We start from the raw sequence: 115343 nt of genomic DNA, 5'->3' as shown, positions 1-115343 counted from the left end.
TGGGCTTTATTGAAGCTATAAAGTACATGGCCTTCACGATCTTTGATCGTTAAATATTCAAACTCAATTGATGCTTTTAACTGTTTGGACAGCAGCTTAGGTTCATCAATTAAATTACCAATAGAAAATTGTTGGATCAATTCTTTATGATACTGCTGTTCGCTATGTATTAATGTAGAAATTGTAAAGAGGCCTGCGCCGGCAACAGCTACACCTATTAAAAGTCCTGTTAATAATTGAATTAAAAGCAGATTTCTCAGCTTATTCATATTTGCTCCCTCAAACAGCACGGGTATTTGCATTTGATTTTAAATGCAGTGGAAATAATAAGCACTTATTTAAACAGAAAAGGTCAGTTAAATAAACAATTTAGAGTGAATAGCGGACAGTTTGTTTGTTAACAAATATTGCGGTGGCTTAAGGGAATCGTGATTTTAGCCAAAAGAAGTGGCTCCCCCTCCCCGACTCGAACGGGGGACCTGCGGATTAACAGTCCGTCGCTCTAACCAACTGAGCTAAGGGGGAACTATAAAACGGTATATATTGTAAATGATATTTTGAAGTGGCTCCCCCTCCCCGACTCGAACGGGGGACCTGCGGATTAACAGTCCGTCGCTCTAACCAACTGAGCTAAGGGGGAACAAATATCAAATTGTAGTACGTTGAAGTGGCTCCCCCTCCCCGACTCGAACGGGGGACCTGCGGATTAACAGTCCGTCGCTCTAACCAACTGAGCTAAGGGGGAACAAAGTGCCATCTGACAACGGGGCGCAATGTTAATTACCCGCCCCCTACCTGTCAACCTCTTTTATGGCTAAAGTGACAGTTTTTTAACTGTTTGCTCAGTTCCTAATCAAATTTGTCAAACCATAAGTGAAAAGTGGCACGATAGCGTCAATCGATATTGCAATTATTGCAATTGAAATCTCAAAAATATAATTATTTTTTTGCCAAAAAGATCCGTTGATCTTTGTTACTCATGGCTTACAGAATGTTATCCACTGTTTCTGTGGATAAGTTTGTGAATGAGTTTGTTATATATTGCTTCAGGCCAGTAAGAACGTGTGTCAATACTCTAAGTTGAAAAAATGTTACATTTTTAATATATCCATTTATATCAATGGGTTAAATTGTTTTTGTGGGTAACTTTCATGATCGGGATGAATATTAACCGTAATGTCATTTTTGTAAACAACCGCTGTGCACAACGCGCCATTTTTGTGCAATAAATAGGATCAATATGCCTAAATATTATATTAAACCACATATTAAAAGTGGGCATCATTTGGGCCACTTTGCGCGGCAATACCATAATGATATAAGAAACGCATTCGATATTAGATCAAGTTTCTTACATTTATTTAAAATCAATAGGTGTAACCACTTGAGAAGTTCTTTAAAATGGCTTTTTTAAATTAATGGCTCAGAAAATATGTCTGCTCAGCAGGATCTATTAACCGCTCCAATTTCTCCAATCTTGTCTAAAATGACTAAACAAGTCGTGGTCGGCATGCTGATGTTGATGTCATTCAATTTGATTGATACTTATTTTATCGGTTTATTAGGGACTGAGCCGTTGGCTGCGATCAGTTTTACCTTTCCTATCACATTTACCATAATCAGTTTATCAATCGGGTTAGGTATCGGAACATCCGCTGTTATTGCTAAAGCCCGCGGCAGCGGTAACATAGATGCAGCAAAAGATGACGGATTTGCCGCTCTGATTTTGTCGTTTTTGTTAGTATCTGTTTTAGCATTTGTGACCTTTTTATTCACCGATTTGATCTTTACCTCACTTGGCGCTGGTCCAGAATTATTGCCACTCATCCACGAGTACATGGATATTTGGTATATCGGTGCGGTTTTTTTAATGTCACCGATGGTGGGTAATTCAATATTGCGAGCATTCGGTGACGCCAAAACACCTAGTGTGATTATGGCGTCCTGTGGTTTCATTAACGCGATTTTAGATCCTTTGCTTATATTTGGTTACGGCCCATTCCCAGAACTCGGGATCCAAGGCGCAGCTATTGCCAGCGTGATTGCATGGTCGGTGGGTTTTGCTGCGGTATTTTATGTATTAGCGGTTCAGAAAAAGTTAATCAATATTCGACGTTTATCTCTTGGTGAGTTTGCTGGCATTAGCCGTCGAATTTTGGGGATTGGATTGCCAGCTGCTGGGGCAAATATGTTAACGCCAATTGCGATGGCAATACTTACGGCGATGATTGCGGTACATGGTAACGCCGCAGTGGCCGGCTTTGGGGTAGGGACTCGAATAGAGTCGATGGCAAGTATTGTGGTATTGGCCTTATCGATGACATTACCGCCTTTTATTAGTCAAAATTTTGGTGCGGGTAATTGGGATCGGGTCGAACAGGCCTACAAAATGTGCATTAAATTTGTGTTAGTGTGGCAAGCCGCTGTTTATGTCGTATTGCTGCTCGTTGCAGGTTATATTGCAATCGCGTTTGGTAAAGACGATCCGGAAGTGATGGAGGTCATTAAATTGTTCCTTTGGACTCTGCCATTAGGCTATGGCTTACAGGGCATCATAATTTTATCTAATTCGTCGTTTAATGCTTTACACAAACCGATGGTGGCGTTGGTGTTAAGCGTTATTCGTCTGTTTGTCTTTTATGTGCCATTTGCTTTTGTAGGTTCCTATTTTTATGGCTTGCCTGGACTTTTTGTCGGGGCTTTAATCGGCAACGTATTCACCGCATTCATTGCGTACTTTTGGTTTATTAAAAACCTTCCTAAACCCGATTTGGTAACCACTTAATTATGTTAGAGAAACAATCAAAACCATTTGAATTACATAGTGAATATAAACCAGATGGAGACCAACCAACGGCAATTAAAAAGCTAGTTGAGGGGCTTAATGACGGTTTAGCTTATCAAACCCTACTTGGTGCAACGGGGACCGGCAAGACATTTACCATGGCGAATGTCATCTCACAGGTTTCTCGTCCAACGTTAATAATGGCCCACAATAAAACATTGGCAGCCCAGTTGTACGGTGAGATGAAAGAGTTTTTCCCAAATAATTCAGTTGAGTATTTTGTTTCCTATTATGACTATTACCAACCAGAGGCTTATGTTGCCTCTACGGACACCTTCATTGAGAAAGATGCAACGATAAACGAACATATCGAACAGATGCGTTTGTCCGCCACAAAGGCGCTGATGGAGCGTAGCGACGTAATTATCATTGCGTCGGTATCTGCAATATACGGTCTGGGTGATCCCGAGTCGTATATGAAAATGTTATTGCATCTCAAAGTTGGGGATATGGTTGACCAGCGTCAAATCTTACGTCGGTTGGCAGAACTGCAATATAAACGTAATGACATCGATTTCCAGCGAGGTTGTTATCGTGTTCGCGGCGATGTTATTGATATTTATCCTGCTGATTCAGATAAGTTTGCCGTGCGGGTTGAATTGTTTGATGAAGAAATCGAGAAACTGACCTGGTTTGATCCTCTCACCGGTGCCGTTGAGAAAAAGATCACAAGGGCGACTATTTTCCCTAAAACTCACTATGTTACACCACGAGCTAAAATTTTAGCCGCGGTTGAAGAAATCAAAGTTGAATTACAGAGCCGTAAAAAGCAACTTCGAGAGTCCCACAAACTGGTGGAAGAACAGCGACTAAGTCAACGGACATTATTTGATATTGAGATGATGCAGGAATTAGGTTATTGCTCTGGCATCGAAAACTACTCTCGTTATTTGTCAACTCGAAACCCAGGTGAAGCGCCTCCGACGCTCATTGATTATTTCCCATCAGATGGCCTACTAATTATTGATGAATCCCATGTTACCGTGTCACAAGTTGGCGCTATGTACAAAGGAGACCGTTCAAGAAAAGAAAATTTGGTTGAATTTGGTTTCAGGTTGCCATCAGCATTAGATAATAGACCACTCAAATTTGATGAATTTGAGCGTTTAGTGCCGCAAACGATATATGTTTCAGCGACCCCAGGTAACTATGAAATTGAAAAGTCCGATGGCGAAGTAGCCGAGCAGGTAGTTCGCCCGACAGGCTTATTAGACCCAATTATCGAAGTGCGTCCGGTCGGTACTCAGGTCGATGATTTAATGTCTGAGATTGGTATTAGAGTTGAAAAAAATGAACGTGTACTGGTAACGACATTAACTAAACGTATGGCTGAAGATCTGACTGATTACTTAGCTGATCACGGCATCCGTGTTCGTTACTTGCATTCGGACATAGATACTGTTGAACGTATCGAAATTATTCGAGATCTGCGGGCGGGTCACTTTGATGTATTAGTTGGTATTAACTTACTCCGAGAGGGCCTAGATATGCCTGAGGTTTCTTTGGTTGCAATACTAGATGCCGACAAAGAAGGCTTTTTACGCTCGGAACGATCTCTTATCCAAACCATTGGTCGCGCCGCGCGGAACGTCAATGGTAAAGCAATTTTGTACGGTGATCGGATCACAAAATCAATGCGTAAAGCGATTGATGAAACAGACCGCCGTCGTGAAAAGCAACATGCGCATAATGTAAAACATGGGATCACTCCTCGGGGTGTTATCAAAAAGATTGGTGACATCATGGATCTTGGCGAAGGAAAAGCGCCGAATAATGCGGCGATGAAAATTTTGGTTAAAGAAGGTTTGGTTGATTACCGTACGAAATCTCCAAAAGAAATTGCCAAAGAAATTAAAACACTAGAGGCGCAAATGTTAGAACACGCTAAAAACCTAGAGTTTGAAAAAGCGGGTGAGTTGCGTGATCAGGTGAAACGACTTCACGAGCAATTAATTAAAAATTCATAGAAGATCATAACTTGAATTGTCAGCCACTAAATTAGCTAACAAATGTTTAGCTCAACCTAGGCTGATGAGACTTTGAACTGCTACGTTCATTATAAGGAATGGGATTAATAAACTGAATTGCATAGTATGACATCTAATTGATATTTATAAAAAAGAGACGTCCTTGTCTATCAAATGTATGAAACTTAGGTATTCAAAGTAAATCAGATTAGCGCATTCTTTAGTCTGATTTACTGCATTTGGTTATTTGAGTAGTTGCTCGGTCATAGTGTTATTTCCCGCAAGTTCCAGAATTATACTAATCTTTCGTGCTGACGGCTTCGACAGTCGCTGAATTGCATTCAAAACCCGATCTTGTTGATCAAATGGCATATTAATGTCAGACATAAATTCTGCGAGCTCAAGGGATTTATGATGGCAAAAATATTCATTAATTGTAGCGGCTTGGCATTTCATTACGTTATTCATGGGATCCTCCGAATACATCAATGTCGCTATATGATCTTAGTTCAGAGGATTTGCTTCGTTAGATTATTTAAGATTAAAGGCGATGAAATTTTGAAGTTTGAATTTTAAACTCTGTTTTACAACAGTATTTTTATGAGAAAAGGTCCGGGTGTCGTGCCCGGACCTGATTTTATCGTACGTTAGGCGTTCAATTCATCTTCCCAAATGACTTGATTGCCTTTTAGTTCATCTACTTTTTCATTATACATTTCGTGGAGAACATGGCGTTTAATCTTAAGCGTTGGGGTTAAAATACCATTTTCTGGTGTCCAACTTTCTTTAACAACTACCATTGCCCCAATGCACTCATGGGACTCAAGTCTCTTATTAATACCTTTAAGCGTATTGGCTAATGCACTGCGAACTTGTTCTCTTGGCTGATGGCTCGCACCTTCAGACAATTGTACTAAGCAGACCGGTGCTGACATGCCAGAACCGACAACACAAAGCAGTTCAATGTGTGTATCCTGTGCTAACATTTTTTCAATAGGAACTGGTGATACAAACTTGCCTTTTGCGGTCTTGAAGTTATCTTTTACTCGGCCAATTAACTTCACTTCGCCTAATTCACCAATTTTAGCTAAATCGCCGGTGCGGAAAAAACCATCTTTATCAAATGCTTCTTTGGTTGCTTCTTCGTTTTTGTAGTACCCAGAAAATAGCCCAGGACTTTTAAATAGCAGCTCGTCCTCATCCGTGGTTTTAATTTCACAACCATCAAGTACCGGCCCGACACTTCCAATCATGCGTTCATTAAACGGAAAGTTACCTAAAGCGTAGATGCAATTTTCGGTCATTCCCCAAGCTTCACAAATGTTAATACCTACTTTTTGGTACCAACGAATAATAGCCGGTGAAATTGGAGCAGATCCCGACGCGGTTAGACGTGCATGTTCTAGCCCTAGACCTTTTTGGATTTTACTTCTTATTAAGCCACTAACAATCGGAATGGATAACAAGATGTTAAGTTTGGTATTGCCAATTTTGTCGATAATATTTTTTTGAAATAGGCTCCATAGTCGTGGAACACTAAAGAAAATAGTCGGTTTGGCATATTGCAGGTCACTAACAAAATGCTCGAGCGACTCGGTAAAATAGAGCGTCATATTCGAGTGATATGCTGCACCCTCAACAAGTACGCGTTCGGTAATATGGGCTAATGGCAAATAGGACAAAAATCGTTCTTTCTCATCAATGCCAAGTACTTTAACAATTTGCTGGTTTGCCCAACCGTATGCACTGTAATTTACCATTGCACCTTTTGGATTACCTGTGCTCCCAGACGTATAAATAATCGACATTAGGTCGTCAATATGGGGAACAAAATCCGGAATAGGGCTGCCAAAATTGTCTAATTGTGCCCAACTGTATTGGCACGGCATGGTTTTGTAACCCATATCTATGCGAATTATGTTTCCAGTAACGCCAGGTTCTGCGAGCTCCCATTTGTCAATTTTGCCAATAAAAACGGCCTTTGACTCAGAATGTTCTAAAACATATTGAACAGTTTCAGCGTTCGCTGAAGGGTAGATTGGAACACTGACCATCCCGGCTCTCATTATAGCAAGGTCGGCAATAATCCATTCGGCACAGTTTTTTGCAAAAATAGCGACTTTATCTCCACGTTTTAGTCCAAGTTGGAATAAACTTGAAGAAACATGATCTACTTTTGCCTTTATTTGCGACCATGTATGCGTTTGATAGGTGCGATCGACAGGCTGCTCTAAGAATATTTTATCTGGAGTGGTTTCTGACCAATGGTTTAACCAATGTACTGGTGTAAACTGAGATGAGTCCATCTTCATTCCCTTTATGATTGAGTACGATTACTAATTATTATTATTGGATGTTCAAACTCATTATGAATAAAAATAACGAGTTAAGCCAATTTTTAAGACCAATTATTTTCATTATCATTACATTGAATAGTTGGTCGACAAATGCAGCTCAAAACCAACACGTCGCATTGTGGTTAGGTTTGGATACTTATCATGTAGATAGGACAAACGATAACGCGACTAATGAAAACAATAAAATTACATCTATTTTTTATAATAGGTGGTTTATAAGCACATTTATTAATAGTTACAACAAGCGTAGTTATTTGTTGGGGTATCAAATTTGGTATAACCAAATGCCATTTTTTGACTCCAATATTGAGATTAGTTATGGCGTGTCAATTGCTGCGGCGACGGGTTACGGTCGAAATTTGGCAACCAATATAGATGGTATTGTGACATTAGGAGTGAGTCCATTTGTTGGAGCTGAGTATGATGTTAACCAAGATTGGACAATTGGCGGGGATTTACTTTATATACCGACCGACAATGGCGGTGTTCTGACAAGTGGCCTTAAGCTGCGTTATCGGTTTTAGCGCTTGAGGCAGTTGGCTTGACAATTTGCAGTCTAATACAAAAAAGCCAGCACGACGGCTGGCTCTAATATTTATTTATACAAGCTACATAACTCGCATACCAGGCTGGGCGCCTTCGTGTGGTTCTAATATCCACAACTCTTTGCCACCAGGTCCGGCCGCTAAGATCATGCCTTCAGACATACCAAATCGCATTTTTCGTGGTTTCAGATTCGCCACGACAACGGTTAGTTTTCCTTCTAAATCTTCAGGCGAATAAGCAGCCTTAATACCAGATAGAATTTGGCGTGTCTCACCACCAATATCAAGTTGGAACTTCAGCAGTTTCTCTGCCCCTTCAACATGTTCCGCCTTTATAATTTTAGCGATACGAAGGTCAATTTTGGCAAAGTCGTCAAACTCAATTTCATCGGCAATTGGGTCATCTGCTAATGGTCCTGTTTTTACAGGTTGCGTTGCAGCTAAGCTTTCTTTTGAATCTTCAACCATTGCAGCAACTTTGTCCATGTCGACACGTTGCATTAAAGCTTTAAATTTGTTGATTTCGTGGCTAACAAGTGGTGCGTCTACGCCGTCAAAAGTAAGCTCGTTATTCAAGAATGTTTCAACTTCTTTCGCCATCGCTGGTAATACCGGTTTAAGATAGATCATTAAAATTCTAAATAGATTAATTCCCATAGAACAAACATCTTGTGTTTGTTGCTGCAGGTTTTCATCTTTAACGGTTACCCATGGTGCCTTTTCGTCAATGTATTTATTGGCTTTATCTGCCAACGACATGATTTCGCGGATTGCTTTTGCAAATTCGCGGTTTTCATAGTTTGCTGTAATAGATTCTTTGGCTTGTTGGAACTCAAGCAATAATTCTGGGCTGTCGATAGTGGCCGACAACTGGCCTTCAAAGCGTTTTTTAATAAAGCCGGCACATCGACTTGCGATGTTAACTACTTTACCTATTAAGTCTGAATTCACTTTCTGGCCAAAGTCGTCAAGATTAAGATCTAGGTCGGTGATCCCGCTATTGAGTTTCGCCGCAAAATAATAGCGAAGATATTCTGGATTGAGGTGGTCTAGGTACGTTCTTGCTTTAATAAACGTGCCACGAGATTTAGACATTTTTTCGCCATTAACCGTAACAAACCCATGGGCAAATACATTAGTCGGTTTGCGGAAGTTTGCGCCTTCTAACATAGCAGGCCAAAATAGGCTGTGGAAATAGATGATGTCTTTACCTATAAAATGGTATAGCTCAGCCTCTGAATCCGCTTGCCAAAACTCATCAAAATTTACATTGTTATTATCACAATAATTTTTGAAACTGGCCATGTAACCGATTGGTGCGTCAAGCCAGACATAAAAATATTTGCCCGGCGCATTTGGAATTTCAAATCCAAAATATGGCGCGTCGCGGCTGATGTCCCACTGTTGTAGTCCTTGCTCAAACCACTCTTCTAATTTGTTTGCCATTTCGGCTTGAATGCTGCCGCTGTGCAACCATTCTTTTAACATAGGCTCAAATTTTGGCAGGTCAAAAAAGTAATGTTCAGAATCTTTCAGTACAGGTGTTGCACCAGAAATAGCCGACTTAGGATTTTTTAAATCTACTGGACCGTATGTAGCGCCGCACTTGTCACAGTTATCACCATTTTGATCTGGTGAATCACATTTAGGACAAGTTCCAGTTACAAAACGGTCTGGCAAAAACATTTCTTTTTCAGGATCAAACAGCTGACTAATCGAACGACGAGCGATATAACCCGCATCGTTTAGTTTGTTATAAATTAATGAAGCAAGCTCGCGGTTTTCATCGCTATGCGTACTATGATAATTGTCAAACTCGATATGGAAGTCGGCAAAGTCTTGAATTCGTTCTTTTCGAACTTCAGCAACCATATCTTCAGGAGCTATGCCCTGTTGTTGTGCCCTTAACATAATAGGTGTGCCGTGCGCATCATCGGCACAAACGTAATAACATTCGTTACCCTGTGCTTTTTGGAAACGGTACCAAATATCGGTTTGCACATATTCCATCAAATGGCCTAAGTGCAAAGAACCATTTGCGTATGGTAATGCACTCGTAATAAGGATTTTGCGAGTCGCTGTCATAATGTTGAAAAAACCTTTAGTGGCCTGTGGTCAGGCGGACTTAATAAGTAGAAAAAAGATAGTGCAGTTAACACTACTAATCAAAGCCGTGATGTTACATAATTTAGCCTCAATATGCACCCATCTATACACCTAGAAATTGAATAAAATGAATCTAACTAAACTATTTACCGGTAAAGATCTCTCTGAACAAAAAAATCAGATACGAGATAGACTCAAATCAGTTAACAACAAATGGTTTCCTAAGGGGATTTTTGGTCAGATCGAAATTGAGCAAAAAGGCAAAAGATTAGTCGTGTCATTGCCTTTCGAATCTGCAACAGTATCAACATTTTTGGCAGAGTACGTAAACGATATTTATCCCCATGTTGAATATGTCTACAAGCCAACGGTAGGAAATCATTCAAACGTCAGCGGCGTTAAAAGTATCGTCGCGGTTGCGTCTGGTAAAGGCGGAGTGGGTAAATCAACGGTTACAACAAATTTAGCTGTAACCTTGGCCAAATTAGGCCACAAAGTCGGTGTGCTTGACGCGGATATTTATGGGCCATCGATGCCAATGATGTTTGGTTTGGAAGGGGAATCGGTTACCACGAAAGATGAAAAAACGATGGAACCACATGTTAAGTTTGACGTCGCGCTCAATTCTATAGGTTTTCTTATTCCAAAAGACAAAGCGGCAATCTGGCGAGGACCGATGGCATCACGCGCTTTGATGCAGGTCGTCAACGAGACTAATTGGCCTGAGTTAGATATCTTATTAGTTGATATGCCGCCGGGAACTGGTGATATACAACTGACGATGTCAGAAAACGTTAAGTGTGACGGAGCATTAATCGTCACAACACCACAAAATGTGGCGTTGGCTGACGCTGAAAAAGGCATTGAGATGTTTCAAAAAGTTGCTACTCCGGTGCTTGGCGTTGTCGAAAATATGAGTCAATTTGTTTGTGATAATTGTGGCCATATCCATCATCTTTTTGGTACAGGTGGTGGCGAAAAGTGTGCGTCTAATCATAACGTCCCTTTGTTAGCTGAATTGCCGTTAAATCCATTAGTACGTAGTTCTGGCGATTCAGGTGTACCGTTTGTAATGTCAGAAAATGAAGATAAAGAGTACCAGCAATTGGCATTTTCACTTATGATGCAACTGTCTAAACAGACTCAACAAATTATTACGCTGGCGTAACAGCCAATACCCAATAGGAAAAAACTCATGCGTCTTTGCGATACCGACATAATCAATCATTTAAACGAGGGGCTTATTGCCATTTCGCCTAGACCTTCGGACGATTATATCACCGGGGTTACTGTCGATTTAACGTTAGGAAATCGCTTTCGTGTATTCCAAGATCATGCCGCGCCTTACATTGATTTAAGTGGTCCGAAAGCTGAGACTGAAAAAGCGCTTGAATCGATAATGAGTGACGAAATTATTATTAGTGAGGAAAAAGCGTTTTTTCTTCACCCTGGACAACTTGCATTAGCGATGACACATGAATCTATCACGATACCAGACAACCTTGTTGGTTGGTTAGATGGCCGTTCTTCATTAGCCCGTTTAGGATTAATGGTGCACGTAACGGCTCACCGCATAGATCCAGGCTGGTCAGGTAATATCGTACTAGAATTCTACAATTCAGGTAAATTGCCATTGGCATTAAAGCCGCATATGAAGATTGGCGCACTTAGCTTTGAAACCTTATCAGGACCTGCGGCTAACCCGTATCGTTCGCGAATAGATGCAAAATACAAAGACCAGGACGGAGCAATTGCGAGTCGTATTGACCGAGACGAAAAGTCTTTAGGATAAACGCCAAGTGCATTTCTAAAAATCGAAGTGAAATCAAAGCTTTGATTTTTAGAAAAAATCATTTCAATTATTTTTAACTGTTCTAAACTGTAACTATTAAACGTGTTGAAATTGATGCTTGCGAGAGGCAAACGGAGTTGACTTTGGTCATAAAACGATTGGAAAGATACAAAGGTGGATATTTACTCGCAGCCTTAATATTTTTATTAACATTAAGTTCAAGCTTTGCTAACGACATAGTCGCAATCGACGGCACGGATCTTAGTAATAGCATTGATATATTATACGTTGATGACTCCACAAGTCCTTTAAACATTGAACAAATTCAGAGACTCCCTGTAGGGATGTTTGCTGATAGTAAAGTTCATATGCATAAACCACAGTCGCTCGATTTTTCCGTATGGTACCGATTGAGCCTCAACGACTTTGCCGCACCAATTGACCAAGCCTTTGCCGTTACCGTCGATAACCCTACATTAGATACGATTTCATTTTATCTAATTGAAAATGGTAATGTAATTGATGAACGCCATCTTGGAGATAAGTCCACTAACGACTTAACTCTTGATTATGTCGTCCCTCAAATTAACATCTTTAAACTATTCGATGGTACTAAATCAATATACATCCATGTTCAAACCAATGGTGCCAGTGCAAGTCCAATAATCATCGAGCCAATTAAAGATTCAATTTTTAGAAGTACCGCGCAATTTTTACTTTTGGGATCGTTTCTTGGCGTATCCTTGATCATGATCATCTATAACTTCTTTATGTTCAGAGGTATAGGCGATACGTCTTACATGAACTACATCGGTTATGTATTTTTTGCGTGTTTTACATTATCCCTAATAAACGGCTTTATTTTTTACATACTGCCTATCAGTATTGCCCAGTGGTTTAATCAGCATCTCATGATTTCGCATTTTTGTGGGTTAGCGTTTGCTATCCGATTTGCGATTTCCTTTTTGAGAATGGATAAGATTGAACCTTGGTTTATTAATTTAGGCCGAAAATTGTCGTCACTGATGTTTGTTTTTGCCGCAAGTGGTTTTGTTTTTACTGAAGCCACATTAACACCTTATTATTTTGCTGCAGTGGCGAGTGTTTATTGCTATGCCGTCATTTTGATAATGAATTGCGTCAAAAGTAAAATGTTGTGGGTTAAATATTATATTGCGAGTTGGCTTCCTTTATTTGTGGGAGTAGGGGTTGGCGTTGCAGCCTTTAATGGTGGTGTACCGTACAACTTTGTCACGCGAAATGGCGCTGTTTTAGGGGTATTAGCTGAAATATGCATTATGTCTGTGGCATTGATGGACAGATTCCGTGCTAATGAAATTGATAAGGAGTACCGGATGCATCACGACGGTGTGACCGGATTGCCTAATTCGTTGGCATTGGAGAAAGCCTTGAAAAAGCTAGTTGATGCCCGCATTCCATTCAGTCTTGCTGTGTTTGAAGTACCTCAAGCAAAAGAAATCATTCCTGCTTTAGGGATAGAAAGTGCAAATACGTTTTTTAAAACTTTATTTAAAAATGTTGCCGATTACGCAAAAGGTTTTAGCACCACACATTTTTTTGATGAAGTCGATAGCCAAACAGAGCAATACAATATCGCTCGAATTTCAGATTCTAACTTTGCAATTCTCTTTATGGGAGAGTTAGATGATGAGGCACTTAACTACAACTTTTTGACGATACAAGAAGGGGTTTCTTCTTTAATTGAAATAAATGGCGTTTCACTATCAGTCAGCTGCGTTGCCGGTATGGTGAATTACCCTACCGATATTAAAGAAAGAGATAAATTACTAATTTCCGCCTATCAGGCGATTCGTGCGACAAAAAACAATGACTTGAGTTGGGTTAAGTTTGATCAATCTCGGTCTGATGATATGCACAAAAGATTCGCGTTAGCTGCGGAATTACAGAAAGCGATAGAAGATGACGATTTAGAATTATACCACCAACCACAGATCCATATTGCCACTGGAGACGTTGTAGGTAGTGAATTGTTATTACGTTGGATGCACCCTGAAATGGGCTTTATCCCACCAGATTATATTATCGATATTGCAGAAGAAACCGGTGTTATTCATCAAGTGACTGAATGGGTAATTGAGCGTGGGTTATCTCAGCATAGTAAACTGCTGAAATTAGGATTTGAACACACAGTATCGATTAATATTTCGGGTAAAGATTTAAATGATAATAGTCTCGTCGCGCATATTTTAACAACAGTCAGTCGTTTTAGTATCCCACCGGCATCAATCATTTTTGAATTAACCGAATCAGCGACAGCAGAAGATCCTAAATTAGCCAAACGTATTCTGACCGATTTATACGAACAAGGATTTAAAATTGCTATCGATGACTTCGGTACAGGTTATTCGAGCCTAGACTATTTGTCGCAGTTACCATTCCATGAATTAAAAATTGATAAATGTTTTATGAATATTGATGTGTCGGAGCGGAACCAAACAATAACTGAAATGACAATTACGTTAGCAAGCCGACTGAAAGTCAAAGCTGTTGCAGAAGGTATTGAGACAGAAGTTGTCGCAAATATGCTTAAAGACTATGAAGGACTCATTGGCCAAGGGTATTTCTACTCAAAACCAATGCCATTTATTGAATATATGCGATGGTTGCAAGAGTCAAATCGACTAGATTTACGTCGTTAGTCCAAACCATAATGAAGAACGATAGGTAAACGCCAGCAACGAGACTATATTAGCTTTTAGGCTACTAATATGAGGTTGCTGGTTTTAGCCGGTATTTAAATACCGGCTAAGTGCGCACCAAAGCCTATTAAGCCGCCAAAAACACCACCCCACACGACCAACCAACCTAAATGTGTACGGATCATATCTTGGATGATTGTTTTCACCATTTGCGGCGTTAATTCATCAAGACGTTGGCTGACAACGGCATCTACCTTTTGTTTTATATCTGACATGTGCTGCGGATCAGATAGGTTAGTTAACAGCTTTTGTTGAAAATCATCTGTTTGACTAATTTCTACTATTGATGTTTTTAAGTTTTCGACAAATGGTTCACGCATTGGTGCTAGCGCTTCTACACCACCAAGCATACCTAACATGCTGCCAAATGAACTGTTTTGAATTGTAACAATGAGAGAGTCAAAAGCGGGGGATAGGTCAACATCTTCGATGATCGGCTTTAGATCAAAACCAGCTGGTTGTGGAGAGGTATTTTGCTCAGACATAAACTTAGATAAGTTTTCTTCTGTAAAAAACTGCTCCATTATTAATGTTTGGATACCGTTTTTAAACTGTTTAAACTTAACTTGCACAACACCAGAGCCATATAGCCCCGGTATTTTTTCAAATAACATATGTACAGCTAGCCAGTTAGTAACTGCACCAGACAAAGCGAATAGCGCGGTAATAAATAGCCATTCAATAGAAAATTGCCATCCAAGTAAACAGGCGACAAATGCAATTAGGTTTGTTAAAAGACTTTTATTCAAGGTTAAACTCCACAAGAGACGCGTTAAACTAAATTAATTGGCTCTTTATGGAGTTAAATCAATTAAATATCAAGCAGCTTCGTCTTTTTCTATAACAAAATCGACAAGTTTGTCGTCGCTGTCTGTTTCAGCAACCGACTTGCTTTGTTTATTTTTACTGTCTTTTTTAACGATTAAAGTGTCAGACAAACTCTGATTACTGATCTGCTCTTCGTCTAGTAAATCTGCCTGATTTTTATCAGTGGCTTTCGCCTTTACTGATTTTTCACTTTTTTTTGGCACTGGTTTTTTCTTCGCTTGAAGGGCTATAAGAACCTCTTCGCGCTCTTTGGCAAGAAAAATACTGAGTTCTTCACATTGTTCTTCAGACAAGGTTACGTCTGAATTATGCAGAAGTTCAAACATGCCGTCTGCCATATCTAACATTTTGTCGTAATCGTCAGCGGCACGCTTGTCGGTAAATGTCATTACTTCTTGCTCCTCATTTTGTCTAGTCGTACGGATCACAACATATTGGGTTGCAACAGCCATAGTAAACTCCTGATGTAGATTATTTAAACAAAAGACTGTTTAAATATACAGTAAATACTACTGGTGTAAAGCACCACTTGAAAATTTTTACAAATAAAAAAGCCGAGTTAAAAAACTCGGCTTAATTTTATCGTCATTTTTGTATGGCGAGAGCGAATGCTTAGTGAAGTATACGAGCTTTAACTGTACCTTCGATGGCTTTTAGTTCTTTAAGAGCCACTTTACGATCATCGGCGTCAATGTCGATAACAACATAACCTAGAGTATCGTCAGTTTGTAAATACTGAGCCGCGATATTGATATTGTGTTTAGCAAATGCTTCATTTATCTTTGTTAAAACACCAGGTTGGTTTTTATGAAGATGCAACAGGCGGCTTCGACCCGTATGTTCAGGTAAGGATACTTCAGGGAAGTTTACCGCGCTAAGGGTTGAACCATTGTCTGAATATTTTGCCATTTTTCCTGCGACTTCGATGCCAATGTTTTCCTGGGCTTCTTGAGTTGATCCCCCAACATGTGGCGTTAAGATAACATTGTCTAATCCACGAAGTGGTGAGACAAACTCTTCATCATTTGATTTTGGTTCAACAGGGAATACGTCTATTGCTGCACCAGATAATTTTTTGCTTTTGATAGCTTCAGCCAATGCGTCAATATCAACAACTGTTCCACGAGATGCGTTAATGAAAATAGCGCCTTGTTTCATTTGTTCGAATTCTGCAGCACCAAACATGTTTTGGGTTTGCACAGTTTCAGGAACATGAAGTGAAATGACATCAGACGTATTTAGCAATTCTTGCATTGATGCGACTTGCGAAGAGTTACCAAGACTTAACTTAGTTTCAATATCAAAATATTGGACTTTCATACCAATATTTTCAGCCATAATACCGAGCTGAGTACCAATGTGACCGTAACCAACGATACCAAGTGTTTTACCACGAGCTTCAAATGAGCCAACAGCAGACTTATTCCATTCTCCACGGTGCGCTTTAGCACTTTTTTCTGGAACGCCACGGATAAGTAAAAGAATTTCACCTAAAACTAACTCGGCAACCGAACGGGTATTAGAGAAGGGCGCGTTAAAAACCACGATGCCTTTTTCTTTAGCCGCTTTTAAGTCAACCTGATTTGTACCAATACAAAAACATCCAACAGAGACTAGTTTCTTAGCGTGAGCAAATACATTTTTAGTCAATTGTGTGCGAGAACGAATACCAATGAAATGAACGTCTTTGATCTTCTCGATCAACTCATCCTCTGGAAGAGACGTTTTAAGGGATTCAATATTGTTGTAGCCCTGTGCTTTAAGTGTATCTACTGAACTTTGGTGTAAACCTTCAAGTAGTAATATCTTAATTTTATCTTTGGCTAGTGATACGTTGCTCATTCTTTTATTTGTCCCCACGGTGAAGAAATTGACTTAATTTAGAATTAATACTCTATTTTGCGTCTTTAATAAAGTAATTTATTGGTATAAATTAGAAATTCTAATGCGTATTTCAAAATAATTTACACCTTTAAACAACTTTAGTTAAAGACGAATTAGCGATAGCAAATATTAGGATAGAATTTCGACGCCATCGGGATTACCAACGATCACGACATCAGCGCAGCGATGGGCAAACAATCCATTGGTCACAACACCGACGATATTATTCAATTGTTCTTCAAGTTTTCTTGGTTGCGCTATTTTCATGTTGAAGACATCTAAGATCACATTGCCGTTGTCGGTAACAACACCGTCACGATAAACCGGGTCACCACCAAGTTTGACAATCTCACGGGCAACGTAGCTGCGAGCCATTGGAATGACTTCAATTGGTAGAGGAAACTCGCCAAGAAATCGAACCTGTTTTGTGTTGTCTACGATACAAACAAATTTTCGAGCAACGGCTGCGACAATTTTTTCACGAGTTAAGGCAGCGCCGCCCCCTTTTATCATAGCCTTATCAGAATTGATCTCATCCGCACCGTCGACGTACACATCTATATAGGAAACTTCATTTAAGTCGAAAACTTCGATTCCATAATCCTTTAACTTTTTAGTGGATGCATCTGAACTTGAAATGGCACCAGTAATTTTGTTCTTAATAGTGGCTAAGGCGTCGATAAAGTGATTTACAGTGGAGCCTGTGCCAACGCCGACAATCGTATCAGGTTCAATAAAATCGAGGGCTGCATAAGCCGCGGCTTTTTTTAATTCATCTTGTGTCATTTTTGTTCCAGATTGTAGGCTGTTAATGAGCTTTCATTGTGGGCTTATTATGTACTAAGTAAAGCGTATTATAACGGTAGCTCGAATAACTTTTCACCGTGTTTTGTGATTAATTTTTGGCTTGGCGTTAAAATGATATGCAAAGGTATGTCCCAGACTTCAACAGGAAGCCTATCAACTTGCTGGCAATCATGCGCGAGGCCTATAAGAACTGGCTTGTGTGGTGCGACGGCGCTTAATGTTCGGTCATAATAACCGCCACCCATGCCGAGTCTATTGCCCTGTGAGTCAAATCCAACGAGTGGCATAAAGATGATATCAATCGTCGTGATATCGACAATTTCAGCTGGGTCATATTTAGGTTCAGGAATGCCGTATTGATTTAGGGGTAATTTTGTATCTTGTTCATAACGCTGGAAAATGAGATGACCTTTATTGTTTGGGTCTATGACCGGTAATAACACATGTTTATTGTGTTGCCATAAATGTTTAATCGCTAAGGTTGGATCAATTTCGCCATCGTTTGGTAAGTAAAGTGCAACAACTTGGGTGTTTTTGGACAAGCTGTTACAGGCCAAAGCTAAGGCTTCACTGGCCTGTTGCTGAGCGTTAGGCGATAACGATTGCCTTAGTGCCCTAAATCTTGCTCTGAGCGTTGTACGAATTGATTTAGTGTCTGTCATGATTCTCGCTTTTAATCTGACGGAATTACTTTTAGGATGAGAGTTATAACGAAGAACGATATCATCTGCAATCACTTAGGTAGAGATTAAAATATTATGTGCGAATTATTAGGGATGTCGGCAAACGTGCCAACTGACATTGTATTTAGTTTTACAGGACTCGTGCAAAGAGGCGGTAAGACAGGACCTCATACCGACGGCTGGGGGATTACTTTCTACGAAGGAAAAGGGTGTCGAACATTTAAAGACCCAAGGCCCAGCGCTGAATCAAAAATTGCTAACTTGGTTATGGATTACCCAATAAAAAGTTGTTCGGTTATTTCCCATATAAGACAAGCAAATAGAGGCGGGATAAAGTTAGAAAATACCCATCCTTTTATTCGCGAATTTTGGGGGAGGCATATTACTTTTGCGCACAATGGCCAGTTGTCGAGGTATAAAAAACTCAGCTTGTCCCAGTTTCATCCTGTGGGGGATACTGACAGTGAGTTTGCATTTTGCTGGATAATGGATCAGTTAAAGGCTCGATACAAAACAAAACCGAGAAATTGGCAAAGTGTATTTAAATATATCGCTGGGTTATGTAAGCAGTTGAATCAGTACGGTGTTTTCAACGCATTGATTTCTGATGGCGAGCATTTATTGGCGTATTGTAGCAATAATTTGAGTTGGATTACCCGTCGTGCGCCATTTGGTGAGGCGAATCTGATCGACACAGAGTTTAATGTCAACTTTAACGAAGTCACAACTGAAAATGATATTGTAACTGTAATCGCAACGAGGCCACTAACCGACAATGAATGTTGGACAAAGTTAGCCCCAGAAGAATACGTATTATTTAAACTAGGTGTTCAAATACATTAGCTTTGGTGGTGCGATGTAGACTTAGTGTTGAGTATATTGACTTATCACTAAGTCATATTGCTCTACACCTTTTTTCATTCTCCACATACGGGCAAGGGTATAGTTTAGCTCTGGAACAAACCAGGCATGCTGGGCATAAAACTTTTGCTTGTCGTAAACTCTAGCGACTTTAACTGCGTTAAATCGACCTAAGCCAGTGCTAATAATTTCGTGTCCGATGACTTCTAATTTATAGGTTCTTAGCGTTCCGCGATTTGAAATTAAGCTATATTCAAAAGCCGTTTTACCTGCAATCAGGTCTGCTTGAATTTGTACATGCAGTGACATTTCGTCTAACCAACCATCTTCCCATTTATCTGGAGATTCTTTTGCTTCAGGTTTAACGATGAGATCTTTATTTTGACGAAATTCGATTGTCAGCTCTTTGTCTGAACCTGTGCCACTGCGTTCGTAAGAATAAGACAGCGGTGAAACTTTACCGTCTACATAATTGAAGATACTTAACTCTGAACGACGGTCTGAAAATATTAACCATTCAATGTTGCTTGTCAGCTCTATCGAAAAGTTATTGTCGCCAAGGGACGTCATAATGCGACTCCCTTGACCAAGTTTATCACCTTGACGATACATATCGTAAATAGCCGTAAAGGGCTTAATCGTATTGTCATCAGGTAATTCGGCGGCTGCAATTGCCGTGGTAAATAATCCTAATAACAAACTTGTTATCGCCAAGTTGTAAACTCGCTTAATCATCAAAAGCATATCCTTGAATTGGGAGCCGTTCATTATCTAAATAGGCACCATCAGTTGCCATTTTCAATCGGTCTTCACACATCCATTTAACCACCATAGGATAGATTAAATGTTCTTGAACATGGACTCGTTGTGCCAAGTCGTCGGCATCGTCGTCACTAAACACAGGAACCTTAGCTTGCAAGATAACTGGCCCACCGTCGAGCTCTTCCGTAACAAAATGCACACTACAACCATGTTCTTCATCACCTGCGTCAATAGCTCTTTGGTGCGTATTTAAGCCTTGATATTTAGGTAATAAAGATGGGTGGATATTGATCAGTTTCCCTTTATAGTGCTCTACAAAGTTTGCCGTTAATATCCGCATAAAACCGGCCAGTACAACAACTTGTGGTTGGTATTGGTCAATGACTTCGACTAACGCTTGATCATATAGTTCCCGAGATTCGAAATCTTTATGACTTACAACATGCGTATTAATGTTAGTTTGCGCTGCACGGACGAGTCCGTAAGCATCTGCTTTATTACTAATCACGGCATTTATGTGGCCGTCGATTTTGTTTTGCAAACAAGCGTCGATTATGGCTTGAAGATTACTGCCACTGCCAGATATTAATACAACAATTGACGGTGCTGACGCATCAGCACCGGTAGTAGATTGAGTTGATGACATTTAAATACCTGAAATCTCAACTTGCTCTTCATTATCGTTTGCAGAAGCAATTGATCCGATGTGCCATGCTTTTTCGCCAGCAGCAGTTAATATGTCAATACTGTTCGCTAGGTCGGCTTCGTCAACTGCGATGATCATGCCAACACCACAGTTAAAGGTACGATACATTTCATGTGTTTCGATGTTGCCATTATCTTGCAACCAGTTAAACACGGCTGGCCACTGCCACGAATCACCATCAATTACAGCTTTAGTTTGCGTCGGAAGTACGCGAGGAATATTTTCCCAGAATCCACCACCTGTGATGTGCGAAAGCGCATGAACATCAACGGTTTCTAATAATTTCAATACAGGTTTAACGTATATTTTAGTTGGGGCCATCAAATGGTCAGCTAAAGGTTTTCCTTCATATTCAGCGCTTAAGTCTGCTTTTGAAACTTCAATGACTTTACGAATTAAAGAATAACCATTTGAATGAGGACCAGAAGAACCTAAGGCAATAAGTTGATCACCAGGTTTAACTTTGGTGCCGTCAATGACTTTAGCCTTTTCTACCACACCAACACAGAAGCCCGCGAGATCATAATCATCACCTTCGTACATACCTGGCATTTCAGCTGTTTCGCCGCCAATCAATGCACAGTTTGACATGACACAACCGTCTGCAATACCACTTACAACATCGGCAGCCACATCTACATTAAGTTTACCCGTGGCGTAGTAATCAAGGAAAAACAGAGGCTCTGCGCCTTGTACGATCAAGTCATTCACACACATCGCAACTAAGTCGATACCAACGGTGTCGTGTTTTTTAAGATCAATCGCTAAACGTAATTTTGTGCCAACGCCGTCATTACCCGCTACAAGAAGGGGCTCATCGTAACCTTTAGGAATTTGACATAAACCACCAAATCCACCCAAACCACCCATAACTTCTGGACGAGTCGTACGTTTTACCGCACCTTTAATACGTTCAACTAACAGGTTACCTGCATCGATATCTACACCTGCGTCTTTGTAGCTAAGAGATTGATTGTCGCTCAATGTTGTTTCCTCAAAATGGAGTGAAGCAATTTGGTGATGTTTTGTACACTAAATTGTATATAGACTATTGCGCGGGATTTTATACCAAAACCGCGCAAGTTATAAGATAAAATGGCCAAATAGCCCTCAATTTTTACGCATTGGCGATAAAAATTGCCCGTTTAGGGGCTGGATAGCCTTCAATTGTTTTTGTAGGGTCACTCGGATCGAGGAAATCTTCGAGAGACTCAGTGTCGATCCAATCTGTTTTTCTTTGTTCATCTAAGGTTGTTTGGTCAATATTAACCAAACGAATATTACTAAACCCAACTTTCTTTAGCCACAATTCTAATGCACTGGCGCTTGGGATAAACCAAACATTACGCATTTTTGCATATCGGTCTTCTGGAACTAAAACAGTTGTTTCGTCACCATCGACGATAAGTGTTTCTAAAACAAGTTCACCACCTTTGACTAATTGATTTTTAAGCTGTTGCAAAAAGTCCATAGGTGACTTGCGGTGATACAATACGCCCATTGAGAATACGGTATCAAAACCTTTTATTGCTGGAAGATCATCTATGCCAAGCGGTAGAAGGTTTACGTCTTTATCTTGAATGAAGTGTTGTACAGCCCAAAACTGAGCAAGAAATAGTTGAGTCGGATCTATGCCCACCACAAATTTAGCGCCAGCACCGCGCATACGCCACAAATGGTAGCCACTCCCGCAACCAACATCTAATACGTATCGGTCTGTTAGATCACTTATAAAAGGGGCTAGTCGATGCCATTTAAAATCACTGCGCCATTCCGTATCGACATTTATGCCGTGTAATTGATATGGCCCTTTGCGCCATGGCTTCAATTGCATTAAGTGATGAGTTGTTTTTTTCTTTAAACCATCATTCATTGTTGCAGCCGATCCAACTGAAACAGAATTGACTAAGTCGACCTGACTTGGCTCAACAGGGGGCAACAAATCAATGTTTTTAACCCAATCTTTAAATTCACCATGAAGGGCATTTTTGTACCAGTGATTTATTTGCGCCGGCAATATCTCTAACCAAGGTGCTAATCGGTTGCCCGCAATTTGTTGGTAAAACGAATTAAATAGTTGGGTCATGGTAGCGTTCCGGTTAGGCTTTAATGGCAATAAAAGAAGCAAAATTAAAACATTGGTACCAGATTGATTGGCTAGTAAATCCAGCTTGTTGCAACCTAGTGATGTGGGTCTGTTCGGTATCAATTTTCATTACATTTTCAATGGCAGAGCGTTTTTGACTGATCTCAAGTTCGCTATATCCGTTTGCTCGCTTAAAATCCAAATGCAGATTATTGATTGCGTCATGTATTTTGCTGTCATCCCATTTTAGTTTTTCAGACATTACAAACGCGCCACAGGGTAATAAGGCATTATGTATTTTTGATAATACTACTGAACGTAATTCCGGTTCGATAAACTGCAGTGTAAAATTCATCACGACAAATGAGCAGGGTTGTAGCTCTACTTCAAGTATATCGGCTAGATCAACAATGACTTCTACATCTGATTTATACGCTTTTATATTATTTCGGCAACGTTCGACCATAGGCACAGAGTTATCTAATGCGATGATTTTGCAATTGGGTTTGTCGATATACTTACGCATCGATAAGGTTGCTGCACCCAATGAACAGCCAAGGTCATAGACTGCACTATTGGGTTGTTGGAATTGTTGGGCAAGCTTACCAATAGCGCTCACCATAGTGGAATAGCCTGGTACACTGCGTTGTATCATGTCAGGGAAAACTTCAACGACGGACTCGTCAAATGTGAAATCTTTAACCTTGTTTAAACTGTCTGCGTATAGGTTGTCGCGCATCGAAAAATCTTTTATGCCGTGGAAATTGCCGCATTTTAACTTAAAAATCACATAGCCTAAAGAAAATGTGATTGCCGAATTGTAAAGAAACGTTCTACACTGAGCTTAATAATAATTTAATTAGGTTCGCATGACTCGAATTCGCTTTCTTTTTTCCTTTCTATTATTGATGATGTGGACATCTTTGGTATTAGCGACCCCGCTAATTGTTAAACCTGAAAAAATTAAGGTTGCCGTAGCCAACAATATTGTCCCTTACCAATTCTCTGATGAAAAAAATCAGCCTGTTGGCTACGTTATCGATTTTTGGCGTTTATGGCAGGAAAAAACCGGAATAGAAGTCGAATTTGTCACCTCCAGTTGGCCGAATACATTAAAAAATGTAAAAAATGGGAATGCAGATGTCCACGGAGCGCTGGGACAAAATGCTGAACGTGAAGCAACGTTTACTTTTAGCGGTAATATTTACACTTCGGCGCTTAGTATTTATATCCACCGAGATCTAATTGGTCTTTCTAGTATTAATGATGTGGTCCCGTACCGCATTGGTATTTTAAAAGACTCAGTATTTGAATCCATTTTAATCGACAAAAATCCCGACCTAAATTTTCGTTTCTATGACTCCCGTGAAGCCATGTTGAGTGGTATTCAAAGGGAGGAAGTCAAAACGTTTGTGACTTTTGATTATTACACGTTTAGTGACGCTGGTTATGCCTCCCTAAATCAGCTTTACCCTGCATATAAGAGGATCAGTGTAGGTGCAGTCGACGCATCTTATGCCGTCACTAAGTTGAACGAATATCTGTTGCCGTTTGTCGACGCAGGTATCGCCCAAATAACAGCAAAGGAGCGCGGTTCACTTGATCAGAAATGGTTTGGTACGTCGAATGTTAACGCGGCTCTTCGACTTGGTTTTACAACGGGCAATGAACCATATATGAGTATTACGCCTAATGGTGAGGCAACCGGATTGTTTGTCGACCTGTGGCGTAAATGGGCAGAAAAAACCAAGACTGAAGTTGAGTTTATGCCTAATTCAATGGATTTGTCGTTACAAGCTTTGCAAGAAGGCAAGTCAAATGTCCATATTGCCTACCCTGAGAGCCAGATAGTAAATACCGGATTACCACGAGCATTACACCTTTATTCTGTATTCTCGAATCTATTTGTCAGTGGGCTGTATGACCCTAAAAAAGGGTTGTCGCAGTTGGATGGAAAAAAAATAGGTTTGTTTAAAAGCGCTCCTTATAAAACTGAATTCCAAAAGCGATTTCCTAAAGTTGATGTTGTGTGGCTTGAGTCGTTAGACGCCGGGATAACCATGGCGATGAATAATGAAATTTTGGGATTTATTTCAGCCAACCAAGTTGCTCACGTGCGGTTAGTTCAGAATAATGTTGAGAATAAGTTTTCAGTTATAAAAGACGTTACATACGAAGCAAAAATTTACTCTATAGTTAACGACGAAAATCGAGCACTAATCCAAAAAATCCAAGCGGGATTTGACTTAATAACACTTGAAGAAAAAATAGAGATTGAAAGTCGCTGGATAAGGGAAGAAAGCGATCAGTATTTTCAAAGTAGAAAACATCGCGTTTCTATAACCGATGATGAAAAACATTGGGTTAAAATGGTGCCTGAACTTACGGTCGGCATGGTAAAGGATTGGTTCCCTTACGAATTTATTGATGACGAGGGAAATCCGCAGGGGATAAGCATTGATATATTTAAAATTGCGACAGAGCTAACTGGGCAGCACTATAAATTTGTTGTGTTTGACAGATGGGGTGACTTAATGACGTCATTCCGTTCTGGTAAAATCGATATGGTGGCCAATATAACGGCAAGTGAAAGTCGCAGTAAGTTTGCGGATTTTACCTCTAGTTATTGGCAAACACCTTGGTCAATTACTACCCATAAGTCCCAGGAAAACGTCGACTCGATTGAGAAGTTCTATGGTAAGCGCATTGCGTTAATCGAGGGATATCAGATGATAAAAGAATTAAGCGAGCGATATCCGCAAGTAATCATCCAAGTCGTCGAAAGCTTTGACGAAGCGCTCACCTTATTAAAAGCGGGGGTTATTGACGGCGTATTAGACAACATGTTGGTGTCTGCCGGTTACTTGCAGGAAAACAATCTTTATCAATTTAAGATCCATGTCATCGAAGATCTTCCATACGATATTTCAAATATTGGCGTCCGCCAGGATCTAAAACAACAATTGCGAATGATGGAAAAAATTGTCAGTTCAATTACCGACAAAGACCGGGAGAAAATAATTACTCGTTGGTCAAAAATTGATGTTGTACAGGGAATAAATTCAAAAATATACCTCCGTAATGTTATTGCGTTTATCTTCATTGCGACGGTCGTAATTGCCAGTGTATTGTTTTGGAATCGACGATTGCAAAATGAAATCAAACTTAGAATTACCGCAGAAACAAAATTAAAGCATTTGGCTTCACACGACCTAATGACCGGACTGCCAAATCGGGCGTTATTTAATGACAGATTAAATCAGGCCATTGTCAGCCATCGGAGAAACAACAAAGTGCTGGCTGTGATGTTTGTTGACCTCGACGGTTTTAAACAAGTTAATGACACTTTTGGGCACGATGTCGGTGACGAGTTATTAATAATGGTATCTGATAGATTGCGGGTTGTTGGCAGGGCGTCGGATACAGTGGCGCGTATTGGTGGTGACGAATTTGTTATTTTAGTGACCGACTTAGATGATACGGCACAGGCAAGTAAAGTAGCAGAAAAAATTATTACGGACTTTGTCCGTCCATTTGATTTGTCCGCTTCAATTATTAATGTTGGTGCTTCTATCGGTGTCGCTTGTTTTCCTGAGCATGGCGAAACCGTTGATGAATTGCTTAAAGGTGCCGATGACGCTATGTATGTCGTTAAAGATACTGGTAAAAACAGCTATCATTTTGCCACACGCTAAAACTCACATCTTATTTTGTTAAAGCGGTGACTTTAGCGTTCAAATCCTTATAATGTCCGCCATTTCCGCTAAGTTAAACTGCTTAGCGCGGTTATTATTTTAGAAATAGGATTTGCAATGCGTTCTCATTATTGTGGCGAGTTAAATAAAAGTTTAGTTGACCAAAATGTTACTCTTTGTGGTTGGGTGAATAAGCGCCGTGACCTTGGTGGTTTGATCTTCATCGACTTACGTGACCGTGAAGGTATTGTGCAAGCAGTTATCGACCCTGATGAAACTGCTATTTTTGAAAGTGCAAATAAACTACGTAACGAGTTTTGCATCAAATTGTCTGGTGTTGTACGTGCACGTCCAGAAAGCCAAGCTAATAAAGATATGGCGACTGGTGAAGTTGAATTGTACGTTAAAGATTTAGAAATTCTTAATGCTTCTGCACCAGTGCCTTTAGATTTCAATCAAGATAACTCTGAAGAACAACGTTTAAAATATCGCTACTTAGATTTACGTCGCCCAGTGATGAATCAACGTCTTCAGTTCCGCTCAAAAGTTACCAGTGCTGTTCGCAGATATTTAGACGACGCCGGTTTCTTGGATATGGAAACCCCAATACTTACTAAAGCAACGCCAGAGGGCGCTCGTGATTATTTGGTGCCAAGCCGAACTCATAAAGGTCAATTTTTTGCGTTGCCGCAATCCCCGCAGTTATTTAAACAGTTGTTAATGGTTGCTGGTTTTGACCGTTATTATCAAATCGTTAAATGTTTCCGTGATGAAGATTTACGTGCCGACCGTCAACCAGAATTTACTCAAATCGATATTGAAACCACCTTTATGTCTGGCGAAGACGTAATGGCAATGGCTGAAGGCATGGTACGTTCAGTATTTAGCGAGTTGCTTAACGTTGAGTTAGGTGACTTTCCAACCATGACCTATTTGGAAGCGATGACACGTTTTGGTTCAGATAAACCTGACCTTCGTAACCCATTAGAAATGGTTGACGTAGCCGATATCATGAAAGATGTCGACTTTAAAGTTTTTGCCGGTCCAGCCAACGATCCTAAGGGACGTGTTGCGGTAATTAAAGTGCCAGGCGGTGCTTCAATGACACGTAAAAACATTGACGGTTATACCGAATTTGTTGGTAAATACGGAGCAAAAGGTCTGGCTTGGATTAAAGTTAATGACTTAGAAGCTGGCTTAGCAGGCTTACAATCACCAATTCTTAAGTTTTTAAATGAAGAAGTGGTTAATGCTATTTTGGCTCGAACTGGCGCTCAAACGGGTGATATTTTATTATTTGGTTCTGATAGCTACAAAGTGGTAACCGATGCACTTGGTGCACTTAGATTGAAAGTTGGTACTGACTTAGATCTCGTTGAAGACAAGTGGGCACCTTTATGGGTTGTTGACTTCCCAATGTTTGAAGAACTTGAAGGCGGTGCATTAACTCCGCTTCACCATCCATTCACTGCACCAAGCAACATGACACCAGCTGAACTTGCTGCCGATCCAGCTGGCGCATTGTCAGACGCATATGACATGGTTCTTAATGGTTGTGAATTAGGTGGTGGCTCGGTTCGTATCCACAAACAAGATATGCAATCTGAGGTCTTTAGAATTCTTGGTATTGGTGAAGAGGAAGCGCAGGAGAAATTTGGTTTCTTGTTAGACGCATTACAATTTGGCGCGCCACCACATGCTGGTTTAGCATTCGGTCTTGACCGTATGTTAATGTTGATGGTTGGGGCTGACTCAATTCGTGATGTTATGGCTTTCCCGAAAACAACAACGGCGGCATGTCCGTTGACTGCAGCACCAGGCTTTGCCAACCCTGATGCGCTAAAAGATCTTGGAATAGAAATAGTAAAACAAAACTAAACTTGTTTTATTAGCCATATAAAGAAGGCCCGAAACCTTAGGTATTCGGGCTTTTTTGTGTTTAAGTAGTTAATGAATCAAGGCCGTCTTTACTTCAAATAAGTGGTAAGGCTAAGCATTAGATCAGTAGAAGTTGAATTTTTATGGCGCGAACGTTATGGCACTAATTTTAGGGATTGATCCCGGTTCTCGGATCACGGGCTACGGCCTAGTCGACCATGTAGGTTCTAAATTCAGTTACGTAGGAAGTGGTTGTATTCGGACCCCCGATACTTGTTTAGCGGATAAGCTCGACACAATATTTTCTGGGATCAGCGAAATCATCTTACAATATAAGCCTGATAACTTTGCCATTGAGCAAGTGTTTATGGCTCATAACCCAGATTCAGCACTCAAGCTGGGTCAAGCACGTGGCAGCGCGATAGTTGCGGCGTCACAGGCAAAATTGCCTGTATTTGAATACTCCGCAAGACAAATAAAACAAGCCGTAGTTGGCAGTGGAGCTGCAGATAAAAGCCAAGTTCAGCATATGGTTCAACAGATTTTAAAACTAACGGGAAAACCTCAGGCCGATGCAGCCGATGCATTAGCCGTAGCAATATGCCATGGCAACACAAATCAAAGTTTGATAAACATGGCTGGTGTAGCGAAAAAAACCGTCAGAGGTCGCCTAAGGCGATAAATTTTAAGCTAGGGCTTTCAACTGTATGGATAACTGGGTATATTTACAGTAATTGAAGGTAAATATAAAAGTTAACTATGATTGGAAGACTCACTGGCATCGTTGCCGACAAACAAGCCCCTGACGTATTAATTGACGTTAACGGTGTAGGCTATGAAGTGCAATTACCGCTAACAAGCTTTTATGAATTGCCTGAAGAAGGCGTTCAAGCGACTATTTATACCCACTTTGTGGTTCGAGAAGACGCTCAGTTGTTATACGGATTTAGCTCTAAGCAAGAGCGCAGTTTATTTAGATTATTGATTAAAGCTAATGGTGTAGGTCCTAAGTTAGGACTCACTATACTTTCGGGGCTTACCGCAGAACAGTTTGTAACTTGTGTTGAACAGGATGATGTGACGACATTAGTTAAATTGCCTGGCGTTGGTAAAAAAACAGCGGAACGATTATTGATTGAAATGCGAGATCGGATCCAGGCACTTAACCTCGCACCAGAATTTAGACCGCTTGAACCTATAATGACCGGTTCGGTGATGAAAAAAGCAAACGAATTTGACGATGCTGTCTCCGCACTGGTCTCCCTTGGGTACAGTTCCCAACAAGCCAATAAAGCAGTAAAATTGATTTTCAAAGACGGCGACGATTCAGAAACCCTGATCCGTTTAGCCTTAAAAAACATGCTGTAGAGTGAATAATGATTGAAGCAGATAGATTAGTCGGCGCAATTGAAACCCGCGAAGACGAAGTGATAGACCGTGCAATACGTCCAAAGTTATTAGCAGACTACCGTGGTCAACCGCATGTTAAAGAACAGATGGAAATATTCATCCAGGCCGCAAAAAATCGGCAGGAAGCTCTCGACCATTTGCTTATTTTTGGACCTCCGGGACTGGGTAAAACCACCTTAGCCAACATAGTCGCAAACGAAATGGAAGTCAGCATTAAAACTACATCAGGTCCGGTTTTAGAAAAAGCTGGAGACCTCGCAGCATTGTTGACTAATCTCGAAGAAAACGACGTTTTGTTTATTGACGAAATCCACCGACTTAGTCCTGTTGTTGAAGAAGTTTTATACCCTGCAATGGAAGATTATCAGCTTGATATTATGATTGGCGAAGGTCCTGCTGCCCGGTCAATTAAGCTGGATCTACCGCCGTTTACTTTAATTGGCGCGACAACGCGTGCCGGAGCGCTTACATCACCTCTTCGTGACCGATTTGGCATTGTACAACGCCTCGAGTTTTATAAAGTTGAAGATCTTGCTTTTATTATTGAGCGCTCAGCCAATGTGTTAAATATGGAAATGACCACAGATGCGGCATTAGAAATCGCTCGACGTGCCCGTGGAACGCCTCGGATAGCAAACCGCTTACTGCGAAGAGTTAGAGATTATGCAGATGTCAAAAGCGAAGGGCGGTTAGATCAAGATATAGCCAAACAAGCACTTAATATGGTTAATGTAGACAGCGAAGGTTTTGACTTTATGGATAAAAAAATGCTGATTACTATGATCGAAAAGTTTGACGGCGGTCCGGTTGGTTTAGATAATATTGCTGCTGCAATAGGCGAAGAACGGGAAACGATTGAAGATGTCATTGAACCTTACTTAATTCAACAAGGCTTTTTGCAACGTACGCCGCGCGGTCGAATTGCGTCACCAAGGGCTTATCAGCATTTAGGTTATGACTATAACCAAGAATAAATTGCTAATATGACGAGCAGCATGGGTTCATGAATGCTGTCAGTCCTTAAATTAAGGCAAAAAAAAACCCGTTCAAATTGAACGGGCAAAATATAAAGGAGGAATAAATTCCAGGGAACATGAATAGGAGAAGTTTACAAAATTCGATAACTTCACATCTGAACGACACAACCCGTCCAGAAGATGTGCGTATATTAATTATCTAGAGCAATTACTTCAAACTAAAAAAATTGATATTTCGGATTAGAATTACTAATCTGATTTTTGCTGTGTTCATACAAATATGACGTTAATATTAAATTTAGACCGGCTGAGCCTTTTTATTTGTAGCGCGTGTGGCGATTTGTTTTTTTATTGAACGATACAAAAATAAGTAATGTCAAAATTATTTCACCAAATAAAAATGCAACTTTATGCAGAGTTTTTACTCTACAGAGGGGATAATCGGCTTATTATTCATCGGACGTGCATAAACATGAGGGAGTGAAGTGTTTAAATTACCTATCCGAATTTATTATGAAGACACAGACGCAGGTGGTATCGTTTACCACGCAAACTATTTAAAGTTCTGTGAAAGAGGTAGAACTGAGTATTTAAGGCATTTGGGTATTGAACAAGACGAATATCTTAAGCAGAATATAGCCTTTGTCGTAAAGTCCATGCAAATTGACTTTAAAGTCGCCGCAAAATTTAATGATGAAGTTGTGGTACTAACAGAAATAAAACAAATTAAACGCGCTAGTGTTGAATTTATTCAAACAATTATAAATAACAAAGAGCAATCTGTTTTTACTGCAGATGTACAGGTTGCTTGTATTGATCTGACGAAGATGAAGCCTAAGGCTATCCCGTCAGACATTTTAGAGGTTTTAGAAAGTGCAAGCTGATATTAGTTTTTGGGGATTGTTTTGGGAAGCCAGCTTTATTGTTAAGTTGGTAATGTTAACGCTGTTGGGATTGTCGATAGCGTCGTGGGCGCTTATTTTCCAACGTCGAAAAGTCCTTGCGGATGCAGAAATAAATACAAAAAAGTTTGAAGACAAATTTTGGTCGGGTGTTGATTTAAGCCGTTTATATAGCGAAATGACCGCGAGACAAAATGTTGATGGCTTAGAAGCATTGTTTAAAGATGGATTTAAAGAGTTTGCTCGCCTAAAGAAGAACAGTGTCAGTTCTGCTCAAGTATATATGGACGGAACCCACAGAGCCATGCGTGTTCGCTTATCTCGTGAAGTGGAGCAACTGGAAAGTCATCTTAGTTTTTTGGCGACGGTTGGTTCAATTAGCCCATATATTGGGTTGTTTGGTACGGTTTGGGGGATCATGAATGCTTTCCTAGCCCTTGGTCAAGTTCAACAAGCAACACTAAGCATGGTAGCACCTGGTATTGCAGAGGCTCTTATCGCAACCGCGATGGGGTTATTTGCAGCTATCCCTTCGGTTCTAGCCTATAACAGCTTTGCCCGTCGAGTCGAAATTCTTGAAACGAGCTATGTTAACTTCTGTGAAGAGTTTGCCAACATTTTGCATCGTCAAGTTACTGCTAACGTGAGCACAACCCTTTAAATGTCGATGCAATATAACAAACGAAAACGAAAGCCAGTCGCTGAGATCAATGTTGTTCCTTACATTGATGTTATGCTGGTATTGCTTATTATCTTCATGGTTACCGCGCCTTTGGTTACGCAGGGCGTGAAAGTCGATTTACCACAAGCGTCTGCTGAACCATTAGAAGATGAATCTAAACCACCGATGATCGCCTCGATTAACGATAAAGGGGAATACTTTTTATCGACCGGCGGCGAGCCTTCAGAAGATCCGATGTCAGCAACAGACCTTGCTGTCTTGGTGGCCGCGCAATTGCAGATTGACCCAGAAACTCCAGTAATCGTTAAAGCTGATCGTAAAATTGCATACAACTATGTGATAGAACTTATGGTCTTATTACAACGAGCTGGCGCACCTTCTGTTGGGCTTATGACGGAGCCAAAAGAGTGATGAGTCAGTCAACATCGTTAGTCCATTTAGTAAAGTCTTTTGGTATTCATATCGTATTTGGAACGATCTTGGTCGCCAGTTTCAGTTTTGAAGCACCAAAAGAAACCCCAGATGACTCTCCAGAAATTTCAACTATCGACGCTGTTGTTATCGACCAAACGTCGTTAGATCAGCAAGTGAAACGTATTCAAAAAGAGAAAGCGGATAAAAAAGCCGCGGAAGAAAAGCGGGTACGTGAACTCGAAAAACGTGCCGAGCAAGCTAAGCGAGATCTTAAAGACTTGGATAAGCAGAAAAAAGACAGTAAAAAAGCTGCGGAAGACGCCAAGAAAAAAGCTAAATTAGAAAAAGAAAAAGCAAGAAAAGAACAAGCGAAAGCAGACAAAGCCAAAAAAGAACGTGTTGAACGTGAAAAAGAGGCGGCAAAAGCAAATCAAGCAGCAGCAGAAGCTAAGCGTAAAAAAGAGCGTGAACAAAAAGCGCTTAAAGATGCAGAGCAAAAGCGTAAAGCTGAAGCTGAACGTCTGGAAAAAGAAAGGCTAGAAAAAGAACGAAAAGAAAAAGAAGCCAAAGCGTTAGCCGCGGAACAAGCTATTCAGGAAAAAATGTTGCAAGAACAATTGCAACAAGAGCAAGCAATTCGTAATAAAGCGCGACAAAAAGTTGTACTTACAGAGGTCAACAAGTATAAAGCGCTTATTACCTCGAAAATTAAACAAAAACTCATTGTGGATGAGAGTATGAGAGGTAAATCATGCCTTCTTAATATTAGATTGGCATCAAGCGGCTTAGTTATTAAAGTAACTGTGCTATCTGGGGAAACCTCTATTTGTGAGGCGGCCCAGCGAGCAGTATTAAAAGCCGACACGTTACCTGTATCAAAAGAAGACGATGTCTATCAACAATTAAAAGACATCAATTTAACTGTAAAACCGGAGCTGTAAATGAGTCGTAAACTGTTTTTAATTTTAGGTTTGACGTTGTTGGCGTTCTCTCAAACGTCCAAAGCCGCCCTAGAAATAGTAATTACAGAAGGAATCGATACTGCTCGTCCAATAGCAGTAGTGCCATTTAAGTATGAAGGTACAGCTGAAATTCCGTTGAATATTTCTGAAATCATCGCAGCGGACTTAATGCGCAGTGGTAAATTTAAGCCTTTATTAATTGATCAAATGCCGCAGTTGCCAAAAAATGATGGTGAAGTGGATTATTCGTCTTGGACAGCCGAAGGTGTTGAAGCGATATTGGTCGGTGAAATTATTGATAACGCGCTTGATCGTTTCACCGTTAGTTTTGAATTAATTGATGTACTTCGTGGTCAAATTACAGGCGGTGCAGTACAAGTTTTACAAAATGGTCGTTTGGTAGAAACAAAAGATCATATTATGGATAGCCGTCAAGTTGTTATCAGTACTGGCCAGTTCCGCCGTTACGCACATCGCATTAGTGATATCGCTTATGAGAAATTAACCGGCGAGCGCGGCGCATTTTTAACACGTATAGCATATGTCACAATTAATCATGAGGACGAGAGTTACCCATACAAACTAATTGTAGCTGACTACGATGGTGCGAATGAACAAATTTTACTTCGTTCTAAAGAGCCGTTAATGTCACCATCTTGGTCACCAGATGGCGCTAAGCTTGCGTATGTTACGTTTGAGAACGATCGTTCGCAGATTTACATCCAGGATATTTATACGGGGAAACGTCAATTAGTCACCTCATATGACGGTATTAATGGTGCACCACAATGGGGGCCGTTGGGTAAACGTTTAGCATTAGTTTTGTCGAAAGACGGCAATCCTGAACTTTATGTGCTAGAACTAGCAAATAAAACCTTGACGAGATTGACACGACATCGCAGTATCGACACCGAGCCTAGTTGGTCTCCAGATGGTAAATTTATCGTTTTCAGTTCAGAACGGGGTGGAAATGCGCAACTTTATAGCGTAAATTTGGCGACTAAACGAGTTAAACGTTTAACATTTGAGGGTGAAATGAACCTTGGTGGTTCGATTACCCCAAATGGAAAAGAGTTGGTTTTAGTTAACAGGACACAGGGTAAATACCATATCGCTAAACAAGAATTGGCGACGGGTAACTTTCAAGTCCTGACAACAACTCGATTAGATGAAAGTCCGAGCATTGCACCAAACGGTTCAATGATTATTTATAGCACCATGCATGGCAATGGGCAGGTATTGGCATTAGTGTCGATAGACGGACGATTTAAAGCAAGATTACCGGCTGCGAACGGACAAGTTAAGTCTCCGGCGTGGTCACCATTTTTTAAATAATTAATTAACGTATTACAAAAAAAGGATACTAAATAATGCAATTTAGCAAAATTACTAAAGGTTTATTAATCGCTATTCCAGCTTTAGTATTAACTGCATGTGGTTCTACTTCAGAAGAAGAACTTCAAGGTGCAGCGCAACAAACTAATGGTCAGCAAGCACAGTCTGCACAAACAGAATCTATGGCCGCTGAAACAAACAATATTGAAGTTGCTACTGTTGAAAAAGCGTTAACGCCAGCAGAAGTACAACAGCAAAAATTTGCAGCATTAATGCAAACACAAACAATCTATTTTGATTATGACCGTTCAAAGGTTGATGCAAAATATCTTGAGTTGTTGCAAGCACATGCTGACTACCTAATTAAAAACCCTTCTGCAAAAGTGAAAGTTGAAGGTCACTGTGACGAACGTGGTACTCCTGAGTACAACATCGCTCTTGGCGAACGTCGTGGTAAAGCGGTAGCACAATACCTACAAAGCTTAGGTGTTTCAGCAATGCAGATCTCTACTGTTTCTTACGGTGAAGAGAAGCCAATTGATTTAAGCCGTACAACTGAAGGTTTTGCTAAAAACCGTCGTGCTGAATTAGTTTACTAATCTTCCATTTGGATGCATATGAGATTCTCGCTTATAGCGTTGATGATTGTGAACGGAGCAGCCTTAGCGGCTGCTCCTGTTTCTGATCTTTCATCGAGTTCTACTACCTCTAGTCAAATCGAACAACTGCAACGTCTGATTCAGGCGCGTGGTGCTTCGCAAGTTGCCTTACAGCAACAGCTAAATGAATTGCAAGAGGAAGTCAGTGAACTTAGAGGGATAACAGAAACTCACAGCCATAAACTTGAACAAATAGTGGATCGACAACGAGAGCTTTATCTTGAAATCGAAAGACGTTTATCTTCTGTTCAGGCAATTGAACCCCAGGTTGAGGAAACAGTAAACGATACTGCTGACTCAAATGAAGTGTCTTATGGCGGTACTTTAGGCGAAAATGAAGCCTACGACCAAGCTGTAAACTTGATCTTAAAAGAACGTCGTTATGACGACGCAATTCCTGAGTTTCAATCCTTTATAAAAACATTCCCAAATTCTATCTATATTGCCAATGCGCATTATTGGTTGGGTCAGTTATTATTTAATAAAGCGAAGTATGACGAGGCAAAAGTACATTTTGACAAAGTCATTCGTTCATTCCCTGATTCTAATAAGCGCAGTGACGCACTATTGAAGCAAGGAACAGTTTATCAAAAGCTGGATAATAATAGTGAAGCTAAAAAGCTGTTTGAACAGGTTATTAGTGAATACCCAGATTCAAACGCAGCAGGCTTAGCAAAGTCTAGATTGACGAGTTTAAATTAGATAAGTATGTTTTTTAACGCTTTCGTACGATATTTGTCCGAAAGCGTCTAAAATCAAAAATTATTGATAAAATAACTTGCACCAGACTTTTAAATAAGTATTATATGCGCCCGCGGCAAGGGGGAAGATACTTCCTTTCGAGACGCAGTTTTAACAGAATATAGTGGGTCATTAGCTCAGTTGGTAGAGCAGTTGACTTTTAATCAATTGGTCGATGGTTCGAATCCATCATGACCCACCACTTATTCTGACTTGTTTTGATGGGTCATTAGCTCAGTTGGTAGAGCAGTTGACTTTTAATCAATTGGTCGATGGTTCGAATCCATCATGACCCACCATCAAACAAGCACTCCAATTTTAAGTGGGTCATTAGCTCAGTTGGTAGAGCAGTTGACTTTTAATCAATTGGTCGATGGTTCGAATCCATCATGACCCACCACTTAAAACCTCCCTTTATTACATCAAAACTAAATCCTTATAAATATTGCACTTGTCATGATTGGACGAGAACCATCGATTTGGTTCGACAAAAATGTTTGGAATATTTTTGAACTGCTTTAGCAGGCCCGAAGGGCGTAAGACAGGATGTCTGAAGTCATCCTAAATCATGAACCACCACTTAAAACCTCCCTTTATTACATCAAAACTAAATCCTTATAAATATTGCACTTGTCATGATTGGATGAAAATCATCGATATGGTTCTTCTATTTTGGATTAGAAACTCAATTAAGCTTCTAACTATAATTAGAAAGGCATTGAAATTTACATTGCAGTAGACGCTGTTCAGGCTTCTGTAAACTTTTAGTCGATAAACAAAAAGTTGCAGAAATATGTTATTTGCATTTTGCACAGTGTTCACTTTGCCAATTGAGTGACATTAGAACTCAGTCCTGTATAATTATTCGAAGATTTTTTAGCTTAAATAAATTAGATATGAGCCTAGCAAAAGCCGTTAAACAAGATTACCCATTTCCTGCAAAACCAATACCTCTTAATGATAGCGAGCAACAAGCTTATAAAGATCGCATCAAGCAGTTATTGATTGAAAAAAATGCAGTACTTGTCGCCCATTATTATACCGATCCTGAAATTCAAGCTCTTGCCGAAGAAACCGGCGGTTGTGTTGCCGATTCATTGGAAATGGCACGTTTTGGCAATCAGCACGAAGCAAAAACCTTATTGGTCGCTGGCGTTAAATTTATGGGCGAAACGGCAAAAATCCTAACCCCAGAAAAAACAGTGTTGATGCCAACATTAGAAGCGACTTGTTCTTTAGATTTGGGGTGTCCTGTTGACCGTTTCTCTGCGTTTTGTGACGCTCATCCTGACCATACAGTCGTTGTTTATGCAAATACCTCTGCGGCGGTTAAAGCACGTGCCGATTGGGTTGTAACATCGAGTATCGCACTTGAAGTTATTGACCACCTAGAGGCTGAAGGTAAACCAATCATTTGGGGGCCTGATCGCCATTTGGGCAGTTATATCAATAATCAAACCGGCGCTAATATGCTGTTGTGGGATGGGGAATGTATCGTTCACGACGAATTTTCGTCAAAAGCGTTAGCCGATCTTAAAAATGTATATCCTGACGCTGCGATATTAGTTCACCCAGAATCGCCAGCATCTGTTGTTGCGATGGCAGACGCCGTCGGATCTACATCACAGTTAATCAAATCTTCTACAGAAATGAGCAATGATACTTTTATTGTCGCGACTGATCGTGGCATTTTTTATAAGATGCAACAAGCTAACCCAGGCAAGACGTTTATAGAAGCTCCAACGGCTGGTAACGGCGCAACATGTAAAAGTTGTGCACACTGTCCGTGGATGGCAATGAACGGTCTTAAAGCGTTAGAGGAAGCATTGGTTAACGTTGTCGGTCACGAAGTTTTTGTCGATGAAACATTAGCTGAAAAAGCGATGATCCCACTGACTAGAATGCTCAATTTTGCCGCTGACAACAAAGTAAAAGTTAAAGGTAACGCTTAGCCTATTCGGTTGAATTATCACCAACTAGCAGGTGGTATCAATAAATAGGCTTGCAGAAAGCCGCGTAATTCAATAGTATGGCGCGGCTTTAAAAAAGCAATGCGGAGAGGTGGCTGAGTGGCTGAAGGCGCACGCCTGGAAAGTGTGTTTAGGGTAAAACCTAACGAGGGTTCGAATCCCTCTCTCTCCGCCATTATTTAGAAAACCCGTTAATCGAGAGATTAACGGGTTTTTGCTTTCTGAAGATAAAATAATCTAAAACCAAGCATATTTGAGTTTGTGCAACTCGCCATAACAACTCCTAGATTTTCTTAAATCTTAGCCTGCGCTTCATTTTCGATATTCTGTAGAAAGTATTTGACTGACTGGTCGCTGATGTTCTAGTTCCAGTTCTGAAACGAACACCGGTTTAGAATCACCGGGTATTATCACCGTTCTTTATGCCTAAACGAGTGACTCAACTAATTTACTGTCCACTAATTTTCGATGTTATATGTCAACAACAATGATGTAATTTCGCCAATTACATAAAGCTGTTTGGAGCGGAGAAAATACATTTTTTGAGGGCCTAAATCTAGATTTAGGCCGGGTCATTATGGGGTTTACTGCGGTTTGTTTAGGTAACGACGTTGATATAGGTTTTTATGTACGTCCTTGGCTGCGTCGACCAAATCGGGAAATGGTATATCCGTGATTGTTACAAATCCAACGTTATAGTTTTCACCGTCGTGGGCTCGTCCGGTTAAAGGCGCATCAATATATTGAAACCAATGTGCGCCTATGATGTAGGGATTATCAATCGCTGAGTTCATATAAGTTTTAAACATATCTGCCCGAACTTTTTGATTAGGCGCATGTATTATTCCTGGATTTGGGTGACCTACATCGGTAGAGCCAATGTGAAACTCGCCAATGATGACTGGTGCATCTAACGCTTCTAAGAAGCCCCATGTCATTTCATCTATACCTTCACGATAATAATTGTAACTCACGACATCGGCATATTTTTTAGCCGCATCTCTTGCTTCAGGTGCAGTGCCCCACGTTGTAAAACGCGCACCCATATACATGTGATTTGGCATTACTTCTTTTACAGCGGTTCTGACAACTTTAAAGTACTCATCTGCATAGGTTTGTAGCAACCAAGATACGTCATTAGTTAATGTCTTGTTGTAAGACGCGTCTTTTTTGTAATTAACCCCTTGGGCTAGTTCCTGCCAGGATTTTATATTTTTATCCCAGGCGATATTCAATGCAGAGATCTTTTTATATTTGTCTTTGAGCATTTTTACAAATACGGTTTTGGCCGGGCTTTCGTCCACCGATTTTGATAATGCATCAAAGACGATACCGTAGCGTCTAATAGCTGGTGCAGCGCCGCCCCAGCTCATTTCGTTATCGATAAAGACGCCAACACACCAAGGGCTATCATTTACTTCTTTTGCTATGACTTCGGTGGTTATTTTTGCTCTACGTACAAACTCAGGATCGAATGGATCAGGCATTTTACCCCAAATATCAAAACCAGAGCTTAGAGTTTTAAATTCACCAATAATCCATCCGTTGGCAAAATAGGGCATTTTAGTGTTGTCATAAAACATTGGGTCGGTCCAATTACCAAACGATGTAAATCCCCAATCGACCATACGGTCTAGCGTGATGTCGTGCCAATCTATTAAATAAGACTGTTCCGTTTTTTCACCATATCTACGCTCTAAATTGGCTTGATAAAAACTGTACACTTCCCCGTGTTCCATCGGGCCTTTGTGCGCTTTTCGACGATAGCCGTAATGATTTGCTAACTCATCGTCGTAGCTTGGAAACCATTCAAACATGTTATGACGTTGTTGATTGGCAACATAGCTTGTCTTTTGGGCGTTACGATAATTGCCACTAATACCCTGTGAATCTTCTGGCGTGACATCTAAGGGGTCAATAAAACGAACTGAGTCATCTTTATAATCAATGCCGGTGAAGGTCGATGTGTTCGACATTCTTGAATTGGCAATGCCTGATGAGAAATACAAATAACCCTCTGGGTCTATTAACGACCATTTATCACCGACTTTTTGAGTACGGAAAAATCCCGTGGCTTTGAATTTTTCACCTTCTTTCCAACCACCAAACTGACTTCGTCCAGGCCACCCTTCAGAGCGTTTTAATTGTGCTCGTTCTTCATCAGCTAGGCGTTTAAGTTCTTCTGTGGAAGAGACTTTGAGGTCAAAATCAATATCGGCGCGTTGACCAAACTTGTCTACGATGTGCGTAACATATTGCTTGTTTGGTGTGCCTGTCGCTTCAAAACGCAGATTATCAATGGTCACCTCCGTGGGATTGATTTGCGTTTCTGTATATATCTTGATTGCGTAGACCTGCGAAAAATCAATGATTTCTTTACTGCCTCTAATGGGCATTTTTCGGGCGGATGTTATAAACGAAGGCGGTGTATCCCGTAACCCTGTATCGTGATCTAATTCAAATCCTTCGAGCTCAAAATATAAGGTAACTGTTTCACCGGCGTCTATTGCAACTGTTCTACGTTGTGTTTTTTGAGTCATACCTGTGATGTTAGTTGATAACATCGTCGCGTATTTACCATTGTTGTAAACATCAACCATAAAGGCATTGTTGCCTAGCTCTGATGTTGACCACGGCAGGTCAGGTATTATGGTTATGCCGGAGCTGCTATGTTTTGTGGAAAATTTAATATTTAGCGCGTTATTGTTATGACTTAGCTCAACAAGCTCTGTTTTTGCGTCAAACGGTTTAATATAACTTGGCACCGTTGTGTTATTAAAGTCAGTAACAAGTATGTGCTTGGCTTGTGTTGTTTTTTTTCGGTCATCATCTAGGTTTTGAGAACCACACGCCACAAGTGCAAACAACATAAATGGCGCAATGATTGATATTCTAAAGTCTGGTTTTTTTACAAATATTATTTTTAGTATTTTTTCAGTAATAGTCGTAGGTTTATTCAAAATATATTCCTCATGAAAGCAATATATTAAGTTGTTGTCAGTCGATACAAATGACACATAAAACTAAAAATTAATCAAAAAAGTTCGCTGCAGAAATAAAGCAGCGACTGTCGCTAATTAATTCGCTGGGTTAAGCAATGTATTTTTTTCCATTAATTGTTGAATTTGTTGCTGTTCAAGTGCGGCTTCATAAACAAAAAGCTCATCTACACCACCTTTGAAAAAACCTTGTTTTAATGGCTCTATGCCTTTGCTGTGAGCAATGTTTCTGCCAATACTTAACGGACTGGATAATGGGTCTTGCAGTTGGGTATTGAGCTTGGCAATCGATTTTTGTTGGGTTTTTTCTAATTTTCCATCTACATATAACAATACGTGAGTGGAAATGTTGGAATTTTCACCGCCATAAACCACTACCGCAATATGGTGCCACTGGTCATCACGCAAGTCCGTTGTGCCAACGACTTGTGCTTTATAAGTACCAACGCGAAGACGACCTAAAGGACCATCAATCAACTCCGGATTTGGAGAAATTTGCCACGCAGCATAATTTGCATGTAATCCCCAACTAACGATGCCATACGCTTTGTTAGTTGAAAAATCTGAAGGCACTTTAAGCCAAAAAGCCACTGTACGAGGGTGATCGCTACCGATACCGGCAAAATCGGTTTCTAACCAATTTGTTTCGCCGTCAAAATATAATCCTTGACCAAAACGGCCGTTAATTTTTGCTGTTTTAGTATTTGATAGGGATTTATCTACCGCCAAATAATGTTTACCATTTACGCCTTTACCGGTAGAAGGAAAGCCCGCAGCGGAACCATTATCAAAACTCCAATGTAAAAAGTCAGGGTTTTGCATAGATTCACCTGGCAATACGCGCATAAAATCGGCTGATTCGCTTTTAATACTTGCCACTTCATGTTTTAAGTTGAAGGCTAAGGCTTGGTCTTTTTTTACCAGTTTGTAACGTTGTGACTTATTTGCACGCGCTTTCACTTCGCCGTTAATAACATGAACTTGCGATTCTCCATCTTTATTAACATCAACACCAAACTCAGTGCCTAAGTCGATAATTTCACTGCTAGGTGTATCGATACGAAAACCAATTGCATTTTTGGGAACCCGGGCAACAAGTTTTCCTTGATGAACAACAACTTGTTCTGAAGATTTTAAGTTAAGTTTAATTGGGGCTTCTAAAATTAATACAACGCCATTGTTTAAGGTGATCTCACTAAAACCCTGAGTCAGTTCTATGTCTCCGCGACCAAAGTAGTTACCCAATTTAAGCTCGGTATCTGAGACGGATGTTGCGGTTATTTTTGTGACTTGGGCAAAGTCGGCATGGTTGTTAATAAAACTGGAAATAAATAAGACACAGACAAAGCTCGCGATACTTGCTGCCATAACCCAAGGTTTATTAAACCAACTATTGGCAGCTTCTTGCTCAAATAACTTCCTACTGACTTGTTGCGTAATGGATGTTTGAGGGAGGGGATCAATGCGAGCAATCACTTCACGTGTAAAGTGGGACGATTGATATAATGAGTCAAATTCAGCGCTTAATAGTCTATCGTTGGCAACATATCGACTGACTTCTTTTAAAAGGTCGGGGTCTACTTTGCATGCGAGTAGAAGCAACTCATTGACATCTTCACCTGCTAGATAAGCGGCAATTAATTTTTCTTGTTCAATAGACAATGATTTTGAATCACTCATGTCTTATTCCTCAACCTTTTTCTCAACACAGTTTTTAATCTTCTGTTTTAAGCGGTACATACGCATGGTCATCGTTGAGTGTTTATCGTCATATTTTCGACAAAGTTCAGCTAACGAATGTCCTAAAATGTAATGTTCAGTTAAGAGTAGATTCATTTTATCATCAAGTTTCTTAAGACACTCTTTTAAATTGATCAATAATGGTGACTCATTCTCAGTCTCAAAATTATCCTCTATTTGTTTATTAATTAAGAGTTCTAGTTCGTTATTACCACCAACAGAAAGGGCTTTATGTTTACGTTGATGATTACGGAGTAAATTAATCGCAATACCTCGTAACCAAGCCCCTAAAGAACCATCGAGTCGAAAGTCATTTATCTTCTTGTAAGCTAACATGAAGGTTTCCTGTGCCAAATCTTCTGCTTCATGATAATTACTTAATCGCACTCGTAAACAGGCGCGCACAGACGACTCGTAGCGTTGCACTAAAACTGAATAGGCTTCAATTTCACCAGCTTTAGTGAGTTCAATAAGCTGCTGGTCGTCTTTTTCGTTCATCGTTTTTTATACTTCATTAGCATCGATAGTATCCACTTTAATTAAACGCTTGGATAAAAGAGGGGTTATTAATTACTGTGGATATTTCAGTTAATGTTAGCTGACCGGTTTCTGTATCTCTTTTGACTAAATTAATTTGATTAGCGTGTTGGTTTGCTACTAGTAAATAGCTTTGGTTAGAGGAAAAGTTAAAATCTCGCGGGTGTTCGCCCCCTGAGCTGACTTTATTAACAAATTTAAGCTGGCCATTCGCCTGAATAGCAAACCCATAAATCATGTTTTCTCCACGAGAGGCCGTGTATAAATATTTTCCGTCTTGAGTCACTCGTATTGCTGAAGCAATTGTATTTTTGGTATTAACATTCTCGTTGAATAACATGACCTTATCGACAAAGGTTAAGTTGCCGGTATTCTCGTTTTGCGTAAAAACGGTAATACTATTACTTAGTTCATTTAGGCTATAAACAGTGTTTTTAGTTGGATGAAACGCAAGATGCCTAGGACCGTCGCCCGGTGTGAGTTTAATTCTAAATTTGGGTTCAATCTTTGTTGCTAGGCTATCGAATACGATTATCTCATCGGTCCCTAAATCCGTTAAATACACGTAGCGGTTTTGGTTGCCCCAACCGGCGTAATGTAGATGTGCACTTTTTTGTCTTTTGGTTTTACTATGTCCATAGTTTTTGAAATGGCCAATTAAACTGGGCTGTGCAGAAGGGGATTTCAATGCGTAAAACGAACTTTCGCCACTGGTGTAATTTACGATGGCAAGCTGAGATTGGTCTTGATTCACGTTAACATGACAAATACCTTTACCTAAAACCTCTTGAGAATGCACCAGATAAAATTGTTTCTTGGCTTTTTGCCATTGGTACACTTGCAATAGTGGAGATTTATCAGCTGTTGTTGCAATACTGTAGAGTGTTTTTTGCTTTTGTTGCCAATTTAAATAACTCGGGTTCAAGGTGTTCGCTACGACTTTTTCATTTACTAATCGGTTTGTAGTTGAATTATAAGATACTAAAGAAATACCATCATCTGGATTTTTATTATAGCCACCGACGAGAAAGTAATCTTTGTCTGTCGTTTTTTCCATTAAATCAGTGCTTTCAATTAAATTAGAGCTTAGCAATTTACCTTCAGACAAAGATGGGGGGTGGCAACTTGCTAGTGATATCGCACAGGTGGCCATAATAAATGGTCGTATTATATTTTTGGCGACTTTATTTAAATTTCGAGCTATCCGTAAACCCTTGTTCATTAGTTATCTTCCTTTTTTGTTCTGGTATTAATTAATTTGAACTTCAAATAACGATGCCGGAACATCAGCAGATGGATGATCTATTTCAATAATTAATTGCTTTGTTGTTACAGGCATTGGCAATACAATTTTATTTACTGTTTGATAATTATCGGATACCTCGGCTAATAATGTGCCGTCGGCTAGTTTCAGTCGGTAACTTGTTACACAATAAGGCATTTGGTTTTCAGAATGCTCCATTAATACGGTTTCTAATGCATGGTCTGAGTCAGTATCAAAAAACAAAGTAACAGTTGAAATCGTGGTTTCTGATGGCCAAGTAAAACACAAGCTTGGCTGTTTGTCTTGCCAGTTAGCTACCCAGGCATTACTGCTTAACCAAGGTCTTAAATGGCCGTTAAGCACATTACTTACCGAAAATGAGTTAAGTGCTGGAGTGAATGTCAGTGCTAAGTTTTGTCCCTTGGGGCGGCGTTCGGGCGTCCAAAATTCGAATTCGTCGATACCGCTATTAACAGGCGCTGTTTGTTTACCATTGTTCGAAACTGCTTTATGAACCTTGTTAAATACTGGCATAGTGCCTGTCACTCGCTGAGTAGAGTTCGCAAGCTCAATGTCATCATTTGCTAAAAAACAAATGAAACCATATTGCTCAAGCGTGACTACATCAGAAAAATCAAAACTGAGTGATTGTTTTCCTTTTAGTACAGGGAGAATAATCGTTTTGAGAGTGACATCGGGGGTATAGTTTTCAGCTTTAGAACTCACTCTAAGTTGACAGGTAAGTTCAGTGGCTTGCTTGGCAATTAATTGAATAGTTACTTTTGGTGCAGGGCCGTTATTAAACGGTAATAATTGTGCGACAGATTGCGCTAACGAAACGGTTTCACCACTGTTTTCGTATCCACTCAATGCAAGTTCACTGCTAGCTTTAACGTCTGCCAAAGTGGCAAGATTGAGTGATTTGTCTAGTGCAATTCCAGGAATTCCATGACCAAATGAATTAAGTCGTTGCTGCAACGTTTGCATCTTGTCTGAGGTTAGAAGTGCTTTGGGTTGTAACGATAATTCGCTACACATTGCAGCGGCTTCACCTACGGCTTGTCCGCCATGCGCGCAAGTGATCATGACTCGTGTTGAACCAAAAGCCATGTGTGTCGCACTTATAATACGACCCGCAAGAAATAAGTTGTCGATATCACGGCTCACAAAACTACGATAGGGAATTTGGTAAACTCCTTTAGAATGAAATTGTGAGCACGCAGGGCGGTTACTATAAATTCCTTCTGCAGGGTGAATGTCTATGGCCCACCCGCCATAGGATACGGCGTCATCAAACTGGGTTTGCTCAACAATGTCCTGTTGCTTAAGCATGTACTTACCTTCGAAACGACGGCTTTCTCGTTTGCCCGGTACTGTGCCAACCCACTCTAATGTTAAGTCATCAACATCCTCAAACTTACCGCTATTTTTAATGTAATCCCAGATACCGTAAACAATTTTCCATAGTTCCCATTTTATCTCTTCTGTTTCATAAATTGTGTCGCGAATTCCACCAAATTCTATCCACCAGAATTTACAACCCGAATCAGTACCATGTATATCTTTACAGCGTGGGATAGCGCCGATTTCTTCCTGTGTATAAGCAAACGCCGGAGCTTTATAACTCACCGGTTTACCGGCTTTTTTGCTGTAAAAAAATAGAGTATGCCCAAGTAATTCGTTATTCGCTTCATCAGATGCCAGTTGTTCGTTAAACTCATCCTTAGATTCGGCGCCAATGCGGAATGCAGCACCAGCATTAAAGGCAACTAAACCGTCGCCAGTTGCGTCACAAAATAAGGGGGCTGCAATTACATAATGGGTTGAGTTTTGACTGCAAAAAGCTTCAATACTAGAAATAGTCGTGTCATCGGATTTATTAACTTGAAAAACAGCAGTATTGAGTAATAAGTTGATATTTTTTTCCGCCACGACTTTATCTAATAATAAAGCATCAAAAATGAGCGGGTTACCTTGAGAATTGACCTTCATGTTGTCTAACATTATTTCATCAATAACCCCGCCTTCACGCGACCAACGGTTATTGTTTCCCATATGTGACGTTGCGCCTAATGCCCACAGTCGGACTTCACTTGAGGCATTACCACCTAAAACGGGGCGGTCTTGAACAAGTATCACTTTGCGACCAGCACGGGCCGCGGTAATCGCCGCACATGTGCCTGCAAGTCCACCGCCTGCGATAACAAATTGGGTATTGAGTTCAATTGTTTTGTTTTTACGCGAAGCTGTACTGAAATTTTCTTTTATCATTAAATCTGTACTCTACTTTAATTTTCTTATCTAACTGCGGGCACTGCTTCGGGCAATGTTTTTAGCGGCAACCATGCGTTCATTACGTATTTCGTCGCTCAGTCCCTGGGCAAAAAAGACACTTGGGTCATGAATAACATCGGTATTATTAGCGACCTGAGAACGTGGCATTTTGTTCTGTAAATCACAGTCGAATCGACCTAAAAAGCTAAACTTTGTATCAACCGCTTTATGATCACAAAAATGCGACAACCCCCAAGTAAAGCCTTGGCCATCACCTTCACTGGTGAATATGTCAGGAATAAAAGGTCCTGCGCCAACAGGCATTAAGGAGGTGACGGCAGCAATATCAAAATTTACGCCATCTTCAGAGTATTGAATTGTATTGGCTTCAATGCCATTACGAATAGAAAAAGCGGCAATGCCTTTACCAAACCGAAATACGGTTGTTTCGTGGCCCGAATTTAATATCGGATTGAGGGGGTGCTTGGTAAATGGCCCAAGAGGATCATCCGCAATGGCTAACCCGTTACCGACTAAATAGTCAGGACGAACCCCTAACGCGGCTTTGTAATAAAGGTAAATTTGATTGTTGACGACCATAGGGTAAGGGCCGTGAATGGAATATTGATCCCAGTCTCCTTCAGGGCCATTTTCCACCACAATGTGATTGCAGGGGGTCCAAGGACCATCGGGGGAGTCGGCATAAGAAACCGTCACAGGACAGTTGTCGCCTTTGGTTCCACTAGCTTCTTCAAAGGCTTGATAATATAAGTAATATTTACCTTTCCAAACTAAAATGTCTGGTGTGCACACCGCGCGCCAACCTAAAGCCGGCTTTTTGGGACGTGGCACAGCAACACCTTGTTCTTGCCAGGTAAACCCGTCTTCACTCGTTGCATACCAAACTTCACTTAAGTCCCAGTCCATTGATGGAATTTCATCGGTGCATAAGTCCGCCCCGCGAGGCGGAGATATCGTATTTCGCTTGGTGTACCAAATATAATAACGGCCGTTTTCACAAATAATTTTGGATGGGTCACGACGAGAGATTTTGCCGTCTCGGTTACCATAATCAAAGCCTTCAATTTCGGTATATTTAAAGCTTGTGAATAACGGGTTGTCTTCCGGTCTCGGAGTCGGGTATTTGCTATAAAGTCGTTCCATAGCTTGACTCAAGTCTCGGTTTGGGCGCGTTGGCGGTAGATGCCAAGGGAACCCTTTAGTGTCATATTTATTCGTCATGTTCATTACTCATTTTATTCTTTACACGTTTTGTTTTTTACAAAAGCGGCGGTGTATTAATCGTTGAACATCAATGTATGTTGTCGCTACTGAACAAACACAGACCACTAGGAGCCTCTGTTAAATAAAGTGTCATTGTCATCTTTAGGGCTTGATTGGAGTGGTTTTGTTCGGCAAACAAAAAAGATCGCTAAACCTATAGCAAAAATAATTGCGCCCATGGTGGCCACGACTATTTGTCCTTTGTCGGCAATAAATGCAAGGGAAAGCATAATCGCCCCTATTGCTGTGATACCAAATCCAATTACTTTAATGCCCTTTGTATTGTCAGAATTATGTTGTTCATTAGAGACAAGTTCTGCGGCAACTGTTCTGGCAGCTGTTGCTTCTACATAGGCTTGATAAAGTGGTGCTTGTTGCTTTCGAGCTCGTAAAACAAGCTCAAAAACCGCCAATATAATTACAGGTAAACCAACGCCTAACATCATTTCTTGAGCACGGTCTAACGACACTGACAGAAATTCAGGACTGATGAACTTAAAGAAACCATTTACGGCTAATGACACAATTGTTGTCGTTAAAATACTAGCGCCTGTTTGGTAGCGTGAGAACAATAGCCAAATAGGCGGTAAAAATAATGCACCACCCGTTAAAGCCGCCATAGTCATTACTACTTCAACTACGCCGCCCATATAAGGTATTAATAAGGCAACAATAATGGTGATTATGCCCAACAAGCCCGTAGCTGTTCTTCCAACCTTTACCAGTGTTTTTTGAGATGCATTTGGTTTGAAGTGTTTAAAAACATCATTAGTAATAACACCGGCGGCAATATTTAGTGAGGTATTGATTGAGCTAGATGTGGCAAAAATCATCGCGCCAAGCATTAGACCCAACATTCCAATTGGTAGAACTTCTTTACTCATTAACAAATAAGCACCTTCGTTTTCGAAGCCGGCGAGTTCAGGATTTAGTGCACGGTAAATCATTGGGGCTATCATCCAAACTACTGGACTTATGAGATATAAGCCGCCAAATAACCAGCCAACTTTTTTTGCGTCTTTTGGTTTATCTACACTTGTAAATCGTTGAATATAAGCCCAGTTACCCGCAATAAAAAAGAGATTGTATAGACCAAAGGCAAAAATGAATCCCCATGAATATTCGCTATTAGTTAAGGCAAAAAATCCCTCAGGCGCTTTATCTACAAAGTTACCAAGTCCACCAATTTTATCTAATGAAAGTGGCACCACAATTAAGACAGCGGCGGTTAGTACCACAAACTGTAGAATGTCGGTGACGATTACCGCCCAAAGCCCGCCAATCGCTGTATACAGTAAAATTAAGATACCTAAAGCGATTATGGTATGTTCTATTGATAACCCAGTAGAGACCTCTACAATTTTGGCAACCGGATATAAAAATGCACCGGTAGAAAAGCTTGCGATGGCTAAAAAAATGTAGGTGTACACTTTTTGTACCTTAATGCCCAAGCGATCTTTAATAAACTCGGCGGCGGTTAATACTCTGGTTTTTTGCCATTTGGGCGCGATAAAAAAGCCGATAATTAAGCCTGCGATACACATGGTCCATTGGATAGTGACGGCCACCCAACCATGTTTATAGGCAATTGAGCCCCAAACGACGAACGTCCCCGCTGAGAAAAAGCTCATAAACAGTGATAAGCCACTCATCCACCAAGGTAGCGCGCCACCTGCTGAGAAGAAGCTTTTCATATTTTTTCCTGAGCTCGAAAAGCTTAAACCGCAACCCACTACTAACAAGGTAAACAGTAAAATCACACTAATATCGATAATATTCATTTCATAAGTCCTGTTATTATTCCTTTCGTCTCAAAGTTAAATTTGAGATTTGTCGTTAAGGTTTTTTTGTGTGATAGCGAACCCAGTCAATTGCCATACTTGTGCCGTCAATATCATCGCTTACAGGACCTGCAATTGCTGCTTTTAGTATGGCTAGACTGAACAACATGGTTGTTTCACTGAAGCACACCTCGTTACGCATGGTGTGGTATAACTTGCCGTCTAGGTAAAATTTGAAATAATCTTTATCCCAAGCTAACCCATAAGTATGATATTCCTCAGAAAAGTCGGCGACATTCGCAGCGTCGTAGTTAGCAATTTCAACCCATTTATTGCCATCGTAATAGTCAATTTGATAGTCAGTGATCAAGTTGCGATAAAAACCTTTTGAAGGACCAGATTCCTGTAACCAGCCATTTATAAACTGAATTGCGCCAATGCTTTTTTCCTGCTCCCAGCTCAACTCAATAAACTTATCACCGTGTTTTTCGGAGACCCAACGAGTGTCAATTCTGTCGTCTATGGCGAATTCTTCTTTGGATACAAGTCGTGAGTATATGCCGTTAGTTACTAACGAAACGTCTTCGGCCAACGCCAAATTGGTTACGGTTGTCATTTGTTTTTCGTCAAAAGCATTAGGGTAGCCACTTGAAGAAGGGGCAAAAACTCTGAATTCATTAATATGAATTGATGCTGGATTTTGAGAACGTAAACGTATTTTTTTTGTTTTGATCGTATTTCTTAAAGCGATTGTATGATCGGGCTGACCCATCAACGTGTGGTGTAATTGATTATCCGAATGCGTTACGCGGCCATTTGGCAGGGTATAAGTATCAGTCCAATTGTGAACATTTGTGTTCATAACGTTTGGGTAGTGACCTTCATTAATGTCAATTTCACAGGCTTTTTCGCCTTCAGCAACACCTTGTTTTGGCCAAAACCAAAATGAGTTATTGGTACCATAGGCTCCGGCGTATTTATAGCGGGCTTCATAATAGCCATAATGAAAAGCACGTTTGGACCAGATATTACCGGTTGTCCATTCTTGCCCACCGCGGTTTTCTTTTTTACTCATCAAATGCAAAACACCATCTTTTACGACGGCGTTATCTCGCCAACGACTGCTTAAAACCCAAGCATTCTCTGTAGGACCGTTTTGTGAAATCCAGTTTTGGTCTAACTGGCTATTAGGGTATTCAAATTCATCGCTCCACGCGAGTTGCCACTGAGTTAAATCAATCATCTCTGGAGTAGGAGTTGTCTTGTTAGTGGTTTCAGCGCTCGCTGACGCTACAGATAATAAGCTAAATAAAACGATGGAAGTCTGCAGCAATATGCACTTTTTCATTTTTATACCTTTAATTGACAGTTGATGACCAAAAATTTGAAGGCCATATTTGCGTTAATTAATAGGTATTGTTTTTGGAAAAATGAAGTGACACATATTTTATCGAAAATTTTAAAATTATTTCCGAGGACGTTAATTAGAGAGTTCTTTTTGGCAAGCATTGACGAGGAATTTGAACATTATCCATGTCATAAAATTTTCACTCGAAGCGCCAATAACATTAGATTTTTAAAATACTGGTCTGGAGGTACATATGTCAGAGCAAACGATTGGTTTTACTGTTTTAATTCCAAGTTTTGAAATTAGCATTCTCGGAACTTAATTTGCAATCGCTGTACTTGAAAATAGTGGCTTGGAAATTCAAGTGTTCACCGGTGAAGCTGATATGGCGTTAACACATTATTTTGTCGATAAAAGACATAGCCGTTTTATATTAATTATAAAACGGCTTTTTACTATATTTATAATAGTTTCTTTAATTGTTCTGATTGTATTTGCATTGCTTAATCAAAGCGATTATCCCTCGTGATTTTACGCTAAAGTAGATCAAATCGGTCCAGATTCATTACTTTGGTCCAGGCACTAACAAAGTCTTTTACAAACTTATCTTTAGCATCTTCACTCGCGTAGACTTCCGCAATGGCTCGTAATTCAGAATTAGAACCGATGGCCAAATCTACGCTAGTCGCGGTCCATTTTACATTATTTGATTTACGGTCTAGCCCTTCAAAGTGGAAGCGTTTATCCGCTTTTTGCCACTTGGTATCCATCGATAACAAATTAACTAGGTAATCATTGCTCAAAGCACCGACATTGTCTGTAAGAACCCCAAGGCTATTTGACTGATAGTTGACATTCATTACCCGTAAACCTGCTACTAACACAACCATTTCTGGGGCGGTAAGATTCAATAATTGGGCTTTGTCGAGCAAAACTTCTTCTGGTGAAATTGATGCGGTAGTCGAAACAAAGTTACGGAATCCATCCACTTTAGGTTCAAGTACAGCAAATGATTCGCTATCGGTTTGCTCTGCGGTAGCATCACTGCGACCTGGGGCAAATGGCACTGTTAGCTTTGTACCAGCGGCTTCTGCGGCTTGCTCTACCGAAAGGTTCCCAGCTAAAACAATTAGGTCGGCAATAGAGACTTGTTTACCTGAATGCTGGCCGTTAAATTCTGCTTGAATGGTATTTAACACCGTTAACACTTTTTGCAATTGAACAGGTTGATTTACTTGCCAATCTTTTTGTGGTGCTAAACGTATACGAGAACCATTGGCGCCACCACGTTTATCTGAATTACGATAAGTCGAGGCTGAAGACCACGCGGTATAAGCCATCTCAGTGCCTGATAAACCAGAATTTATTAAACGTTGTTTTAAGCTGTCAATATCAGCTTCGTTTATTAACTCACCTGGCGTGGCAGGTATTGGATCTTGCCAAATTAACTCTTCACTCGGTACGTCAGAACCTAAGTAGCATGACTTTGGTCCCATATCTCTGTGGGTAAGTTTAAACCATGCACGGGCAAATACGTCTGCAAATAACGCCGGGTCTTGATGGAAACGTTTTGAGATTGGACCGTAAATCGGATCCATTCTCAGCGCCATATCCGCCGTCGTCATTATCGTGGTGACTTTTTTAGAACTGTCATGTGCACTTGGGGCTAAATGCGCTTGATCAGGGTTTATCGGAACCCACTGCCAAGCACCGGCTGGGCTTTTTACTAAATCCCAGTCATAGCCAAATAGGACATCAAAATACCCCATATCCCACTGCGTTGGGTTTGCTGTCCATGCGCCTTCAATGCCACTTGTAATGGTGTCATCGCCGCTACCAGAACCATGAGTACTTATCCAACCAAGACCCATTTGTTCCAGCGGAGCGGCTTCTGGTTCTTTTCCAACATGTGCTGCATCGCCAGCGCCGTGGCATTTACCAAACGTATGACCGCCGGCAATAAGAGCAACTGTTTCTTCATCGTCCATTGCCATTCGAGCAAAGGTTTCTCTTATGTCTTTACCAGAAGCAATAGCACTTGGTTCGCCATTTGGCCCTTCTGGATTTACATAGATAAGCCCCATCTCAACCGCAGCTAAAGGGTTTTCCAAATCACGTTCACCGGTATATCGACCGTCAGTTAGCCATTCAGTTTCTGCTCCCCAGTAAATATCTTCTTCTGGATGCCACACATCTTGGCGACCACCACCAAAACCAAAGGTTTTAAGTCCCATCGATTCAATTGCGCAGTTGCCAGCCAAAATCATCAAGTCAGCCCATGAAATTTGCTTGCCGTACTTTTGTTTTATCGGCCACAATAAACGTCGTGCTTTATCAAGGTTACCATTGTCGGGCCAGCTATTGAGGGGGGCAAATCTTTGTGTGCCGGTAGAGGCTCCACCACGACCGTCGCCTGTACGGTATGTACCGGCACTATGCCAAGCCATACGAATGAAAAATGGTCCGTAGTGACCATAGTCAGCTGGCCACCAATCTTGAGAGTCGGTCATTAGAGCGACTAGATCTTGCTTGATTTGTGGTAAATCTAATTTTTTGAATGATTCTGCGTAGTCAAAACCTTCGTCCATTGGATCCGATTTGGTATCGTTTTGACGAAGGATTTTTATGTTTAATTGTTCTGGCCACCAATCCATATTTTTGGTGCCGTGATCGCCCATTTGAGTATTGCTACCATGAACAAAAGGACATTTGCCGTTTGAATTGTTATCCATATTCTTCCCCTTTTCGGGTTTATTAATTGTAGTGACATATCAACTGTAGTTGAAAGTTGTGTAATCTCTAATCACAAAAAGCGATTGAGCAAAGTACAAAAATAAATGGAACTTTGTTCGCCGCGCTTGTTTGAGTTTTTGCCATAACCTTTCTGTCTTTTTAAGGTGATGTTAAAAAGATAATTAACCCGTAATTCAAGGGGTTATGTCAGCTTTTAATCTTTTTCCTTGTTGTTTGACAACGTGGTTTGACAGGGCAAGAATAATATTAGGGAATTTCGATAATTAAGTATAATGAGCAAAATCAATAATTACGATTGATAAAATAGAACGTTCGACAATTGCTTAAATTCGTTGTTAAAACTGACATCCCGTATAAATTTAATACACATCTAGACTTTACTTAAGCACGATAGTTGGAAATTCCCCCATAGTAGAGTTACTTGATGAGGAGATAGGTTTAATCTTTATACGTGTACATACTTCCAGTTATTGTCTGTACAGGTTGGCGACATGTACAGTATCTACAGGGAACGACGATGACATGGATGTTAAACATAGTGGTTGGAAAGGGATTTCTAAGCACTTAATTTTGAAAAGGAAGTTGAAATGACCAGATTAAGCGCACCCGACGTAATTGCTTGCCCATATTGTGGTCAAAAACATGAACGAAGTCGCCTGGCTTCATTTAGTAATCTTTGGTCAGTCGAATATTCCGATGGTGGGTCGACATTTGCGCCTTACGACTGCGGCGTTGTCATTGGTCGTTGTACGGTATGTGACGTACTCATTCCAAATGTAGGTGGTTTAAAATCACTCGGTGAGGTCGTAACGATTAAACGGGTTTACCCTTCATTCTGGCGGAGTTTGTTTGGACTAGATTTGGTATTTGATGTTGAAAAACCATTTCAATTACCTGAGCTACCCTTACCTGAATTACCCGATTGGTTCGAGGCGGCGACAATAACAACAGCAAGTCTAATTCCTGTGCCACTGCAACGTCAGTGTCAACTCATTGCCATGCACAAATATAATCAATTGTTGGTGGCGAAACGGCGTTGGCAGCATCAAGATTTTATTTGGAAAGTCCAATATCGAGCTAAACACCAAGAAATCGAAAATCAAATATTGTTGCGATTTAATAGGCAAAGTAATAAGGCATCTAATTGTAACTTAGTGAAAGGTGGTGATGACTCATTTGAGTTTGACGCTATGGTGGCTGCTGATATTTATCGTAGAAGGGGGCTGTTTGATAGCGCTAAACGCTGTTTGGAAAAGGTAACCGACGATAGCTATCAATATCGTAAAACCTTATTAATGCAATGGATCCTCGATAAAAATAGACACTTGATGATAGTGCCAAATCAACGTCTTTGTGATTAGCGCAGGTATTTGTTTATTGAGCAAAACATATAAAGACTTTTTCATTGGTTTTTTGTACCATTTGATAATCGCAAAAAATGGTGTGTAACGTGTATTCAAACCTTCAGCAACAAGCATTAGCAGAACTCGGGATCCAAGTTTTAGATTTGCAATCAAATCACCAGGTGACTCAACAGCAAGACCCGGCTGAGCTGAAAGTCACATCGCTAAACCACGAAGCAAACAATACAAGTACACTACAACCGAATCGTGCTAACTCTTCGACAACGATATCCAGCAGTCGCCCATCGCTCTCAAGTTTATTAACAAAACCGAATACCCAACAAGCCGCTAAACCCACTATCGTTTATTTACCATGGGATAAGGTAGATAAAGAGTGGTTAACTGACTTACGGGTGTTGTTTCCTAATTTAGTTGTTGAGGCCGACAAGTTACAACTTAATGGGCAGTTAGCGTGGCGCTTAATATCGGAGCCAAATCAAGTCAGTTTTGAATTTCCGCAGTTAACAACATCCCCATTAGAGTCATTGTCAGCCCACAATAAAAAAGCCATATGGGCATTTTTATGCGACTACGTACAAGACCCTAAATAACATGAAACTCATTGAGTTAAATTTAAGTCACATTACCCAAATCGTCAGTGTTGAACAGCAAAGTCACCTGACACCTTGGAGTGAAAAAACCATTGAGGGAAGTTTTGGTTCTCGCAGTCACAATTTTGGTTTGTTTAAAAAAGCTAAACCGCTTGATGAACTCGTTGGTTATTGTTTTACTGACTTGGTCGCAGGTGAATTGAGTATTGAAAATATTTGTATTGCGAAACAACATCAAAATAAAGGTCATGGCGGCCAGTTATTAGGACAAGTATTAGAACAAGCTGTTGTCCTAAATGCAGACCAAGTTTTTTTGGAAGTCCGAGCTTCTAACCAAGCGGCGATTGCTTTGTATCATCGTTATGGTTTTGTCGAGTGCGGGCGAAGAAAGCAATATTATTCTATCCCTGATTCAAACCTCAAAGAAGATGCGATTATGATGTCGCTAAAGTGAGGTTAGCGAAATAATAAGGCTTTGCTTGTTAACGACAGCGACAGCGACAGCAACAGCAACAGCAAACCCACGTATCCATGTGGGAATTCTCCATAAAGTTTCGATGATTGCTATGACTTTAAACTGAGCCTTCAAGCTAAGCCTTCAAACCAAGCTTTCAAGCTAAGCCTAGTTTGAAAATTCAGCTTGATAGCGTTGAAGAGATCCAATTTGCTCATTTTCATGATCAATAATGCCCGAAGTCACTTTTTTACCTGCCAAAGTATCAACCAATTGCATTAAAACTTCCTTATCAACCGAGTCGTGGAAGTTGCCCTGAGCAGTTTTGAATGCACCGATATCTCTTGTTGTGATTAGAGCATCAATAATCGATTTTGCAGACTGATTTGTCTCGTTTACATGCGCGAATCTCTGTGAGGCCGAGTTAAAAATAGACTGAGTAAATAAGCTAGGAACAGCAGAAGGTTTGATTTTTTTCTTTTTATTGTCTCTCACAATCACGCCAAGTAAATTATCATCAAGCCAGCTTTTACCATAATAGTCATTGCCACTAATATACGCCTGCGCCGATGTTAAACGGTCACTAAACCATAAATCTAAAAAGCGTTCAGCTGTTGTATTTGGCCCTGGTAGATAATAGTTGTTTACCAAGCTGAAGCGGCCATTTTCACTGCCGTACACCGAGTTTTGTCCCCAGTTATAAATGACGTTGTTTACCAACTCTACATATTCTTTATCGATTGGGTATGGCGATTTAAGTCTATGGCCATTTAATCTGGGTGTTCGGCTTTTATGATTGGCAATAAGGTTGTTAATGAATGACGCGTTTTGCCCGCCCCAAATACCACCGTAACCATGTTCACCTTTTGGGTGAATCGATTTGTTCAGGCTATTGGAAATAATTGAATATTGCAGAGTGAAGTTTTCATTGTTGTATAAACTGGCGGTTTCGTCTGTACCCCAGCTTATTGAACAATGATCAACAATAACGTTTTTGGTATTTCGAACGGTAAGGGCATCCTCAGCATATCCATAAGTCCCTAAACGAAATCGCATGTGTTGAATAATCACCTCGTCAGCAGATACCACAAATGGTGCACCCACAATAGCAACGCCGCGGGGCGACGATTGGCCTTCGATGGTGACATGGCTGTTATTTATCTTAAGGGGTTTTGATAACTTGATAACCCCCGAAACTGCAAACTGAATAATTCTCGGGTGTTTTTGTTTTAAGGCATGACGCAGTGATCCTGCAGACTCATTATCCTCCAGTGTCGTTACAACATAAATCTCACCACCGTGGCCACCTTGAGTATATTTGCCAAAACCTTTTGCGCCAGCGAATGCAAGCTTGTCAGTTTGAGCAAGCTCAAACGAATGACAACTGATAGGTCCAAACAATAAAGTCTGGAGCAATAAAAACAGCACAAATTTCATAAATGGTTGACCTTTAATCGAGAATTCTGCAAATAAAAATAGATGTTGACATCTTATGAAACATAATGCTAGTTTTTTATGCCACCGGTGGCATAAAGTTGATTTGACACTTAATTAGTGGTCCACGGTGTAATAACTTTTATAAAAATAAAACAGCAAGTGGCGCTAGGATTTGAGTCACTTTTTCTAACAGGTAATCAATTTTTCGGACCTCATTAAGTCCGGATAACGGGGAGCAGGCATGGCTAACTTTCCTTACAGAACGGTAGCGTTGTGTATGGCAGCTGCATTACAAAGTAATGCATATGCGGATGAAGACAATACAACAAAAGCGCAAGAAGACGTTGAAGTTATTGAAGTTCAAGGCGTAAGACAAACGGACTTAAAAGCTCGAGAGCTTGAGCGATTGAAAAAGGGTCTGAGTTCAATAATCGCCAGTGACGATTTGGGTAACTTTGTCGATCAAAACGTAGCTGAATCGCTACGACGTTTGCCAGGTGTCACACTGCAACGCAGTGAAGGTGAAGGCAAATTTGTTTCAGTACGTGGATTAGGCCCAGGTTTTGTGTCGGTCAATATCAATGGTTCTGAGGCATCTGGTAGCGGCGACGAACGTAAAATCGGATTAGACGCCTTGCCAGCAGATATGCTTGGCACAATCGAAGTTCTAAAAACTTTAACCGCAGATCAAGATCTAAACTCAATCGGTGGTACGGTTAATGTTAAAACAATTTCCGCGTTTGACCGTGGCAAAACCAGCGCAAAAATTAAAGTTCAAGATTCTTATTCTGATCTTCGCGGTGAGCACTCGCCAAAGATCAGTTTTGATGCAACCCAATTTCTATTCGATAAAACGGTAGGCATTGGTTTTGCTGTTTCTCACGAAGAACGTAAAACTCAGGTCGATGAAGACCGCCACCACAGCACTGGTGAAATGAAGTTTTTGACTCAAGACGCTGATGTCGATCCAAATCTAACGGCGGAAGAGAAAAAAGCCGAGCTTGCTTCAAGACCTGAGATATTAACGCCACGTCAGTTAGAAGTTCGACGCGAACTTGCGGGAAGAAAACGCTCTGCAGCTTCATTAAATTTAGAGTTTAAACCAAGTGTAGAGAATCTATTTTATTTTCGAGGCAACTACACGCGCTTTACCGATGACGATGTTGCGCTTAGGGAGTTTTTTGATTTCCAAGATGCAGGTTCTGTTGGTAGTGGTGAAATCGCCGCGGTGAATCCAAATAACTTTGAATTTGCATTGACCGATATCGACGTTTTCCACCAGTATTTTATTCAAGAAAGTGAAACGGTTCGAACGTCATTTAGTGTCGGTGGTGAAAACTTAATTGCCGATACGTTTAACATTGCCTATGAATATGCTGAATCAAAGAGCGAAGACGAATCACTTGGTGACCGCAGAGTTCAATTCCGTGAACGTGACCTTGTGGTATATGGGCGCGGTTCTGGTGATGAAATCGTAGGATATCCTATCACCCCCGACAAAGCGGCTGAACTTGGTGGCTACGCTTATACCGACGGAATGTACGGGACTTCGGCATCGGGCGACGCGACGGACCTAAACAACTTTGAATTTGACAATTTGTTTTTAGAGGGCGGTACACGCACCGATGACATCAAAACGGGTAAGTTGGATGTCACCGCTTGGCTTGACCTCGACTTTTTAAGTTACATTAAAGTTGGCGCAATGGTAACTGAACGAGTACATGCTCGTGACAAAAACCGTTGGAGTTTTGATCCATCAGCTGAAGACTGTAATGGCAACGAAGCGTGTATCACTGCGGTTAACTCAACTCATGCTGATTATGCCTCGAGTATTCCTGAAAACAGTAACTTTTTATTCCCATTTGTTTCACAACAAACCGTTGAAGATATTGTCAATGCAACACGTCAAACCGCGGCAGTGGCAACGAATGGTGAAGTCTCGATAGACAGTACAAAAGACGATTATACGATTACTGAAGATACCAAAGCAGTATATGTGATGGCTGAAATTCCAATCAATATTGATATGACACTAACCACTGGTGTCCGTTATGTTGAAACGGATTTCTCATCTACCGGCTTTTTATCTTTAGAAAACGATGACTTTGAATTTAATGGCGCTGGTGGCGGTAACTTAGATATTGCGGTTCCACTACCTGACTCGTCAATTAATTATTCAGAGTTTTACCCGAGTGCACACTTGCGGTGGGAACCAACCGACGAACTATTAGTACGTGCTGCAGTATGGACAAGCTTTACTCGTCCATCCTTCAAACAAGCTAGGGGATTCGCTAAATTCGATAGTGACATCGAGTTGTGCCCACCGCAAAGTGCCGACTGTGACGATGCGCAAGGAAGTGCGACATTATCACAGCTGCAGGATTATATTTTAGGGTCAAATAACTTACTTGATGTCGGTAACCCCAATTTGGTTGCTATGACGTCAATTAACTATGACTTATCGTTAAGTTATTACTTTGACGAAAATCTATTTTTAGAAGCGGCGTTATTTTACAAAGATATCGACAACTTTATTGTTGATGTCAGTGGTGTATCAAGATCGCTTGATGAACTGCCTTTATCTTTGCCAGTCTCACAAGTTACCTCGTTTGTTATTCCCCACGATTTAACCCTAAACCAAGTGAACATTACGCTAAACGGTGAAAAGGCCAAGGTATTTGGTGGTGAGTTTAGCTTTAATAAATACTTTGAAAATGGTTTGTTTGTTCAAAGTAATTTCACTGTTTTAGAAAGTGAAGCGCAACTTGACCCAACTATTCGACTAGACCCTGTGCCTTTGCCTGACCAAGCAGACTTAACCGCAAATTTAAGTTTTGGCTGGGAAAACGACGATATATCGGCACGCATTATCGCCAATTATCGTTCAGAAATTTTGGAAGAAGTCGGTTCGTGCCCTGAAGGGGTCAATGTCAACGATTATACCGAGTGTAAATTGTGGGCCGACCGTTACCAAGACGAACTATCGACAGTCGATTTCAAATTCAAATACCAAATCAACGGCGCTCTGTCTGTTTATTTCGATGCTATCAACCTCACTGAAAATCAAGACCTACGTTATTTCGAAGGTAATGAAAAAAGTGGTGGGAACATTATGTATCAAAAAGAAAACTACGGCCGCACCTTCCAACTTGGTGTGACTTACAAGTTGTACTAGGCAGAAAGACGCAAGTTAAAGGTTAAATTATGAATAATTTCAATAATAAAAATAGTAAACGAAATATGTTTATCAGCTTCCTGACTGCATCCGTATTATTCGGTTGTGGGGCGGAGAGCACTATAAATGTGAAAGAGCCGCCACCAAAGGCGCTTACCGGTAAGTTTGTCGACAGTCCAGTACAAGGTTTAACGTACAATTCGGATACTGTGGTCAATGGCACGACAAACGAAAATGGCGAATTCCCTTATTTCCGTGGAGAAATAATTACCTTCTCAATTGGCGACTTTGTCTTTCCATCGGTGCCAGTTGCATCGGTGATGACGCCACTTAATTTGTTTAATGCTGATACTGCATTTAGTCAGCCGGTGGTGAATACTTTAAGGTTATTACAATCACTCGATACTGATGGCGATGCCAGTAATGGAATAACAATTAGCGAAGATGCCGCGGCAGTGGCAACAATGACACTTGCGCCGGATCAAACGATTGAACAGTATTTCAATCGCCCAGCAGATGAATTTGCTGCGGATGTTGAAACTTGGTTACCAGCCGCTGGCGGTGCCGCAAGTTTAGTCAGTTATGATGTCGCCGTTGGCCATTTTGTCAGTTATTTAGAAACCGAATTTGGTACGTTATTTGGCAGTGCTTTTAACGTATCTGCGTTTACGGGTAGCGTATTTAACCCAGCGATTGTTGGTCAAGCTGCGGTATTAGCAAATTACAATTTTACCCCAGCTGATGATACTGGCTTGACTGGTTCATATACCTATACAGCGTCGGATTCAACTGAAGTATCGGGAACCTACCATTTTGAGTTTGGCCGCCGAGTACTGACCTTAACCGCTGGCGATGAAGTGACATACTTGGTATCGCGTTCATACAATACCGTTGATGACGTATACAGTTTATGTGTTGAATCAAAATCCGATAAAGGGTTGGCGTCGGTAGTTGCTGCTTGTGCAGAAAACGACGATGACAAGTTAAACTTACTCACATTTAGCCAAGCCCAAGCAGACGCAGAATTAGTTGGTTTGTTAGAGCGAGAAGACGAAGTTGGTTTTGAACTGATAGAAGAATTCAGCACTACAACCGCAGACTTTTTCACTTCTAGCTATCAATCGCTGTCAAAAGAGTTAAGTGACAAACCCCTATATGTAAAAACGGGGGGCAGCCCAGTGCTGGACTCTGACGCGGGGACATTAACGTTAGCTGGCGCACGTTTTTCAGTGGGCAATGCAGCAGAAGATTTACTTCGTCAAACTACCGAAAGCGATACATTTAGTACCGGCATTTACAATATTAGCGAAGGTTTTACCTTGAGCTTTGATGTAATCGCCCATAATGGCGCTGGTTCGTTGTCTCTTTACGTTGATAACAATACAACGGGTCAAGCCAACTCGGTTCATGGTGCGCCATCTAAGTTTTACGGGAAAGATATCAACGAGGATAACAACCCCGTTGGCCAAACTTTTACCTACACGTATGTCCCGGGACAAGATGTAGTTACTGGTACAGACCTGACGCACATTGATGCTCGAGGTGTTTTAGATACATCAATTACCAATTCATTTTTCCAATTTAGAACGGATAGTGCGGGTAGTATTACCATCGACAATTTGAAAATTGATACGGTAGCGACTGCGGTTGACCCTTCAGATAACTTTATTCCACCGTCAAAAATTGTATTTGAAGACACTGTTGATTTTACAACAGCGACGACGGAAAGCTTATTTAGCCCAGCGTTTTTATCCACAAGTGGTGCAGCTAGTGAAACCGATGATTTAGCATTATTTGTGCGAACTGGGGGCAATGTTGCCGTTGTTGATACAGGTATCGAGCTAAACGGTGGCCGCTTCACTATGGGTAATTATTTACCTGGCACTGAAACCACAGCGGCTGATTTATTGGCAAGTGGTGTGCTTGATTTAAGCCGTCCATACCAAATTGTAATGGATATTGTGAGTGTCAGCGACGCCGAGGGGGATAATACCTTTGAAGTGTACGTCGACAATAACACGAGCTCATCTGCAAATTCGATGCATGGCGAGACCTCACGCATTTTCAAATCTAATATTCTAGATTTAGCGGTTGGTGAACTGGTAATTCCAGGTAACGATATTGGTACTGAAACGTCGTTTTTACAATTTAGAACCAGCAGTGATGGTATTGTCGTATTTAACAATTTACGTATTGAATACATCGTTGAAGCACCTGCAATTAAGGTCGCTTTGCCTTATTCAGTAGACTTCACTACGACCACCACAGCAAGTTTGTTCACGCCAGAATTTGCCGCTGTTGATGGTGATGTTGGTCTAACTGGCGACGATGTTGCAATGTTCGAACGCACAGGCGGCAATGTAGATGTTGTAGACCAAGGTGTGCTGTTAGATGCAGGGCGATTCACAATAGGTGATACCAAACCAGAAGTGGAAACTACGGCCGACGATACCTCGACTCGGGGTGTATTTGACCTGTCTCGACCTTACAAAATTAAACTAAATGTGATTGCAGCTTCAAACTCTGTCGATGGAAAAACATTTCAAGTTTATGTCGATAACAATACTTCGAGCAGCAGTAAATCGATTCACGGTGGTAGCTCAAAATTCTATCAAGTTGTGCCATCAGAGTTGTCCACTGGCGAGCTTGTCATTGAAGGTATGATTGCAACGTCACAGTCGTTTTTACAGTTTAGAACGGAAACAGGTGCGTCTATAGAGTTCAACAACTTGAGCATCGAATATGACGATCCAAATGTATTTTTTGAAGAAAGTTTTCCGGTCAGTGACAGTGGTTTTTATACCCCTGAATACCGTGCACAGGCGAGTGATGATACTAAAGGAATGTACACTAAAACGGGCGGTACGGCTGTAGTAACAACCGAAGGCACCCTCCTTTTGGACAGCGCACGCTTTACGATAGGTGACGTTGCTCAAGGTGTAAGTAGCACAAACGCAGCCGATGTTGTCACAACAGGTTCGTTTGACTTCAGCAAACCGTATAAAATCGTTATGGACGTATTAAGTGTGAGTGAGCCTGTCGCCGAAGATCAGGGCAACAGTTTCATCATTTATATGGACAATAATACCAGTAGCAGTGGTAGTTCAATTCATGGTGGTAGTTCCAAGTTCTTTAGTGTCAAACTCGCTGAATTAACCCCTGGAGAGTTGGAAGTTGAAGGCTTTATTGGAACACCAACGTCCTTCTTACAACTTCGCACTGAAAGCGGTGGTGTTGTTGAAATTGACAACTTGCGATTCGAATACATCCCAACAAATCTTATTGTTAGTGAAGATTTCAATACAACAATAGAAGAATTGTTTACGCCGGCTTATTTAGCACAACCGATTGATAATTCAATCGCGATGTACAACGTCACCGGCGGTGGCAGCGGGTTAACCATTACAGACGGTCAACTGACATTAGATAGTGCACGTTTTAGTATTGGCCACAGCACACCAGATGTTGAAACAACGGGTACGGATGTTTTAACTACCGGTGTGTTTGATTTAAGTGTGCCTTATAAAATTATCATGGATATTGTGAGCGTCAGCGAACCTATCGAAACAGATCAGGGCAACAGCTTTATCGTCTATGTAGATAACAGTTCGAGTAGCAGCAGTAAGTCGATACATGGTGGAGCATCGAAATTCTATAGCCAAAAAATTGCTGAGATGACAACGGGCCAACTTGAAATAGATGGCATGTTAGCGACTCAAAGCTCATTTTTACAATTACGCACGGAAAGCGGCGGTGTAGTGACAATCGACAACCTGCGTATTGAGTATTTAGAAGCGCCAGATACATCAGAAGTCGCGCCAAAAACGTTAGATTGCACAAAACGTACAGACTTATATTTTTGTGACGACTTTACCTCTGGCACGCTGGATAACTGGGACATTAACGCGGCTGTTGGCAATTTAGATGGACCGGAAGGAAGCTTTGCTGTTGTTGATTTAGATGGCAACGCGGTAATGCAATATACCGCAGGGAGTGTAGGGGGTGTTTTAGCAACCCTGAAGACGTCGGCAATGACGTCTGTTCCTGCAGCTGATTACTTTGTGGAAGCAAAGATCAGGCCGCGCCAAAATGGTACAACAGCCAACAAACAGTTGTTCTTGTTAGGTCGATATGTTGATGATCAAAACTGGTACGGAGGTGGTATTAACCTGCAAAATTCACCGTCTTCGACTCAAGCTGAAGTTGCAGTTAACCTAGCGGACGCACTAAGTCGTCCCGTCCAAGTAAAACAGCCGTTTTACTTAGGTGAGCGCGATGGAACAGATGATGGTGTTTGGTATCGTGTTCGTTTTGAAATGGTCGCCGGTGATTTGAGTCTGTACATAAACGGTGAACTTAAAGGAAGCTTTAACGACACGAACTTAACAGCTCAAGGTCTTGCGGGTATTTTTACTTACAACCGCTCATTTGAACTAGATGACTTTATGATTGGTGATGTAGCCAATAAACCTATTCAGCTCACAACCGATTATACGGAAGCGAGTTGGTCAGGTGCGGCTGGTGGCGTGCCGCTCGTGCTAAATGTGTCGGCATTGTTAGGGGATGGTGTTACAGCAGATAAAGTTACCGCCATCACGGCAGATGGTGATATCGCAACAGTATTTGTCTTAGGTTCGACTGTCACAATAAGTCCCGTAGCTGAAGGCACGACGACGGTAACATTAGTTTCTCATGCCGATGCGACGATTACCCAAACCCTAGAAATTGAAGTAGGTGCGTCTTTCATCGAATCGATGACGAATTACGGGAATATATCGACGAAATTAAGCCCATTACCTGCTAGTTTCAGCCAACATGTTGACACAAATCTAGTGATTGAATTCGACACCGCGCCGACGTTGGGTACTGTAGGCCAAGTTCGTATATTTGATTCGGCAACGGATGAATTGGTTGATGAATTGTTGTTAGCCGGAGACGTTAATACATTGGGGTTAACGTCTGATAAAACACGTGTTGTTAAATATCATCCAATGCGGGTTGAAGGGAACAAGCTTGTCTTAACACCTAGTTCAGGCGCACTTGATTACAACAAAGAATATTATGTCGTGATCGGCAACGACGTGGCTAACGATACAACACTTAACGGCATAGATTTTGACGGATTAGGTAAAGAGGCTGGATGGACATTTTCAACACGTTCAACTCAACCTTCTGGTACCGAATTAGTGGTTGATGACGACGGTGCAGCTGACTTTAGAACACTTCAAGGCGCGTTAGATTACGCCATGACGGATAAAGATACGCCGATGACTATTACCATCAAAGATGGTGTTTATAATGAAATGTTGTTCTTGAGAAACAAAAACAATCTTACTATTCAAGGTGAAAGCCGTGAAAATACGATTGTTCAGTATGACAACTTTGATGGCTTCAATGGTGGCTCAAGCGGCCGTCCAGTGTTCTTAGTTGAAAGTGCTGACATGTTAGTTCTTAATAACTTTACGCTGAAAAACACCCATATGCGTCAAGGCTCTGGTGACCAAGCGGAAACAATTTATTTCAATAGTAGTTATCGTTTGGTGGCTAACAACATGAACTTTATCAGTGAGCAAGATACCTTGTTGATGAAAGGTTATGCTTGGTTTTATAACTGTTTAGTTGCCGGTAATGTTGACTTCATCTGGGGTTATCCAGTAGCGACACTATTTGAAAACAGTGAAATTCGCACTATTGGTGATTCAAAAGATGCGCCGGCTGACAGTGGCGGTGATTACATTCTACAAGCCCGTGTTGCAAATGTTGATGATCCGGGTTTTGTGTTCTTAAACAATACATTTACGAGTGGCCCTGGTCCTAAAGGTAACAACGTATTAGACGACTCAATCTACTTTGCGCGAAGTGCCGGTAAGACCGATGCGTTTGATAATATTGTATTGATTAACAACCGATTGGGTGCCCATATAAGTACTAAAGGTTGGTACACAAATCCAATGCCAAATCCGTCTGATGCGTCAGCGGTTGCCGGTTGGCGAGAATACGGCAGCATGGACTTAGAAGGTAACTCGTTAGATATCTCTGGTCGTGAAGCAAACGTGGCATTTGAATTGTCTGCTCCAGAAGCGGCTCCATACTCAGATCGCGCCTCAGTATTTGCATCTTACAATGGCGGTGCAGGATGGGAACCAACACCACTTGACGCACCGGTTATAGCAGATGTTGTTGTTACTACGCCAGATGGTGATGGCGGATTTGGTGGTCACTTAATGGAAGTGACCGGTGGTGCTGGTGGTACTGTGGTCACGGTCGACAACGGTGTGGCGTTGCAAAACGCCCTTGCTTCGGCAAAATCTGCGGGCACTCCAGTAATTATCTATGTTGATGGTACGATTACTCCAGCCAATAGCGGTAACTTGACGGGTAACATTAATATTAAAGATCTTAGCAATGTATCAATTGTTGGTGTCGCGAATCGCGGAGAGTTCGCTGGTATCGGTATTTCAATGCGTCGGACGAGTAACGTTATTATTCAAAACTTAAAAATTCATGATGTACCAGCTTCGTTTGGAGATGCGATTGGAATTGAAGGTGATGACAACGTTGCAACGGGGAATATCTGGGTTGACCACAATGAGTTACATGGCAACTTAAACGTTGGGAAAGACGACTACGACGGGTTATTTGATACAAAAGCAGGGGCAACTCACGTGACGTTTTCTCACAACTATGTTCACGACCATTACAAAAGCATGTTAAATGGCTCAAGTGATGACGACAGTGGCGAACGATTTATAACATACCGTCATAACTACTTTAATAATTTAGAGTCTCGTGTACCGCTGTTCAGATATGGTTTTGGTCATCTGTATAACAACGTATTTTCAAACATTAATTCAAGTGGCATTAACTCTCGAATGGGGGCTGAATTGTTAATTGAAGCGAATGTATTTGAAAATGTGCAAAATCCAATTGTGTCGTTTTATTCAAGAGAAATTGGTTTTTGGAACGTCCGTGATAATGCGTTTACTAACGTGACTTACACCACGCCAGATACAGGAGATGCGGTTTATTCTCCTGCGGATGGTTCAACATCGACCTATGAAGTTCCATACGACTACGATACCTATTTATTGCCAGTCGCCGACGTCAAAGATTATGTGCTAGCGAATGTTGGCGTAGGAATTGTGGACCAGTCTGAATTAGACATTCCTGATGTTGCAGACCCAATCGTGGATGGTGGCAATGATGACCCAGTCGTTTATGCTGTGTTACCAATCACCGAAGATTTTGAAGTTGCTAGCGCAGACATTTTATTTAGCAATGCCTATAAAAACCTATCCGGTAGCGCCGGTTCAGGCACAGCGATGTATCATAAAGTGACGGGGACCGTGTCGGTTGCTGACGGTCAGTTAACGATAACTGGTGCTCGAGTGAGTATTGGCAATACAACACCTGGCATCAATACAACTGCAGCAGATACTGAAACAACCGGTATTTTTGACTTAAGTAAGCCGTACCAAGTCACCTTTACGGTGGCGAGTGTTGCTGACGATACCTCACGTAATTTCCAACTTTATGTTGATAACACAACATCAAGCAGTGGCAGTAGCATTCATGGTGGAAGCTCTAAGTTCTACTCTGTGGCCCTGAGTGACTTTGTGGCAGGCCAAGCCTATACAATTGATGGATTAGTTGCTACATCAACTTCCTTCATCACATTGCGTTCTGAAGGCGGTGCGACCATCAGTTTAGAAGATATCTCCATTACCTATAAAGATTAGGTTGTGAAGTAAAGAAGTTGTAAAAGAAACTGGAAGTTGTTGTTGTGATAAAAAGGAGCGATAAGGATATCGCTCCTTTTTTTTTGTCTGCTCGAAAGTCTATGCAGCGAAGCATGAAGGGTTATTTTGTAAAACTTGATAAGTAGGATATCGATTATATACTTTGGTAAAAATATAAGGGGTCTTCAAACAGAGTATTTTTCTCTGGTTAAGATATCGAGCTACTAAAATCGAATGTAGTTTATTTTTACATTACCGCTAATTTTATTATGCAAAGAACTATCCCTTTTTAGCCGAGTTGGGCGTTAATCTAAACTCACAGAGGTAACGATGACAAAACTCATACTGACATTAATGGTTTTATTGTTTTCACAATATTCATTTTCAGCCTTAGCACCAAAATATCAAAACATGAAAGACTTTGATGTAATGATAAAATTTATCAAACAACATGAAAAAGTAATGTCGACGCTCAAAACCGTAGACTTTGAAAACTATAGCATCTATTTTGGCGCTGATTGCAAAGTTACCTTTGAAAGAAAAGATATTCCAAAACCTTCTGGGTGGGCAGGTCCTGCCGATCCTCTCGTGTTCAAAGCATCGAGTTGTCGTTTGAACTGATCATTAAATACAAACCATTGGGTTACGACATTAACTCTCTAAAACATTAAATTAGTGTAAAGTAACCCATGTATCTCAATCGAACGGTTGCATGGGCCCTACATGTTCACCGATAATGACTAAAGATTAAGTATTTTCGATATATGAATGAAACAACGAGGTTTACCAATGGCAAAGTTTGATGAAAGAGTAGAAGCGTTACTGGCAAAGCATCCCAGCTTATCGAAGGATGAAGCAATTAAAATAGTAACTGATAAAAACGAACGTAAAAAGAGTAGGAGAGAAGAGAGAAACAACAGAAAAAATGCAGAAATCGTAGCGGAAACGACTGTTGAAAGTGAAGTCGAAGGTGATGTTGAAACGACAGAATAACTATAGAGCAAAATATTATCCAAACTTGCACACCATTTAAGGTGTGCATTGAAAGCTTAAAGAACGGCATAAAAAAATGGGGCTTAACCCAAATTCAAAGTCCTTGTCATTTTCCTAAACTTCCCCTGTTCGTTGACATTTTATTTCGAACTTTAAAATTCTCAGCACTTAGTTTGTGGCACCAAATTTCATCCAATAAAAAAGCCGCTATAAAAGCGGCCTTTTAAAGGGAGATCGTTTTGCGAGTTACATCACGTAACGTGCGCCAAAGAAGTACGTTGTACCCGTATGATTATACTCACGCATTAGGTCAAGAGTACCGTCACCCGTTGTATACAAACGTTCGTATTCGTCTGTTAAGTTCAGCACTTCTAATGTAAACGTTAGGTTTTCATTGAAGTTGTAGAATGCAGAAACATCTACGTGTGTCGGTCCAGTTGTGCCATGTTCAAGGTTACCATTGCTGCCCGTGAAGTCAGTAATGTAGTCATCACGTTTGTTCATAGAAACACGTGCTCCGTAACTTTCTTGCTCATAGTACAAGGTAAAGTTGTAAGAGTTTTTAGACATACCCTCAATTAGCTCAGCATCAACAGACGTATAGTTCGCTAAGATACCTAGGCCATTAAATGGTGCAGGTAAAAACGATAAAGGCTGTTGGTATGCAATCTCAAAACCAGTGACTTCATTTGTGCCTTTGTTAAACGGGATACTATGAATATAAGGCGTTGTGAACGGATTTTGTGAAATTCCAGCTTCGTATTGGTCATCAGAATTAATAAAGTCGTAGTATGCTGGATCTACAAGTTTTTCTTCTGTTTTACTTTCAATAAAGCCATCAAGTTCTTTAGAAAAATACGTTGCTGCAATTAACGCTTCTTCAGCAAAATACCATTCAAAACCTAAGTCCATGTTGTTCGATGTAAATGGGTCAAGACCTGGGTTACCCGTACTTACTGTCCCGTTGATGTAGTCAAAACTTGGGTTACCAGGGTTTAGTGACCCTAGGCTAGGACGTGTCATCGACTGAGATAAGTTAAAGCGAACAACTAACTCATCTGTCGCATCTAGCGCTAAGTTTAATGCCGGTAAGAAGTTGTTATAACTTTCTGAAATTGTAATAGTATCTACGCCTGCAGCTGTTGGTACATAACCAGTTGCCGTTGTTGTTGTTTCAACAAAACGACCACCAACATTAGCGCGTAAAATCATATCGCCAACTTCAAATTCAGAATTCGCTTCTACATAAGCTGCTGTCGTTTCTTCTTGAACTTGCCAGCTTGAACCAATTCGAACATCCCATTGAATGCCCGCACCATTATTCATGGTATCTAACAGTTGAGTCTGAATTTTCGAGAAATCAGCTACAATAAAGGCGTCTAAAGGACCATCAAATCCTTTACCAAAGTCTGAATATGGGAAAGGTGTACTAAAGCCATCCGCTGAGGCTTGATCGTCGAAGTTTTTAATTTCAGTCTCATAGTAGTCAATCACGCGGTCATTCATTGCGATACCCGAAACAATAGTGAAATCGTCCATTTCATAAGTTAGGTCGAGTTTCATCGTATCGTTTTCACGCAATGTATCGCCCGCTCTTAGACGACCGTCAGTCAGATTGTATTTACTATCGTCGTTTACGTCATAACCAAAAGACGTTTTTGGCGCATTGGCGTTATCGCTAAAGTCGAAACTATACGTGTGTGAGTCTAAGCTTGTCATATTGTAACGATATTGCTCAGAACGTGCGTCAGACTTAGCCGTACCAACCATTGCATTAAGTGTTAACGCATCTGAAATATTGTACTTACCAGATAACACATATTGGCTGAACTCAGTCGTTGATAGCTGTTGTCTACTTTCAATTCTTGAATGAATACCTTCGTAAGTACCGGCAACGACTTGCTTGCCATTTTCATGCACTTTGATTGCTGTTGGTGTAATTTGGTCAAATGTACTGCGGAACTGTTCAAAGAAGTTGTACATAGTACGTTCATTGTCTAACGTCGACTGTAAGGTATCAAACGTAATCTCGATGTCGTCAGTTGGACGCCATTGAATCGAACCGGTAATACCTAAACGGTCTTGAACATTACCAAAAAAGTCAGGACGAGGCAGGCGTGGTGTCCAAAGACAGTTGACCGGATGTGTTGCGTTGCCATCACCATCGGCACAGGCCGCAGGTGTTGCACCGGTCATGACTATATTGTCAGGATCAACATATGAACGATTGCCATCTTTTACTGGAGTTGTCCAACGTACAGTACCGTAACCTTCTTGACGCACGGTTCGAGTTGATTGCGCTAGAGAGAATAATACGCCGACCGTATCGTCTGCAAAAGTATTGCTGATCATAAAGGCTAAACGGGGGTCAGCTTCGCCCGTTACGTCGTTGTAACCCGCTTGGCCAGACGCCATAACTTTAAAACCAGGATTATCAAACGGTTTTGCTGAATATAGGTCTACAGTACCCGCTATACCGCCTTCTTCCATTCCGGCTGTTGGGGCCTTTTGAATGTCGATTCGATTAAATAATTCTGAAGCAAATACGTTGAAGTCAAACCCGCGACCGTTGTTTACACCGCCGCCGGAGTCCGTACCATCAGTACTAGACGGTACTTCCATTCCGTTTAAGGTAGTGCGAGTAAATGACGGGCTTAGGCCACGTAAAGTGATTGCACGGCCTTCACCACCTTCACGGGATATTGCAACACCTGTTACACGCTGCAAAGACTCAGTAAGGTTTAAATCTGGGAATTTACCCAAATCTTCACTCATGATGGTTTCTTTAGAGTTTATTGTTTCGCGTTTCTCAAAAAGGGCGCGGGACAAAGAGCCTCTAAAGCCTTTAACTTCGATAACTTCGACGTCTGACTTGTTTGTTTCTGCATCTGACTCATCTGCGGCGATAGCAGTGAGTGAAGTTGTTAAGCCTCCTGCCAGTATCATTGATGTCATTAACCTGTTGAGTTTGTAATTTGACTTCACGATGGTCTCCTCGTGTTTTTATAATTATTGTTAAGCTAAATTTCTAAATTGTTTGTGCTGTTTTTATACGCTTCATGTTTATTCTGATTTTAATGTATCTCCGGTTTCAATATTCTATTTTTTAAAATGCCACCGGTGGCACAAGATTCATTTAAGCTTAATTTTTTAGTGCTTGTCAATAGTCTAGTTTAAAAAATGTTCATATATTTTTTTTGTTTGAAATTTAATGATTTATTGCATATTACGATCTAAGAAAAATTAATGTAAATAAATATTTTCAATAAATACAATTATTTAGGATGTTTTTTAGATAAAGGAAACTAAAATGTTTGAAAGTAGGGTTTGACACCATACCCCATTTCTTGCCAATATTGACAGTTGTTGCCACCGGTGGCAAAATAAATCAATGCACAGTGAGTAAATCGTTCAACAAATTGGCATGTATATGTTTGTAATTGCTCAATAATACATGACTAATTTAGGTTGCTCGGTAGGAAAATTTAAACAATACGGTTAGTTTAAATAATTATATAAAGCTCTCTTTTGTCTAATTTTAGGAGCATTTTTTGAATGACAAAAATTTCATCTTCAGGGTTAAAGCGCCGTAATTTGATTAAAGCTGCAGCCGCCACATCGGTTTTTTCGGCCCTAGCCACTAACCAAGCGCTTGCATCTTGGTTATTTAAGCCACAGCAATCACAGGATGATTGGTTAAAAGCGGCGGAAATACGCGCCAATGCCGTAGTGCCTAAGTTTAGCGATCAAATTTTTAAACTTGCTGATTATAAGTTGGCAAGTGATTTAGATGACGAACTTTCATTTCACCGCGCGATACAGGCGTGTCACAAGGCCGGTGGCGGACGGGTTGATGTTGTCAGTGGGCAATATATAACTGGCCCTATCCATCTGTTATCTAACGTAGAGCTGCATTTACAAAAAGGGGCAGTAGTAAATTTTGTTACCGATCCTAAGCGTTACTTACCGGCCGTTATTACACGTTGGGAAGGTATGGAGTTGATGGGGTATTCGCCACTAATTTATGCTTATCAGCAAACAAACATCGCGATTACAGGGAAAGGCACACTAAATGGTGGTGGCAATAATTCAACGTGGTGGCCGTGGAAAGGGCCTCATAAAGAAGGACATTGGGATCTAATTGCAGGTGAAGATCAAAAACCTGCACGGATGAAATTAATGGCTGATGTAGAGGCTGGCGTGCCGGTATCTCAAAGATTGTACGCGGATGGCGCATTTCTAAGGCCACCATTTATCCAACCTTATTTATGCCAAAATATTCTTATTGAAGATGTCACGATTACCAACTCGCCATTTTGGTTGGTTAACCCTGTCTTGTGTCAAAACGTGACAGTACGGGGCGTTAACTTTTTCAGCCACGGCCCTAACTCAGACGGCTGTGACCCAGAATCATGCGATCACGTTGTAATTGAAGATTGCTTGTTTGATACCGGTGATGACTGTATTGCGATTAAATCGGGGCGAAATGCTGACGGGCGCAGAATTGGCGTACCGAGTCAAAATATCGTAGTACGTAATTGTTTGATGAAAGAAGGGCATGGCGGAGTTGTCATCGGTAGTGAGATTTCCGGCGGGGTAAACAATGTTTTTGTTGAAGACTGCCAAATGGACAGTCCACACCTTGAACGCGCAATCCGCATTAAAACAAACTCCATTCGCGGCGGTGTTATCGAACACCTTAGATATCGCAATATCAATGTAGGCAAAGTTAAAAACGCCATTGTTGTTAACTTTTATTATGAAGAAGGCGATGCGGGTTCTTTCGACCCAACCGTGCGTGATGTTGTAATTGAAAATCTTAAATGCGGCGAAATTCTAAATCAACCGCTTAATTTACAAGGGTTTGAGCGCAAGCCCATAACCGATTTTCATCTTAAAAATTGTGAATTTAACAATGCTAAAAAATCTTCCGTTGTCCGAAATATTGATAATTTTACATTAGACAACGTCAAGATTAATGGCCAAATAGTTAACCAAGCTACGTTATTAAACGTCAGCTAATTCCCGATTGGGATAGGCAGTACAGGATAAATGAATGAGTAACCAACGCCAAAAATTAACATTGCACCCTGATAGATTGTTTTCGAGTGATGACAAGGTCATTGCTGTTGCAAGAGAGCTTTATACAGCAATAAAAGATCTGCCTATCATCAGCCCACATGGTCATACGGACCCCAAATGGTTTGCTCAAAATAGCAATTTTGAGAACGCAACAGACTTGTTGATCCGTCCCGATCACTATGTTTTTCGCATGTTGTTTAGCCAAGGGGTCAGTTTAGAATCCCTTGGTATCCCGCAACAGGGTGAAAAAGGTGATTTAGATGCATCTCGACATGTTGATCCAAAAGCAACCTGGCAATTATTAGCGGACAATATGCATTTGTTTGCAGGCACGCCGTCGGGCTATTGGTTAGATGATACGTTCGCTAATGTATTTGGTTTTACCGAAAAGCTGTGTAGCGACAATGCACTTGAATATTATGACGAAATTAACAAACAATTAGCGACACCTGAATTTACGCCGTTGGCGCTAATGGACCGATTTAATATCGAACTTATTGCGACGACTGAGGGGGCATTAGATCAATTGCCACACCACGTTGCGCTAAAAGGTACAGCGTTTGAAAGCCGCGTGATTACGTCTTTTCGTCCTGACGACGTCGTAGATGCGAGTCGCGAAGACTTTAAACAAAACGTCCAACGACTTGCTGAAATGACGGGTGAAGACACAACACTATGGACGGGTTACTTAGCGGCTATTCGTAAACGTCGTGCCTATTTTAAAGAACATGGGCGTGCTACGGCGACAGATCATGGCCATCCAACAGCCCTCACTGCCAATTTATCTGCAAGTGAATGTCAGGCATTGCTTGATAAAACCCTCGCGGGGGAGGCGGATGAAGGTGAACAGGAGTTATTCCGAGCTCAATGTTTAACGGAACTTGCCGGAATGAGTATTGAAGATGGGCTTGTTATGCAAATTCATCCGGGTGCCCATCGCAATCACAATCAACAGTTATTTGACCGCTATGGTCGAGACAAAGGTGCTGATATCCCTAGCCAAACGGAATATGTGAACGCATTAAAGCCTTTGTTAACAAAATTTGGCAATAATCCAGAGCTGAATATAATTTTATTTACCCTCGATGAAACGACTTATAGTCGGGAACTTGCGCCATTGGCAGGTCATTACCCAAGCTTAAAATTAGGTCCAGCCTGGTGGTTCCATGACAGTCCGGCTGGTATGTTACGTTTTCGTCAACAAGTGACTGAAACAGCAGGTTTTTACAATACGGTTGGTTTTAATGATGACACGCGCGCGTTTTTGTCTATTCCAGCTCGCCATGATGTGGCTCGCAGAGTGGATTGTCGTTATTTAGCTGAGCTGGTAACTAATCACCAGATCACAATCGACGTTGCCCATAAGTTAGCTTACGAACTGACTTACGGCTTAGTTAAAAAAGCATACAAATTATAATAATCAATAAAGTTGCTGGTTAGGAAGTGAATGATATGACATTAGAAAAAAGAAGCAAAATGTCGCTTATGGGTATTTCAACACTCACATTGTTAATGGGGTGTAGCGGAAATTCAACTATGGAAAATTCCGAAAAACATGATGACTCTAAAGTGGCGACCGCAGAAGTACATAACCCTTCAACATTCGACCGTCCTGATGAGTCAATTTATTTTAGTTATTACGATTTGGGATTGCCTGCCAAATTTAATAAGGCTTTGGTTTTTAAACGAAATGACCAAGTTTTAAATACTCAGGCGATCGATTCTGATTTTGACGGAAGCTTAGATGGTGTTGTTGTTTTAACATCAATGGCAAGTCGCGAAACATTTCAGCTTGACGCTTTTGTTACGAGCAATCCGCACATAACTGCTCAAAATAAACGTACTCAAGCTGAAATCTCTCAAAAAGAGGGGGGCAAATGGCAGCCTCATTCTCGTTATCCAAATAGTAAATACCAAGAATACGTTGGTGGTGATTTTGTCAATGTGGATTCGGTAACCTTGCCACCAAGCTATAATGATCATTCATTTTGGTTGCGCTATGAGGGCCCAGGTATTGAGTCTGATAAAGTAGGTTATCGGGTTTATCTCGATTGGCGTAATGGCTTTGACATTTTTGGCAAATTAACAGAACAACCGATATTACAAAATGTTGGTTTAGATGGCTACGACTCTTACCATGAGAAACAAAGTTGGGGCATGGACATCCTGAAAGTGGGAGATTCTTTAGGTAGTGGTGGTTTTGGCTTATGGCACGATAATAGCGTTGAGCGCATTACTAAAGCGGATACCCGCGGCGTGACTATCGATGCTAATGGCGATGTTTATTCTGCATTTACGATAAATTATGGTGGATGGCAAAGTGCCGTTGGCAAGCAAGACTTAGCGGCAAATATTTCTATGTCTGCCGGCAGTCACTTAGCCAACGTTACGTTAAATTTTGAAACTCCAATTGCGACAATGGCCGCGGGCATCGTTAAGCATAAAAATACAGAACTCATTACAGGTGATATGGATATCACAGGCAAAGCATATACCTATATTGCAAGTTGGGGACCGCAGTCGCTCGATGGCAGTAACTTGGGCATGGCGGTATTTTTCCGTAAAGAAATGTTGAAAGAGGTTACGACAGATAAGCACAATTACCTTGCGATTTTGACTCCCAAAGGAAATTCGATTCCATATAATAAAAATACGCAACAACTTGATTATTCGTTTGCAGCGTTATGGCAACCTGAAAGTGGCATCGCAACAAAGCAAGCGTTTGAAGTTTATTTAAAGCAACAGGCGGAACGTCTAACCGTTAAACCACGAATTAGACTAAAAACAAAATTAAGTGATACGGCAAAACAATCACCTATCGATGCCGAAGTTGCTCTATCATGGGCGAAAAAACTGGCCGATAGTGAACTTAACCGTAAATCATATACTTATGAATATGACGGTTGGGATGTTAACCGACGACGTTTACCTAAATTTGAATACGATATTGTTGGTTTATACCCGCATACCTTAAATAAAATCACGGAAATAACAGGTGATAAAAAGTATCAACAAGCGCTACATCGCATTACAGGCTCATTTATCGACGCCGATGGTGGCATAAAACGCTATAAAATATCAAACTACAATATCGATGCCGTCGCCCCTGGGCGTGCTGTCTTGAAGTTGTACCAACTCACTAAAGACGAAAAGTATAAAAAGGCCGCGGCGTTAATTCGTCAACAATTAGTTGAACATCCTAAAACAGTTGAAGGGGCTTTTTGGCACAAGAAAAAATACACTTCTCAACTTTGGTTAGATGGCGTTTATATGGGCATGCCATTTTTAGCGGAATATTCAAACATGTTTGAAGATGGTCACAGTTTAGATGAAGTCATTAAAGAGTTTACGTTAACCTATAAATATCTCCGCGACGCTAATACAGGTAATTATTACCATGCCTGGGACGAACAAAAGCAGCAAGACTGGGCAGACAAAAACACTGGATTGTCTCCTGAATTCTGGGCTCGAGGTATGGGATGGTTAGCAATGGCTCTAGTCGACGTACTTGAATTGATTGATGAGTCTGAAACCGAATTGCGCGCTCCTCTAGTTGCAATTTCTAACGATTTAGCAAAAACCTTAAAATCAAATCAAGACGCAACAGGTACGTGGTGGCAAGTTATCGATAAACCTGGGCAAGTTGGTAACTATCGAGAGTCGAGTGCATCGGCCATGTTTACGTATTTTTTAGCCAAGGCAATTGATAAAAACATCATCAGTAATCAATATCTACCGATGACAAAACTTGCCTATGAAGGGTTAACAAATGAGTTTATTTTAGTCCATGACAATGGCGAAATAAGTTTAACAAATATTTGTTATGTTGCTGGACTTGGTTTTGGTCGCGATGGCAGTTATCAATATTATATGAATGAGCCAGTTGCCAAAAACGATCCAAAAGGAACAGTACCGTTTATGTTAGCGTCGTTAGCGATGTATGAATTATTAAAATAAACTGGCGATAATGACTAATAACGTTATCAATCCAATAACGATATACGGCACAAAAATAAGCATAAAGAAGTCCAGGTCTCCCTGGGCTTTTTTATTGGCGTTCTTACTGACAATATCGATGTTTCAAGCTAGTTCGTTTGGGGCTACTATTGCAATTGATGATGGTTATACGGTTTCAAAGCGGTTTGAAAAATATAAAAAATTGGACCCATCAATTTCCTTGCCTGTCATCGAGTTCGCCGCAAAGCAGCGCGTACAATTTAATTTAAGATATGCTGTTGTTGATGACCGCGAATTGCATCTCGACCTCTTCCACCGTGTAACTACGCTACCAGAAAAAGGACTTATTGTGCTGATCCATGGCGGTGGCTGGCGAGCGGGTAATAAATCTCACTTTCATCCACTGGCGACGCTATTAGCACAACAAGGTTTTGACGTTGCCACGCCTGAATATCGGTTATCCATCGAAGCGCCTTACCCAGCAGCAACTGATGACATAAAAGTTGCTATGGACTGGTTGGTCAATAATAAAGAACTGTTAGGCATTAATACGCAAACAGTCACGATTGGAGGGGGGTCTTCAGGCGGGCATTTAGCGGCTTTAGTTGGTTTTAAAACTAATCACGACAATATTAACAGTAAAACTTCCAGCCCATATGAGGTTAACGCAGTTATTAGCTTGGATGGTTTACTTTCAACGACAACGGAACTTGCACTTAAATACGAAGATAAAAAAGGACACAAGTCCGCTCTTTCAATGTGGTTAGGCGGTGAATATGCCAAGCGAATGAATAAATGGCTCGAAGTATCCCCCGTCGAATACGTCTCTGATAAAAGCCCAAAGTTACTCGTCATCAGCAGTGGTCAACACAGATTTACTGCTGGCCGTGAAGTAATTAAAGGCAAGATTGAAACGCATAATGGCGTTTTTCAGTTAATCGAGTATCCAAAAATTATCCACACATTTTGGTTATTCGACCCCTACTTAACAGCGGTATCTAAGCAAATTACTTCGTTTCTAGCGACATAATAAGTTCCTAACGAGGGACAATTGCCCACCAAATTTCCAATTTCCCACAATTCAACTAGGCTTTATGAAATACCACCGAGCATATTTTATGGTTTTTTAGCGACAATTAGGGACGAGACAGCAATGTGATAATTGCACCCAATTACGTTTATGGAGGGAATTACATCTTTAGATTGACCCTCTCATTTTATGCTGTTTGGATTTGACTAATTAAATACAAAAAATGGTATAGTACCGCGCTCATTAAATAGAGTTGTATTATTCTTTATAAATCAAAGGTTAAGGTTGTATGATAGACGTTTTCAAATGTTACAACGGGAGATGCGCTTGTTTCGATTAGGTATTTTTGCTCTTGTAATATTGCTCGCATGTGCCAGTTTTAATGGCTTAGCGTGTGAACTGGATCTGCGTAGTAAAAAAGTAAAACTCTACTTTCCACCCAAAATGGATACCAAGCAAGGTGAATTGGATTACGCATACCAACTTTTACATAAAGTATTAGAAGTGTCCGAAGCTCGTTACGGCCCCTGTGAGTTAGAATTGGTCAACAATGCATTATCTTTGAAACGCATTGAACATTTACTCGAACAAGGTGAAGAGTTACATGTAGGGTCATTTACCGTTACTCAGGAAAGGGATAAGCGTTTCGAAGCGGTTCCTATTCCTATCTCGTATGGCCTGCGCGGGTATCGATTGTTGCTAATTAAGAAAGGTAATCAATCAAAGTTTGAAGGTATAAAAGATTTACAGCAATTATCAAGGTTCACCGCTGGACAGGGCGATGGATGGGCCGATAGCTCAATATTGCAATACAATAAATTGCCTGTTGTCGAAGCAGGAAGTATTAGTACAATTATCGATATGTTGACATACAATCGTTTTGATTATTTCCCACGAGGGGCGTTGGAAACGGTCACTGAGCTAAATAAATATATCGATAAACCTGTGCAATTAGAGGCGGGCTTGGTCTTAATTTATCCTAGTTTGAGCGTATTTTATGTTAATAAAGCGAATGAAAAACTAAAAGAACGATTGGCATTTGGGCTAAATATATTGTTTGAATCCGGCCAATTTAGACAATTTTTTGAAAACAACCAAACGGCTAAAACGGCACTAGATATACTCGATTTGAACAACCGGACTTCGCTTTTTCTATGTAATCCATACTTACCAGACTGGGTACCGCTTAATAAGCAGGAGTATTGGTTACAGCCTTGGCCGGACTATGTGAACGACAATAAGTGTCTTTGAAAATCGCTTAGGCACTGCGCTGTTAAGTCGAGTGCCTAGCCGTTGATGACAGACTTTGTTAATCAGTGCGCTGTACTTTGTTAATCGTACCGTCTGCATTAAATGTTATCGGCTCCATCGCAGTCACTCGTTGTCGTTTATGACACGAGCTACCAGGGACATTTATCCATCGGTGATAAAACAACACCCATTGACCTTTAAACTGCACAATTGAATGGTGATTATTGGCATTATGTTCTTGGTCCATAAAGGTACCTTTATATTCCCAAGGGCCGGTAGGTGATTTTGCCATATAATAAGTAAGTACTCGGTTATTCTCCGGCATTGTGAAGTAATAATTATCCCCGCGCTTAAATACCCACGGACCTTCCATTTTTGGTGTATAACCGCCCATATCCATTTTGATAAATTCACCGTCAACGCTTAACAAGTCATCATTCATTTTGACCACATGATAATCATATCCTTTCGCGTGGAAATACAGGTAAGCCTGTCCGTCATCGTCGATAAATAAACTTGGATCATTGGTATAAGGTTTGGTCCAAAGCGGTTTACCTATGGCATCTTTAAATGGACCGGTCGGGGAATCACTTACCGCCATACCTAGACCCATCCATTTGGTGCTTTTTTCTGGGTTTATGCGATCTTTAAAACCGGTGCCAACAGGCAGAACGGCGTAATATTTACCATTTTTATATGCCGCATCGGGGGCCCAGGCGTAATTGTCGGCCCAACTAAAATCGTCAAGGGACATAAACGGTCCGTGATTGGTCCATTGCTTTAGATCGTCAGAGGAATAAACCAACCAATCTTTCATATGAAAGTCTTCTTGGCATTCAAGGTCGTGGCTGACATAGACGTACATTCTGCCGTCTTTCCATACGTGTCCAGATGGATCAGCGGTCAGTACATTTGGGCCAAAATCGAGTATTTTTGCATTCAGTGTGGTACTCGTCATTAACCCGATAAATGCCAACTTTATTAATGAAAATAAAGATATTTTATTATTATTATTTTTCATGGGTATGCCTTATAAACCTTTGTAATGATACTTCAAATGTTTCGGGTCTGGTGTTCGTAATTGTTGTATTAAAGGGTGATTAATTGCCCGTAGATTGGTTAACAGTAGTTGTGCAACTTCCCGTGCGCCTAGCTGATTTAAGTGGGTATTATCGGTAATGCCATTTGGGTAATTGGGGTGCAGATTGGGTTTTATATGCATAAACCTAAGAGCGGAAAGGGTTTTACCTTGAGACTGAAAATGCTGACGAGTCAATGATTCCATGTCAACAAAAGTCACATCGGTATCCTCGGCAATCTCTCTCACAATTTTCGCGTATGGATGGGTTAACTTCAGGATATTTTTGTCATCAAAGTGACGACGGGTTATTGGGGTCATCAAGATGACGTTTCCGCCTTTTTGTTGAGTGATTTGGATCATATTGCGAATGTTGGCTTCGTACTGTGCTGGTGTCGTGTAGCGGTCTGTTTTATGCGTTGATTGGTCGTTGTGACCAAACTGAATAAAAACATAATCACCAGGCGACAAATTATCTTCAATGTTTTGCCATAAACCTTCAGTGATAAAGGTACGTGTACTGCGACCATTCTTAGCTAAGTTAACTGTGTTAATACCCGGACCAAAAAAAGTTGCAAATGGCACGCCCCATCCAGTTTCGGGGTAGTCTTTGGGGTCTTTTATAGACATTGTAGAGTCACCAGCCATAAAGATATTGATGGCTTGAATCGCTGGTTTTTTTGATGGTTCAGATGGGGATGGTGTTAGCTGCGCTTGATTGGCAAAGGCACAGCTTGTGATGAAAGTAATAAGTAGTAAAGGTAAAAGAATAAGTTGCGTTAGGTTGGACATTGTTTGGTTGACTCCCGAGTTATTAGGTATGGCTTCACCACTATTTTTTCCTTTTCTACACTTTGATCCGGCGAAATCGATTGGATTAGTTTTTTGGTGGCAAGGCTCGCAATTTTTTCTACTGGACGACGAATAGTGGTCAAAGATGGAATGATCCGAGATGCAATTATGTTGTCATCGAATCCAGCAATAGATAGATCGTTAGGGATCTTTAGCCCAAGATCTGTTGATGCTCGAACGGCACCGGCAGCCATTTCATCATTGTTGGCAAAAATAGCAGTCGGGCGTGGATCTTGTTTCAATAATGCCGTTGCACATTCAATACCGCTTTCGTAAGAGTTTTCACCTTCAAGTATGTGGCTTTGTGGTAATTCAATATTTCGTTTTTGCAGGGCGTTTCGAAATCCTTCAAAACGTTCCTGTGATGAACAAAAGGTCATGGGACCGGTGATCATTGCAATATTGCTATGGCCAAGGTCGACCAAATGATCGGCAATATCTGTCATCGCAGCTCGGTCATCAGTGATGACTATGTTGTCGCTATCTTCTAAGTCAGTTGACGCAATACGGATATAAGGCAACTTAATTGACTTGAACGTTTGCGCCAATAAGTCACTTTCCGAAACAGGAGGAATGATAATGACACCATCTACTCGAGAGCGACCTATGAAATTGAGACAATCGTCAATAAAGTCTTCACTTTGCCACTGACAAGGATGAACAACGAGCTCAAAGCCAAGAGATGAACATATATCTAACGCACCACGCTGAACTTGGTCGATGTAAAGGGCATCTGGGTTATCGTATATGAGTCCCAATAAATAGGAACGATTTGAGGCTAAACCGCGGGCTTGTTTGTCTGGCTGAAACTTAACTTCTTTAATGATTTCTTCAACACGCTCACGAGTGGCTTTTCCGACCATAGGCGAACCATTGATAACACGGGACACTGTTCGTTTAGACACACCAGCGATTCGTGCGACATCATTAATTGTAACGTTGGTTTTGCTTTCCATTTTTTATTCCAATTTGAATTTGCCAATTATGACTAATTGGCAAACCTACATTTCAGTATTAGTTTCAGAATTAAAGTAGTCCCAGCATTCTTGGTAGCGTTTCACTTATAGCAGGGACGTAAGTCACTAACATAAGGACGATAAACATCACAAAATAAAGCGGTATCATCGGCTTTATAATTTTATGAATTGATGTTTTTGCTACAGCACAAGATACAAAAAGGACGCTGCCGACGGGTGGTGAGACCAACCCAATTGACAAGTTTAATACCATCATAATACCAAATTGTATAGGGCCCATGCCAAGTTCTGCTGCCACCGGTAGAAATATCGGGGTAAATATTAACACGGCAGGGGTCATATCAATGAATGCACCAACTAAAATCAAGATCAAATTAATCATTAATAATATAACGATTGGGTTATCACTAAACTGCAGAAAGAAGTCGCTTATACCCTGTGGTATGTGGGCATATGACAATAACCACGACATCGCAGATGAGGCACCAATAATTAGCATAACTATTGCTGTTGTTTCACAGGCTTTTAGAAATAAAGCCGGTAACGATTGGGTGGAAATTTCTTTGTAAATAAATACCGATAACCCAAGGGCATATAATACGGCAACAGCACCAGCTTCAGTGGCTGTAAAAACACCAGCAATGATGCCGCCGATTACGATAAATACTAATAATAAGCTCGGCAACGCGGCAAAAACTTTTTGCGCAACAATGTTTAAAGGTAATCGCGCTGACACCGGGTATTTTTTCTTGATGGCATACAACATACATACCGTCATAAGAGCCAAACCAACAAGTATGCCTGGGACGTAGCCGGCCACAAATAACGCTGCAATCGACACACCACCACTTGCTATGGCATAGATGATAAGAATGTTACTTGGTGGAATTAGCATTCCCGTAGTGGCTGCTGAGGCGGTAACGGCAGCGGCAAAGTTTTCGTCGTATCCGTGTTTTTTCATTTCAGGGACCATAAAGCTACCAATTGCAGATGTTGCTGCAACAGCTGAACCAGAAATTGCCCCAAACATCATGCATGACATAACGTTTACTAAAGCGAGACCACCGGGTAATGCCCCAATCAACGCCATTGCACATTCAATCAATCTTTTTGCAATACCGCCCTGGCCCATGATTAAGCCTGATAAGATGAAAAATGGGATGGCCAATAATGCAAAACTATCAATACCCCCAGCCATTTGTTGGGCGATGGTTGTCGTCGCTGGTGTAAAGTCGATGTGCATTAAAAGCGACACCAAAGTGGCTAAACCAATACAGATCGAAATAGGCACATTAAAAAACAACATGGTAAAAAATACGAGCAGTAAAACTAGGGCTGTAATGTCCATTATTTACTCTCCTTATCATTAATGATTGAGTGAAGATTGGTGACGGCATATAGCGTGATGAGTACACCAGATAAAGGAATGACGGAATAAACCCAGCCCATTTGCAACCCTAAGGCCGCTGACGTTTGTTTGAGTTCTAACGTTAATGCAACCAAGTTGACACCACCGTAGATCATGACACAGGTGGCAAAAATAATGACCAGCACTTCGATCAATAGTCGGGCGTAGGTTTTAATATGTGTTGGCAATTTTTCAACAAACAAGTCGAGTCCAAGATGCGCTTTGGTTTTGTAAGCGTAAGCTGCGCCGAGTATGCCTATCCAAATCAGTAGGTAACGGGAGAGCTCTTCTGTAAAAGAACTCGGAGATTGCAGAATAAAACGAGAGAACACTTGCCAGCTAACAGTGACAACAATAGCCAGCATCATTAACATTAGCAGGCGTTCAAGTGCATAGTTGATTTTTGAGATTAGAGAATTCATCAGCGGCGCCTTACATCTTTTTAATTTTTTTGATTTGTTCGGCAACTGGACTGTTGTCAAACGTGGCATGAAACGGGGCAACTTTTTGTTGGAATGCCACTTTATCTGGATAAACCACTTCCACTCCTGCTTTTATTACCGCGGCTAATGCGTCATCTGACGCTTTTTGCCATAACGATTTTTGATACTCAATAGAGTCGCGCATCGCTTGTGATAACCAGCCTTGTTGCTCCATCGATAAGGATTGCCAAACTGGCAGGCTGGCTAAAATAATGTCAGGCACAAAAGTATGTTCATCTAAGCTGTAATATTTTGCTATCTCATAGTGGCGCGACAAGTAATAACTCGGTGGGTTGTTTTCAGCACCGTCAACTACGCCTTGTTGCAGTGCCGCATATAATTCACCCCAGGCAATTGGCGCGGCAGCGCCACCTAACGCTTTGACCATAGCCATAGCAGTTGGGCTATTTAAAACCCGAATTTTTTTACCGAGGAGGTCGTCAGGTTTGCGAATTGGTGCGTCAGAGGTATAAAAACTGCGACTTCCAGCATCGTAATACCCCATACCTTTAAGTCTAGCTATGGCGGTTTTATCTAATAAAGATTGGCCAATTTCGCCATCTAAAACACGCCAAAAATGCTCTCGATCGCGAATTAAATAAGGGATACTGAATAGCTTCATTTCAGGTACGAAGCCTTCAAGCGGACTGGCGGATACTTTAGTCATAGACAAACTGCCAATTTGCAGCAACTCGATCATTTCTCGTTCTGAGCCCAGTTGACCACCGGGATAAATAACCAGCTCCATTTGACCATCAGAGTAATGCTGTAAGCGCTCCCCCATATATTCCATAGCAAGGTGCACAACATGACGTGTGTCCAATGTGTGGCCTAATGTTAGACGAGTCTTACCTTGTTTTTCACCGCAACTTGCTAAAGTGAACATCGCGATGATTATTATTAGAATTCGCATGTTTTTACCTTGGTTATCTTAATGTGTCTGGGGCATGGAAATCCATGTCACTGTAATCGAGGTTTTCACCTGCCATACCCCAAATAAAACTGTAATTTTGAGTGCCGCAGCCTGAATGAATAGACCAAGGTGGAGAAATCACCGCCTGTTCGTTATGAACCCAAATGTGCCTTGTTTCGGTTGGCTCACCCATGAAGTGACAAATAGCCTGTTCTGGTTGTACTTCAAAATAGAAATACACTTCATTGCGTCTGTCATGTTGGTGCGCTGGCATCGTATTCCATACACTGCCTTCTTTTAAGCAGGTTATGCCCATTTGTAGCTGACAAGTTTCAACTACAGAGTTGATCATAGATTGATTAATGTCGCGCTCATTACTGGTCTTTAAACTGCCCATTTGGAGTTGTTTTCCACCACCAAATTCGACCTTTTTATTAGAGTAAGAATGATGGGCTGGTGCGGAGTTTAAATAAAATCGAGCAGGATTCGCGGCATCCGAACTTTGAAACGTAACGTGCCTATTACCACTGCCCAAATAAAGTGAGTCTTTGTAATTTAATTCAAAGGCTTCGCCATCGGCGGTTACCGTCCCTTTGCCGCCAACATTAATAATGCCCAGCTCGCGACGGGACAAGAAAAACTCCGCCTTCAGCGCATCTAATGTTGCTAACGTTAGTGTCTCGTTAACAGGCACTGCTCCACCCACCATATAGCGTTCATAGTGAGTATAAATCCAATTGACGGTGTCGTTTTGCATTAAATTTGCGGCCAAAAAGGCATCACGTAATTGCGCGGTATCAAAACCTTTTACTTCATTTGGACCAATGGCATAACGGTTTTCAAATTTTGTTTGTGTCATGTCTAAACCTTTTCTATAGCGTATTCGTATGTATAACGATGTTGATTTAACGGGCCAACCAACCACCATCTACTGCGAGAATATGACCATTTACATAGTTACTGGCATCAGAGGATAAAAAGACCGCAGCCCCCACTAAATCTTCTGGGTTGCCCCAGCGGCCTGCAGGGATCCGATTCTCAATTTCTTTGTTACGTACCGGATCGTCCTGTATCGCTTGTGTATTGTCAGTTCTAAAATAACCCGGCGCTATTGCGTTGACCTGAATGTTGTTAATCCCCCACTCATTGGCTAACGCTTTTGTTAGCCCTGCAACCGCGTGTTTGCTGGCAGTGTAAGCAGGGACGGTAATACCACCTGAGTAAGATAACATTGACGCAATATTCACTATTTTACCAATCCCTTTTTTCATCATAGCTGGGGCAAGTTCCTGGGCTAATAGAAAACTCGCATCTAAGTTGACGGCCATCACTTTATGCCATTCTGACAATGGATAATCGACAGCAGGGCTACGAAATATCGTGCCACCAACGTTAACTAAAATGTCGACGTTAGTCGCGTGTTCTAATGCCTGTTTTGCTAAACCTTTTACCGATTGGCTATCTGATAAATCGGCACTAATTTCATATGCTTGTTGGCCAGTTTGAATGATCTGGTTAACTGTTTCGGCACAACCACCTTGGCGACTGCTACTGCAAATAACGTTTGCACCATGCTGTGCAAGTCCTATTGCAATTTGCTGACCCAGTCCACGGCTTGCACCTGTAACGAGTGCGGTTTTACCTGCTAAGCTAAAAAACGAATTGACCATCTGACACCTACATATTGTTCGTTAATAAAGGAGCAAGGTTTATAATGAGACATTGCTCTTAAAATTGATGAATTAGTATTCTTTGCTACCGGTGGCAAAATGTCAATTAAAAAGTTGCCACCGGTGGCAAAATATCGTAATGTTAGAAAAAATACGTAACAAATCGGACAAATAATGAAACAGTTAAATCGACAAAACCACGCTTCTAAGCGCTATCCAACCAAAATTATGCAGTTTGGCGAAGGCAATTTTTTAAGGGCTTTTATCGACTGGCAAATTAACCACTTAAACAAAGAAAGTGGGCTAAACGCTGGGATCAGCATTATTCGTCCAATCGATTACGATGCTTTGCCTCTTCTTAACACTCAAGATGGACTTTACACCACGCTTGTTCGCGGCATTGATGAGTCGGGTGAAGCCACCGAACAAGTTGATATTATTGAATGCGTAAATGAAGAAATTCCGGTCTATAAAGAATTCGATAAATACATGGCGCTGGCGGAATGTGAAACGTTAAAAGTTATTTTTTCAAATACTACTGAAGCTGGTATAGAATTTATTGATACAGACAAGCTTGGCGATGCACCAGCAAAAGCATTCCCTGGAAAATTAACACAGTGGTTGTACAAACGATTTAATCACTTTAACGGTTCAGCCGATGCTGGCTTGATGATCATCCCATGTGAATTAATTGACTATAATGGTGAAAAACTAAAAGAAATTGTAATGCAATATTGTCAGTTATGGCAGTTAGACGAGCAGTTTATCGCCTGGATTAACGATTCTAACCATTTTTGCTCCACGTTGGTTGACCGAATTGTTACTGGCTTTCCACGCTCTGAACACGACGCACTACAGACAAAACTTGGTTATCTAGACAACTTTATGGTGACGTCTGAGTACTTTCACTTTTTCGTGATCCAAGGTCCAAAAGAGTTAGAAGATGTTTTGTGTTTAAAAAACACCAGTCTGAACATCAAAGTGGTCGACGATATTTACCCGTACAAACAACGTAAAGTTGCTATTTTAAACGGGGCGCATACGGCACTAGTGCCACTTGCCTATATGGCAGGAATTGAAGCCGTTGGCGAAGCAATGGATGATAACTTGTTTACCCACTATGTCGAAAAATTGATGTTTGACGAAATCATACCGACACTGAATTTACCTAAAGATGAATTGGTACAATTTGCTAACGACGTGATTAAACGTTTCCGCAATCCGTATATCCATCATTTGTTGCTGTCGATCTCTCTTAACAGTATGACCAAATTCCATACCCGAATTTTGCCGCAGTTACTGACATTTGTAGAAAAACATCAACAAGTACCAACTTTGATGGCTCAGGCGATTGCCGCACAGATATTAATGTATCGCGGGACGCGTGACGGTCAAGTAATTGAATTAAGCGACTCACCACAGTGGATGGCGTTATTTGCTGATGTTTGGCAACAACACTCCGAAGGAACGATGACAACGCAACAGGTGGTAGAAAGTGTCCTAGGTGCAAGTTGGCACTGGGAGCAAAACCTAAACGACGTGGAAGGGTTAACACTCGCTGTTACGTCAAGTTTAGCGGCATTTTTAAACAGCGGAGTCCGTGTAGAGTTAATGCGTACTCTGCAGGCGTAAGCCGGTTTTTAAACGTTTTAACACGTGATTTGGAAGTAGAACAAATGAAACATATTATCCGTTTGCACGCGACTGACACAGTCGCAATAGCGTTGGCCCCGTTGGTTAAGGGCCAAACGTATCATGATGGCGAGACATCAGTAACGCCAATTAGCGATATTGAAAAAGGCCACAAAGTTGCACTTATCGATATCGCCGTTGATGAAGCTGTTATTAAATATGGCGCGCCAATAGGTCATGCAATATCACCAATAGCGGCAGGTCAGTGGGTTCACACGGATAATGTGAAAACAAATTTAAAAGATGAATTGGAATATCGATACCAGCCTGAAAACATCACCTCAAACTTTGCTGCTGACGACTCGCCAGAAGTGCAAATTTATCGTCGTGCCAATGGCGATGTCGCCATAAGAAATGAGCTATGGCTTATCCCTACCGTCGGCTGTGTTAATGGCATGACCGCCCAAATGGTGAAAGAATTTACCCGTCGGCACAAAGATTTGGCAATCGACGGTGTGTTTGCATTTCCACATCAATTTGGTTGTTCGCAACTCGGTGATGACTTAGAAACAACTCGGGTATTACTGCAAAATATGGCAAAACACCCCAATTGCGGTGGCGCATTAGTCGTAGGCCTTGGCTGTGAAAACAATCAGGTTGTGGTTTTCGAAGATGGACTTGGTGATTATGACAAAGACCGGGTGAAATTTTTGGTTACCCAAATGGTGGAAGACGAAGTGGAAGCTGGCGTCGACATGATGGAACAGATTTATCTTAAAATGCAGCACGATAAACGTGAAAAAGGACGTTTGTCAGAAGTTAAATTTGGACTCGAATGTGGCGGCAGTGATGGGCTATCGGGCATCACAGCAAATCCATTGTTAGGTCAGTTTTCGGACTTTCTAATTACCCGCGGCGGCACAACCGTATTAACCGAAGTTCCAGAAATGTTTGGTGCAGAAACCATTTTAATGTCGCGCTGCAAAGACGAAGAAACCTTCAATGACTTAGTTGGAATGGTGAATGGCTTTAAACGGTATTACAAAGATCACAATCAACCTATTTATGAAAACCCGTCACCGGGCAATAAAAATGGCGGTATAACCACGTTAGAAGATAAGTCTTTGGGTTGTACTCAAAAAGCGGGCTTAAGTCCGGTTCAAGCCGTTTTAAAATATGGCGAGATCATGACTCAACCAGGTCTAAACCTACTTGATGCCCCAGGCAATGATGCTATCGCAACGAGTGCTTTAGCAGCGAGTGGTTGTCATATGGTGTTGTTTACCACAGGTCGCGGCACACCTTATGGTGGTTGGGTTCCTACCTTAAAAATTGCAACAAACAGTGAAATGGCAACCAAAAAACGCCACTGGATTGACTTTGACGCCGGCCGCTTAGTTACCGATACCAGTATGGAAGATTTGTTAGCTGAATTTATCGACCTGTTAGTTAGAGCTTGTAATGGCGAGCAGGTGAAAAACGAACTTAATGAAATACGCGAAGTTGCTATTTGGAAGAAAGGAGTGACGCTGTAATGAGCGAGTTTAAACTTGCCATTATCGGTGAATGTATGGCTGAAATATCCGGCCGTGCATTAGGTACAATGCAACAAAGTTTTGGCGGCGATACGCTCAATACCGCGTTATACCTAAAGACAATTTTACCAAATACTGGCTTAGTGAGTTATGTCACAGCAATGGGCGAAGATGGGTTAAGCCAGGCGATTATTGGTCGCTGGCAAGATGTTGGCATCGATACCACTTTGGTATTGATTGACCCAAAGCGTCAAGTTGGTTTGTACATGATTGAAAACGACAACAGTGGCGAGCGTACATTCCAATATTGGCGTAACGACTCCGCTGCTCGGTATTTGATGCGGCACAAAGACTTAACGGCCGTTTTTGAAAAGCTAAGTGAATATGACACGCTATTTTTGTCTGGGATATCTTTAGCGATATTGCCAGACAAAGACAAATTTCAACTCATAGATGCTCTTAAAGCATTAAAACAACAAGGTGCCAAAATAATTTTTGACGGCAATTACCGACCAAAGCTCTGGGCCGATAAACAAACCGCTCAAATGTTTTATAACCTCGTTTACCCTATTGCTGATTTGGCTTTAATTACCTTCGACGATGAGCAATTGTTATGGGGTGATGCCAATATTGAAGTTTGTCGTGAACGCCTATTAACCCATCAAATTCCACATTTAGTGTTAAAAGACGGTGCTAATGGCTGTTATCACACGCACAAACGAGAAACCCTTCATATCCCGACAACGCCAATTGAAAATGTGATTGACACCACCGCAGCTGGAGATTCGTTTAATGCGGGTTTTTTGGCTGGTTGGTTAACTAATAAACCTGTTGGGCGATGTGGTGAATTAGGCAATAAAGTGGCTGGCCAAGTCATTCAACAAAAAGGCGCAATAGTGCCACTTAATTTAACCCAACTTGCGTTATAAAGAGGTTGGTGATGAATAAAGTTATAGTGACAGTCACGTATCTTTTGCTGTTTAGTATTGGCTTATTTTCCTCACTTGTAGCGTCAACGCCTTATGGTTCTGAGCCATTATCTGGTGACACTGAATTGTTGATAGTGGGTAAGAACCAAGCTTATCAAAGTATTCAAAGCGCAATAGATGACAGTTCAAAAGCCCTTCAAACTGTGATCTTTATTGAAGATGGCATTTACAACGAACGGATATTTATAACCCGAAATAAGATAGCTTTAGTTGGGCAGTCAGCAAAAAATACCATAATAAAAACCTCTGTTTTACGTTCAACCTGGCGCGAAACACACCCATCTGATTGGGGGGCGGCGACGGTCAATATAAACGCCTCTGACGTCACGTTAGTGAACTTATCGATTATTAATGAATATGGTTTAGTCACAGGTGATCATGAACATCAATTTGCGGTTCGAGGTTTTGAACTCAGCGACAGGATCATAACGCATAACTGCAATGTTATTGCCGGTGGAGCCGACACCTTGAGTCTGTGGAATAAACATGGTCAATATTATCACTCCCACTGTTATTTTGAAGGTCATGTGGATTTTGTCTGTCCGCGCGGAACGGCGCTTATTGAAAATTCGACATTTTATAATCAAAAACAAGCCGCCACGATTTGGCATGACGGAGAACTAGACCCCAATTACAAGCTTGTTGTGAGCGACAGTAAGTTTGACGGCATCCCTGGCTTTTGGTTAGCTCGACATCATTATGATGCCCAGTTTTATTTACTAAATTCGACGTTTTCAAAAAACATGGCAGACAAACCAATATTTAGAAAACGATATAACAACAAAAATAAAGAGCGTGCGAATCTCTATGGTCAACGTTACTTTTTTGAAAACAATACGTCTGACAATGACTATCCATGGCTAGAGTCAAACTTTAGAACCAGCGATGTATTAACAGAAGAACATCCGACATTGGCGTCATGGGTTTTTAATAATAAATGGCAGCCAAAGCAAAGTTTAGAAAGCTTGTCTGATTATTTAAAGCAACATCTTAAATCCCATGAGTTTGACAAGTTTAAGGTCAATCAATAACTAGGAAGCATTTGTTGATAGTTCTTTAGCTCGATGATTCTTCAGCTCAATCGCTCTGGGCTTTTCGACTCATCAATGATTACCGACCTGCCTAGATTGGCAAGTCAAACAGTGAAAGCTGAAACACAATCACACACACAAAACACACACAAAAAAACAGGTACACACATGAGATCATTTCGTTCATTAATGGCTGAGCAAGTGCTTTTGCCTATTATTCAAGCCGAAACAGTAGAACAAGGCGTCCAAGTAGCAAAAGCGATGCGCGCAGGCGGCATCCATCTGGTCGAGGTTGTTCTTCGCACAGAAGCGTCACTGCAAGCAATGATTGCAATAAAAAAAGCGTTTCCAGACATGATTGTCGGGGCGGGAACCGTTGTTTGCACTGACTCACTAAAAAGAGCAATTAATGCTGGAGCAGACTTTATTGTGACGCCGGCGATTACACCGAGTTTAGGTGCTCAATTAGCTGAATGTGGTGTACCCGTGTTGCCCGGCGTGGCAAATGTAGCCGACATTCTCACTGCACGAGAGTTTGGCTTCAAAGAGCTTAAGTTGTTTCCCGCTTCGTTGGCCGGCGGCGCTAAATTTATCGCAGCGATGTCGGGATTGTTTTCAGACACTTATTTTTGCCCAACTGGTGGTGTTAACCAAGCTAACAAAGCTGACTACTTGTCGCTTGGCAATTGCTTTGCAGTGGGGGGAACTTGGGTTGCTGACACAAAGTGGGTTGTTGCAAATGAATGGCATAAAGTCACTCAAGCCTGCCAACAAGTTGGTGTCTAGAGGAGGTGATATTATGGCAAAAGAACACATACCCAACATTCCAGCAGGGGTAGTTTTTGGCAAAAACGTATCGCAATTATTTGCCGACGCAAAACAAAACCGATACGCCATCCCAGCCGTCAATGTGACCGGAACCAATTCGATAAATGCGACGTTAGAAACGGCAGCTAACGTAAGTTCGCCGGTAATCGTGCAACTCTCGCACGGCGGGGCGAGTTTTTTTTGTGGCAAAGGGATTGGATTAGAAGGGCATCAACCTTCAATCATAGGTGCAATCGCCGCCGCCCATTATGTTCAGCAAGTTGCCCCGTTATATGGTGTACCTGTTATTTTGCATACCGACCATGCAGCTCGCAATTTATTGCCCTGGATAGATGGATTACTCGATGCAGGTGAACGACATTTTGAACAAACCGGCAAGCCGCTGTTTAGCTCACACATGATCGATTTATCTGAAGAATCACTCGAAGACAATATCGACACTTGCCAACGATATTTAAAACGCATGAGCGCAATCGGTATGACGCTAGAAATTGAACTCGGATGTACCGGCGGTGAGGAAGACGGCGTTGATAACTCATCGTTAGATGTTTCTGATTTATACACGCAACCGCAAGATGTGGCCTACGCCTATAAAAAACTCAGTGCAATATCGGACAACTTTATTATTGCCGCGTCATTTGGCAATGTGCATGGAGTTTATAAACCCGGTAACGTTAAGCTCACGCCTAAAATTCTTCGCGACTCACAATCCTTTGTAGAACATGAATACAACTTAGCACACAACCCGCTCAATTTTGTATTCCATGGTGGCTCAGGATCTGAGCCGGAGTTAATTGCTGAGTCGATTGAGTATGGCGTAGTGAAAATGAATATTGATACTGATACTCAATGGGCCGCTTGGATGGGTATTCTCAATTATTATCAGCAATATGAAGAATATTTACAAAGCCAAATTGGCAACCCTGATGGGGATGATAAACCGAATAAAAAATACTACGATCCTAGGCAATGGTTACGCCGCGTTGAGCAAAGTATGACAACTCGACTTGAGCAAAGCTTTGTTGACCTTAATTGTCTCAATAGGTGGCAATAAACATGGAAAGACTGATCCCTACATTAAAAAGAGACGGAGTTGAACTCGACCTTATTTTACTTATCCGCACGATATTAGCGGCAACCAAAGAAATTGCATTTCGCGTGAGCCAAGGCGAATTATCTGGCGTATTAGGTTCGACCTTGGATGAAAATATTCAAGGTGAGGTACAGAAAAAGCTCGATGTATTGGCAAACCAATTATTAAAGGACATGTTAAGCGACGATGATTCAGTGCGGTCAATTGCGTCGGAAGAAGAAGAATTTGTAGTGCCTGTTCATTCGACCGCTCCTTATATTGTCGCCTTTGACCCATTAGATGGGTCGTCAAATATCGATATAAATGGTCAAATAGGCACCATATTTACCATCTATAGGGCGAGGGATGATGTTGCGGCAAACAGTCCAGAGCAATTTGCGCAATTAGGCACTGAACAGGTTTGTGCGGGCTATGTTTTGTATGGCCCTTCAACCTATCTGATGATGACAACGGGAGGCCCGACAAGAGGTTATACGCTGGATCTAACCCATGGTGGATACTTACTTACGGTGCCAGAAGTGACGTTGTCGCAAGATAGCATGGAGTTTTCCGCAAACATGGCTAACTACCGTTATTGGCAGGAAGGTGTGCAACACTACTTTGACCAAGTATTGTATTCGTCTGATGACTATAAAGACGTGACTATGAGGTACAACGGCGCCATGGTCGGAGACATTAACCGAATTTTGATAAAAGGCGGTGTTTTTCATTATCCAAGCGATGCCCGTGCTGGCAATGAGAACGGAAAGATCCGTTTATTATATGAAGCAAACCCGCTTGCAATGTTAATTGAAAAAGCTGGCGGTAAAGCAACGGCCAACGGTAAACGGATAATGGCATTACCACCGACAAGTTTGCATCAGCGAGTCCCTGTCGTGATGGGGTCAAATAACCTTGTTGATGAATTTGATAAAGCCATTTTTAGTTATTCAAATGTTTAACTGAGCAAAAAAAAGGAGAGGAATTACCTAAGTAATTTTCTCTCCTTAAAGGATTAGCCATTGAGTTATGTCATAACAAATGCAGACTTGAAGGTCGGCAATACCACAACAAAAACACCAACAACATCATCAGGGTATCGTTACATGTAAACTTGCTGGTAGTTACAGTCTCGCTTGAACAAATTGCGCTATTTGCTCATCTTTACAGTTTTCAAAGAAACACGCTTGGAAACGAGGTCCGCCAATCGCTTGTTTAATTAGCTCAGGGTCAATGGCTTCTAGTGCATCAAGGTAATCTTTTGCAACGGCAGATTTAAGCTGAGACAAAATTCCAGCATTGGCCACTTGAGACTCTTTCCGCTCAGCAGGGTAACCTTGACCTTTTTCGCCAGAAAACGCTTTTTCAAAAATGTATTTAATATTAAGTTCAGCACCCCATCCAAATCCTTTAGCAAAAGGCAGGGCAAGGGCATTGCCGTTATTAATTTGGGCAAAAAGATACGCATCTGAAGGGTCAATACAATATCCACACGCCACACCTGGAAATGCGTTTGTTGCCATTAGGGCACCTTGACCTGTACCACAACCGGTCACGACAAAGTCTACGGCTTTACTGTTTAACAATAAGCTGGCAATGATACCAAGGTGAATGTAAGTCAATCTGTGGTCGTTATCGCCGTCCATACCAACGTTAAATACTTGATGGTTTTGTTGTTGTGCGACTTCTTCAAGTTGCGTTAGTACTATAGGGTTCTTTGCCGCTTGGCTAAATTCATTCATTAAAGCGATTTTCATAGAGGGCTCCAATCTGATAATTAAAATTATGGCCGGATTTTAACGTAAACTTAGTTTAATTGCCACCGGTGGCATTAAGTTTTTTTTGATCAAATTAAGCGCAGTTGATAGACATAATTTTCAGCAATTAATGTTTAGTAATCTTTAGCGCAAAACCGGCATTGAATGCCGATTTAAGCCAGGACTTGACATAGTGCTTAGTTGGTAATGTCGCTAAACTTATTTTTAGCTAGGCGAGTAGGGAATTAAACATCCTGATCTTCACCTGTGCACCAGCTTCGATTCGGCCGTCATTTTGAGTTAGCAAAATGTAGCAATTAGCATTACACATAGACGATAAAATGCCGGAACCCTGTGAATTTAGCGCCGTGACTTCTAGTTGACCTTGTTGATTAACTGACGCGACTCCGCGTTGGAAGTCAGCTCGACCAGGGCGTTTTTTTAGCGCCGTAAGTGTGGTTGCGGTGAGCTCCATATTAGAGGTTGGCAAGGCCCCCATCATTTTGATAATGGTCGGCGCAACTAGGATATCAAAGGTGACGGTGGCGGAAACGGGGTTGCCCGGTAAGCCAAAAAATACGCTGTTTGGTAACAGGCCAAAGGCAAATGGTTTACCTGGTTTCATTGCGACTTTCCAAAAGTTGATGTCGCCAATTTCAGATAAAACATCTTTGGTAAAATCCGCGTCGCCAACGGATACGCCACCCGAGCTAATAATAGCGTCGGCGTCCTGATCGGCCTTGATAAAGGCATTTTTAATCGCCTCAATATTGTCAGGAATAACACCAAGGTCAATAACGTCGACATTTAAACGTTTGAGCATGGCTTTTACGGTTTGTCTATTTGAGTCGTATATATCGCCGACATTCAACGTTTCGCCAGGTAATTTGAGTTCATCACCTGTGGAAAATACCGCAACGGTTAACGGTTGAAAAACAGTCACGTTGGCAATTCCGAGTGAGGCCATCATACCAATGTCGACACTGCGAATTTTATGGCCGGCAGAAAATAGCGTTTCACCGGTTTTAATGTCTTCGCCACAAAAGCGAATGTTGTCGTGTAAAACAGGTACTTTTGAAAGCGTTATAACATCATCTTGGCGAACGACATTTTCCTGCATAACGACTGCATTACACTCAGTAGGTACCGGCGCGCCCGTCATTATTCGGATGCATTCGCCTTGATTTATCCGCCCGGTATAAGGATTTCCCGCCATTGCTGCACCCACAACTACTAAGTTTATGTTGCTGGAATGTTTTGGTTTGTCAGAGCTTAAGTCAACTAAGTTTACCGCATATCCATCCATTGCGGAGTTGTTTACCGGCGGGACATTAACGGTAGCAACAACATCTTCACTTAATATTCTGCCGTCGCTGTCATCAATATTGATTTTAATAGTTGAGGTTACCGACTGAACTGCGGATTGTAATTTAGCTAAGGCATCATTAACGGGGAGCAAACTTGGCGCGCTGCAACTGTCTAACATTGGATTTCCATTTTGGGCAAAGGTCGAATATGGCAGAGCCAAATATTTGAACTTGGCTCACAATTTAACGTATTGTCTGGCTTTATGTGCAAATGCGCAAATGGATTTTGTTTCTAGCGAATGCCAATCCAGTTAACAGCCAAATTTTTTGACGTTTATTAGGCTCAAGATAAATTGTTTTTTTTGCCTGAAATGCATTTTTGTGGAATAGGTTTAGGCTTTTAAGAAAACCCAAAAAAAGCCATTTAATAAACAACTGCTTGAATAAAAAGGGCTGTTCTAAAAAAAGGCTCATTGAAAAAGAGGGGAACAAAAAATAAGGCTTCGAACAACAAAGCACGATGCCATAAGTTAAATCGGGCTTTACAAGGTAAAGCCCGATTTATCATTCTAGCGTGCGTTTGTACTTTCAAAAATTTTGTCAGCAGAAGCTGCGACAAAACCGGTATAAAGTTTACCGTTTGGCATTTCATATCGCAGTGCAAATTCGTAGAAACAACTCGGAATGGTTTTGTTACCGTCGGTAAATTCAACAGTAGCGTCATCCGCAAGCGTGGCTGATTGTTCCAATAACACCTCAGCAGAACCTTTTATTTCACCACCCGTTGTATTCAGTGGGAAACCAGCGGCCTTCAATTTGTCGTTGACCGACTCAAGAGTATCGAAGTCCTTTAAGGTATTTACGTTCACCGTAAAGTGATTTGCACGATAACCCCAAGCAGCGGTCCAAGCAGCATATTCACTTTCATCTAACAGCATATCGTAAGTTGCAGAATCTAGCTCCCAATGGCGGCCCGAATATAAGAAGTTATCGGCGGTGACAGCTGACGCATCAATGTTATCTACAAGCGTTTTTATCACTTGTTGCAAAGGCGCTGAGAACTTTTCTACGAGCAGTTCAGAGATGAATACTTTTGGTTGGTTTGGATCTGAGTGTTCAAAGTGCTTAGCGTATAAACATTTTGCGTCGAAATGGTATTCACCGCATTCTTTATAGCCTACAGCTTCAAAGTGTGCCGCGAGTTTATCTAAACCAACTTTAGGTAGGTTAAACGTACGTAACGCAATATGGTCATTAACAATGTCGTCTTGCTGTGTTGAACCAAGTAATTGATGAATTTTATTGGCTGAAGGTGTAACGGTTAGGTAGTTCTGCCACAAATTGTCAAAGAGTTCGTTCACGTTGTTATGCATGTGTGTGTCCTTAAATCCGGAAATATTAATTAGCTAAATTAGGTTAAATAGATAAGCCTGGCGACAAGGTTGCCGGTAAACTCACTTCTGTTGCTTCTACCGATGCGACTGGGTAGGCACAGTAGTCAGCAGCGTAGTAAGCACTCGCTCTGTGGTTGCCACTGGCACCTATACCACCAAATGGCGCTGCACTTGACGCACCTGTGGTCGGTTTATTCCAATTTACAATACCAGCTCGAATGTGTTTGAAAAACAGATCGTAATCATCTTGCGAATCACCAATAAAACCGGCTGACAATCCAAACGACGTATTATTCGCTTCATTAATGGCTTGGTCAAATTGAGTATAACGATATACTTTTAAAAGTGGTCCAAAGTGTTCTACATCTGGCAGTGGATTGGCATGTGTAACGTCGATGATCCCTGGGGTTACAAAGCCGGTATCCGTATTTGTGTGCTGCAATTCAACTAATACTTTACCACCAAGTTCAACAATTTTCTGCTGGGCAATTGCCATCCCTGCAGCGGCTTGTTTTGAAATCATTGAACCAAAAAAAGGTTGATGTTCGGCGAATGGGTCGTCAATTTTGATGTTATTTGTAGCGTCAATTAGCTTGGCTAAAATCGCATCGCCATTGGCACTTTTTTCAACAAACAATCTGCGAGCACAGGTACAGCGCTGTCCCGTCGTAACAAATGCCGATTGAATAATGTCATGAACGGCAGCGTCGATGTTTTTCACATCTTTAACGATAAGCGGGTTATTGCCACCCATTTCCAATGCCAAAATTTTACCTGGGTAGCCCGCAAACTGCTCGTGTAACAAATGTCCAGTGGCTGAGCTGCCGGTAAAAAACAAGCCGTCGATACCGATATGAGACGCCAAAGCCTTTCCGGTTTCGACCTTGCCCTGCACAAGATTTAGTACACCTGCAGGTAGCCCCGCTTGTTGCCAAAGGCGAACGGTTTCTTCGGCGACTAACGGTGTTAAGTCCGATGGCTTAAATACTACGGTATTGCCAGCAATAAGCGCTGGCACAATATGTCCATTTGGTAGGTGGCCTGGGAAATTATAAGGACCAAATATCGCTACGACACCATGTGGTTTGTGACGTAATTTTGCAGTTGCCCCCGGAATGTCATTGGTCACTGAACCCGTACGTTCATTGTAGGCCTTGACCGAAATGGCAATTTTACCCACCATTGCACCGATTTCAGTTTTACTTTCCCACAGTGCTTTACCCGTTTCCTGAGCAATAATTGCAGCGAGGTGATCGGTATTCTCTTTTAACAATTCAGCGAAGCGGGTAATGATAGAAATACGTGCGTCGAAGGTCATATCTGACCAATCTAAAAATGCATGACGCGCCGACTTAACAGCGACATCAATTAAGTCTGCACATGCTGAAGCACCTTGCCATATGCGAATGTCATTGGCGGGGTTAATCGAATTGAAAATAGGGCCGGTGCCCGCTTGCCACTCACCATTAATGTATTGAATTGCTTCTGTCATTGTATTTCCTAAATTCATTGTGATGGGGTTATTTACAGCACCAAAATACGTAAAGAGTCACCTTGTTGCACGGCCAACGCGTCAGCCATTGATTGTGAAACCAATACCATTGTTTGGTCAGCTTCGGTATGTAAAATTATTTGCTGGGTAAACGTGGCCCTAAATTGCTCAACATGAAGGTTACTAAGTCCGTAAGTTTTTGCATTTGGATCAATATTGGTTGGGAGTTGATCGTCTGCACAAATAGTGACGGTTGCCAAAAAGCTGTTTTTTACCGATTTAATCTGCGGTAATTTAGCTTCAACGGTAGGGCCTGCGTCAAACAAGTCCACGTAGCCTCTAGGTTCAAACCCTTCTTTTGTTAACAAACCTAAAGCGGGTTTGGTTTTGTCATGAACTCGACCAATAACTGCCTGCGCTTCAGGGCTTAACATACTTGAGTAGATTGGGTGTTTGGGCATCAGCTCAGAAATAAATCCCTTGTTTCCTAAGCCAATTAAATGATCAGCCATAGAAAAATCGATACCAAAAAAGTGTTCTTGTAACCATTGCCAAAACGGCGAATTACCCTGTTCGTCAGACACGCCACGCATCTCAGCAATAATAGTGTTAGAAAAACGCTCAGTGTGATCCGCCATAAACATAAACCGCACTTTTGATAATAATCGTCCGGCACGGGTTTTACGGTAAGCTTGCTCTAAAAACAGTGTGCATATTTCAGTTGCACCGGTGTAATCGTTACATACGGCTAACGTATCTAAGCTTTTATAGATCCCAAGTTGTTTAGAGTGGTGAACAATTTTACTCTGACGGTAGTGGTACAGGGGCACACTTAAGCCAACAGAGGCTTCGATGCCCGTTGTTCCAACAATTTTTCCAGTCTCGGTATCTTCGAGAACAAACAAATAGCTTTCTTCTGCACGTTGGGTAAAAGGGGCGTTAATGCTATTTACCGCCCGTTCTATTTTTTCCATCAGACGCGCATCGTCAACTGGTAATGAGGTAAACCCATAACCTGAATTGATGGCAATTTGCTTCAGGCCATCAAAGTCAGTTTTTTGAATTGGTCGAACAATTAACATATGAGTTACCTATTTTCGCGATATACGTATTAGCTATTTACTATGTTTGCAACAGCTTGCTCAAATCGTTCTAGTCCTAATTGAATATCTTCAAGTTCGATGACTAACGACGGCGTAAAACGGATCACATTTGGTCCTGCAATTAAGCACATCATTCCGTTGTCAGCGGCCGCCATCAAAAACTCTTTTGCTCGGCCTTGGTATTTTTCGTTCAGTGCCGCGCCAAGCAATAACCCTTTGCCACGAATTTCGCTAAAAATATCAAATTTGGCATTTATCGCGTTTAGGCCTTCACGAATAACGTGTTCTCGTTGTGAAACACCATCTAATACGGCTTTTGTGTTAACAGTATCAAGTGCTGCTTCAGCTACTGCACAGGCTAGGGCATTACCACCGTAGGTTGAACCATGTGTGCCAATTTTGAGGTGTTTTGCAATCTCAGTGGTGGTCAACATCGCAGCGATTGGGAACCCACCACCTAATGCTTTTGCCGTTGTCAAAATATCAGGTGTCACACCTAAATCTTGATACGCATATAAGTGACCTGTGCGGCCTACACCGGTTTGCACTTCATCAAAGATCATTAACGCATTGTGTTTGTCACACAGTGCACGAACACCTTTAATAAATTCTTGTGTTGGTGAAATGACACCACCTTCACCTTGCAATGGTTCTAACATTACAGCACATGTCTTGTCTGAAATTAGTGCTTCTAGAGAAGCTAAATTGTTGTACTCAGCGTGTGAAATACCACCTGGTTTTGGCCCAAACCCGTCAGAATAAGCCGCTTGACCACCAACAGTAACAGTGAAAAATGTACGACCATGGAAGGCTTTATCAAACGCGATGATTTGATCTTTTTCTGCACCGTAGTTATCTAAGGCAAAACGACGTGCTAATTTTAATGCGGCCTCATTTGCTTCGGCGCCTGAATTGGCGAAATAGACTTTTTCGGCAAAAGTCGCTGCACATAGTTTTGAGGCTAAACGAAGAGCGGGTTCGTTAGTCATCACATTAGACAGATGCCAAATTTTTTCACTTTGTGTCTGCAGCGCATTTACCAAATTAGGATGACAATGACCTAAACAACTCACCGCGATACCACCGGCAAAATCGACATATTCTTTGCCATTTTGGTCCCATACACGAGAACCTTTACCTGATACTGGAATTATGGCCGCTGGGGCATAATTTGGGACCATAACCTGGTCGAATAAATCTCTTGAAACCTTCATGTAATTCCCCTTGAAGCAAGGCTGTATAGCCGTTGTTTGTTATTCAGTCTTATTGATATTTGTCTATTATGTGGATTAGTGATGTTAAAATGCAGCGTCAAATGGTTAAATGTGATCATTATTTTAGTCAAATTAACGGGTTTAGTTGTCAAAATGCTAAGTGAACAAGAGAGAAAGCTATTATTACTGCTGCGTGAAAATGCTAGAATGAGTGTGTCTGACTTGGCAAGGGCATTAAATTTGTCTCGCACAACTGTGCAAAATAGGATCACTAAGCTAGAAGAAACAGGGGTGATAAAAGGGTATTCCGTCGAATATGGTAGCGACTTTTTATCAGACCAAGTTATGGCCCACGTGCATATCAAAGTAAAACAACAATTGACTACCAAAACGTACATTGCATTAAAGCAGTTTTCTATGGTTGCTGAGTTATACGCGATAAGCGGTGAATACGACTTAATCGCTGTCGTACAAGCAGAGTCGCTAAGTCAGTTAAATCAAACCTTGGACAATATTGGTAATCTCAGTGGCATTGAGCGCACAAACTCTTCCGTTATTTTAGAGACTAAATTTAAGCGTTAGTGTGACCAAACTGTCATTGAATTAAAATGTGTTAAATCACTAATTTTTAACTAAGCTTATGTAAATTGGTAGTTTACGCCACGTAAGTGTGGCTAATTCACTTTGAGTCGAGATAAGTTAATGAAGTTTTTTTCTATCCTCGTAATTTTGATTTTTTGCTCCCCTCTGGTGGCTAAAGAAAAAGTAACATTACAACTAAAATGGTTTCATCAATTTCAGTTTGCTGGTTATTACGCAGCACTTGAGCAAGGCTATTACGATGAAGTTGGATTGGATGTTGAAATACGAGAACGAGACCGAAATACGTCACCGATAGATGATGTTATTAAGGGTAAAGCAAACTATGGAATATCAGACTCGAGCATTGTTGTTCAGCGTATGGCAGGCAAACCTGTAGTCATTGCCTCCACTATTTTTCAAGCAAGCCCGTTAATATTTATGTCATTGGCTGATAAAGGCATTACAAGCCCTTACGATCTGGCCGGTAAACGCATTATGTTTCAACGAAGTGTTGATGACGCGCCTCTTCTTGCTCTTTTAAAAATGTTTGGGATCCAAGCAACTGATTATCAATTTGTTAAACACAATTTTAACGATGAATCTCTCATTAATGGCACCACTGATGTTATGTCTGGTTATCGGTCAAATCAACCGGTTAAATACAAAGAGCTTGGCCATGAAGTTAATATAATAGACCCGAGCAGCTACGGTGTAGATTTTTATGGTGATCTTATATTCACTACAGAAGACGAAGTTAAAAACCACAAAGGTAGAGTGAAAAAATTTGTTTCAGCGTCAAGATTGGGATGGATATATGCGCTGGAACATCAAGAGGAAATTGCAGATCTAATTATTAACAAATATGGTTCTAAAACGGCAAAACCACTATTACTTCAAGAAGCAAATGAAACTGCAAACTTGGTTAAACATAAATTTGTAGAGTTAGGCACGGCATTCCCAAACCGATTTAACAGTATCGCTGAAACCTATAAAGATTTAGGCATGGTTGGCAAAAGCAGTACGATAGATGGCTTGTTTTTATCCGAATATGAATTTTCTTCGTTTAAAGTTGATAATCGCTATTTATATCTTTTGATCTCAATTTTGATAGCGGTGCTTGCGTATTCTTATCATCAAAAGACGTTTAACAGACGACTTAAACGATTGGTAGAAGAGCAAACGATTGAGCTTGAGCAGAACAATAATAAATTGCAGGAAAATTTAACCTTATTGGAATATAGCAATCGTGAACTGGCGCTAGCAAAGCAAGCAGCAGATAAGGCGAGTAGTGCTAAGTCGTTGTTTTTAGCAAACATGAGCCACGAAATAAGAACACCGATGAACGGCATTTTAGGTACCTTACAATTACTCAAACAACAACCTCAAAATGATGAAAGTAGCCAACTACTCAGTGATGCGTCATTGTCATCCAGAGCATTGCTAACCATCATTAATGACATTTTGGATTTCTCTAAAATTGAGGCTGGCAAATTAAGTATTGAAAATGTGCCATTTGATTTAAATGCCATTTTACAAAGTGTTGAAAGCTCCCTTAAACCAGATATTGAAGAAAAAGGTTTACAGTTTAATATCGAGAAAAAAGACAGTTACCTTCGCTATTGGTCGGGAGATTCAGTTCGAGTTAAGCAGATATTACTAAATATTGTTTCCAATGCGGTCAAATTTACTGAACAAGGCGCAGTAAATATTACATTGGCTAAGTCGGTCCAAAATTATTTAGAAATTAAAATATCCGATTCGGGTATTGGAATGTCTGACCAACATCTACATAATTTATTTAGTCGCTTTGAGCAAGCAGACAAATCGACCACTCGCAAATTTGGTGGTACCGGTTTAGGGATGGCCATTACCAAGAGTTTGGTTGACATTATGAATGGCACAATAGATGTTAAAAGTGAGTTAGGGAAGGGGACCGTATTTACTATTTTATTGCCACTTAAACATGTTGAACAACATGAAATAGGGGCAAAACATGAACCCAAACTAACCTTGCCTAAGCTAGAAAAGCTCACTGCAATTCTTGCTGAAGATAACAAAATAAATCAGACCATATTCTTGTCCATGATGAAAGGCACTGGGATCCAAATACGCGTTGCAAATAATGGTCAAGAAGCCGTTGATTTGGTGGCCGACAGTGTTCCTGATGTGATTTTTATGGATATTCAAATGCCGATAATGGATGGTATGGAGGCGTGTACAATCATTAAAAAGTCACACCCAGAAATTAAAGTCATTGCTGTAACTGCTAACGTTATGGATGAAGATATCGAAATGTATTTCGCGGGGGACTTTGATTACTATTTAGCAAAACCTATCGAACTTTCTCAGTTATACCAAGTATGTAATGAATTAAATAATGAGCTTGATGTTAGATAAGTTGGCAATAATATTTAAGTTAAACTTACGGGACTTAAATTATGAAAACTCCTAAAAATGTAGGACTGAACGATACTTTTATTACGTTAGTCCAAGTCGCAAAAGAAGATCCCACGGTTCAAGCAACGCTGGTGAGAATATTGTCATTACAACCAGAGCTTAGGCAGACTGCGATAAAACAGCTTGTTGGCCAACTTGAAGCAAGTCAAGCTACAAAAGAATTTGTCGTTGCATTGGTATATTTACAAGACGATGACATTGCTAATGCACTTTTTGTCGAGCTTTCAAAAACCTGACAGATCCTAAACGAGAAGTTGATTAAACTCACAGTCGTTGTTGACTGATATACCTCACTAGCTCAACTGTTAAACATTCACCGTTAGCTTATGTAGCACTTAATGTATTTTTGGACGTTAAGCATGTTGTTTTTCTGTCGCTTGATTTGCGCTATCATGTCGCCTTGAAAGCGTCGAGTTGAGCCGTTATGTCAGTTGCTTTCCACTAAATGAAGCGAGTTTGTCGTAATAACGAAAAGCAGACGTTGCGACACTTGATAATTTGGATAGCTCCCCAATCTTCATAGTTTACCCAACAATATGTTGAATCTAAAGTTAGCTTTAACTTTAGAAAATTCATCAATCAATTATTCACTTTAAAGAGTCTATTTATGCCCAACCGAGTTGATCTATTTTCGTCGTTTACGTTACCAAGCGGTTTAACGTTAAAAAATCGAGTCGTTAAGGCCTCGATGGAGGAAGGGCTAGGAAATGGACAGCAATTACCAGACAGTGAAATATTCAAATTGTATCAGACATGGAGTGAAGGTGGCGTAGGCACGATTTTAACCGGAAATGTGATGGTAGACCGTCTAGCGATGACCGGCCCAGGCGGGATCGCCCTAGAACATAATACTGACCTACGTCCTTTTGTAGAATGGGCACACAAGGGTAAACTGAATGGTGCCCGACTAATCATGCAAATTAACCATCCGGGTCGTCAAGTATTCGCTAACATGGAAGGTAACGTATTGTCACCGTCCGATGTGGCGTTAGATCTAGGCAAACACAGTAAATTGTTTGGTCAACCCAAAGCAATGACCGAAGAAGACATTACCGACGTGATCAATCGCTTTGTTACGACCTCAAAACGTGCATATGATGCTGGGTTTGATGGGGTTGAAATTCATGCCGCACATGGATACTTGATTGCCCAGTTTTTGTCTCCACTGACCAACAAACGGCATGATAAGTGGGGCGGAGAAATTGAAAATCGAGCTCGTCTTTTATTCGTCATTATCGAACAAGTTAAAGAAGCAGTGTCGTCACACTTTAGCGTCTCAGTAAAACTTAATTCAGCCGACTTTCAACGTGGCGGTTTTGATGTTGACGACGCCGAGTGGGTTGTTAAAAAGCTGTCAATGTTAGGCCTAGATTTTGTCGAACTTTCCGGTGGTAGCTACGAATCACCTGCGATGCAGGGTAAAACTGCAGATGGTCGTACCTTGCAAAGAGAGGCATACTTTTTGGAATTTGCAGCGAAAATTGCTAAAGTGACAGACCTGCCAATTATGACAACGGGCGGGATTAAACGGTTGCCAGTTGCTCGACATGTTGTCAATTCAGGACCGCAGTTAGTCGGAATTGCAAGTGCATTCGCCTTTGTTCCAAACTTAGTCGATAGATGGCAATTAGATTCTCAATTTATTGCACAAACAAAAGTTGTTCGTTGGCACGACAAAACATTAAGCGGTTTAGCAAATATGGCATTAGTGACAAGTCAACTGCGTCGTATAGGTAACGGCAAGAAGCCGAAAACCAATGCATCTGGGATTTGGACGTTACTTATTGATCAAATTAGAAAACGCGCATTAACAAAACGTTATATTGCTAATAAATCTGAATAATGGCTGTATCGATATATCTACGGAATATAGTTAACAATATGTTTTGTTAAGCCTTAAATAACTAATTTTCAGTAGGCAAATTATTGTCTTAGTCTTAATATAGCCTTAAGCGGTTATATGAACTGTCGCAACAGCCTCCCAAAAGACGAATGAATAGTGTAGAGGTTTGTTTTTCGTGTTTTTTTAGTTCTTTGTAACTAGGAAATTAAGTTAATAGGTAATAAAACGATGGCTAGCTCAATAAATATGGACCAACTTCATCCTGCACAAATCCGGAAAATGATCCGTGATGGTGAATGGCAAACACATACTTCTGGTTTAGCGAATGGCTATGTTCAATGTAATTTGGTGATATTGCCTGAATCAGACGCTAACTTTTTCCTGCGTTTTTGCCAGCGTAATCCAAAATCCTGTCCAATAATTGCTATGTCGTCTGAAGTCGGTTCTCCATTTGTTGATGTTGGTGGTGAAGAACCAATCGATATTCGCACAGATTTACCTATGTTTAAGATATTCGAGAAGGGCGTCGTTGTCGATGAGGTCCCTGATATCTGGTCGGTATGGCGAGATGATTTAGTCGTCTTTTTGTTAGGGTGCTCATTTTCGTTTGAAGAAGCTTTATTGGCTGATGGCATCGAAATTAGAAACATTACCGAGCAAGTAAATGTACCAATGTACAACACTAACATTGCCAATAGTGCTGTTGGGCCTTTAGGAGGCCAATTGGTTGTTAGTATGCGACCTATGTTAGCGGCTGATGCAATTCGGTCTGTTCAGATCTGTAGCCGTTTTCCGAGTGTTCACGGTGCGCCTGTTCATTTTGGTGACCCAAGCTTGATTGGAATAAAGGACATTGCAACACCTGATTATGGTGATGCGGTAACGATTAAAAAGAATGAAGTTCCGGTGTTTTGGGCATGTGGTGTCACACCTCAAAATGTTGTACGAGAAGCCAAACTCGATTTTTGTATCACTCATAGTCCGGGCTGCATGCTGATAACGGATATTCCTAATAGCAAACTTTCGGTTTTATAAATAAACATGACAACAAAATTAAAATTAAATTGTGATTTAGGTGAGAGCTTTGGTTCATGGAAAATGGGACTAGACGACGCTGTCATGCCGCATATCGATATGGCTAATATTGCCTGTGGTTTCCATGCAGGTGATCCAGACGTGATGTTTAATACCCTGTTGTTGGCAAAGAAATACAATACAGTTATAGGTGCGCACCCCTCGTATCCAGACCTGCAAGGGTTTGGTCGGCGCTCGCTAAATTGCAGTAAGCAAGAAATTACCAACATGGTTGTTTATCAAGTAAGTGCTTTGATTGGGATGGCTTCGACGCTCGGTTTGACAGTAGAATATGTCAAACCTCACGGTGCGTTATATAACGACATGATGAAGGACAGCGCAATTCAAGACGCAATATGTTGTGCCATAAAATTGTTAAATCAGTCGGGACATTCGTTAAAACTCATGATGTTAGCAACCAAAGATAACGCTAAGCATGCAGACACGGCCGCACAACAAGGTGTGTCTTTACTATTTGAATCTTTTGCAGACCGTCGTTATACCGATGAAGGCACTTTACAACCTAGAAGTGAAAAAGGTTCAGTGTTGGATAAGGACGAAATTCTCGTCCAAGTGCGACAATTATTGAACGCTCAGGTAACCACTGCAACGGGTAATCAACTCGCTGTCAATTCAGATACAATTTGTGTACATGGCGATAATGAAGCCGGTGTGAGTTTAATCGCTGACATTCATAAACTATGTAATAGCTAAGTCGTTTATATTGTTCCAACTTTACTTTACAAACACAGAAAAGCAGGGCACTTAAATAAAATGTCTGACAATTTAATTCGAGTTGAAGTCGCGTCTGAACGCGCGTTGATAGTTTATTTTGAGCAAGAACTATCAACTAAACTGGCCGCTATTATTAGCCTTTTTTGCCAGCAATTAGATCAACATCGTGGTGCGTTAACCTTAGAGGTGATCCCATCTTATACCTCTGTGCTTGTCCAATATTCACCATTTGAAACAGATCATTTTGCCATCCAAAAGTTAATATCCAACGTGTTCGAACAATTAGAGACGCAACTAGGCGATACGTTAAACTCGAGTCCAACAGATTTGGCTGAAAATAAAGCCGCAAATGTTGTAGAGTTGCCAGTATATTATGGCGATGAAGTCGCGTTGGACTTAGAACGTATTGCGCTTCATCATAACTTGTCGAAAGAACAGGTGATTGATATTCACTGCGAACAGTTGTATCGAGTTTTTGCCATCGGTTTTGCCCCTGGATTTGGATACTTAGGTGAAGTCGACAGCCGTATTGCAATGCCTCGGTTAGAAACCCCACGGATGACAGTACCAAAAGGCGCTGTAGCGATAGCCGATAGGCAAACAGCCATTTATCCAGCGGTTTCCCCAGGTGGTTGGAATATTATTGGACGTTGCCCAATTGCTATGTTTAATCCTGCAACTGTACCCCATATGCCTTTTTCGGTTGGTGATAGCGTTAAGTTTAAAGCCATAGATAAAGTGCAGTTTGTGGAACTAGGAGGCGAATTATGACAGCAGTTATCGCCAACGGATTTGTTGTAAAACAACCGGGCATGTTAAGCCTTATCCAAGACGCAGGACGTTTTGGTCAACACCATTTAGGGTTAACCGAGGGTGGACCGGCTGATAAAAACGCATTTGATTGGTGTCATCGACTTTTAGAAAACGTTAATAATGAAACTGCAATTGAAGTCTCAATTGGTGGTTTGATTTTGCAAAGTCACTGCCATACAACCGGTTGTATAACCGGGGCGAATAATGTTGTGAAGAAAAATGGCAAAGTGCTACCACTTTGGCAAACATTTGAAATTGTCCCTAACGATGTTATTGAATTTGGTTACGCTACAACTGGTGTTCGCAATTATTTTTCTGTCGCTGGTGGTTTTCAAATGCAACCTCAATTTGGCAGTTGCGCAACGGTTGTCCGAGAAGGTATCGGTGGTATAAATGGCAAAGCACTCACCGCAGGCGATAATTTAGCGACAATGAGTAATAAAAATAAACGGGTTTGTTCTTTGGCAAAATCCAAACAACCTAAGTATTTAGATGCGGTTCAGTTACGTATTGTTTTAGGCTATCAACTTGACTGGTTTACAAACCATCAAGTTCAACGATTTTTAAACGCCAGTTATGAAGTTAGTAAACAATGGGACCGTATGGGCTACCGGTTATCGGGGGCAAAGATTTCCGCTAATAAAACCGCCATGTACTCTGAGGGCATAGCACTAGGTAGCGTGCAAATTCCGGCAGATGGTCAACCAATTATTTTATTGCACGATAGGCAAACCATAGGCGGGTATCCTAAAATTGGAACCGTTTTATCTTTAGACTTAGACCGACTCACTCAATGTAGGCAAGGCGCCAAAATAACATTTGAGTCGATTTCTATCGAGCAAGCGCACAATGCCTTACATTTGGCGAAATTCAATTTTGAAAATACGTCGGTGGTGAAAGCTAACGATGTAGCGGGTAGTTAGATTATGAAAAAAACGTCGAAACAAATTAGTTGTGAGATTGAAGATAGGCTAGTGGCCCTAGATGTTAGGGGAATGCAGTTTGCTCAGCGTTGTTTGTCAGAAGGGTATTATTACCGGGCGGCTAAATTACTGAACAAAGTAAATGGCACAGTGTTAATTGGCACTGGCTTTCCAATTGATGACACCTATGAAACCGATGGGCCGGTTGGGGCGATAGTGCTTTATCAAGCGCTTAAATCCTGCGGCATGTCGCCGATTATTGTTTGCGGAGACCCCCTATATTCCGCATTGGAACCTGACTTCGACTGTCTAAAATTGCGAGTTGATGATGATATAAACGCTAAGTTTGTAGCGCAATCAGCATTGGCAGACATTGAACCTGATTTGATCATCTCCATTGAACGCCCTGGTAGTACGGCGGATGGCACCTACCGCAATATGTTTGGGCTCGACATTTCATCAAGATGCGCCAGATTTGATGATTTTATTCTATATGCTTCTTGCCCTACAATTGGCATAGGCGATGGGGGTAATGAAATTGGCATGGGGAATATTGCCAATAAGCTGGCTAAGCTAGACATTCATGCGTCGACCACTCGATGTGATGAATTGTTAGTGGCAGATGTTTCTAATTGGGCAGCATACGGTTTATTAGGAATGTTGGGAGTAATTCGCCACCAAGATTATTTGGCGAATGTAAATCCAAAGGCAATCTTGCAATACTTATCAGACCGTGGAAGTGTCGACGGCGTAACAAAGCAAAATACATTAACCGAAGATAGTTTAAGTTACACAGAAGGGTTGTCGGTGATAGCTGACATTCGCGCCTTATGTGGCAATATTGAAAATAAAGCTCAGGAAACAATATGAATATCGTATTTTTAAATGGTGAATATATGGCGCCAAACGAAGCAAAAATATCCCCGATGGATCGTGGCTTTTTGTTTGGCGATGGCATTTACGAAGTTATCCCGAGTTACGGTGGTAAGTTTGTTGGTCTGGAATTGCATTTACAACGCATGTTCCAAGGATTAGCGCATATTGATTTGGAGCACCATTTCACTATTGAAGAGTTTAATGGCATTTGTGAACACTTGGCAATGCAAAATGGCGCTGGCAACTTAGGGATCTATATTCAAATATCTCGAGGCACTTCACCTGTTCGTCAGCACGGATTTACGGATGACTTAGTACCAACCGTATTTGCGTATGCTTTCGAAATTCCGCCAATGCCAGATGCAGATGACAAAAATCGTCATTTTTATAAAGTGAATACGCAAGTTGACGCGCGTTGGCAAAAACGTCATATAAAATCGACGTCTTTATTAGGCAACGTTTTACATTATCAAAATAGTAAAGACGCTGGATTTGACGAAACGTTGTTATTTAACGATGCAAATGAGCTTACCGAAGCGGCTGCTTGTAATGTCTTTATTGTAAAAGACAATGTTATCTATACACCATTGCTTGATAACCAAAAGCTTCCTGGTATAACCCGCGCAATGATCATTAATATTGTTAAACAATATAGTGATATTTCATTGGTTGAAGGCGTTATTACCCGTTCAGAAGTAGAAGCTGCGGATGAAATTTGGATAACAAGCTCGTCAAAACAAATTGCGCCAGTTTGTCAGCTTGACTCAGCACCAGTTGGCAATGGCAGCGATTATCCGGTTTGGTATCAAGTACAGACGTTGTTTTCGCAGCATATGTTTGACGATACAAGTGTAAGTTAAGTGCGGTAACACGGTATTTTAAGGAAAAACGTCATTCCAATTAAACAGAATGGCGTCATTCCTAATAACACAGAAAAAACCGTCATCCCCTAGCTTGTAATATGAGTCGAGCCACAGCGACATTAGGGATCTCCAACCGATTGCAGAGGAAGTCCATAATTAACATTAAATTGACTCATAATTTCAGAACAAAAACCGTCATTCCAAAAGAGCGGAGCGATATTTGGGATCTCCAACCAAGTGCAGAGGAAGTTCATAATTCGCCTTGCAGGCTGCGCCTTTCTTTGCCCTGCGGGCAGCTATTTCGACTGCGTCGACCATACTTTTTGCAACAGCCGCTCTTTGTATCTAAGAGCATGTAGGCAAAAAGGCCGCTTTCGGCCAAATCCCTAATTCTTAATTGATATTTATATTATCCTCGAAGACGGAATGTACGCACATCCCTTGCAACGGCGTCCCTGCCGTTCACTTCGAGATATAAATCTCAACTAAGGGGGATTTAGACGAAGTAATCTGTAGCCTGAACTTTAAGTGTAATAGTACGTTGTTTTGAATAAAACCGTCATTCCTAATAAACAGAAAAAACCGTCATTCCAAAAGAGCCTAAGCGATATTTGGAACCTCCAACCGAGTGCAGAGGAATGTCATATTTCGCCCTAAATTGACTCATAATTTCAGAACCAAAAACGTCATTCCAAATCAACAGAAAAAACCGTCATCCCAAAAGAGCCACAGCGATATTAGGGATCTCCAACCAAGTGCAAAGGAATGTCATAGTTCGCCTTGCAGGCTGCGCCT

At 41.1% G+C, this 115343-nt stretch carries 88 protein-coding genes and 7 tRNA genes (1 of these 95 cut by a window edge); 53 read left to right on the top strand and 42 right to left on the bottom strand.

What is annotated here, in order from left to right:
• The 4 genes from KO525_RS17225 to KO525_RS17210 all read right to left on the bottom strand — a co-directional run.
• Positions 1–269, bottom strand: partial view of an EAL domain-containing protein gene (locus KO525_RS17225; protein ID WP_215965069.1) — the beginning only. 1654 nt of this gene lie to the left of the window's left edge; only the first 269 of its 1923 coding nucleotides appear in the window; the start codon lies at positions 267–269; its stop codon lies beyond the left edge, outside the window.
• Positions 270–448: 179 nt separating this feature from the next.
• A tRNA-Asn gene (locus KO525_RS17220) sits at positions 449–525 on the bottom strand.
• Between the two features lie 38 nt (positions 526–563).
• Positions 564–640: transfer RNA gene (locus KO525_RS17215), tRNA-Asn, on the bottom strand.
• A 28-nt stretch (positions 641–668) separates the two neighbouring features.
• A tRNA-Asn gene (locus KO525_RS17210) sits at positions 669–745 on the bottom strand.
• 669 nt (positions 746–1414) lie between these two features.
• On the opposite strand from KO525_RS17210, the gene KO525_RS17205 reads away from it, so the two are divergent.
• Positions 1415–2785, top strand: coding sequence for an MATE family efflux transporter (locus KO525_RS17205; RefSeq protein ID WP_371744427.1), 1371 nt, complete (start codon positions 1415–1417; stop codon positions 2783–2785).
• A 2-nt stretch (positions 2786–2787) separates the two neighbouring features.
• The gene (uvrB, locus tag KO525_RS17200; protein WP_215965067.1) at positions 2788–4812 is read left to right on the top strand and encodes an excinuclease ABC subunit UvrB; all 2025 of its coding nucleotides are present in this window, start codon (positions 2788–2790) and stop codon (positions 4810–4812) included.
• Positions 4813–5055: 243 nt separating this feature from the next.
• Here uvrB and KO525_RS17195 read toward each other — a convergent pair whose 3' ends face one another.
• The gene (locus tag KO525_RS17195; protein ID WP_215965066.1) at positions 5056–5280 is read right to left on the bottom strand and encodes a hypothetical protein; all 225 of its coding nucleotides are present in this window, start codon (positions 5278–5280) and stop codon (positions 5056–5058) included.
• A 179-nt stretch (positions 5281–5459) separates the two neighbouring features.
• Entirely contained in the window at positions 5460–7118 is a 1659-nt protein-coding gene (locus tag KO525_RS17190) for an AMP-binding protein (protein WP_215965065.1), read from the bottom strand.
• 62 nt (positions 7119–7180) lie between these two features.
• On the opposite strand from KO525_RS17190, the gene KO525_RS17185 reads away from it, so the two are divergent.
• The gene (locus KO525_RS17185) at positions 7181–7693 is read left to right on the top strand and encodes a hypothetical protein (RefSeq protein ID WP_215965064.1); all 513 of its coding nucleotides are present in this window, start codon (positions 7181–7183) and stop codon (positions 7691–7693) included.
• Between the two features lie 84 nt (positions 7694–7777).
• On the opposite strand, the gene metG is transcribed toward KO525_RS17185, so the two are convergent.
• Positions 7778–9799 (bottom strand): methionine--tRNA ligase, encoded by a 2022-nt coding sequence (gene metG, locus KO525_RS17180; protein WP_215965063.1) that lies wholly within the window; start codon positions 9797–9799, stop codon positions 7778–7780.
• A gap of 148 nt (positions 9800–9947) precedes the next feature.
• Here metG and KO525_RS17175 point away from each other — a divergent pair, with 148 nt between their 5' ends.
• The 3 genes from KO525_RS17175 (at position 9948) to KO525_RS17165 (ending at position 14293) form a co-directional block, all read left to right on the top strand.
• Complete coding sequence (locus KO525_RS17175) at positions 9948–10988, top strand: Mrp/NBP35 family ATP-binding protein (protein ID WP_215965062.1); 1041 nt, start codon at positions 9948–9950, stop codon at positions 10986–10988.
• 27 nt (positions 10989–11015) lie between these two features.
• Positions 11016–11612 (top strand): dCTP deaminase, encoded by a 597-nt coding sequence (gene dcd / locus KO525_RS17170; RefSeq protein WP_215965061.1) that lies wholly within the window; start codon positions 11016–11018, stop codon positions 11610–11612.
• Positions 11613–11755: 143 nt separating this feature from the next.
• Positions 11756–14293, top strand: coding sequence for an EAL domain-containing protein (locus KO525_RS17165; RefSeq protein WP_215965060.1), 2538 nt, complete (start codon positions 11756–11758; stop codon positions 14291–14293).
• Between the two features lie 95 nt (positions 14294–14388).
• Here the strand turns inward: KO525_RS17165 and KO525_RS17160 are convergent, their stop codons facing one another.
• From KO525_RS17160 to KO525_RS17140, 5 genes are all read right to left on the bottom strand, one after another.
• Positions 14389–15102, bottom strand: a complete 714-nt coding sequence (locus KO525_RS17160; protein ID WP_215965059.1) for a DUF445 domain-containing protein — start codon at positions 15100–15102, stop codon at positions 14389–14391.
• 69 nt (positions 15103–15171) lie between these two features.
• Positions 15172–15633: a YebG family protein gene (locus tag KO525_RS17155; protein ID WP_215965058.1), complete on the bottom strand. Its 462-nt coding sequence runs from the start codon at positions 15631–15633 to the stop codon at positions 15172–15174.
• Between the two features lie 160 nt (positions 15634–15793).
• Entirely contained in the window at positions 15794–17023 is a 1230-nt protein-coding gene (gene serA / locus KO525_RS17150; RefSeq protein ID WP_215965057.1) for a phosphoglycerate dehydrogenase, read from the bottom strand.
• A 171-nt stretch (positions 17024–17194) separates the two neighbouring features.
• Positions 17195–17851 carry a ribose-5-phosphate isomerase RpiA gene (rpiA, locus tag KO525_RS17145; RefSeq protein ID WP_215965056.1) on the bottom strand — a complete coding sequence of 219 codons (657 nt, stop codon included), beginning with the start codon at positions 17849–17851 and terminating at the stop codon, positions 17195–17197.
• A gap of 68 nt (positions 17852–17919) precedes the next feature.
• Complete coding sequence (locus KO525_RS17140; RefSeq protein ID WP_215965055.1) at positions 17920–18534, bottom strand: 5-formyltetrahydrofolate cyclo-ligase; 615 nt, start codon at positions 18532–18534, stop codon at positions 17920–17922.
• 96 nt (positions 18535–18630) lie between these two features.
• On the opposite strand from KO525_RS17140, the gene KO525_RS17135 reads away from it, so the two are divergent.
• Complete coding sequence (locus KO525_RS17135; protein WP_215965054.1) at positions 18631–19398, top strand: class II glutamine amidotransferase; 768 nt, start codon at positions 18631–18633, stop codon at positions 19396–19398.
• A 21-nt stretch (positions 19399–19419) separates the two neighbouring features.
• Here KO525_RS17135 and KO525_RS17130 read toward each other — a convergent pair whose 3' ends face one another.
• The 5 genes from KO525_RS17130 to cmoA all read right to left on the bottom strand — a co-directional run bounded on the left by KO525_RS17130 (position 19420) and on the right by cmoA (position 23709).
• Positions 19420–20151, bottom strand: coding sequence for a DUF3108 domain-containing protein (locus KO525_RS17130; RefSeq protein WP_215965053.1), 732 nt, complete (start codon positions 20149–20151; stop codon positions 19420–19422).
• Positions 20144–20824 (bottom strand): phosphoribosylglycinamide formyltransferase, encoded by a 681-nt coding sequence (purN, locus tag KO525_RS17125; RefSeq protein WP_215965052.1) that lies wholly within the window; start codon positions 20822–20824, stop codon positions 20144–20146. Before purN ends, KO525_RS17130 begins: the two co-directional genes overlap by 8 nt.
• Positions 20825–21868, bottom strand: coding sequence for a phosphoribosylformylglycinamidine cyclo-ligase (gene purM / locus KO525_RS17120; RefSeq protein ID WP_215965051.1), 1044 nt, complete (start codon positions 21866–21868; stop codon positions 20825–20827).
• 133 nt (positions 21869–22001) lie between these two features.
• On the bottom strand, positions 22002–22970 hold the full coding sequence (gene cmoB / locus KO525_RS17115; RefSeq protein ID WP_215965050.1) for a tRNA 5-methoxyuridine(34)/uridine 5-oxyacetic acid(34) synthase CmoB: 969 nt from the start codon (positions 22968–22970) through the stop codon (positions 22002–22004).
• Positions 22971–22983: 13 nt separating this feature from the next.
• The gene (gene cmoA / locus KO525_RS17110; protein ID WP_215965049.1) at positions 22984–23709 is read right to left on the bottom strand and encodes a carboxy-S-adenosyl-L-methionine synthase CmoA; all 726 of its coding nucleotides are present in this window, start codon (positions 23707–23709) and stop codon (positions 22984–22986) included.
• Between the two features lie 130 nt (positions 23710–23839).
• Between cmoA and KO525_RS17105 the strand changes: the two genes are divergently transcribed.
• The 17 genes from KO525_RS17105 (at position 23840) to KO525_RS17025 (ending at position 38770) form a co-directional block, all read left to right on the top strand.
• On the top strand, positions 23840–26665 hold the full coding sequence (locus tag KO525_RS17105) for a transporter substrate-binding domain-containing protein (protein WP_215965048.1): 2826 nt from the start codon (positions 23840–23842) through the stop codon (positions 26663–26665).
• A 117-nt stretch (positions 26666–26782) separates the two neighbouring features.
• Positions 26783–28543, top strand: a complete 1761-nt coding sequence (gene aspS / locus KO525_RS17100; protein ID WP_215965047.1) for an aspartate--tRNA ligase — start codon at positions 26783–26785, stop codon at positions 28541–28543.
• A gap of 157 nt (positions 28544–28700) precedes the next feature.
• On the top strand, positions 28701–29225 hold the full coding sequence (ruvC, locus tag KO525_RS17095) for a crossover junction endodeoxyribonuclease RuvC (protein WP_215965046.1): 525 nt from the start codon (positions 28701–28703) through the stop codon (positions 29223–29225).
• 77 nt (positions 29226–29302) lie between these two features.
• Positions 29303–29911: a Holliday junction branch migration protein RuvA gene (ruvA, locus tag KO525_RS17090; protein WP_215965045.1), complete on the top strand. Its 609-nt coding sequence runs from the start codon at positions 29303–29305 to the stop codon at positions 29909–29911.
• Positions 29912–29919: 8 nt separating this feature from the next.
• Positions 29920–30927, top strand: a complete 1008-nt coding sequence (ruvB, locus tag KO525_RS17085; protein ID WP_215965044.1) for a Holliday junction branch migration DNA helicase RuvB — start codon at positions 29920–29922, stop codon at positions 30925–30927.
• Positions 30928–31415: 488 nt separating this feature from the next.
• Positions 31416–31814: a tol-pal system-associated acyl-CoA thioesterase gene (gene ybgC / locus KO525_RS17080; RefSeq protein ID WP_215965043.1), complete on the top strand. Its 399-nt coding sequence runs from the start codon at positions 31416–31418 to the stop codon at positions 31812–31814.
• Positions 31804–32493 carry a protein TolQ gene (gene tolQ, locus KO525_RS17075; RefSeq protein ID WP_215965042.1) on the top strand — a complete coding sequence of 230 codons (690 nt, stop codon included), beginning with the start codon at positions 31804–31806 and terminating at the stop codon, positions 32491–32493. The genes ybgC and tolQ overlap by 11 nt, the downstream gene beginning before the upstream one ends.
• Positions 32494–32925 carry a protein TolR gene (gene tolR, locus KO525_RS17070; RefSeq protein WP_370661060.1) on the top strand — a complete coding sequence of 144 codons (432 nt, stop codon included), beginning with the start codon at positions 32494–32496 and terminating at the stop codon, positions 32923–32925. It abuts the gene before it with no gap.
• A complete protein-coding gene (gene tolA / locus KO525_RS17065) occupies positions 32925–33869 on the top strand; it encodes a cell envelope integrity protein TolA (protein ID WP_215965041.1) in 945 nt (314 codons plus the stop codon). Before tolR ends, tolA begins: the two co-directional genes overlap by 1 nt.
• On the top strand, positions 33870–35225 hold the full coding sequence (tolB, locus tag KO525_RS17060; RefSeq protein WP_215965040.1) for a Tol-Pal system beta propeller repeat protein TolB: 1356 nt from the start codon (positions 33870–33872) through the stop codon (positions 35223–35225). It abuts the gene before it with no gap.
• A gap of 35 nt (positions 35226–35260) precedes the next feature.
• Entirely contained in the window at positions 35261–35824 is a 564-nt protein-coding gene (pal, locus tag KO525_RS17055; protein WP_215965039.1) for a peptidoglycan-associated lipoprotein Pal, read from the top strand.
• Between the two features lie 18 nt (positions 35825–35842).
• A complete protein-coding gene (gene ybgF, locus KO525_RS17050) occupies positions 35843–36586 on the top strand; it encodes a tol-pal system protein YbgF (RefSeq protein ID WP_215965038.1) in 744 nt (247 codons plus the stop codon).
• 165 nt (positions 36587–36751) lie between these two features.
• Positions 36752–36827, top strand: a tRNA-Lys gene (locus tag KO525_RS17045).
• 21 nt (positions 36828–36848) lie between these two features.
• Positions 36849–36924, top strand: a tRNA-Lys gene (locus tag KO525_RS17040).
• 25 nt (positions 36925–36949) lie between these two features.
• A tRNA-Lys gene (locus tag KO525_RS17035) sits at positions 36950–37025 on the top strand.
• A 496-nt stretch (positions 37026–37521) separates the two neighbouring features.
• Positions 37522–38577, top strand: coding sequence for a quinolinate synthase NadA (nadA, locus tag KO525_RS17030; RefSeq protein WP_215965037.1), 1056 nt, complete (start codon positions 37522–37524; stop codon positions 38575–38577).
• Between the two features lie 103 nt (positions 38578–38680).
• Positions 38681–38770, top strand: a tRNA-Ser gene (locus tag KO525_RS17025).
• A gap of 409 nt (positions 38771–39179) precedes the next feature.
• Here KO525_RS17025 and KO525_RS17020 read toward each other — a convergent pair.
• From KO525_RS17020 to katG, 9 genes are all read right to left on the bottom strand, one after another.
• A complete protein-coding gene (locus KO525_RS17020; protein WP_252736646.1) occupies positions 39180–41555 on the bottom strand; it encodes a beta-galactosidase in 2376 nt (791 codons plus the stop codon).
• Positions 41556–41672: 117 nt separating this feature from the next.
• The gene (locus tag KO525_RS17015; RefSeq protein WP_215965036.1) at positions 41673–43274 is read right to left on the bottom strand and encodes a LamG-like jellyroll fold domain-containing protein; all 1602 of its coding nucleotides are present in this window, start codon (positions 43272–43274) and stop codon (positions 41673–41675) included.
• Between the two features lie 3 nt (positions 43275–43277).
• Entirely contained in the window at positions 43278–43832 is a 555-nt protein-coding gene (locus KO525_RS17010; protein ID WP_215965035.1) for an RNA polymerase sigma factor, read from the bottom strand.
• A gap of 37 nt (positions 43833–43869) precedes the next feature.
• Complete coding sequence (locus KO525_RS17005; RefSeq protein WP_252736647.1) at positions 43870–45093, bottom strand: lactonase family protein; 1224 nt, start codon at positions 45091–45093, stop codon at positions 43870–43872.
• A gap of 27 nt (positions 45094–45120) precedes the next feature.
• Positions 45121–47406: an FAD-dependent oxidoreductase gene (locus KO525_RS17000; RefSeq protein WP_215965034.1), complete on the bottom strand. Its 2286-nt coding sequence runs from the start codon at positions 47404–47406 to the stop codon at positions 45121–45123.
• 30 nt (positions 47407–47436) lie between these two features.
• On the bottom strand, positions 47437–48651 hold the full coding sequence (locus KO525_RS16995) for a glycoside hydrolase (protein WP_252736648.1): 1215 nt from the start codon (positions 48649–48651) through the stop codon (positions 47437–47439).
• 107 nt (positions 48652–48758) lie between these two features.
• Entirely contained in the window at positions 48759–50474 is a 1716-nt protein-coding gene (locus tag KO525_RS16990) for a sodium:solute symporter family protein (protein WP_215965032.1), read from the bottom strand.
• A gap of 55 nt (positions 50475–50529) precedes the next feature.
• Entirely contained in the window at positions 50530–51822 is a 1293-nt protein-coding gene (locus KO525_RS16985; RefSeq protein ID WP_252736649.1) for a family 16 glycosylhydrolase, read from the bottom strand.
• A gap of 536 nt (positions 51823–52358) precedes the next feature.
• Complete coding sequence (gene katG / locus KO525_RS16980) at positions 52359–54554, bottom strand: catalase/peroxidase HPI (protein WP_215965031.1); 2196 nt, start codon at positions 54552–54554, stop codon at positions 52359–52361.
• Positions 54555–55163: 609 nt separating this feature from the next.
• Here katG and KO525_RS16975 point away from each other — a divergent pair.
• From KO525_RS16975 to rimI, 3 genes are all read left to right on the top strand, one after another.
• A complete protein-coding gene (locus tag KO525_RS16975) occupies positions 55164–55937 on the top strand; it encodes a hypothetical protein (protein ID WP_215965030.1) in 774 nt (257 codons plus the stop codon).
• 89 nt (positions 55938–56026) lie between these two features.
• The gene (locus tag KO525_RS16970) at positions 56027–56530 is read left to right on the top strand and encodes a hypothetical protein (protein WP_215965029.1); all 504 of its coding nucleotides are present in this window, start codon (positions 56027–56029) and stop codon (positions 56528–56530) included.
• Between the two features lies 1 nt (position 56531).
• Complete coding sequence (gene rimI / locus KO525_RS16965) at positions 56532–56984, top strand: ribosomal protein S18-alanine N-acetyltransferase (RefSeq protein ID WP_215965028.1); 453 nt, start codon at positions 56532–56534, stop codon at positions 56982–56984.
• A gap of 168 nt (positions 56985–57152) precedes the next feature.
• Here the strand turns inward: rimI and KO525_RS16960 are convergent, their stop codons facing one another.
• Positions 57153–58421, bottom strand: coding sequence for a polysaccharide lyase family 1 protein (locus KO525_RS16960; protein WP_215965027.1), 1269 nt, complete (start codon positions 58419–58421; stop codon positions 57153–57155).
• A 241-nt stretch (positions 58422–58662) separates the two neighbouring features.
• On the opposite strand from KO525_RS16960, the gene KO525_RS16955 reads away from it, so the two are divergent.
• From KO525_RS16955 to KO525_RS16940, 4 genes are all read left to right on the top strand, one after another.
• Positions 58663–61596: a TonB-dependent receptor gene (locus tag KO525_RS16955; protein ID WP_215965026.1), complete on the top strand. Its 2934-nt coding sequence runs from the start codon at positions 58663–58665 to the stop codon at positions 61594–61596.
• Positions 61597–61625: 29 nt separating this feature from the next.
• Entirely contained in the window at positions 61626–69335 is a 7710-nt protein-coding gene (locus KO525_RS16950; protein WP_215965025.1) for a pectinesterase family protein, read from the top strand.
• 330 nt (positions 69336–69665) lie between these two features.
• Positions 69666–69956: a hypothetical protein gene (locus tag KO525_RS16945; RefSeq protein WP_215965024.1), complete on the top strand. Its 291-nt coding sequence runs from the start codon at positions 69666–69668 to the stop codon at positions 69954–69956.
• Between the two features lie 168 nt (positions 69957–70124).
• Complete coding sequence (locus tag KO525_RS16940) at positions 70125–70328, top strand: hypothetical protein (RefSeq protein ID WP_215965023.1); 204 nt, start codon at positions 70125–70127, stop codon at positions 70326–70328.
• A gap of 246 nt (positions 70329–70574) precedes the next feature.
• Here KO525_RS16940 and KO525_RS16935 read toward each other — a convergent pair whose 3' ends face one another.
• A complete protein-coding gene (locus KO525_RS16935; RefSeq protein ID WP_215965156.1) occupies positions 70575–73283 on the bottom strand; it encodes a TonB-dependent receptor in 2709 nt (902 codons plus the stop codon).
• Positions 73284–73883: 600 nt separating this feature from the next.
• Between KO525_RS16935 and KO525_RS16930 the strand changes: the two genes are divergently transcribed.
• The 5 genes from KO525_RS16930 to KO525_RS16910 all read left to right on the top strand — a co-directional run bounded on the left by KO525_RS16930 (position 73884) and on the right by KO525_RS16910 (position 81648).
• A complete protein-coding gene (locus KO525_RS16930; RefSeq protein WP_215965022.1) occupies positions 73884–75350 on the top strand; it encodes a glycoside hydrolase family 28 protein in 1467 nt (488 codons plus the stop codon).
• Between the two features lie 34 nt (positions 75351–75384).
• The gene (gene uxaC, locus KO525_RS16925; protein ID WP_215965021.1) at positions 75385–76827 is read left to right on the top strand and encodes a glucuronate isomerase; all 1443 of its coding nucleotides are present in this window, start codon (positions 75385–75387) and stop codon (positions 76825–76827) included.
• Positions 76828–76862: 35 nt separating this feature from the next.
• Positions 76863–79367, top strand: coding sequence for a glycoside hydrolase family 88 protein (locus KO525_RS16920; RefSeq protein WP_215965020.1), 2505 nt, complete (start codon positions 76863–76865; stop codon positions 79365–79367).
• Between the two features lie 118 nt (positions 79368–79485).
• Complete coding sequence (locus tag KO525_RS16915; protein WP_215965019.1) at positions 79486–80397, top strand: alpha/beta hydrolase; 912 nt, start codon at positions 79486–79488, stop codon at positions 80395–80397.
• Between the two features lie 306 nt (positions 80398–80703).
• Positions 80704–81648 carry a transporter substrate-binding domain-containing protein gene (locus tag KO525_RS16910; protein WP_215965018.1) on the top strand — a complete coding sequence of 315 codons (945 nt, stop codon included), beginning with the start codon at positions 80704–80706 and terminating at the stop codon, positions 81646–81648.
• A 58-nt stretch (positions 81649–81706) separates the two neighbouring features.
• On the opposite strand, the gene KO525_RS16905 is transcribed toward KO525_RS16910, so the two are convergent.
• From KO525_RS16905 to KO525_RS16870, 8 genes are all read right to left on the bottom strand, one after another.
• Positions 81707–82669 carry a family 43 glycosylhydrolase gene (locus KO525_RS16905; RefSeq protein WP_252736650.1) on the bottom strand — a complete coding sequence of 321 codons (963 nt, stop codon included), beginning with the start codon at positions 82667–82669 and terminating at the stop codon, positions 81707–81709.
• Between the two features lie 9 nt (positions 82670–82678).
• On the bottom strand, positions 82679–83518 hold the full coding sequence (locus KO525_RS16900; RefSeq protein ID WP_215965017.1) for a rhamnogalacturonan acetylesterase: 840 nt from the start codon (positions 83516–83518) through the stop codon (positions 82679–82681).
• The gene (locus KO525_RS16895; protein WP_215965016.1) at positions 83506–84534 is read right to left on the bottom strand and encodes a LacI family DNA-binding transcriptional regulator; all 1029 of its coding nucleotides are present in this window, start codon (positions 84532–84534) and stop codon (positions 83506–83508) included. Before KO525_RS16895 ends, KO525_RS16900 begins: the two co-directional genes overlap by 13 nt.
• A 70-nt stretch (positions 84535–84604) precedes the next feature.
• Positions 84605–85903 carry a TRAP transporter large permease gene (locus KO525_RS16890; RefSeq protein WP_215965015.1) on the bottom strand — a complete coding sequence of 433 codons (1299 nt, stop codon included), beginning with the start codon at positions 85901–85903 and terminating at the stop codon, positions 84605–84607.
• Complete coding sequence (locus KO525_RS16885) at positions 85903–86385, bottom strand: TRAP transporter small permease (RefSeq protein ID WP_215965014.1); 483 nt, start codon at positions 86383–86385, stop codon at positions 85903–85905. Before KO525_RS16885 ends, KO525_RS16890 begins: the two co-directional genes overlap by 1 nt.
• Before the next feature lie 10 nt (positions 86386–86395).
• Positions 86396–87358: a TRAP transporter substrate-binding protein gene (locus tag KO525_RS16880; protein WP_215965013.1), complete on the bottom strand. Its 963-nt coding sequence runs from the start codon at positions 87356–87358 to the stop codon at positions 86396–86398.
• 13 nt (positions 87359–87371) lie between these two features.
• On the bottom strand, positions 87372–88217 hold the full coding sequence (gene kduI / locus KO525_RS16875) for a 5-dehydro-4-deoxy-D-glucuronate isomerase (protein WP_215965012.1): 846 nt from the start codon (positions 88215–88217) through the stop codon (positions 87372–87374).
• 46 nt (positions 88218–88263) lie between these two features.
• Complete coding sequence (locus KO525_RS16870; RefSeq protein WP_215965011.1) at positions 88264–89028, bottom strand: glucose 1-dehydrogenase; 765 nt, start codon at positions 89026–89028, stop codon at positions 88264–88266.
• 174 nt (positions 89029–89202) lie between these two features.
• Here KO525_RS16870 and KO525_RS16865 point away from each other — a divergent pair, with 174 nt between their 5' ends.
• From KO525_RS16865 to KO525_RS16835, 7 genes are all read left to right on the top strand, one after another.
• A complete protein-coding gene (locus KO525_RS16865) occupies positions 89203–90660 on the top strand; it encodes a tagaturonate reductase (RefSeq protein ID WP_215965010.1) in 1458 nt (485 codons plus the stop codon).
• Positions 90661–90704: 44 nt separating this feature from the next.
• The gene (locus KO525_RS16860; protein ID WP_215965009.1) at positions 90705–92195 is read left to right on the top strand and encodes a UxaA family hydrolase; all 1491 of its coding nucleotides are present in this window, start codon (positions 90705–90707) and stop codon (positions 92193–92195) included.
• Positions 92195–93124 carry a sugar kinase gene (locus tag KO525_RS16855; protein WP_215965008.1) on the top strand — a complete coding sequence of 310 codons (930 nt, stop codon included), beginning with the start codon at positions 92195–92197 and terminating at the stop codon, positions 93122–93124. Before KO525_RS16860 ends, KO525_RS16855 begins: the two co-directional genes overlap by 1 nt.
• Before the next feature lie 11 nt (positions 93125–93135).
• Positions 93136–94215, top strand: coding sequence for a pectinesterase family protein (locus tag KO525_RS16850; protein WP_215965007.1), 1080 nt, complete (start codon positions 93136–93138; stop codon positions 94213–94215).
• A gap of 168 nt (positions 94216–94383) precedes the next feature.
• Positions 94384–95001 carry a bifunctional 4-hydroxy-2-oxoglutarate aldolase/2-dehydro-3-deoxy-phosphogluconate aldolase gene (eda, locus tag KO525_RS16845; protein WP_215965006.1) on the top strand — a complete coding sequence of 206 codons (618 nt, stop codon included), beginning with the start codon at positions 94384–94386 and terminating at the stop codon, positions 94999–95001.
• Positions 95002–95014: 13 nt separating this feature from the next.
• Complete coding sequence (gene fbaA, locus KO525_RS16840; RefSeq protein WP_215965005.1) at positions 95015–96097, top strand: class II fructose-bisphosphate aldolase; 1083 nt, start codon at positions 95015–95017, stop codon at positions 96095–96097.
• Positions 96098–96099: 2 nt separating this feature from the next.
• Entirely contained in the window at positions 96100–97077 is a 978-nt protein-coding gene (locus KO525_RS16835; RefSeq protein ID WP_215965004.1) for a class 1 fructose-bisphosphatase, read from the top strand.
• Positions 97078–97239: 162 nt separating this feature from the next.
• On the opposite strand, the gene KO525_RS16830 is transcribed toward KO525_RS16835, so the two are convergent.
• The 6 genes from KO525_RS16830 to KO525_RS16805 form a co-directional block, all read right to left on the bottom strand.
• A complete protein-coding gene (locus KO525_RS16830) occupies positions 97240–97872 on the bottom strand; it encodes an RpiB/LacA/LacB family sugar-phosphate isomerase (RefSeq protein WP_215965003.1) in 633 nt (210 codons plus the stop codon).
• A 229-nt stretch (positions 97873–98101) separates the two neighbouring features.
• A complete protein-coding gene (gene glp, locus KO525_RS16825) occupies positions 98102–99358 on the bottom strand; it encodes a gephyrin-like molybdotransferase Glp (RefSeq protein WP_215965002.1) in 1257 nt (418 codons plus the stop codon).
• A gap of 390 nt (positions 99359–99748) precedes the next feature.
• The gene (locus KO525_RS16820; RefSeq protein ID WP_215965001.1) at positions 99749–100552 is read right to left on the bottom strand and encodes a DUF1338 domain-containing protein; all 804 of its coding nucleotides are present in this window, start codon (positions 100550–100552) and stop codon (positions 99749–99751) included.
• A gap of 43 nt (positions 100553–100595) precedes the next feature.
• Positions 100596–102065: a succinylglutamate-semialdehyde dehydrogenase gene (gene astD, locus KO525_RS16815; protein ID WP_215965000.1), complete on the bottom strand. Its 1470-nt coding sequence runs from the start codon at positions 102063–102065 to the stop codon at positions 100596–100598.
• Between the two features lie 32 nt (positions 102066–102097).
• Positions 102098–103147 (bottom strand): arginine N-succinyltransferase, encoded by a 1050-nt coding sequence (astA, locus tag KO525_RS16810; RefSeq protein ID WP_215964999.1) that lies wholly within the window; start codon positions 103145–103147, stop codon positions 102098–102100.
• Between the two features lie 29 nt (positions 103148–103176).
• On the bottom strand, positions 103177–104382 hold the full coding sequence (locus KO525_RS16805; protein WP_215964998.1) for an aspartate aminotransferase family protein: 1206 nt from the start codon (positions 104380–104382) through the stop codon (positions 103177–103179).
• Between the two features lie 153 nt (positions 104383–104535).
• On the opposite strand from KO525_RS16805, the gene KO525_RS16800 reads away from it, so the two are divergent.
• The 10 genes from KO525_RS16800 (at position 104536) to KO525_RS16755 (ending at position 114545) form a co-directional block, all read left to right on the top strand.
• Positions 104536–104964, top strand: a complete 429-nt coding sequence (locus KO525_RS16800; RefSeq protein ID WP_215965154.1) for an Lrp/AsnC family transcriptional regulator — start codon at positions 104536–104538, stop codon at positions 104962–104964.
• Between the two features lie 120 nt (positions 104965–105084).
• The gene (locus KO525_RS16795; RefSeq protein WP_215964997.1) at positions 105085–107361 is read left to right on the top strand and encodes an ABC transporter substrate-binding protein; all 2277 of its coding nucleotides are present in this window, start codon (positions 105085–105087) and stop codon (positions 107359–107361) included.
• A 41-nt stretch (positions 107362–107402) separates the two neighbouring features.
• Positions 107403–107657: a hypothetical protein gene (locus tag KO525_RS16790; protein WP_215964996.1), complete on the top strand. Its 255-nt coding sequence runs from the start codon at positions 107403–107405 to the stop codon at positions 107655–107657.
• Positions 107658–108028: 371 nt separating this feature from the next.
• Complete coding sequence (locus tag KO525_RS16785) at positions 108029–109264, top strand: NADH:flavin oxidoreductase/NADH oxidase family protein (RefSeq protein ID WP_215964995.1); 1236 nt, start codon at positions 108029–108031, stop codon at positions 109262–109264.
• Between the two features lie 228 nt (positions 109265–109492).
• Positions 109493–110299 (top strand): putative hydro-lyase, encoded by an 807-nt coding sequence (locus KO525_RS16780; protein WP_252736651.1) that lies wholly within the window; start codon positions 109493–109495, stop codon positions 110297–110299.
• A 6-nt stretch (positions 110300–110305) separates the two neighbouring features.
• Positions 110306–111052, top strand: coding sequence for a 5-oxoprolinase subunit PxpA (locus KO525_RS16775; RefSeq protein ID WP_215964994.1), 747 nt, complete (start codon positions 110306–110308; stop codon positions 111050–111052).
• 60 nt (positions 111053–111112) lie between these two features.
• A complete protein-coding gene (pxpB, locus tag KO525_RS16770) occupies positions 111113–111844 on the top strand; it encodes a 5-oxoprolinase subunit PxpB (RefSeq protein WP_215964993.1) in 732 nt (243 codons plus the stop codon).
• The gene (locus KO525_RS16765) at positions 111841–112809 is read left to right on the top strand and encodes a biotin-dependent carboxyltransferase family protein (protein ID WP_215964992.1); all 969 of its coding nucleotides are present in this window, start codon (positions 111841–111843) and stop codon (positions 112807–112809) included. Before pxpB ends, KO525_RS16765 begins: the two co-directional genes overlap by 4 nt.
• Positions 112810–112812: 3 nt before the next feature.
• Complete coding sequence (locus KO525_RS16760; RefSeq protein WP_215964991.1) at positions 112813–113679, top strand: glutamate cyclase domain-containing protein; 867 nt, start codon at positions 112813–112815, stop codon at positions 113677–113679.
• Positions 113676–114545 (top strand): aminotransferase class IV, encoded by an 870-nt coding sequence (locus tag KO525_RS16755; RefSeq protein ID WP_215964990.1) that lies wholly within the window; start codon positions 113676–113678, stop codon positions 114543–114545. The genes KO525_RS16760 and KO525_RS16755 overlap by 4 nt, the downstream gene beginning before the upstream one ends.
• The last annotated feature ends 798 nt before the right edge of the window (positions 114546–115343 follow it).

Source organism: Psychrosphaera sp. B3R10 (genome assembly GCF_018861025.1).
Classification (GTDB): Bacteria; Pseudomonadota; Gammaproteobacteria; order Enterobacterales; family Alteromonadaceae; genus Psychrosphaera; species Psychrosphaera algicola.
This window is presented reverse-complemented; position numbering and strand designations above follow the sequence as displayed.

Bases quoted from the DNA above. Each gene is read 5' to 3' on its own strand.
- KO525_RS16830 (WP_215965003.1), bottom strand. From the start codon at position 97,872: ATGAAAATCGCTTTAATGAATGAATTTAGCCAAGCGGCAAAGAACCCT.
- KO525_RS16895 (WP_215965016.1), bottom strand. From the start codon at position 84,534: ATGGAAAGCAAAACCAACGTTACAATTAATGATGTCGCACGAATCGCT.
- pal (WP_215965039.1), top strand. From the start codon at position 35,261: ATGCAATTTAGCAAAATTACTAAAGGTTTATTAATCGCTATTCCAGCT.
- purN (WP_215965052.1), bottom strand. From the start codon at position 20,824: ATGTCATCAACTCAATCTACTACCGGTGCTGATGCGTCAGCACCGTCA.
- fbaA (WP_215965005.1), top strand. From the start codon at position 95,015: ATGGCAAAAGAACACATACCCAACATTCCAGCAGGGGTAGTTTTTGGC.
- metG (WP_215965063.1), bottom strand. From the start codon at position 9,799: ATGACAGCGACTCGCAAAATCCTTATTACGAGTGCATTACCATACGCA.
- KO525_RS17015 (WP_215965036.1), bottom strand. From the start codon at position 43,274: ATGAGTGATTCAAAATCATTGTCTATTGAACAAGAAAAATTAATTGCC.
- KO525_RS16905 (WP_252736650.1), bottom strand. From the start codon at position 82,669: ATGAAAAATAATAATAATAAAATATCTTTATTTTCATTAATAAAGTTG.
- KO525_RS16880 (WP_215965013.1), bottom strand. From the start codon at position 87,358: ATGCGAATTCTAATAATAATCATCGCGATGTTCACTTTAGCAAGTTGC.
- KO525_RS16820 (WP_215965001.1), bottom strand. From the start codon at position 100,552: ATGCATAACAACGTGAACGAACTCTTTGACAATTTGTGGCAGAACTAC.
- KO525_RS16790 (WP_215964996.1), top strand. From the start codon at position 107,403: ATGAAAACTCCTAAAAATGTAGGACTGAACGATACTTTTATTACGTTA.
- astD (WP_215965000.1), bottom strand. From the start codon at position 102,065: ATGACAGAAGCAATTCAATACATTAATGGTGAGTGGCAAGCGGGCACC.
- KO525_RS16910 (WP_215965018.1), top strand. From the start codon at position 80,704: ATGTTACAACGGGAGATGCGCTTGTTTCGATTAGGTATTTTTGCTCTT.
- KO525_RS16975 (WP_215965030.1), top strand. From the start codon at position 55,164: ATGACCAGATTAAGCGCACCCGACGTAATTGCTTGCCCATATTGTGGT.
- rimI (WP_215965028.1), top strand. From the start codon at position 56,532: ATGAAACTCATTGAGTTAAATTTAAGTCACATTACCCAAATCGTCAGT.
- uxaC (WP_215965021.1), top strand. From the start codon at position 75,385: ATGAGTAACCAACGCCAAAAATTAACATTGCACCCTGATAGATTGTTT.
- aspS (WP_215965047.1), top strand. From the start codon at position 26,783: ATGCGTTCTCATTATTGTGGCGAGTTAAATAAAAGTTTAGTTGACCAA.
- KO525_RS16960 (WP_215965027.1), bottom strand. From the start codon at position 58,421: ATGAAATTTGTGCTGTTTTTATTGCTCCAGACTTTATTGTTTGGACCT.
- ybgF (WP_215965038.1), top strand. From the start codon at position 35,843: ATGAGATTCTCGCTTATAGCGTTGATGATTGTGAACGGAGCAGCCTTA.
- KO525_RS17140 (WP_215965055.1), bottom strand. From the start codon at position 18,534: ATGACAGACACTAAATCAATTCGTACAACGCTCAGAGCAAGATTTAGG.
- ruvA (WP_215965045.1), top strand. From the start codon at position 29,303: ATGATTGGAAGACTCACTGGCATCGTTGCCGACAAACAAGCCCCTGAC.
- KO525_RS16865 (WP_215965010.1), top strand. From the start codon at position 89,203: ATGAAACAGTTAAATCGACAAAACCACGCTTCTAAGCGCTATCCAACC.
- KO525_RS16890 (WP_215965015.1), bottom strand. From the start codon at position 85,903: ATGGACATTACAGCCCTAGTTTTACTGCTCGTATTTTTTACCATGTTG.
- KO525_RS16945 (WP_215965024.1), top strand. From the start codon at position 69,666: ATGACAAAACTCATACTGACATTAATGGTTTTATTGTTTTCACAATAT.
- KO525_RS17155 (WP_215965058.1), bottom strand. From the start codon at position 15,633: ATGGCTGTTGCAACCCAATATGTTGTGATCCGTACGACTAGACAAAAT.
- KO525_RS16900 (WP_215965017.1), bottom strand. From the start codon at position 83,518: ATGTCCAACCTAACGCAACTTATTCTTTTACCTTTACTACTTATTACT.
- KO525_RS16860 (WP_215965009.1), top strand. From the start codon at position 90,705: ATGAAACATATTATCCGTTTGCACGCGACTGACACAGTCGCAATAGCG.
- KO525_RS17190 (WP_215965065.1), bottom strand. From the start codon at position 7,118: ATGGACTCATCTCAGTTTACACCAGTACATTGGTTAAACCATTGGTCA.
- KO525_RS16760 (WP_215964991.1), top strand. From the start codon at position 112,813: ATGAAAAAAACGTCGAAACAAATTAGTTGTGAGATTGAAGATAGGCTA.
- KO525_RS16785 (WP_215964995.1), top strand. From the start codon at position 108,029: ATGCCCAACCGAGTTGATCTATTTTCGTCGTTTACGTTACCAAGCGGT.
- glp (WP_215965002.1), bottom strand. From the start codon at position 99,358: ATGTTAGACAGTTGCAGCGCGCCAAGTTTGCTCCCCGTTAATGATGCC.
- KO525_RS16800 (WP_215965154.1), top strand. From the start codon at position 104,536: ATGCTAAGTGAACAAGAGAGAAAGCTATTATTACTGCTGCGTGAAAAT.
- ruvC (WP_215965046.1), top strand. From the start codon at position 28,701: ATGGCACTAATTTTAGGGATTGATCCCGGTTCTCGGATCACGGGCTAC.
- KO525_RS16805 (WP_215964998.1), bottom strand. From the start codon at position 104,382: ATGAAGGTTTCAAGAGATTTATTCGACCAGGTTATGGTCCCAAATTAT.
- uvrB (WP_215965067.1), top strand. From the start codon at position 2,788: ATGTTAGAGAAACAATCAAAACCATTTGAATTACATAGTGAATATAAA.
- cmoA (WP_215965049.1), bottom strand. From the start codon at position 23,709: ATGCGCGACAACCTATACGCAGACAGTTTAAACAAGGTTAAAGATTTC.
- KO525_RS16930 (WP_215965022.1), top strand. From the start codon at position 73,884: ATGACAAAAATTTCATCTTCAGGGTTAAAGCGCCGTAATTTGATTAAA.
- tolR (WP_370661060.1), top strand. From the start codon at position 32,494: ATGTCGATGCAATATAACAAACGAAAACGAAAGCCAGTCGCTGAGATC.
- KO525_RS16780 (WP_252736651.1), top strand. From the start codon at position 109,493: ATGGCTAGCTCAATAAATATGGACCAACTTCATCCTGCACAAATCCGG.
- KO525_RS16995 (WP_252736648.1), bottom strand. From the start codon at position 48,651: ATGACGAATAAATATGACACTAAAGGGTTCCCTTGGCATCTACCGCCA.
- KO525_RS16990 (WP_215965032.1), bottom strand. From the start codon at position 50,474: ATGAATATTATCGATATTAGTGTGATTTTACTGTTTACCTTGTTAGTA.
- KO525_RS16775 (WP_215964994.1), top strand. From the start codon at position 110,306: ATGACAACAAAATTAAAATTAAATTGTGATTTAGGTGAGAGCTTTGGT.
- KO525_RS16950 (WP_215965025.1), top strand. From the start codon at position 61,626: ATGAATAATTTCAATAATAAAAATAGTAAACGAAATATGTTTATCAGC.
- KO525_RS17195 (WP_215965066.1), bottom strand. From the start codon at position 5,280: ATGAATAACGTAATGAAATGCCAAGCCGCTACAATTAATGAATATTTT.
- KO525_RS16870 (WP_215965011.1), bottom strand. From the start codon at position 89,028: ATGGTCAATTCGTTTTTTAGCTTAGCAGGTAAAACCGCACTCGTTACA.
- cmoB (WP_215965050.1), bottom strand. From the start codon at position 22,970: ATGACCCAACTATTTAATTCGTTTTACCAACAAATTGCGGGCAACCGA.
- nadA (WP_215965037.1), top strand. From the start codon at position 37,522: ATGAGCCTAGCAAAAGCCGTTAAACAAGATTACCCATTTCCTGCAAAA.
- tolB (WP_215965040.1), top strand. From the start codon at position 33,870: ATGAGTCGTAAACTGTTTTTAATTTTAGGTTTGACGTTGTTGGCGTTC.
- KO525_RS16920 (WP_215965020.1), top strand. From the start codon at position 76,863: ATGACATTAGAAAAAAGAAGCAAAATGTCGCTTATGGGTATTTCAACA.
- KO525_RS17175 (WP_215965062.1), top strand. From the start codon at position 9,948: ATGAATCTAACTAAACTATTTACCGGTAAAGATCTCTCTGAACAAAAA.
- KO525_RS16755 (WP_215964990.1), top strand. From the start codon at position 113,676: ATGAATATCGTATTTTTAAATGGTGAATATATGGCGCCAAACGAAGCA.
- KO525_RS16850 (WP_215965007.1), top strand. From the start codon at position 93,136: ATGAATAAAGTTATAGTGACAGTCACGTATCTTTTGCTGTTTAGTATT.
- pxpB (WP_215964993.1), top strand. From the start codon at position 111,113: ATGTCTGACAATTTAATTCGAGTTGAAGTCGCGTCTGAACGCGCGTTG.
- dcd (WP_215965061.1), top strand. From the start codon at position 11,016: ATGCGTCTTTGCGATACCGACATAATCAATCATTTAAACGAGGGGCTT.
- KO525_RS17005 (WP_252736647.1), bottom strand. From the start codon at position 45,093: ATGAACAAGGGTTTACGGATAGCTCGAAATTTAAATAAAGTCGCCAAA.
- KO525_RS17185 (WP_215965064.1), top strand. From the start codon at position 7,181: ATGAATAAAAATAACGAGTTAAGCCAATTTTTAAGACCAATTATTTTC.
- ruvB (WP_215965044.1), top strand. From the start codon at position 29,920: ATGATTGAAGCAGATAGATTAGTCGGCGCAATTGAAACCCGCGAAGAC.
- tolA (WP_215965041.1), top strand. From the start codon at position 32,925: ATGAGTCAGTCAACATCGTTAGTCCATTTAGTAAAGTCTTTTGGTATT.
- KO525_RS17135 (WP_215965054.1), top strand. From the start codon at position 18,631: ATGTGCGAATTATTAGGGATGTCGGCAAACGTGCCAACTGACATTGTA.
- KO525_RS17105 (WP_215965048.1), top strand. From the start codon at position 23,840: ATGACTCGAATTCGCTTTCTTTTTTCCTTTCTATTATTGATGATGTGG.
- KO525_RS16935 (WP_215965156.1), bottom strand. From the start codon at position 73,283: ATGACATCAATGATACTGGCAGGAGGCTTAACAACTTCACTCACTGCT.
- KO525_RS16795 (WP_215964997.1), top strand. From the start codon at position 105,085: ATGAAGTTTTTTTCTATCCTCGTAATTTTGATTTTTTGCTCCCCTCTG.
- KO525_RS16835 (WP_215965004.1), top strand. From the start codon at position 96,100: ATGGAAAGACTGATCCCTACATTAAAAAGAGACGGAGTTGAACTCGAC.
- KO525_RS16765 (WP_215964992.1), top strand. From the start codon at position 111,841: ATGACAGCAGTTATCGCCAACGGATTTGTTGTAAAACAACCGGGCATG.
- KO525_RS16855 (WP_215965008.1), top strand. From the start codon at position 92,195: ATGAGCGAGTTTAAACTTGCCATTATCGGTGAATGTATGGCTGAAATA.
- KO525_RS16940 (WP_215965023.1), top strand. From the start codon at position 70,125: ATGGCAAAGTTTGATGAAAGAGTAGAAGCGTTACTGGCAAAGCATCCC.
- KO525_RS16885 (WP_215965014.1), bottom strand. From the start codon at position 86,385: ATGAATTCTCTAATCTCAAAAATCAACTATGCACTTGAACGCCTGCTA.
- KO525_RS17010 (WP_215965035.1), bottom strand. From the start codon at position 43,832: ATGAACGAAAAAGACGACCAGCAGCTTATTGAACTCACTAAAGCTGGT.
- astA (WP_215964999.1), bottom strand. From the start codon at position 103,147: ATGTTAATTGTTCGACCAATTCAAAAAACTGACTTTGATGGCCTGAAG.
- katG (WP_215965031.1), bottom strand. From the start codon at position 54,554: ATGGATAACAATTCAAACGGCAAATGTCCTTTTGTTCATGGTAGCAAT.
- KO525_RS16985 (WP_252736649.1), bottom strand. From the start codon at position 51,822: ATGAAAAAGTGCATATTGCTGCAGACTTCCATCGTTTTATTTAGCTTA.
- kduI (WP_215965012.1), bottom strand. From the start codon at position 88,217: ATGACACAAACAAAATTTGAAAACCGTTATGCCATTGGTCCAAATGAA.
- KO525_RS17000 (WP_215965034.1), bottom strand. From the start codon at position 47,406: ATGATAAAAGAAAATTTCAGTACAGCTTCGCGTAAAAACAAAACAATT.
- KO525_RS16955 (WP_215965026.1), top strand. From the start codon at position 58,663: ATGGCTAACTTTCCTTACAGAACGGTAGCGTTGTGTATGGCAGCTGCA.
- eda (WP_215965006.1), top strand. From the start codon at position 94,384: ATGAGATCATTTCGTTCATTAATGGCTGAGCAAGTGCTTTTGCCTATT.
- KO525_RS17130 (WP_215965053.1), bottom strand. From the start codon at position 20,151: ATGATTAAGCGAGTTTACAACTTGGCGATAACAAGTTTGTTATTAGGA.
- serA (WP_215965057.1), bottom strand. From the start codon at position 17,023: ATGAGCAACGTATCACTAGCCAAAGATAAAATTAAGATATTACTACTT.
- KO525_RS16915 (WP_215965019.1), top strand. From the start codon at position 79,486: ATGTTTCAAGCTAGTTCGTTTGGGGCTACTATTGCAATTGATGATGGT.
- rpiA (WP_215965056.1), bottom strand. From the start codon at position 17,851: ATGACACAAGATGAATTAAAAAAAGCCGCGGCTTATGCAGCCCTCGAT.